This window comes from Flavobacterium zhairuonense, assembly GCF_004352915.1.
GTDB lineage: Bacteria > Bacteroidota > Bacteroidia > Flavobacteriales > Flavobacteriaceae > Flavobacterium > Flavobacterium zhairuonense.
Genome location: NZ_SJSY01000075.1, coordinates 403,700 through 519,042 on the forward strand (window position 1 = coordinate 403,700; position 115,343 = coordinate 519,042).

At 34.3% G+C, this 115,343-nt stretch carries 96 protein-coding genes, 1 pseudogene and 1 riboswitch (1 of these 98 cut by a window edge); of the genes and pseudogenes, 46 read left to right on the top strand and 51 right to left on the bottom strand.

Annotated features, from left to right (window positions below):
* Window positions 1-143: 143 nt before the first annotated feature.
* The 4 genes from EYY60_RS18355 to EYY60_RS18370 all read left to right on the top strand — a co-directional run bounded on the left by EYY60_RS18355 (window position 144) and on the right by EYY60_RS18370 (window position 6,880).
* The gene (locus EYY60_RS18355; RefSeq protein ID WP_132990741.1) at window positions 144-797 is read left to right on the top strand and encodes a class I SAM-dependent methyltransferase; all 654 of its coding nucleotides are present in this window, start codon (window positions 144-146) and stop codon (window positions 795-797) included.
* A 174-nt stretch (window positions 798-971) separates the two neighbouring features.
* On the top strand, window positions 972-2,195 hold the full coding sequence (locus EYY60_RS18360; protein WP_132990742.1) for a dicarboxylate/amino acid:cation symporter: 1,224 nt from the start codon (window positions 972-974) through the stop codon (window positions 2,193-2,195).
* A 132-nt stretch (window positions 2,196-2,327) separates the two neighbouring features.
* Window positions 2,328-5,396, top strand: coding sequence for a T9SS type B sorting domain-containing protein (locus EYY60_RS18365; protein WP_132990743.1), 3,069 nt, complete (start codon window positions 2,328-2,330; stop codon window positions 5,394-5,396).
* A 74-nt stretch (window positions 5,397-5,470) separates the two neighbouring features.
* Window positions 5,471-6,880, top strand: coding sequence for a pyridoxal phosphate-dependent decarboxylase family protein (locus EYY60_RS18370; protein WP_132990744.1), 1,410 nt, complete (start codon window positions 5,471-5,473; stop codon window positions 6,878-6,880).
* 430 nt (window positions 6,881-7,310) lie between these two features.
* Here the strand turns inward: EYY60_RS18370 and EYY60_RS18375 are convergent, their stop codons facing one another.
* Together EYY60_RS18375 and gldA are read right to left on the bottom strand one after the other, a co-directional pair.
* Entirely contained in the window at window positions 7,311-8,513 is a 1,203-nt protein-coding gene (locus EYY60_RS18375) for a DUF5018 domain-containing protein (RefSeq protein WP_132990745.1), read from the bottom strand.
* A 59-nt stretch (window positions 8,514-8,572) separates the two neighbouring features.
* Entirely contained in the window at window positions 8,573-9,469 is an 897-nt protein-coding gene (gldA, locus tag EYY60_RS18380) for a gliding motility-associated ABC transporter ATP-binding subunit GldA (RefSeq protein WP_132990746.1), read from the bottom strand.
* A gap of 146 nt (window positions 9,470-9,615) precedes the next feature.
* Between gldA and EYY60_RS18385 the strand changes: the two genes are divergently transcribed.
* From EYY60_RS18385 to EYY60_RS18395, 3 genes are all read left to right on the top strand, one after another.
* Window positions 9,616-10,197: an outer membrane beta-barrel protein gene (locus EYY60_RS18385; RefSeq protein WP_132990747.1), complete on the top strand. Its 582-nt coding sequence runs from the start codon at window positions 9,616-9,618 to the stop codon at window positions 10,195-10,197.
* A 175-nt stretch (window positions 10,198-10,372) separates the two neighbouring features.
* Window positions 10,373-10,960, top strand: coding sequence for an outer membrane beta-barrel protein (locus EYY60_RS18390; protein ID WP_132990748.1), 588 nt, complete (start codon window positions 10,373-10,375; stop codon window positions 10,958-10,960).
* A 356-nt stretch (window positions 10,961-11,316) separates the two neighbouring features.
* Window positions 11,317-12,663 carry a deoxyguanosinetriphosphate triphosphohydrolase gene (locus EYY60_RS18395; RefSeq protein WP_132990749.1) on the top strand — a complete coding sequence of 449 codons (1,347 nt, stop codon included), beginning with the start codon at window positions 11,317-11,319 and terminating at the stop codon, window positions 12,661-12,663.
* A 114-nt stretch (window positions 12,664-12,777) separates the two neighbouring features.
* Here EYY60_RS18395 and EYY60_RS18400 read toward each other — a convergent pair whose 3' ends face one another.
* Genes EYY60_RS18400 through EYY60_RS18415 form a run of 4 tightly spaced genes read right to left on the bottom strand, consistent with a single transcriptional unit; the run spans window position 12,778 to window position 17,145 of the window.
* Window positions 12,778-13,779 (bottom strand): DUF3078 domain-containing protein, encoded by a 1,002-nt coding sequence (locus EYY60_RS18400; protein ID WP_132990750.1) that lies wholly within the window; start codon window positions 13,777-13,779, stop codon window positions 12,778-12,780.
* Between the two features lie 36 nt (window positions 13,780-13,815).
* Window positions 13,816-15,603: a 1-deoxy-D-xylulose-5-phosphate synthase gene (locus tag EYY60_RS18405; protein WP_132990751.1), complete on the bottom strand. Its 1,788-nt coding sequence runs from the start codon at window positions 15,601-15,603 to the stop codon at window positions 13,816-13,818.
* Window positions 15,604-15,655: 52 nt separating this feature from the next.
* Window positions 15,656-16,285, bottom strand: a complete 630-nt coding sequence (locus EYY60_RS18410) for a hypothetical protein (protein ID WP_132990752.1) — start codon at window positions 16,283-16,285, stop codon at window positions 15,656-15,658.
* A gap of 26 nt (window positions 16,286-16,311) precedes the next feature.
* Window positions 16,312-17,145 (bottom strand): energy transducer TonB, encoded by an 834-nt coding sequence (locus EYY60_RS18415; protein WP_132990753.1) that lies wholly within the window; start codon window positions 17,143-17,145, stop codon window positions 16,312-16,314.
* A 62-nt stretch (window positions 17,146-17,207) separates the two neighbouring features.
* Between EYY60_RS18415 and EYY60_RS18420 the strand changes: the two genes are divergently transcribed.
* On the top strand, window positions 17,208-17,651 hold the full coding sequence (locus EYY60_RS18420) for a nucleoside deaminase (protein WP_132990754.1): 444 nt from the start codon (window positions 17,208-17,210) through the stop codon (window positions 17,649-17,651).
* On the opposite strand, the gene EYY60_RS18425 is transcribed toward EYY60_RS18420, so the two are convergent.
* Window positions 17,652-18,185, bottom strand: coding sequence for a hypothetical protein (locus EYY60_RS18425; protein WP_132990755.1), 534 nt, complete (start codon window positions 18,183-18,185; stop codon window positions 17,652-17,654). It lies immediately after the preceding gene.
* 229 nt (window positions 18,186-18,414) lie between these two features.
* Between EYY60_RS18425 and EYY60_RS18430 the strand changes: the two genes are divergently transcribed.
* Complete coding sequence (locus EYY60_RS18430) at window positions 18,415-24,093, top strand: alpha-2-macroglobulin family protein (RefSeq protein WP_132990756.1); 5,679 nt, start codon at window positions 18,415-18,417, stop codon at window positions 24,091-24,093.
* A 134-nt stretch (window positions 24,094-24,227) separates the two neighbouring features.
* A complete protein-coding gene (gene pbpC / locus EYY60_RS18435) occupies window positions 24,228-26,603 on the top strand; it encodes a penicillin-binding protein 1C (RefSeq protein ID WP_132990757.1) in 2,376 nt (791 codons plus the stop codon).
* A gap of 10 nt (window positions 26,604-26,613) precedes the next feature.
* On the opposite strand, the gene EYY60_RS18440 is transcribed toward pbpC, so the two are convergent.
* The 3 genes from EYY60_RS18440 to EYY60_RS18450 form a co-directional block, all read right to left on the bottom strand.
* Window positions 26,614-27,333 (bottom strand): hypothetical protein, encoded by a 720-nt coding sequence (locus EYY60_RS18440; protein ID WP_235832359.1) that lies wholly within the window; start codon window positions 27,331-27,333, stop codon window positions 26,614-26,616.
* Window positions 27,334-27,580: 247 nt separating this feature from the next.
* Window positions 27,581-29,125, bottom strand: a complete 1,545-nt coding sequence (locus tag EYY60_RS18445) for an Rne/Rng family ribonuclease (protein WP_026728566.1) — start codon at window positions 29,123-29,125, stop codon at window positions 27,581-27,583.
* A gap of 394 nt (window positions 29,126-29,519) precedes the next feature.
* On the bottom strand, window positions 29,520-29,810 hold the full coding sequence (locus EYY60_RS18450) for an HU family DNA-binding protein (protein ID WP_007805026.1): 291 nt from the start codon (window positions 29,808-29,810) through the stop codon (window positions 29,520-29,522).
* 140 nt (window positions 29,811-29,950) lie between these two features.
* Between EYY60_RS18450 and mutY the strand changes: the two genes are divergently transcribed.
* From mutY to gldD, 4 genes are read left to right on the top strand one after another with little or no spacing between them, the layout of a single operon-like run.
* The gene (gene mutY, locus EYY60_RS18455; RefSeq protein WP_132990758.1) at window positions 29,951-30,997 is read left to right on the top strand and encodes an A/G-specific adenine glycosylase; all 1,047 of its coding nucleotides are present in this window, start codon (window positions 29,951-29,953) and stop codon (window positions 30,995-30,997) included.
* 36 nt (window positions 30,998-31,033) lie between these two features.
* On the top strand, window positions 31,034-31,474 hold the full coding sequence (locus EYY60_RS18460; protein WP_132990759.1) for a single-stranded DNA-binding protein: 441 nt from the start codon (window positions 31,034-31,036) through the stop codon (window positions 31,472-31,474).
* 23 nt (window positions 31,475-31,497) lie between these two features.
* Complete coding sequence (locus EYY60_RS18465; protein WP_132990760.1) at window positions 31,498-32,793, top strand: gliding motility-associated protein GldE; 1,296 nt, start codon at window positions 31,498-31,500, stop codon at window positions 32,791-32,793.
* A gap of 1 nt (window position 32,794) precedes the next feature.
* On the top strand, window positions 32,795-33,355 hold the full coding sequence (gene gldD / locus EYY60_RS18470; RefSeq protein WP_132990761.1) for a gliding motility lipoprotein GldD: 561 nt from the start codon (window positions 32,795-32,797) through the stop codon (window positions 33,353-33,355).
* 47 nt (window positions 33,356-33,402) lie between these two features.
* Here the strand turns inward: gldD and EYY60_RS18475 are convergent, their stop codons facing one another.
* The gene (locus EYY60_RS18475) at window positions 33,403-33,912 is read right to left on the bottom strand and encodes a hypothetical protein (protein ID WP_132990762.1); all 510 of its coding nucleotides are present in this window, start codon (window positions 33,910-33,912) and stop codon (window positions 33,403-33,405) included.
* Between the two features lie 135 nt (window positions 33,913-34,047).
* On the bottom strand, window positions 34,048-34,425 hold the full coding sequence (locus EYY60_RS18480) for a heavy-metal-associated domain-containing protein (RefSeq protein WP_132990763.1): 378 nt from the start codon (window positions 34,423-34,425) through the stop codon (window positions 34,048-34,050).
* A 100-nt stretch (window positions 34,426-34,525) separates the two neighbouring features.
* Between EYY60_RS18480 and EYY60_RS18485 the strand changes: the two genes are divergently transcribed.
* Entirely contained in the window at window positions 34,526-35,392 is an 867-nt protein-coding gene (locus EYY60_RS18485; RefSeq protein WP_132990764.1) for a DMT family transporter, read from the top strand.
* A gap of 214 nt (window positions 35,393-35,606) precedes the next feature.
* On the opposite strand, the gene EYY60_RS18490 is transcribed toward EYY60_RS18485, so the two are convergent.
* Together EYY60_RS18490 and EYY60_RS18495 are read right to left on the bottom strand one after the other, a co-directional pair.
* The gene (locus tag EYY60_RS18490; protein ID WP_208749487.1) at window positions 35,607-37,655 is read right to left on the bottom strand and encodes an insulinase family protein; all 2,049 of its coding nucleotides are present in this window, start codon (window positions 37,653-37,655) and stop codon (window positions 35,607-35,609) included.
* 13 nt (window positions 37,656-37,668) lie between these two features.
* The gene (locus tag EYY60_RS18495; protein ID WP_132990765.1) at window positions 37,669-38,991 is read right to left on the bottom strand and encodes a M16 family metallopeptidase; all 1,323 of its coding nucleotides are present in this window, start codon (window positions 38,989-38,991) and stop codon (window positions 37,669-37,671) included.
* Window positions 38,992-39,267: 276 nt separating this feature from the next.
* Here EYY60_RS18495 and rplU point away from each other — a divergent pair, with 276 nt between their 5' ends.
* On the top strand, window positions 39,268-39,705 hold the full coding sequence (gene rplU, locus EYY60_RS18500; protein WP_026728576.1) for a 50S ribosomal protein L21: 438 nt from the start codon (window positions 39,268-39,270) through the stop codon (window positions 39,703-39,705).
* 24 nt (window positions 39,706-39,729) lie between these two features.
* The gene (rpmA, locus tag EYY60_RS18505) at window positions 39,730-39,990 is read left to right on the top strand and encodes a 50S ribosomal protein L27 (protein WP_012023622.1); all 261 of its coding nucleotides are present in this window, start codon (window positions 39,730-39,732) and stop codon (window positions 39,988-39,990) included.
* Between the two features lie 220 nt (window positions 39,991-40,210).
* Here rpmA and EYY60_RS18510 read toward each other — a convergent pair whose 3' ends face one another.
* Window positions 40,211-42,967, bottom strand: a complete 2,757-nt coding sequence (locus tag EYY60_RS18510; RefSeq protein WP_132990766.1) for an AsmA-like C-terminal region-containing protein — start codon at window positions 42,965-42,967, stop codon at window positions 40,211-40,213.
* Window positions 42,968-43,009: 42 nt separating this feature from the next.
* Window positions 43,010-43,591: a tRNA-(ms[2]io[6]A)-hydroxylase gene (miaE, locus tag EYY60_RS18515; protein ID WP_132990767.1), complete on the bottom strand. Its 582-nt coding sequence runs from the start codon at window positions 43,589-43,591 to the stop codon at window positions 43,010-43,012.
* A gap of 115 nt (window positions 43,592-43,706) precedes the next feature.
* Here miaE and EYY60_RS18520 point away from each other — a divergent pair, with 115 nt between their 5' ends.
* The gene (locus tag EYY60_RS18520) at window positions 43,707-44,948 is read left to right on the top strand and encodes a glycosyltransferase family 4 protein (RefSeq protein WP_132990768.1); all 1,242 of its coding nucleotides are present in this window, start codon (window positions 43,707-43,709) and stop codon (window positions 44,946-44,948) included.
* 65 nt (window positions 44,949-45,013) lie between these two features.
* Here EYY60_RS18520 and EYY60_RS18525 read toward each other — a convergent pair whose 3' ends face one another.
* From EYY60_RS18525 to porU, 8 genes are all read right to left on the bottom strand, one after another.
* Window positions 45,014-45,904, bottom strand: coding sequence for a helix-turn-helix domain-containing protein (locus EYY60_RS18525; RefSeq protein WP_235832360.1), 891 nt, complete (start codon window positions 45,902-45,904; stop codon window positions 45,014-45,016).
* Window positions 45,905-45,975: 71 nt separating this feature from the next.
* The gene (locus tag EYY60_RS18530; RefSeq protein ID WP_132990769.1) at window positions 45,976-46,527 is read right to left on the bottom strand and encodes a carboxymuconolactone decarboxylase family protein; all 552 of its coding nucleotides are present in this window, start codon (window positions 46,525-46,527) and stop codon (window positions 45,976-45,978) included.
* Window positions 46,528-47,068: 541 nt separating this feature from the next.
* On the bottom strand, window positions 47,069-48,922 hold the full coding sequence (locus EYY60_RS18535; RefSeq protein WP_132990770.1) for a hydrolase/aminopeptidase: 1,854 nt from the start codon (window positions 48,920-48,922) through the stop codon (window positions 47,069-47,071).
* A 91-nt stretch (window positions 48,923-49,013) separates the two neighbouring features.
* Window positions 49,014-50,657 carry a pyruvate dehydrogenase complex dihydrolipoamide acetyltransferase gene (locus tag EYY60_RS18540; RefSeq protein ID WP_132990771.1) on the bottom strand — a complete coding sequence of 548 codons (1,644 nt, stop codon included), beginning with the start codon at window positions 50,655-50,657 and terminating at the stop codon, window positions 49,014-49,016.
* Window positions 50,658-50,661: 4 nt separating this feature from the next.
* Window positions 50,662-51,660, bottom strand: coding sequence for a pyruvate dehydrogenase (acetyl-transferring) E1 component subunit alpha (gene pdhA / locus EYY60_RS18545; protein WP_026728681.1), 999 nt, complete (start codon window positions 51,658-51,660; stop codon window positions 50,662-50,664).
* Between the two features lie 158 nt (window positions 51,661-51,818).
* The gene (gene cdd, locus EYY60_RS18550; protein WP_132990772.1) at window positions 51,819-52,301 is read right to left on the bottom strand and encodes a cytidine deaminase; all 483 of its coding nucleotides are present in this window, start codon (window positions 52,299-52,301) and stop codon (window positions 51,819-51,821) included.
* Between the two features lie 75 nt (window positions 52,302-52,376).
* On the bottom strand, window positions 52,377-53,579 hold the full coding sequence (gene porV / locus EYY60_RS18555; protein WP_132990773.1) for a type IX secretion system outer membrane channel protein PorV: 1,203 nt from the start codon (window positions 53,577-53,579) through the stop codon (window positions 52,377-52,379).
* A 43-nt stretch (window positions 53,580-53,622) separates the two neighbouring features.
* Window positions 53,623-57,459 carry a type IX secretion system sortase PorU gene (gene porU / locus EYY60_RS18560; protein ID WP_132990774.1) on the bottom strand — a complete coding sequence of 1,279 codons (3,837 nt, stop codon included), beginning with the start codon at window positions 57,457-57,459 and terminating at the stop codon, window positions 53,623-53,625.
* Between the two features lie 212 nt (window positions 57,460-57,671).
* Here porU and gldJ point away from each other — a divergent pair, with 212 nt between their 5' ends.
* Window positions 57,672-59,357, top strand: coding sequence for a gliding motility lipoprotein GldJ (gene gldJ / locus EYY60_RS18565; RefSeq protein WP_132990871.1), 1,686 nt, complete (start codon window positions 57,672-57,674; stop codon window positions 59,355-59,357).
* Window positions 59,358-59,474: 117 nt separating this feature from the next.
* Complete coding sequence (locus tag EYY60_RS18570; RefSeq protein ID WP_132990775.1) at window positions 59,475-60,761, top strand: UDP-N-acetylmuramoyl-tripeptide--D-alanyl-D-alanine ligase; 1,287 nt, start codon at window positions 59,475-59,477, stop codon at window positions 60,759-60,761.
* Window positions 60,762-60,800: 39 nt separating this feature from the next.
* On the opposite strand, the gene EYY60_RS18575 is transcribed toward EYY60_RS18570, so the two are convergent.
* Window positions 60,801-63,671 (bottom strand): triple tyrosine motif-containing protein, encoded by a 2,871-nt coding sequence (locus EYY60_RS18575; protein WP_132990776.1) that lies wholly within the window; start codon window positions 63,669-63,671, stop codon window positions 60,801-60,803.
* A gap of 345 nt (window positions 63,672-64,016) precedes the next feature.
* On the opposite strand from EYY60_RS18575, the gene EYY60_RS18580 reads away from it, so the two are divergent.
* The 11 genes from EYY60_RS18580 (at window position 64,017) to EYY60_RS18630 (ending at window position 81,655) form a co-directional block, all read left to right on the top strand.
* Entirely contained in the window at window positions 64,017-67,127 is a 3,111-nt protein-coding gene (locus tag EYY60_RS18580) for a SusC/RagA family TonB-linked outer membrane protein (protein WP_132990777.1), read from the top strand.
* A 13-nt stretch (window positions 67,128-67,140) separates the two neighbouring features.
* Window positions 67,141-68,646 carry a RagB/SusD family nutrient uptake outer membrane protein gene (locus EYY60_RS18585; protein ID WP_132990778.1) on the top strand — a complete coding sequence of 502 codons (1,506 nt, stop codon included), beginning with the start codon at window positions 67,141-67,143 and terminating at the stop codon, window positions 68,644-68,646.
* Between the two features lie 26 nt (window positions 68,647-68,672).
* Window positions 68,673-69,530: a hypothetical protein gene (locus EYY60_RS18590; RefSeq protein WP_132990779.1), complete on the top strand. Its 858-nt coding sequence runs from the start codon at window positions 68,673-68,675 to the stop codon at window positions 69,528-69,530.
* A 143-nt stretch (window positions 69,531-69,673) separates the two neighbouring features.
* Window positions 69,674-71,125, top strand: coding sequence for a glycoside hydrolase family 30 protein (locus EYY60_RS18595; protein WP_132990780.1), 1,452 nt, complete (start codon window positions 69,674-69,676; stop codon window positions 71,123-71,125).
* An 89-nt stretch (window positions 71,126-71,214) separates the two neighbouring features.
* Window positions 71,215-72,690 carry a glycoside hydrolase family 30 protein gene (locus EYY60_RS18600; protein ID WP_132990781.1) on the top strand — a complete coding sequence of 492 codons (1,476 nt, stop codon included), beginning with the start codon at window positions 71,215-71,217 and terminating at the stop codon, window positions 72,688-72,690.
* A 29-nt stretch (window positions 72,691-72,719) separates the two neighbouring features.
* Window positions 72,720-74,195, top strand: a complete 1,476-nt coding sequence (locus EYY60_RS18605; RefSeq protein WP_132990782.1) for a glycoside hydrolase family 30 protein — start codon at window positions 72,720-72,722, stop codon at window positions 74,193-74,195.
* Window positions 74,196-74,226: 31 nt separating this feature from the next.
* Window positions 74,227-75,969 (top strand): cellulase family glycosylhydrolase, encoded by a 1,743-nt coding sequence (locus EYY60_RS18610; RefSeq protein WP_132990783.1) that lies wholly within the window; start codon window positions 74,227-74,229, stop codon window positions 75,967-75,969.
* A 30-nt stretch (window positions 75,970-75,999) separates the two neighbouring features.
* Entirely contained in the window at window positions 76,000-77,073 is a 1,074-nt protein-coding gene (locus tag EYY60_RS18615) for a glycoside hydrolase family 16 protein (protein WP_132990784.1), read from the top strand.
* Window positions 77,074-77,145: 72 nt separating this feature from the next.
* Window positions 77,146-77,985, top strand: a complete 840-nt coding sequence (locus tag EYY60_RS18620) for an endonuclease/exonuclease/phosphatase family protein (protein ID WP_132990785.1) — start codon at window positions 77,146-77,148, stop codon at window positions 77,983-77,985.
* A gap of 2 nt (window positions 77,986-77,987) precedes the next feature.
* A complete protein-coding gene (locus tag EYY60_RS18625; RefSeq protein ID WP_132990786.1) occupies window positions 77,988-79,412 on the top strand; it encodes a glycoside hydrolase family 30 protein in 1,425 nt (474 codons plus the stop codon).
* Between the two features lie 14 nt (window positions 79,413-79,426).
* The gene (locus tag EYY60_RS18630) at window positions 79,427-81,655 is read left to right on the top strand and encodes a glycoside hydrolase family 3 N-terminal domain-containing protein (protein ID WP_132990787.1); all 2,229 of its coding nucleotides are present in this window, start codon (window positions 79,427-79,429) and stop codon (window positions 81,653-81,655) included.
* 48 nt (window positions 81,656-81,703) lie between these two features.
* On the opposite strand, the gene EYY60_RS18635 is transcribed toward EYY60_RS18630, so the two are convergent.
* Window positions 81,704-81,961, bottom strand: a complete 258-nt coding sequence (locus EYY60_RS18635) for a hypothetical protein (RefSeq protein WP_132990788.1) — start codon at window positions 81,959-81,961, stop codon at window positions 81,704-81,706.
* 266 nt (window positions 81,962-82,227) lie between these two features.
* Between EYY60_RS18635 and EYY60_RS18640 the strand changes: the two genes are divergently transcribed.
* From EYY60_RS18640 to EYY60_RS18650, 3 genes are read left to right on the top strand one after another with little or no spacing between them, the layout of a single operon-like run.
* Window positions 82,228-82,992, top strand: a complete 765-nt coding sequence (locus EYY60_RS18640; protein WP_132990789.1) for an NUDIX hydrolase — start codon at window positions 82,228-82,230, stop codon at window positions 82,990-82,992.
* Between the two features lie 30 nt (window positions 82,993-83,022).
* Window positions 83,023-83,544 carry a hypothetical protein gene (locus EYY60_RS18645; protein WP_132990790.1) on the top strand — a complete coding sequence of 174 codons (522 nt, stop codon included), beginning with the start codon at window positions 83,023-83,025 and terminating at the stop codon, window positions 83,542-83,544.
* A gap of 8 nt (window positions 83,545-83,552) precedes the next feature.
* Entirely contained in the window at window positions 83,553-83,873 is a 321-nt protein-coding gene (locus EYY60_RS18650) for an MmcQ/YjbR family DNA-binding protein (RefSeq protein ID WP_132990791.1), read from the top strand.
* A 5-nt stretch (window positions 83,874-83,878) separates the two neighbouring features.
* Here EYY60_RS18650 and EYY60_RS18655 read toward each other — a convergent pair whose 3' ends face one another.
* From EYY60_RS18655 to ahcY, 9 genes and pseudogenes are all read right to left on the bottom strand, one after another.
* Window positions 83,879-84,487, bottom strand: coding sequence for an alpha-ketoglutarate-dependent dioxygenase AlkB family protein (locus EYY60_RS18655; protein ID WP_132990792.1), 609 nt, complete (start codon window positions 84,485-84,487; stop codon window positions 83,879-83,881).
* Window positions 84,474-84,719 (bottom strand): Ada metal-binding domain-containing protein, encoded by a 246-nt coding sequence (locus EYY60_RS18660; protein WP_132990793.1) that lies wholly within the window; start codon window positions 84,717-84,719, stop codon window positions 84,474-84,476. The genes EYY60_RS18655 and EYY60_RS18660 overlap by 14 nt, the downstream gene beginning before the upstream one ends.
* 84 nt (window positions 84,720-84,803) lie before the next feature.
* Entirely contained in the window at window positions 84,804-85,517 is a 714-nt protein-coding gene (locus EYY60_RS18665) for a 2OG-Fe(II) oxygenase (RefSeq protein ID WP_132990794.1), read from the bottom strand.
* A gap of 171 nt (window positions 85,518-85,688) precedes the next feature.
* On the bottom strand, window positions 85,689-86,537 hold the full coding sequence (locus tag EYY60_RS18670) for a bifunctional helix-turn-helix domain-containing protein/methylated-DNA--[protein]-cysteine S-methyltransferase (RefSeq protein WP_132990795.1): 849 nt from the start codon (window positions 86,535-86,537) through the stop codon (window positions 85,689-85,691).
* Between the two features lie 217 nt (window positions 86,538-86,754).
* Window positions 86,755-87,510, bottom strand: coding sequence for a GNAT family N-acetyltransferase (locus tag EYY60_RS18675; protein ID WP_208749488.1), 756 nt, complete (start codon window positions 87,508-87,510; stop codon window positions 86,755-86,757).
* A 25-nt stretch (window positions 87,511-87,535) separates the two neighbouring features.
* Window positions 87,536-87,874, bottom strand: a pseudogene (locus EYY60_RS18680) (DMT family transporter); the annotation flags it as partial.
* Between the two features lie 45 nt (window positions 87,875-87,919).
* Window positions 87,920-88,219 carry a hypothetical protein gene (locus EYY60_RS18685; protein WP_235832361.1) on the bottom strand — a complete coding sequence of 100 codons (300 nt, stop codon included), beginning with the start codon at window positions 88,217-88,219 and terminating at the stop codon, window positions 87,920-87,922.
* 53 nt (window positions 88,220-88,272) lie between these two features.
* Window positions 88,273-90,591 carry a patatin-like phospholipase family protein gene (locus tag EYY60_RS18690; RefSeq protein ID WP_132990797.1) on the bottom strand — a complete coding sequence of 773 codons (2,319 nt, stop codon included), beginning with the start codon at window positions 90,589-90,591 and terminating at the stop codon, window positions 88,273-88,275.
* Between the two features lie 240 nt (window positions 90,592-90,831).
* Complete coding sequence (ahcY, locus tag EYY60_RS18695) at window positions 90,832-92,148, bottom strand: adenosylhomocysteinase (RefSeq protein WP_132990798.1); 1,317 nt, start codon at window positions 92,146-92,148, stop codon at window positions 90,832-90,834.
* 298 nt (window positions 92,149-92,446) lie between these two features.
* On the opposite strand from ahcY, the gene EYY60_RS18700 reads away from it, so the two are divergent.
* Entirely contained in the window at window positions 92,447-93,097 is a 651-nt protein-coding gene (locus EYY60_RS18700; RefSeq protein WP_132990799.1) for a 4'-phosphopantetheinyl transferase family protein, read from the top strand.
* 23 nt (window positions 93,098-93,120) lie between these two features.
* Here EYY60_RS18700 and EYY60_RS18705 read toward each other — a convergent pair whose 3' ends face one another.
* From EYY60_RS18705 to EYY60_RS18715, 3 genes are all read right to left on the bottom strand, one after another.
* Window positions 93,121-93,519, bottom strand: a complete 399-nt coding sequence (locus EYY60_RS18705) for a group III truncated hemoglobin (protein ID WP_132990800.1) — start codon at window positions 93,517-93,519, stop codon at window positions 93,121-93,123.
* The gene (locus EYY60_RS18710; protein WP_132990801.1) at window positions 93,516-93,803 is read right to left on the bottom strand and encodes a hypothetical protein; all 288 of its coding nucleotides are present in this window, start codon (window positions 93,801-93,803) and stop codon (window positions 93,516-93,518) included. The genes EYY60_RS18705 and EYY60_RS18710 overlap by 4 nt, the downstream gene beginning before the upstream one ends.
* A gap of 82 nt (window positions 93,804-93,885) precedes the next feature.
* The gene (locus tag EYY60_RS18715) at window positions 93,886-94,482 is read right to left on the bottom strand and encodes a Crp/Fnr family transcriptional regulator (RefSeq protein ID WP_132990874.1); all 597 of its coding nucleotides are present in this window, start codon (window positions 94,480-94,482) and stop codon (window positions 93,886-93,888) included.
* A 94-nt stretch (window positions 94,483-94,576) separates the two neighbouring features.
* Between EYY60_RS18715 and EYY60_RS18720 the strand changes: the two genes are divergently transcribed.
* The 5 genes from EYY60_RS18720 (at window position 94,577) to EYY60_RS18740 (ending at window position 100,848) form a co-directional block, all read left to right on the top strand.
* Window positions 94,577-95,305 carry a geranylgeranylglyceryl/heptaprenylglyceryl phosphate synthase gene (locus EYY60_RS18720; RefSeq protein ID WP_132990802.1) on the top strand — a complete coding sequence of 243 codons (729 nt, stop codon included), beginning with the start codon at window positions 94,577-94,579 and terminating at the stop codon, window positions 95,303-95,305.
* 26 nt (window positions 95,306-95,331) lie between these two features.
* Complete coding sequence (gene pnuC, locus EYY60_RS18725; RefSeq protein ID WP_132990803.1) at window positions 95,332-95,955, top strand: nicotinamide riboside transporter PnuC; 624 nt, start codon at window positions 95,332-95,334, stop codon at window positions 95,953-95,955.
* The gene (locus tag EYY60_RS18730) at window positions 95,916-98,030 is read left to right on the top strand and encodes a DUF4301 family protein (RefSeq protein ID WP_132990804.1); all 2,115 of its coding nucleotides are present in this window, start codon (window positions 95,916-95,918) and stop codon (window positions 98,028-98,030) included. Before pnuC ends, EYY60_RS18730 begins: the two co-directional genes overlap by 40 nt.
* Complete coding sequence (gene arfB, locus EYY60_RS18735; protein WP_132990805.1) at window positions 98,030-98,431, top strand: alternative ribosome rescue aminoacyl-tRNA hydrolase ArfB; 402 nt, start codon at window positions 98,030-98,032, stop codon at window positions 98,429-98,431. The genes EYY60_RS18730 and arfB overlap by 1 nt, the downstream gene beginning before the upstream one ends.
* A gap of 266 nt (window positions 98,432-98,697) precedes the next feature.
* Window positions 98,698-100,848, top strand: a complete 2,151-nt coding sequence (locus EYY60_RS18740; RefSeq protein ID WP_132990806.1) for a TonB-dependent receptor — start codon at window positions 98,698-98,700, stop codon at window positions 100,846-100,848.
* 44 nt (window positions 100,849-100,892) lie between these two features.
* On the opposite strand, the gene EYY60_RS18745 is transcribed toward EYY60_RS18740, so the two are convergent.
* Complete coding sequence (locus EYY60_RS18745; protein WP_132990807.1) at window positions 100,893-101,306, bottom strand: Rieske (2Fe-2S) protein; 414 nt, start codon at window positions 101,304-101,306, stop codon at window positions 100,893-100,895.
* Between the two features lie 155 nt (window positions 101,307-101,461).
* Between EYY60_RS18745 and greA the strand changes: the two genes are divergently transcribed.
* Both greA and EYY60_RS18755 read left to right on the top strand, forming a co-directional pair.
* A complete protein-coding gene (gene greA, locus EYY60_RS18750) occupies window positions 101,462-101,938 on the top strand; it encodes a transcription elongation factor GreA (RefSeq protein ID WP_132990808.1) in 477 nt (158 codons plus the stop codon).
* Between the two features lie 73 nt (window positions 101,939-102,011).
* The gene (locus EYY60_RS18755; protein ID WP_132990809.1) at window positions 102,012-102,401 is read left to right on the top strand and encodes an HIT family protein; all 390 of its coding nucleotides are present in this window, start codon (window positions 102,012-102,014) and stop codon (window positions 102,399-102,401) included.
* Window positions 102,402-102,472: 71 nt separating this feature from the next.
* Here the strand turns inward: EYY60_RS18755 and EYY60_RS18760 are convergent, their stop codons facing one another.
* A complete protein-coding gene (locus tag EYY60_RS18760) occupies window positions 102,473-103,624 on the bottom strand; it encodes a sensor histidine kinase (RefSeq protein WP_132990810.1) in 1,152 nt (383 codons plus the stop codon).
* 159 nt (window positions 103,625-103,783) lie between these two features.
* On the opposite strand from EYY60_RS18760, the gene EYY60_RS18765 reads away from it, so the two are divergent.
* The 4 genes from EYY60_RS18765 to EYY60_RS18780 all read left to right on the top strand — a co-directional run bounded on the left by EYY60_RS18765 (window position 103,784) and on the right by EYY60_RS18780 (window position 106,800).
* On the top strand, window positions 103,784-104,659 hold the full coding sequence (locus EYY60_RS18765; RefSeq protein ID WP_132990811.1) for a flavin reductase family protein: 876 nt from the start codon (window positions 103,784-103,786) through the stop codon (window positions 104,657-104,659).
* Window positions 104,660-104,695: 36 nt separating this feature from the next.
* Window positions 104,696-105,067, top strand: coding sequence for a DUF3127 domain-containing protein (locus EYY60_RS18770; protein ID WP_132990812.1), 372 nt, complete (start codon window positions 104,696-104,698; stop codon window positions 105,065-105,067).
* Between the two features lie 291 nt (window positions 105,068-105,358).
* Complete coding sequence (gene aat, locus EYY60_RS18775) at window positions 105,359-106,003, top strand: leucyl/phenylalanyl-tRNA--protein transferase (protein ID WP_132990813.1); 645 nt, start codon at window positions 105,359-105,361, stop codon at window positions 106,001-106,003.
* 2 nt (window positions 106,004-106,005) lie between these two features.
* The gene (locus EYY60_RS18780) at window positions 106,006-106,800 is read left to right on the top strand and encodes an MOSC domain-containing protein (RefSeq protein WP_132990814.1); all 795 of its coding nucleotides are present in this window, start codon (window positions 106,006-106,008) and stop codon (window positions 106,798-106,800) included.
* Here the strand turns inward: EYY60_RS18780 and EYY60_RS18785 are convergent.
* From EYY60_RS18785 to EYY60_RS18835, 11 genes are all read right to left on the bottom strand, one after another.
* Window positions 106,797-107,507: a HesA/MoeB/ThiF family protein gene (locus tag EYY60_RS18785; protein ID WP_132990815.1), complete on the bottom strand. Its 711-nt coding sequence runs from the start codon at window positions 107,505-107,507 to the stop codon at window positions 106,797-106,799. The two genes, EYY60_RS18780 and EYY60_RS18785, sit on opposite strands and share 4 nt — an antisense overlap.
* 68 nt (window positions 107,508-107,575) lie before the next feature.
* Window positions 107,576-108,703, bottom strand: a complete 1,128-nt coding sequence (gene thiH / locus EYY60_RS18790) for a 2-iminoacetate synthase ThiH (RefSeq protein ID WP_132990816.1) — start codon at window positions 108,701-108,703, stop codon at window positions 107,576-107,578.
* A gap of 88 nt (window positions 108,704-108,791) precedes the next feature.
* A complete protein-coding gene (locus tag EYY60_RS18795; RefSeq protein WP_132990817.1) occupies window positions 108,792-109,169 on the bottom strand; it encodes a GxxExxY protein in 378 nt (125 codons plus the stop codon).
* Between the two features lie 145 nt (window positions 109,170-109,314).
* On the bottom strand, window positions 109,315-110,091 hold the full coding sequence (locus EYY60_RS18800) for a thiazole synthase (protein WP_132990818.1): 777 nt from the start codon (window positions 110,089-110,091) through the stop codon (window positions 109,315-109,317).
* The gene (locus EYY60_RS18805) at window positions 110,072-110,710 is read right to left on the bottom strand and encodes a thiamine phosphate synthase (RefSeq protein ID WP_132990819.1); all 639 of its coding nucleotides are present in this window, start codon (window positions 110,708-110,710) and stop codon (window positions 110,072-110,074) included. Before EYY60_RS18805 ends, EYY60_RS18800 begins: the two co-directional genes overlap by 20 nt.
* Window positions 110,703-111,455: a hydroxymethylpyrimidine/phosphomethylpyrimidine kinase gene (locus EYY60_RS18810; protein ID WP_132990820.1), complete on the bottom strand. Its 753-nt coding sequence runs from the start codon at window positions 111,453-111,455 to the stop codon at window positions 110,703-110,705. Before EYY60_RS18810 ends, EYY60_RS18805 begins: the two co-directional genes overlap by 8 nt.
* Window positions 111,413-112,024 carry a thiamine phosphate synthase gene (locus EYY60_RS18815; protein ID WP_132990821.1) on the bottom strand — a complete coding sequence of 204 codons (612 nt, stop codon included), beginning with the start codon at window positions 112,022-112,024 and terminating at the stop codon, window positions 111,413-111,415. Before EYY60_RS18815 ends, EYY60_RS18810 begins: the two co-directional genes overlap by 43 nt.
* Window positions 112,025-112,114: 90 nt before the next feature.
* Complete coding sequence (gene thiC, locus EYY60_RS18820) at window positions 112,115-113,938, bottom strand: phosphomethylpyrimidine synthase ThiC (protein ID WP_132990822.1); 1,824 nt, start codon at window positions 113,936-113,938, stop codon at window positions 112,115-112,117.
* 125 nt (window positions 113,939-114,063) lie between these two features.
* Complete coding sequence (thiS, locus tag EYY60_RS18825; protein WP_132990823.1) at window positions 114,064-114,270, bottom strand: sulfur carrier protein ThiS; 207 nt, start codon at window positions 114,268-114,270, stop codon at window positions 114,064-114,066.
* Window positions 114,271-114,337: 67 nt separating this feature from the next.
* Window positions 114,338-114,434, bottom strand: a riboswitch (TPP riboswitch).
* An 84-nt stretch (window positions 114,435-114,518) separates the two neighbouring features.
* A complete protein-coding gene (locus EYY60_RS18830) occupies window positions 114,519-115,091 on the bottom strand; it encodes a DNA-3-methyladenine glycosylase I (protein WP_132990824.1) in 573 nt (190 codons plus the stop codon).
* Window positions 115,091-115,343, bottom strand: partial view of a hypothetical protein gene (locus EYY60_RS18835; RefSeq protein ID WP_132990825.1) — the 3' end only. It continues 290 nt past the right edge of the window; only the last 253 of its 543 coding nucleotides appear in the window; the start codon falls outside the window, past its right edge — the gene reads right to left on this strand; it ends in the stop codon at window positions 115,091-115,093. The genes EYY60_RS18830 and EYY60_RS18835 overlap by 1 nt, the downstream gene beginning before the upstream one ends.

Genomic DNA, 115,343 nt, shown 5'->3' on the forward strand with positions numbered 1-115,343 from the left:
GTCATTCCGAGGAACGAGGAATCTCACTCGGGTGTCGACAAAGATTGGCGATTTACTTTGCGGAGTTTCTAGTGTGATTCCTCGTTCCTCGGAATGACAAAAAAATGGAATTTGGTATTTTTTTAATTGAAATTTTAAAAGTCATGAAACAAGAAGAACTACAAGCCATAGCCTCTCAATTAAAACATCCATCGGGAGAAAAAGGAATTGAAATGGCCAATATGATGAACGAAACGAACATCAATATGACCAAACATTCGATTCTGAATCTCAATATTTCAAATGAAAACAGAATTCTGGAACTAGGCCACGGAAATGCAGGTCACGTTGAGTTTTTGTTTGAACAAGCTGAAAAACTTAAGTACTACGGGCTGGAAATGTCGGAACTGATGTTTCAGGAAGCGCGCCAGATCAACCGAAATTTTGTATCTCAAAAACAGGCTTTCTTTTCACTTTATGACGGAAATGCAATTCCGTTTGAAGATGGATTATTCGATAAAATATTTACCGTAAATACCATTTATTTTTGGCAGAAACCGGAAGAATTACTTTCGGAAATCTACAGGGTTTTAAAATCAAACGGAAATTTCTGCATCACTTTTGCTCAGGAAGATTTCATGAAGCAACTTCCGTTTACGCAATTTGAATTTGAGCTTTACAACACCGAAAAAGCGCAAAAATTAATCGAAAAAACAGCTTTTAAAATTGTTTACATCGAAAGTCAGACAGAACAGGTAAAAAGCAAAACAGGCGAACTTGCCGACAGAGTTTTTACTACGATTGTTCTGGAGAAATAATTTTTTTGCCACTTCCGATAGCTATCGGAATAAAAAGATTAACACAGATTAGAAAATCATTTTAATCCCTATAATCTATGGCAAAAAAAAATAGCCAATCAATTTTTGCAATCCTTTTTTGAGTACTTTCATTATTTTATTATTTAATCTTTCTGAATTATAATTCTCTACATTATGGAAGTTAAGAAAATCAATTTTTTGCAGAATTACAGCAGTATTTTATGGCTTCTGGGTGGGATTATAATTGGAAGTATTTTCGGATTAGTATTTGGAGAAGATGTTCTGATCATAAAACCGCTGGGCGATATTTTTCTGAATTTACTTTTCACAGCCATTATTCCACTGATTTTTTTCACGATTGGTTCTTCGATTGCTAATTTGGAACGAACAGAAAAATTAGGAAAACTGTTTGTTATCATGATTCTTGTTTTTCTGGCTACGATTTTGATTTCAGCTATTGTAATGATTTGCGCCGTCTATCTTTTTCCAATTCATGAAGATATAGCTATTGCTAAAGTTCCCTTTGAAGAAGTAGTCTCAGGATCAGCAGGAGATCAAATTGCAAAACTGCTTACCGCAAATGATTTCTTCGAATTATTGTCCAGAAAAAGCATGCTGGCATTGATTATTTTTTCTTTTTTAGTTGGTTTTGCTACACTGCAATCAGGAGAAAAAGGAAAAGCTTTCAAGAGTTTTCTGGATTCTGGAAACGAGGTAATGAAACAGCTTTTGAACATTATCATGAAATCGGCACCAATAGGTTTAGGAGCTTATTTTGCTTATCAGGTCGGTATTTTTGGGCCACAATTATTTGGGGTTTATGCAAAACCAATGGCGGTTTATTATGGAGCCTGTATTTTCTATTTCTTCGTGTTTTTCAGTTTATATGCACTTGTCGCTGGCGGAAAAAGAGCTTTTAAAGTCTTTTGGAGCAATAACATAACGCCTTCATTAACAGCGGTAGGAACCTGCAGTAGTATTGCGACCATTCCAGCCAATTTAGTTGCGGCTGAAAAAATGGGAATTCCGGCACATGTTCGTAATTTGGTGATTCCATTAGGAGGGCCATTACATAAAGACGGTTCGAGTATGTCTTCCATCTTAAAAATAACCTTTTTGTTTGCCATGTTTGGAAAAGATTTTTCAGATCCGATGACCATTCTTCTGGCTTTAGGAATTACAGTTGTCGTTTCTATTGTAGAAGGAGGAATTCCAAATGGTGGTTACATTGGCGAAATTCTTGCCATAACAGTTTATGGTTTCCCAATGGAGCAAGCGCTTCCAGTTGCCATGATTTTGGGAACTTTGGTTGACCCAATTGCTACGTTGTTAAACGCCAACGGAGATGTTATCTGCTCTATGATGGTTTCTAGATTCTCTGAAAAGACCAAATGGTAAATGATTTCAAATTCGATATAAATCTTTAGTAGATGATACCTTTAAATACATCGATTGTTTCTCGCCATTAGTATAAAAATTTAAGCCGTTATTTTATTATAAAGTAGTTTTACCGACACAAAAACAATTGTTTTGAATCGCAAAACTGCCTTATTCGTCATTTTATTTTTTCTTGTATTAAAAATACAGGCGCAATTGTGTACGGGAAGTTTAGGCGACGCTGTTGTTAAACTTGATTTTGGATCAGGAACAGCTTCACATGGTACTGCTCTTGGAACAGGAATTACAAGTTATACTTGGACTACGGCAGATTTTCCAAATGATGGCTCTTATACAATCGAAAAAACAACCAACACGCCAGGAACTTGGTGGACAACCACAGATCATACTGGAGGTGGGTACATGATGGTGGTAAATGCGAGTCTTTCTACGACAGATTATTTCTATAAAAATACCGTAACAGGTCTTTGTCCGGATACTACTTATGAATTTGCAGCATGGATTATGAATTTGTTGCGCTCAAATGATACAAGTCCGCCAAATATTACCTTTACGATTGAATCAACTTCGGGAACAATTTTAGGGACTTATAATACCGGAGATATTGGCCTAAGTTCGAGTGCGGTCTGGAAACAGTATGGTTTCTTTTTCACAACTCCAACGGATATTTCTACAGTTGTTATCAGAATGCGAAACAACAAAGCAGGAGCGGCACCCGGAAATGACATTGCTTTAGATGATATTACTTTTCGTGCTTGCGGACCAACAGTTACTTCATCAATACAAAACAATACAAATACAGATTTAACAATTTGCCAAGGAGATTCTCAAAGTTACACTTTGACAGGAACCGTTTCTTCAGGTTATTCGAATCCAGCTTATCAATGGCAGGTTAGCAATGACAATGGAACAACTTGGTCTGATATTTCTGGAGCAAATGCATTAACGTATTCTTTTGTCCCCAATTCGACAGTGGGCACCTATTTATATCGCATGGCGGTTGCACAAATCGTGAATATTTCCTCGGCTTCTTGTAGGGTCGTATCAAATACTATCAGCTTTAAAGTAAACGAAAGCACCGTAGTTCCAACTTTCACTACTGTACAGCCCACATGCGATGTGCCAACTGGAACTATTAATATTACAGCGACTGCAAATACGACTTACAGTATCGATGGGATAAATTATCAAGCCTCGGGAATATTTTCAGGTTTGACAGGTGGAGACTATAATGTTACAGCAAAATTGAGTTCAGGTTGTGCTTCTACACCAACAATTGCACACATAAATTCGGTTGCATCTTCAAGTGCGACGCCAACATTTTCGGTAATTCAGCCCATTATTTGCTCAAATCCATTGGGAACAATTACAATTACAAGCCCGGATTATGAATATAGTTTTGATAATGGAGCAACTTGGTCGACAAATAATATAAAATCAGGTTTAGAGGCTGGCGATTATTTAATAAAAACTAGGAACAATTCTGGTTGCGAAACAACAGCAGTTTCTGTCGCAGTTTTAGTTCCGCCAGGTTATCCGCCAACGCCGACAGTTTCAGTTATTCAGCCAGACTGCATGTCTTTGACAGGAACAATTACGATTTCTGATTCGGCAGCATCTTACAGTTTTGATAATGGAGCAACTTGGGTAGGTTCAAATTCAAAAAATAATTTAGTTCCGGGATTTTATAAAGTTCTTATAAAGAATAATTTAGGTTGTGCTTCTTTGGTTCCAAATGAAGTCGAAATCAAAGCTTACGTCAACACAGAACCACTTCCTTCGGCACCAAGTCTGCAGACTTTTTGTGTACAACAAAATGCAAGTCTCCAGCATGTTTCAATTAACGGGCAAAATGTAAAATGGTATGACGCGCCAATAAATGGGAATCTTTTGTCTTCGGCTACAATTTTGGAAACCAAAACATATTATGCGTCACAAACAATTAACGTTTGTGAAAGCGAAAGAATTCCAGTTAGTATAAATATTCAGAATACCCCAACTCCAACAGGAGATTCAAATCAAAATTTTTGTACGTCTCAAAAACCTACAATTGGAAATTTAATTGCTGAAGGAACAAATGTTGTTTGGTATGACAACATTGTTAATGGTGTAATTTTATCTCCTTCAACAAGTTTGGTAAATGGGGCAACTTATTATGCTTCGCAGACCCTCAATAGTTGCGAAAGCGTAAACCGTTTGGCAGTTTCGGTTTCTATAGTTGCTCCCAGTTTACCAGTAAATGATGTTTCTGAAAATGTTTGCGATGAATTGAATGATGGAAATGAAGTCATAAATTTAACAGATTTTAATTCACAATTAGCAACATGCAGTTCTTGTGTTTTTAGTTTCTATACTACATTGAATGGAGCCGAAAATCAAATTTTAGTCGATCAAATTGCAACCGTTTCCAATTATAATTTATTGACTGGAAGAACCGTAATTTATGTGAGAATTGATTCTGCAGATAAATGTTTTCAAGTAGCAGAATTGAAATTGACTTTGGTAAATATACCCGTAATTTCGATTTCAGATACGGTTTCATTATGTCAAAATAAAGATGTTGAAGTTCATGCGGGAATTGGTTTTGACAGTTATTTATGGTCCAATGGAGCTACTTCAGAATCCATTGTAATTACTGAGGCTGGATCTTATTCGGTAACGGTTACTCAAAATCATGGAAATGTAATTTGTTCCTCGACGAAAAATTTTGACGTAAAACTTTCGAATAGTGCTGTAATTAAGAATCTTGAAATTCAAGATTGGAAAGATTCAGATAACATAATTGAAGTACAGTTAACAGATACTAGTTTAGGAAATTACGAATATTCTGTTGATGGAAGTACTTATCAAGATAGCAATATCTTTTCAAGTTTGGCAACAGGCGATTATGTCGTTTATGTTCGCGACAAAAATGGATGTGGAATTGTAAACCAGGAAGTCTTTTTACTGAATTACCCAAAGTTTTTTACTCCAAATCAAGACGGCTATAATGATACTTGGGGAATAAAATTCTCTGAAACTGAACCTACAATAAATACCAAGATATTTGATCGTTACGGCAAATTTTTGAAAGAACTAAATGCGTACACTACTTGGGATGGAACTTTTAACGGAAAAGAACTTCCTGCTTCAGATTATTGGTTTGTAGTTACAAGAGCCAATGGCAAAGTTTATAAAGGACATTTTAGCATGAAAAGGTAGAGGTTTTCCTGTGTTTTTCTTACGTGAATGAAGATTATTCACTAAATTCGAGAAAACATTTTAACGCAGAAAAAATGAACGCAGCATTACAAAACGATCTTAACAATTTTGAGAATATTTTAGAAAAAACAAAACAACAAGGAATCGATTTTCTGAATAACCTTGACACTATTCCCACTTCAAATAAAAACACAATTGATCCTAAAAGCATCTTAAACGAGTTTGGTTTAGGTTCGATTGAAGTCTTAAAAGAATTCAATGAACGATTGGCACCTTTGATGGTTTCCTCTCCAGGACCGCGTTACTTAGGATTTGTAACTGGTGGTTCGACTCCAGCATCTATTGTTGGTGATTGGCTGGCTTCAGTTTATGACCAAAATACGCAGGCGGTTAAAGCGCAGGGAGGCGCATCGGCATTAATTGAATTTGAAACGATTAATTTATTGTTGCAATTGCTGGAACTCCCAGATTCATTTCTTGGTGGGTTTGTAACCGGCGCTACAATGTCGAATTTTACTTGTTTAGGTGTTGCCAGACAATGGTTTGGAAAGCAATTGGGAAAAGATTTTGCTAAAAACGGAATTTCAGAAAACATTAATATTCTTACTGCAACGCCTCATTCCTCTTCCATTAAATGCTTGTCAATGCTTGGAATTGGAAGCCAAAATTATACGACATTAAAAACAATTGAAGGCAACCGTGAAGCAATTGATATTGTAGATTTAGAAGAAAATATTAAAAAACTAAATGGCAAACCTTTTATTCTGATTTCAAGTGCCGGAACTGTTAATACAGCTGATTTTGATGATTTTGAAGCAATCTCTAAACTAAGAGAAAAATATAATTTCTGGTGGCATATTGATGCGGCTTTTGGCGGTTTTGCCGCTGTTTCAGAAAAATTCAAACATTTGGTTGAGGGTTGGGAAGGAGCAGATAGCATAGCAATTGATTGCCACAAATGGCTGAATGTTCCATATGAAAGCGCTTTTTATTTGATAAAAAAAGAACATGTTGGTTTTCAAATCGAAACATTTCAGAATTCGAATGCGCCTTATTTAGGAAATCCGTTGGAGAATTTTAATTATTTGAATGTTCTTCCAGAAAATTCGCGTCGTTTGAGAGCGCTTCCAGCTTGGTTTTCACTCAAAGCTTATGGAAAAGATGGTTTTAAAGATATTGTTGAAAACAGTACCGCTTTGGCATTGCATTTTGCAAATTGCTTAATTGAAACTGAAAGCTTTGAATTGCTAGCTCCAATCAGGTTAAACAATGTTTGCTTCACTTTAAAAGGAAATCACAATCAGGATAAAGTAAGCGATTTTTTGACGATTTTGAATGACAAAGGAAAAGTCTTTATGACGCCAACAGTTTATGAAGGCAGAAAAGGAATTAGAGCTTCTTTTGTGAATTGGCGCACAACTGAAGACGATGTGAAAATTATTATTGAAGAATTAAAAGCGTCAATTCTGGATTTAGAAATATAATTGACAATGAATTAAATATAAAAGAGCCTGTTAACTACAGACAGGCTCTTTACTAACACAAAAAAAAACAAAAAACAAGAATTGAAAGGTTGATTAAAGCAGAAATTATTATGTTTCTGCATGCAAATATAATATTATTTATATCAAGTCTAAATAAAAATAGTTAAAAATAACCAATAAAATTTTAATCGTCTGGAAACGAGTTGATAAGGCTGTGGCTAAAAACAGCGAAATCATAAAAAGTAGATTTTGGTTTTGTAGAAAAAAGAAAAACCTATTTATTCTCGGTTTAGAATAAATAGGTTTTGTTTGTATGAATGGCAAAAGCTTTATTTTGTAATTTCTCTAAAAACGCCTTCTAGATTTTTATTCTTTTGATTTAGTTGAAGGGTCTTATTTAATGTTTTTGCTATAATTTCATTGATGTTATTTACTTAAAATCTAATACTATTGAATCACCATATCTTCCATCATAGTAAACACTAACTCGAGTACTTCTGGGAGATTTTTGCCCCATTGACGAAGGAAACATTTGATATGCATCCATATAATATTTTAATATTGTTTTTTCTGAATTTAAGTTTACATAGTAGTCCGTTAAGTTATATATACTTCCATTGGCGGGAATGCTAACTCCAGGAATAAGATTTGTCCCAGTAAGAATTAACGTATCATAATTAGTATATGAAGTTTGATTGGCTGATGTGATTTTTGGCGCATTTTCAGCCAAGACATCTATTGTGTAATTAGTTTCTGCCTTAATTATTCCTTCAGTTTTTACTCTTAGTTTATAATTGCTTGCAGAAATTATTTTTTCATCAAATTTAAAATTAAAGTAAGATACTACTCCGCCATTTACTGTTGGAAATGTATTTACCTCAAAATAATCCAATAGATATGAGTTTTTGTCGTTTTCAAGATATAATTTATACTTAGAGCTTTCCGTTAAATTTATATTGTTCACATATCCAGATGAGACTGCTCTGATGTAAACTTTAGTAAATGTGTAGGTTATCTCAGGCTTAGTAACGATAACTTTATAGGTGTTACGAGTGCCATCCTGAGCGGTTACGGTATATTCTACAGGATTGCTGAAATTTTGTTTGGTTTCTATTGATGGAGAGATTTGCGCATTATTGGAAACAACAATTTCTGGAGATAAATTAGATATATCTTTATAAGTTACAACATTGATAACTAGATTAGTCTGGTCTATATTTCCAACAAAAGATTCATTATCTATTTTAAATTTAAACTCGAGTATTTTTTTTTCACTAGAATATGGAGTATTGCTTATAATTACTTTATAGATAGCTTTTTCTCCGTTTTCTGCTGTAATTGTATAGGTTACATTTTCGTTGAAGTTTTGCGCGATATTTTTATCAGGTGAAATCTGAGCTTTTTCTGAAATTTCAATTTGTGGAGTTAGCGATTTTTCTGTTTCAAAACCTATAGTAGTAAAAGTAACGGTTCTATTTGAATTGTCGATTTTCCCAACGTATGTCGATCCTTGTGAAGACGTTAATTTAAATGAAAGAATTTTGTTCTCAGAACTTAATTTTGGAGAATCATCTTTTGAGCAGTTAAGTAATAATAGGCTGGTAAGAAAAATTAGAAATACTTTAATTTTCAATGGTTTGATTTTTTAGTTAGTATTTGTTTTTGAATATTTTTGGTTTGTGATTAATAAGCTTATTTTGTAATTTCTCTAAAAACGGCTTCCAGATTTTTATTCTTCTGATTTAGTTGAAGTGTTTTTAAGCCATTTTCATTGGCAAAATCAAATATTGTAGGTCGCATATCTTTTTCGGTAACAAAAGTTAGTTCCCATGTCATGTCATGCGTATTTACGTATGAAGTAATGTTTTCCAATTTAGCCAAAAGTTGTTGTTCGACTTGATAATCAAACTCAACCTCAATCACTTGCTCTTTATCGGCTGAAACCAAATGGTCTAATTTATTGTCGGCTACAATTTGCCCTTTGTCAATAATTATGACACGATCGCAAATTGCTTCGACTTCCTGCATGATGTGTGTTGATAAAAAAACAGTTTTATCTTTCCCAACATTTTTGATTACATTTCTGATTTCCATTAACTGATTCGGATCCAGACCAGTAGTTGGTTCGTCCAAAATTAAAACATCAGGATTGTGTAATAAAGCATTCGCAAGTCCCACACGCTGGCGATATCCTTTTGACAATTGGCTTATCTTTTTATGGCTTTCCGGTGTCAGTCCTGTCAGTTGAATAACTTCTTCGATTCTTGATTTTGGAACATTATAAACATCGGCATTAAAAGCCAAATATTCACGAACATACAAATCCAAATACAACGGATTATGCTCAGGCAAATATCCAATCGAGCTTTGCACTTCTTTAGTGTTTGTCATGACATCATGACTATTTACAAGGGCTGAGCCACTATCGGCAAGTAAATAGGTCGTCAAAATTTTCATTAAAGTAGATTTTCCAGCTCCGTTTGGACCAAGAAATCCCACGATTTCTCCTTTCTCAATTTTAAAAGAAATTTCATTTAAAGCTTTTTGCTCTCCGTAACTTTTTGATATGCTGTTTACTTCTATCGACATGGACTTTTTATTTACTGCAAAAGTAACGAGAAATAGTTTCGGTTGCTACAATTTGCCTTTTAAAAATAATGATAAAAAATACGAAGGCCCTTTATTCACGGCATCGTTATTGTTAAGGGAATGCTAAATTTAAATATACCCAAATCATGAAAAAAATTTTAGTGATGGCTGCATTAGCTATCTGCAGTTTTGCAAATGCTCAAAAAGGAACAATCTTAGTAGGTGGAAACATTGGCTACACTTCTGAAAAATCAGAATACCAATTTAGCGAAGCAAAATCAAGCGAATTTAGCTTTTCTCCAAAAGTAGGTTACCAATTTAATGATAACTGGACAGTAGGAGGAGAGTTTACAGTTAGTTCAGCTACTACTGACAACGGAAATATTGAAGAAAAAGACAACAGATTCAGATTAGGTGGATTTGTACGTTATTCAGTGCCATTAAGCCAAACATTTTCTGTTTTTGCAGATATGGGCGCTGGTTTCCAAAACTTGAAAAATAAAACGTATGGTCCTGGAAATGCTTTTTCAAAAGACAAAGCTGATGGTGTGTACGTTGGTATTACTCCAGCTCTTTTTATTAACATGAAAAAAGGTTTCGGATTAAACTTCAGCATTGGTGGTTTAGGATACGAGACTTTAAGTTATGATAATAATGGTCCTGATTACAGTAAATTCTACTTCAACTTTGGACAAACATTTAACATTGGAGTTTCTAAAAACTTCTAATCTTAAGTTTTATATTCAATTTCAGAAAGCATCCGCCAGCGGATGCTTTTTTTTGAAAAAAGCGTAAATAGTTTATAATGTGTTGTAAATATGTCTTTTTTGTTAAGAAATCTGCAAAGCAGATCTATGGCATCTTTCTTGTTAAATTAATGATTGAATTTAACAATTTACACATATGAAAAAAATTCTAGTTATCGTTGCATTAGCTATGTTTAGCTTTGCTAATGCCCAAAAAGGGACATTTTTAGTAATGGGAAGTATTGAATATAATTCTCAGAATGGATCCGGACAAGGTTTAGAAACCAAATCTAGGTCATTTATTTTTTCGCCAAAAGTAGGATATCAATTTCATGAGAATTGGACAGCGGGTGTTGAAGGAGGAATTGGAACCTCAAAAACTGAATTAACTACTACTGAATACTCTAAATCCAAATCAGATATTTTTTCGTTAGGAGGTTTTTTACGTTATTCTAAGCCTTTAAATCAAACTTTTTCTGCCTATGTAGATTTGGGATCAGGTTTTACAAATCAGAAAAATACTAATGTCAATGGTGTTAATTCATCAGATAATAAAGCTAATGGATTTTATGTTGGTCTTACTCCTGCAATTTTCATTAATGTTGATAAAGGGTTTGGTTTGAACTTTAATATTGGAGGTTTGAGCTATAATACTTATAATTATGAACATGGCACAAACGAGGTAAAAAGCTTTAATTTTAATTTAGGAAAAGCATTTTCTGTAGGTGTTTCAAAGAATTTTTAATTTCGAAGCAGACATAATTTAAAAGCACTCCAATTGGAGTGCTTTTTTTGTTTAAGATCTTTTGAAAGTATAAATTTCTCGACTAGCCCCGATAGGAACGATATCCTTTTATGGTGGGGTTCACCATAAAAGATATAGTGGATAGGGGGACTGAACATGTTTTGAAAATAAGAATTTCTGCTTCTAAATTTTCCGCCACGAATTCACGAATTATTTAAACACAATGATTTGTAAAAATTCGTGAATTCGTGGCGAATAAAACTTAATCAGTGACATATTTTATCCTAAAATAAAACGTATTTTTGACGTTTAGATGAATAATCTAAAGTCTAAAATCAGAAATCTAAAATAGGAAAATGAACTGGGAACAACTTTTATCATTAAAGCGACAAGGCGATACAAGCAAAAGATTACGTGTCGAACAAGATGACACACGTTTAGGTTTTGAGGTCGATTATGACCGAATCATATTTTCGTCGGCATTTAGAAGTTTACAAGATAAAACACAAGTTATCCCGCTTTCAAAAACAGATTTTGTACATACACGTTTAACGCATAGTTTGGAAGTTTCTGTTGTTGGAAGATCTTTAGGACGTTTAGTTGGGAAGAAAATCATTGAAAAATATCCTTATTTAAAAGAAGTTCATGGGTATCACATGAATGATTTTGGAGCTATTGTTGCCGCAGCATCTTTGGCGCACGACATCGGAAATCCACCTTTTGGACATTCGGGTGAAAAAGCGATTGGGGAATATTTTTCGAGCGGAAAAGGATTAAAATACAAAGATAAACTGACCGCAAAACAATGGCAGGATTTAATTGATTTTGAAGGAAATGCCAATGGATTTTCGGTACTTACAGCAAGTCGTCCAGGAATTGAAGGCGGACTTAGAATTTCGTATGCCACTTTAGGTGCTTTTATGAAATACCCAAAAGAAAGTCTTCCAAAAAAGCCAACAAACAAGATTTCGGATAAAAAATACGGCTTCTTTCAATCGGATAAATTATTCTTTGAAGAAGTAGCTCAGGATATGGGTTTGATTGCCAATAAAGAGGATGGCGATATTGGTTTTGAAAGACATCCATTAGCTTATTTGGTTGAAGCGGCAGATGATATTTGCTACACAATCATTGACTTTGAAGACGGAATTAATTTAGGTTTGGTTTCTGAAGATTATGCTTTAGAATATTTAATCAAATTGGTAAAAGACAATATTGGCGTTGCAAAATATAAATTATTAGAAACTAAAGAAGATCGAATCAGTTATTTGCGTGCTTTGGCAATTGGCGCTTTGATCAATGATGCGGTTGATGTTTTTATTGAAAATGAAGAAGCAATTCTAGCCGGTGATTTTCCTTTTGCTTTGACTGATAAAAGCAAATACAAAGCCCAGATGAATGATATTATCAAGTTGAGTATTGAAAAAATCTACCAGAGTCGTGAAGTTATTGAGAAAGAAATTGTTGGTTATCAAATCATCCAGACTTTGTTGGATAAATTCATAACAGCATTTAATAACAAATATGAAGGAGCAGCTTCAAATTACGATAAGCTGATTCTGAAAATGCTTCCTGAAAAACATCATTTAGAAAAAGGAAATCTATACGAACGCCTGCTTCATATATGCCATTATGTTTCGCTTCTGACAGATGGAAATGCACTGGAATTATATGAAATGATTCAGGGACGAAAAAATAAGTAAGTCATAAAGTCGAAAGTTGGAAAGTCTAAAAGAATAGTATTATATTGAACAAATCTTATTCTTTTAAATTTTAGTTTTTTATACTTTCCAACTTTTGACTTTCGACTTTCGACTTTATTGAAAAGCATAAACTAAACCAACGCCAAGAACTTGACGCAACTGCATTCTTGGCCCATCATTAACCTGTGTTTTTGCTCCTGTTGTTGGGTCGATAACATCCTTTTTGGTTTTGATATCATCATCATAAACAAGATGGACTCCAATGTTAGCTTTTACATAAGCATTTACAACCAAATCTAATTTGGTGTCATAATCAACATCGACGTTTCCAAATTTATTCAAATAATCGGTATATAAGCTTAAACGATTTTCGTAGAACACATTTTTATAAATCTCACTTTTCATATAACCTGTGAAAAGAATACCAAATTCGGCTTTTACCTTTTGTCCTTCTTGAACTAATATTTGAGCATTTGGGTCATTTGGATCTGTTGTATAAACCGCTTTTTTAACCCCAAACGCTCCTTGATTTGCTAAATCTTGATCTAAAACCAAAGTAGTTTTTAACGTTATTGGTGAGAAATAAAAGGTTCTGTTTTTCTTTTTGTTTGAATTCTCGGCTCCGGCTCCAAGGAAAATATAAGCTGGTGCAAATGGTTTCGAAATTGCTACATCTCGGTTTGGATAATTATAACCGTTTGTAAACTGCGTATTGAAATTTAATTTTGAAGAATAATACCAGTTTGAAATTGTATCTTTTCTAAAACCATAAGTGGAGTTGAATTGAAAGGCGTCATCGGTTTTTCTTAATTCAATTCCGTCTTGTTTGTTTAGGCCGTATTTTACGATAAGTTCGTTAACCCATTTGTGATTTCTTTTGATGTAAGTTCGTCCGAATTCCCCTTTAAAAAGTCCTGAAATCGAGCTGGTTCCCCCCGCGCTCCAGTTTACAAAAGCAATTTCTGAAATGTCAAATCCAAGCTGATTTTTTTTAGTCCAATACGTTGGCAATTTTGGAAGCTGAGATGGATCTAAAGTAGTTTGGATAATCTGGGCAAAGTTATTTGACGTACTAAGTAGCAATAACAGCAAAAGGGTAGAACGCAATAATTTCATTAGGCTTATTTTTATTTTTTTGGTTGTGCAAAATAATTATTTTGAACTGTTAGAAAAAAGATTTACCAAACTTTTAACGTCAATTTTACACAAATGTTGTAGCTGAGACACGCTTCCGTGCTCAATAAAATGGTCAGGAATTCCTAAAATTTCAACATTATTTTTGAAATTTTGTGATGCTGCATATTCTAAAACAGCACTTCCGAAACCGCCATTTTTCACCCCATCTTCAATTGTAATTATGCCCTCAAATGATGAAAATATATGGTTTAATGTGTTGATGTCTAACGGTTTGATGAAGCTAAAGTTATAATGGGCAAATTCATGTGCGTTGTCACATTGTTTTAGAGCCTCAATAACATTATTTCCAATTGTTCCGGTCGAAAGCACCGCAACTTTCGTACCATCTTTTATAATTTTTGCTGAACCAATTTCAATTTTTTCATAATGTCCGAAATTTTCTACTTCCCAATTTGGTAAAACACCTCGCCCGCGCGGATATCGAATTGCGATAGGATGATTCAAGCCTAATTGGGCAGTATATAAAATATTCTGGAGTTCAATTTCATTTAGTGGTGCATGAATAATCATGTTCGGAATCGCTCTTAAATAAGCAATATCAAAAACGCCATGATGTGTGGCGCCATCTTCACCAACTAAACCAGCTCGGTCTAGGCAAAATATGACCGGTAGATTCTGCAAAGCTACATCATGAATAACTTGATCATAAGCTCGCTGTAAAAAAGTCGAATAAATATTGCAGAATACAATCATTCCTTGAGTTGCCATTCCAGCAGAGAGTGTTACAGCATGTTGTTCTGCGATTCCAACATCAAAAGCGCGCTCTGGCAATTCGTCCATCATGAATTTTAATGAACTTCCAGACGGCATTGCAGGCGTGATTCCAATTATTTTTTCATTTTTTTTTGCCAAATCTAAAATGGTCAAACCAAAAACATCCTGATATTTTGGAGGAAGATTTTCTTCAGATTTAAAATGAATTTCTCCAGTCGAAGCATCAAATTTTCCTGGAGCATGATATTTGACCTGATTTTCTTCTGCTTGTTGCAAGCCTTTTCCTTTTGTAGTTACAATATGAAGGAATTTTGGGCCTTTTATCTTTTTTAAGCGATTTAATTCTTTGATCAATGTCGGAAAATCATGACCGTCAATTGGTCCTGAATAATCAAAATTCAGCGATTTGATGATGTTATTCTGCTTCGGATTTTTTCCATTTTTAACTGCGGTCAGGTATTTTTTCAAAGCACCAACGCTAGGATCAATTCCGATTGCGTTATCATTTAAAATAACTAAGATATTGGCATCTGTAACTCCGGCATGATTTAAGCCTTCAAAAGCCATTCCGCTTGCAATTGAAGCATCGCCAATTACGGCAATATGTTCTTTTTCAAAATCACTTTTTAGTTTGGAGGCAATCGCCATCCCGAGTGCAGCAGAAATAGAAGTAGAAGAATGCCCAACACCAAAAGTGTCATAAATGCTTTCGCTTCTTTTCGGGAAACCAGAAACGCCATCTATTTGCCTGTTGGTATGGAAATTTTCTCGTCTTTCGGTTAGAATTTTGTGTCCGTAAGCTTGATGGCCAACGTCCCAAACCAATAAATCATCTGGCGTATTAAAAACATAATGCAAAGCAATTGTCAGCTCTACAACGCCCAAACTCGCGCCCAAATGCCCTTCTTTTACAGAAACAATATCAATGATAAAATCTCGTAATTCTTTTGCCAGTTGGGGCAATTGACTTTCGTCTAATAAACGTAAATCGGCCGGATTGTATATGTTTGAAAGTAAATCGCTTTTCATTGTAAGGTAAAAAGCAAATTTACGGTTTTAAATTTAATTTTATTGTGTTGATCTATTGCAATACAATTGGCAAAGAATATTGCCTTTTTACTTTTTTGCCATTTGATTCTCCGGGTTGCCATTTCGGACAAGCATTTAAAACTCGGATAATTTCTTGTTCTACATTTTTATTAATAGCAGGTTCTGATTGAAGGTAAGATACAGAACCGTTTTTTTCTACTGCAAAAGAGAGGTTTATCTTGAGTTTATAAAATCCTGATTCTTCGGGTTTTTTGAATTCTTTTTGAAAAAAAGTATAAAATTGATCAAAACCACCCGCAAATTCTGCATTTGTTTCAGATGCTGTTTCTTGTACGCTGTTATTTTCTTTTTTGGGAACGTTATTCTTTTTGCTTTCTGTTTTTTCAGTTTTTGCAATATTTTTATCTGATTCTTTTTTCAATTGTACCTGATCTGCTTTTGATGGTTGTGGACGAGTATTTACAGTCTGTTTTTTTTCATTTTCATCTGACGGAATTTTATCAACAGCAATTGACTCTTTTTTCGAGGTATCAATTGCAATCTGAGCTTTTTCAATTTCTTGTTTTTTGGTTTCTTTGTTTTGACAGCTGAATAATGTTGTTCCTGCAATAAATAAAGTCAGTAGTTGTATTTTATAATTAGAGGTTTGTTTGTGTAACATTTTGATGAGGGGTTGAATATTTTTTATTATTTAATTGTAAATGGCAATATATAAGAAGAGCGGACAGTTTTGCCGTTAAGTTTTCCGGGAATCCAGTTTGAAGCTGTTTTTAAAACTCTAATTACTTCTTTTCCAATTTCTTTGGGCGTATTTTTAGTGATGTTGAAATTGCTTAAACTACCATCTTCCTCAACTACAAATATGACTGATATTTCGCCATTAAACTTTTCTGTTTGCTTTGGAGCAACATAATTTTTGTTGAAAAAGTCATGAAATTTTTTCATTCCAATTTCTGGAGTTGGCAGAACATCCAAATCAGTTGATTGATGTATAATATGATAATTGAAATTTCCTTCTTCAGAAAAACCTGGAGGAATCAACGCGCCCATTGTAACGCCAACAGATTTTTTTTTGTGAATCACTTTTTTAGATTCAATTTGATGTCCATAACATTTTGATACTGCTTCGTTTTCCTCTTGGGGTTGTTCTGTATTATCAATAATTTCAATATTCTCAATTTTCTTTTTGTTGCCGTCTTTATCTTGGCAACTAAATAATGTTGTGCCCATTGTAATTAATAATGCCAATAAAAACACTTTATGATATTGCGTTTGTGTATATAAAATACGACTTGGAATCTGGATTGTAATAGTATCTAATTGCGATTTTTTGAATCTTCCGCAGATTTTTTTATTTTGATTCTGAATGAAAAAATGCTGAATTTCTTCTGGCAACATAGAAGTAAAATCAATAACAGTTTTAGAACAACTCATGCAGAAACGGCCATTTTTATTTGGCGTCATTTTGTTCCAGTCTTCGTGGCACGGTTCAGGAATTGTTATTTTGTAATTTCTTTCCATATTCAAATATCAAAATTTAAAAGTAATAAAAAATACATTTTAAAAACCCTATTTTTGCACTTATGATAAATCCTTTCACAGACGAATATTTTATGAAAAAAGCTTTGCAGGAAGCTGAAATGGCTTTTGATAAAGGCGAAATCCCTGTTGGAGCTGTAATTGTTGTTGCTGATAAAGTAATTGCAAGCAGTCATAATTTAACTGAATTATTAAATGATGTAACGGCTCATGCCGAAATGCAATCTATAACTGCAGCAGCGAATTTTTTAGGTGGGAAATATTTGAAGGATTGTACGCTCTATGTTACGCTTGAACCTTGCCAAATGTGTGCGGGCGCTTTGTACTGGAGCCAGATTTCGAAAATCGTTTTTGGCGCACGTGATGAGCAACGCGGTTTTATCAATATGGGAACAAAACTACATCCCAAAACTGCAGTTGTCTCAGGCGTAATGGCAAATGAAGCTGCCGATTTAATGAAACGTTTTTTTCTGGAAAGACGCAAATAGTTAAAACAAATACCCTCCCATGTAAAAACACATAAATATCATAAAGGAATTAAAACAAACGATATTATAAAATGTGTTTTGGGAAAAACCTTTTTTCGAAAGCATTATTTTCAGACTTATTCCTAATGAAAAAAGAAGAATAAGACACGTGTAAAAGGTAATTCCATTAATGCTTAAACCGCTAGAAAGTAGGTCGGTATAATCTTTTTTATCAGATTTTACGGTTGTTACAAATTTAAAAAATAAAGAAGTCCCAACTGAAATGTTGCCTTCTTCAATAAATTCTTTTGTTGTAGAAAAGGCATATCCTTTTTGTGTAAAATAATGATAAGAAACTGTTTGATTTGATTTCCCAGAAGTTCGAACAAAATATTGAGTTATTACATCATTTGTTTTTGAAGCAGGTAAAACATAATAATCTGTAAAAGCTATCAAAATAAAAAATGATATTGCGCCCAATAGATAAATAATGATCTTTTTGTTTTTCACTATAAATTCATTTTCAGTAGAATATGTGCTCGAATTGTTTGGCATCCCTATGTAGATTTAGAAATATGAATATAACATTTTAATAATTCGTTTTTTGTAAAACTTCAACAAAAGTTAAAAATAAATAATAAAGAAATTTCTTCTTAAAAAAGCTCGGAAAATATTTTATATTTACTACAATATATTTATCATTTGATAGTTATGGTTGTAACAGTCAAATGTTAAAATGTTCTCTGATTTCTTTAAAATTGTAACCCATTAACTCTAAATAAAAGTGAAAGCAAAAGGATTAGTTCTCGTGTTTTGTGTGTTTTTTATTTTTCAATCTTGCGGCCGAAAATCAGCAGCCGATTTCAATTCTGATTTTTCATTATTTAAAGAGTATATAGTCAGTTTCACGGGAGGTATAGTCTCGTCGGAATCTGATATTAGGGTGGTTTTGGCTTTTGATAAAAAAGAATGGAAAGCCAATCAAGAATTAGACAGCGATTTGTTTGATATTTCGCCAAGCGTTGACGGAAAAGTAGTTGCGCTTTCGTCAAATACCATTGCTTTTATTCCAGAAAAAAAGCTGAAACCAGGCACAGAATATCAGGTAACTTTAAAGCTTGATAAGCTTATTACACTTCCGAAGGAGAAAGAAAAAGAGCTTTCTGAATTCAATTTTACTGTCAAAACAATCAAACAGGATTTTACAATCAATACGGCAGATATTCAGTCGTATAGCAAAGAATATCAATATTTGAACTGTGTATTGAAAACAGCGGATAATATTGATGTTGAAACAGCAAAAAAGCTTGTTGAAGCGAAACAAAAAGGGAATAATCTTAAAATAAAATTTGACCAAAAATCAGGCTTTGGTAAAGAATTTCATTTTATTATTGATAGTATTCAGCGTTATTCAGAGGCGTCAAATCTTGAAATTTTATATGATGGAAGTGATTTTGATATTGATCAAAAAGGACAAATCGATTTCCCGATCACAACTATTAACGAATTTAAAATCGTAAAAGTTGAAGTTCCAGACGGAAATAATCAGTCGGTTTTGATTAATTTTTCTGAGCCTTTAGAAAAAGGACAGGATTTTAAAGGATTGGTTTCGATTCAAAATACCAATAATCTGAAATTTTCTACAGATGGAAATTTGCTGAAAGTATATTTTAATAATGAAAAAGAAGCTCCTGCAAAAAAAGAAGTTGTAGTTCCTGTTGAAGAAACTGTAGTTTCGCTTGTAGATTCTTCAGCAGTTGTTGTTGATAGTGCAAGTGCGGTAGTTTCAGAACCTGTAGAAGTAGTTCAGGAAGAAGATGCTGAAGCTGAGCCTGAACAAATCGTTGCAGGAGATTTGCTAATTGAAATTTTTCAGGGAATCGAAAGTCAGTATGGCAAAAAAATGGATGCCAATTATTCTGAAAAAATTTCTTTTGATCAAATAAAACCAAGTGTTCGTTTTATTAAAAATGGAACAATTTTGCCAAGTTCCAACAATTTAAAACTAAATTTTGAAGCCGTTAATCTAAAAGCTGTTGATGTAAAGGTTTATAAAATCTACAAAAACAATATTCTGCAATTTTTGCAATACAATGAACTGAATGGAGGGCAAAATCTTAAAAAGGTAGCCCAGCCTGTTGCGAAAACAACACTCAATTTGGTTGAAAGTAAACTTACCAATCCAAGTAAATGGAACACTTTTGCATTGGATTTATCAAAAATAATCAAACCTGAACCGGGGGCGATTTATAGAGTAGAATTTGAATATAAAAAGAAATATTCACTTTATAAATGTGAAACATCAGATGGCGATCAAGACGAAAGTGAAGATGAGGAAGAAGTTGATGAAAATGATGTAAACTATAGTGGCAATTCATACGATGATTATTACTATGATGATTATGAATGGCGCGAAAGTCAAGATCCTTGCTCGAATTCGTATTTTTATAATGCAAAAATTGCAACCAATATTTTAGCTTCTGATTTGGGTGTAATTGCCAAAAGAGGAGAAAATAAATCATACTTTTTTGCTGTAAACAATATTGTTACAACAGAACCAGTTTCGAATGTAAGAGTGGATTTGTATAATTTTCAACAACAAAAAATTGGAACACAGGCAACAAGCAGTGAAGGAATAGCATCTTTTCAATTGGATAAATTCGCCTATTTTGCAATTGTTACTTTAGGAGATCAATCGACTTATGTGAAATTGGATGATGGACTTTCATTATCGGTAAGTAATTTTGATGTAGCAGGAGAGACTTTGCAAAAAGGCTTAAAAGGATTTATTTACGGAGAAAGAGGCGTTTGGCGTCCGGGCGATAATTTGTATTTGTCTTTTATTTTGAATGATGCGGCGAATAAACTTCCGAAATCACACCCAATTAAATTCAGATTAAACGATCCGAATGGAAAGACAGTTTATCAAACTGTTCAAAAAACAAATGATTTAAATCATTATGCTTTTATAGTTCCAACAAACCAAGATGCACCAACAGGAAATTGGGAAGCAATGGTAAGCGTTGGAGGGGCAAAATTTTATAAGAGCATCAAGATTGAAACTATTAAGCCGAATCGTCTAAAAATCAAAAATACATTTACAAGAACTACACTTTCATCGTCGTATCCAAATACAGATAATCTTGAAGTGACTTGGCTTCATGGTGCAATTGCGAAGAATTTGAATGTAGAAATGCAGGCTAAATTTTCGCAACAAGCAACGACATTTAAAGGTTATGAGAAATATAGTTTTGATGATTTGGTACGCCAATTTAGTACAGAAGAAATCAATGTTTTTTCTGGAAAATTAAATGAAAACGGAAAAGCTTCTGTAAATATTCAACCAAAATTACAAGGCCAAGCGCCGGGAATGCTTCGCGCTTCATTCATCACAAAAGTATATGAAGAAGGCGGAGATTTCAGTACCGATGTTGTGGCGACGACTTATTCGCCATATAAAACATATGTCGGAATTAAATCGCCAGAACTTAATAAATACAACATGCTTGAAACCAGAACGGATAATCGTTTTGATATTGTCACTGTTGATGAAAATGGAAGGCCAAAATCGGTTAGGAATTTAGAAGTAAAAGTGTTCAAAGTAGATTGGCGTTGGTGGTGGGATTCGTCAAGCGATAATTTATCAAATTATAATTCATCGAATGCAACAACTTCATATAAAACCTTTGTAATTAATACAGACTCAAACGGAAAAGGAAGTGTTCATTTTTCATTGACCGATGAAGAATGGGGGCGATATTTGATTCGTGTTTCCGATAATTCAGATGGACATGCAACAGCGTTAACAGTAAATATTGACTGGCCAATCTGGTCTGGAAAAACGCGTAACCGCGACGCTTCGACAGCTAACATGTTGGTTTTTTCTACAGATAAGAAAAATTATGCAGTGGGAGAAAAAGCACAAATTTCATTTCCTTCAAGTGAAGGCGGACGTGCTTTGATTTCAATAGAAAACGGATCAAAAGTAGTGCAAACGCTTTGGGCAAAAACAAGACAGGGAGAGACAAAAGTCGAAGTTCCAATTACGGGGGCAATGGCCCCAAATGTGTATTTTAATATTACCTTATTACAACCTCATGCTTCAACTAAAAATGATTCTCCGATTCGTATGTATGGAATCGTTCCGATTGAAGTTGTAGATAAAAACACGATTTTGGCACCAACTATCAATATGCCGGATGTTTTGAAACCAGAACAACCATTTACAGTTAAAGTAGGTGAAAAATCAGGTAAGGAAATGACCTATACAATCGCAGTTGTCGATGAAGGCCTCTTGGATTTAACACGTTTTAAAACACCAAATGCATGGGATAGTTTCTATGTTCGTGAAGCTTTAGGAGTAAAAACATGGGATATTTATGATGATGTTATCGGGGCTTATGGCGGAAAAATAAATCAGATTTTCAGTATTGGTGGAGATCAGGATTTAGGAGGAGGAAAAGCTAAAAAAGCAAACCGCTTTAAACCCGTTGTATTGTATTACGGACCATTTAAATTAGAAAAAGGACAAACAAAATCACATCAACTAAAATTGCCAAAATATATTGGTTCTGTGCGAACTATGGTTGTAGCTGGTGATGCCAATACAAGCGCTTATGGAAGTGTTGAAAAAGCCACTCCAGTTAAAAGTCCATTAATGGTTTTGGCTTCGTTACCGAGAAAAATTTCGCCTTCAGAAAAAGTAACAATTCCAGTAACGGTTTTTGCAACAGAAAACAAAATTAAAAATGTTTCTATTCAAATTAAAACTAGCAACGGCTTGAAAGTAATGGGAAGCGCAACACAATCCTTAACTTTTAGTTCGCCTGACGAAAAAATGGCGTATTTCAATTTAGTAGTTGGTTCTGCAACGGGAATTGCAAAAGTTCAAGTCATTGCAACATCAGGAAATGAAAAATCAAGTTACGATGTCGAAATTGATATGACAAATCCGAATCCGGTTACGAGTACATTTACGGATGTTGTTTTAACTCCAAACAGTACTAAAACACTTTCGTGGAAGACATTTGGAATTGCCGGAAGCAACAAAGCAAGATTAGAAGTTTCGTCTATGCCATCGATGAATTTGAATGGAAGATTACAATTCTTAATTCAATACCCACATGGTTGTGTGGAGCAGACTACTTCATCTGTTTTCCCACAATTGTATCTAGGAGATGTTGCCGATATTGATGCAATTCGTAAAGGATTAATTCAAAAAAACGTTACAGCAGGAATTGCAAGATTGGGTAATTTCCAATTGTCGAATGGAGGAATGCCGTATTGGCAAGGAAATGCCGTCGCAGACGACTGGGGAACATCTTATGCTGGACATTTCTTGATTGAAGCCGAGAAAAAAGGATATGTATTGCCAATTAATTTCAAATCAAAATGGCTTTCGTATCAACAAAAAGAAGCAAAACAATGGCGTTTTGAGCCAAAATACGGAAATGATCTGGCTCAAGCTTACAGATTATACACATTGGCTTTAGCAGGAAACGCTGATTTATCCTCAATGAATCGACTTCGCGAAACAAAAGGAATTTCGAACGAAAGTAAGCTTCGTTTGTCCGCTGCGTATGTCTTAGCTGGACAAAAATCGGCAGGACAAAGTTTGTTTTTAAATACGAGTATTGATGGTGATTCTGATGGTTACAGTTATTATTACTACGGTTCAAAGGAACGAAACAGAGCAATGGCTTTAGAAACAATGTTGCTTTTAGGTCAAAAACAAAAAGCGTTTGCAATGGCGAGTAGATTAGCCAAAGAAATGTCAGCCAATCAATGGATGAGTACACAAACTACGGCTTATTGCTTGTATGCAATGTCGAAATTTGCGATTAGCAACGGTCCTAAGGGAATCAATATTCAGTTTAGCAAAAATGGTAAAGGAGAAACGATAAATACACAAAAAACAATTGCAGACCGTAGTTTATCTGCTGCAAGCGGAGCAAACAGTATTACGCTGAAAAACAATAAAAATAATACGGTTTATGTGCGTGTGTTGAATACAGGAATTCTGCCAATTGGAAAAGAAAACGCAGTTCAGAATGATGTTTCGGCTAGTATTGTATTCAAAAATAGAAAAGGAAGTGTAATTAATGTTTCCAGAATAAATCAGGGAACTGAATTTGTTGCTGAGGTTACGATTAAAAACCAACGCAACGAAAGAGTTCAAAATGTTGCTTTATCGCAGATTCTGCCTTCAGGATTCGAAATTGTAAATACCCGTTTCACGGATTATGGAGACGCAGTAAATAATATCGCTGATTATATCGATATTCGCGACGACAGAACGAATTTCTATTTTAGTCTGGCAAGCAGAGAAACCAAAGTTTTCAGAATATTGCTTAACGCATCGTATTTAGGAAATTACTATTTACCAGGTTTACAATGCGAAGCGATGTATGATAATACTTTCTTGGCCAGAACAAAAGGATTCTGGGTTGAGGTTGTGAAATAAGGTTTCACGCAGATTTGGCAGATTTTAGCAGATCAAAAAAAAGAAAATCTGCCATAATCTGCTAAATCTGCGTGCAAAAAAAACTTAGCGAACTTAGCGAATAACTTAGCGTCTTTGCGGTAAAATAATCAGCCTTGAAAAATAAAGTAAAAGCGTTTTTTCAACGCACTATAAATTGGATAAAAAGAAATAAAATTAAATCGGCAATTGCATTTCTGCTCTTGCTGATTTACTATTTTTCGATACCCCGAACTTTGTTCAAAGAGCCTTATTCAACGGTGATTGAAAGTAAAGAAGGAGAATTACTAGGAGCTAAAATTGCTCGTGACGGACAATGGCGTTTTCCCGCACAGGACAGCGTGCCGGACAAGTTCAAAAAATGCATTGTTTATTTTGAAGATGAATATTTCTACAAACATCCGGGATTTAATCCCGGAGCGATGATTAATGCCTTTCAACAAAACAGAAAAGCAGGAAAAGTAGTTCGTGGAGGAAGTACTTTGACACAGCAAGTTATTCGACTTTCCCGAAAAGGAAAAAACAGAACCTATTTCGAAAAAATAATAGAAATTATTCTCGCAACGAGACTAGAATTAGGGTATTCCAAAAATGAGATTCTCGAAATGTATGCCGCCCATGCACCGTTTGGTGGAAACGTTGTAGGATTGGAAATGGCTTCGTGGCGTTATTTTGGCGTTCAGTCCAATCAATTATCATGGGCTGAAAATGCGGTTTTGGCCGTTTTGCCCAATGCTCCAAGTTTAATTTATCCGGGAAAAAATCAAATTAAATTACTGAATAAACGAAACCGACTTTTATTAAAATTGCATCAGGAAGGAATTATCGACAAACAGACATACGAACTTTCGATAGAAGAGCCTTTGCCTCAAAAACCATATGATTTGCCTCAAATCGCGCCTCATTTATTGCAACGAGTAGCTAAAAATGAAGAAGGAACGAGAGTAAAAACAACAATTGATTATGCTTTGCAAAATAGAGTCAATCAAATAGCGAGGTATTATTATAATCAGTACAAACAAAATGAGGTTCATAATTTGGCTATTTTGGTCATTGATGTTCAAAACAGAAATGTAATGAGTTATGTGGGGAATTCTCCAGCAGATTCAGATCACCAAAAAGATGTAGATATTATTGATGCACCAAGAAGTACCGGAAGTATTTTAAAACCACTTTTATACGGCGCTATGCTGGATGATGGCGAATTATTGCCAAATACGTTAATTGCTGATATTCCAACACAGATTTCGGGTTATACACCACAAAATTTTAATCTTACTTTTGATGGAGCAGTTCCGGCGCATCGTGCATTGTCACGTTCGTTGAACATTCCTGCAGTTTTAATGCTTCAGGATTTTGGCGTAAATAAATTTTACGAAGAATTGCAGAAATTCAACTTAAAGAACATCAACAAAACACCAGACCATTACGGTTTATCGCTTATTTTGGGCGGTGCGGAAAGTAATTTGTGGGATTTGTGCAGAACATATGCGAATTTATCTTCCACATTAAATTATTTCAACAGAAATCATGGGCAATATCGAACAAATGAATTTACAGAACTAAATTATAAAAACGATTTTAAGCCCGATTTTGGTTCCAAAACTGATCAGAAGAACATTTTGGGCGCAGGATCAATTTGGTTGACTTATAACGCAATGGAAGAGGTTAACAGGCCTGAAGGGGACGAAGCTTGGAAATTTTATGACAGTTCGCTGAAAATTGCCTGGAAAACGGGAACCAGTTTCGGAAATCGCGATGCTTGGGCAATTGGAACCAATTCAAGATATGTGGTTGGAATTTGGGTTGGAAATGCAACCGGAGAAGGAAGGCCAACTTTGACAGGAGTTACCAGCGCGGCTCCAATATTATTTGATGTTTTTAATTTATTGCCAAGACAAAGATGGTTTGATACGCCCTATAAAGATTTGGCCGAAGTTGAGGTTTGCCGATTAAGTGGTTATTTGGCAAAAGACAATTGTCCTAAAATCAAACAATGGGTTTCTAAAAAAGGGAAATCAACCAAAGTTTGTCCGTATCACAGAACTATTCATTTAGACAAAACCGAACAATTTCAGGTAAACAGCAGTTGTGAAAATGTCGAAAATATTGTGACTAAAAATTGGTTTGTTTTGCCTCCAGTTATGGCTTGGTATTACAAAAGCCAGCATATAGAATATCTGCCATTGCCTCCATTCAAAGAAGGTTGTGAAGGAACACAAGCAACCACAATGGATTTTATTTATCCAAAAGCAAATAGTAAAATTTACTTGACAAAAGATTTCAATAGTAACGTTCAGCCTGTAATTTTAAAAGTAGCGTATTCTGAAAGGGATAAGGAATTATTTTGGTATGTTGATGATGTGTATAAAGCAACAACCAAAACCTTTCATGAATTGCCTATAACTCCAACAACGGGAATACATTATATTACAGTTGTAGATGCTTCTGGGAATGAAATTAGACGAAAAATAGAAATTATCAGAGAATAATTCTTGAAGTTTAGGGCATGATTCTTAATGGATTATAAGCTTTTTGGTTTTTAGTAAATCTTAAAGTAAGACCCAAAGTGAATCCTTCTATTGAAGGGATTTCATCTTTTTTAAAAGGGAAAGAATATCCAAAACCTAAATCAGCGACATTAAATAAGGATAGACCACTCACTATATAACTATTTTTGCTAGTGATTCCTGTTTTTAAAAATAATAAAAAAGCGGCATTATAAGATAAATGCAAATCTGGAAATCCATAATAATTTCCATTATAACTATTTGTAATTCCGTATCCTGCTCCTAAAAAAAGTTTGTTGCTGTTTTTGCAATCTAAACAAAATTCTAATCCAGCAGTAACACGACTTTTATTTGCAATAGAATATTCTGTATATATAATTGGCCAGTCTGGCATTTTAAATTTTAGAGCATTGTTATTTTCTTTGTAATTAAAATTTCTAGTAAATGGTTCTTGATTTTTTTTATTATACCATTCAGCTTTGCCAATTAAATATTCGCCGTCATAATCTTGTGAATAACCTTTAAATTGTATTTTATTAGTACTTAAATAGTAATCTTTAATGACAAAAAGAGAGTCAATGTTTTTTATTTTGTAACCAACTGCGTCTTTGGTTTTTATTTTTAAAGGTTTTATTCTGTAATACAAAGCTGAATCTCGGACTGTGATTTTCCATTTTGAATTAAAAAAGATTGTGTCATTTTGGGCACTCATTTTTAAGGAGAGCAAAAAGAATAGTGTCAGAAAAAAGTAAATAATTTTTTTTTGAGAAAAAGGATATAAAGTGCTGAATATCTGCATGATTTTTTAAAAAAAATGTTGCCGATAAACGTAGTGTAAAATTAATGCTTTGGCTGCTGTTATAAGTTTTCTTTGTTTTACTATAAGTTATAAAAAATGAATTTAAGAGCTTTTAAAGCACAAAAAAACCGCCAATCTTAGGAAAGGCGGTTTTTGTTTTTTATTCTGAAATAACATTTCCTTTTTTATCATAGAAATGGTATTCTAAGTACGTGTAAGCGTCACGAGGTATGATTTTCACCCATTTCTTATGTTCAAAAAACCATTTTGAACGTAATGATGGAAAACCTTTGCTGAGGTATGCAGCCACAAATGGGTGTGTGTTTAGCACAACTTTATTGTGGGTTTTTAAAAGTCTTTCTAAATCAGCGGCGATCTTGTCAATTATTAATATTGGCGCTTCAATTTCGCCATTAATTTTATCAGGATCTTCTTCTCTAGTTTTAATATTAACTTCTGGTCTTACGCGCTGTCTTGTAATCTGGACAAGTCCAAATTTACTTGGCGGTAATATTTTATGCTTTGCTTTATCGTCGCTCATTTCTTCTCGCAAGAAGTCGAACAAGACTTTCCTGTTTTCAGGATTAGACATATCGATAAAATCAACTACGATTATTCCGCCCATATCTCGAAGACGTAATTGTCTTGCGATTTCTGCTGCGGCAATCATATTAACTTCCATGGCAGTGTCTTCCTGATTGGTTGCTTTGTTTGAACGGTTTCCGCTGTTTACGTCTATAACGTGAAGAGCTTCAGTGTGTTCAATGATAAGATAAGCACCTTTACTCATGGAAACGGTTCTTCCAAAAGAAGTTTTGATTTGTCTCTCTATATTGTATTTCTCAAAAATCGGAGTGTCATTTGATTGATAAAACTTAACAATCGATTGTTTTGAAGGTGCAATTTCTTGCAGATATTCCTTCGTTTGGTGGTACAACTCTTCGTCATCTATTTGGATACCGCTGAAGGTATCATTGAATACATCTCTTAATATTGAAGAAGCTCTGTTAAGCTCTCCTAATACTTTTGATGGATGATGAGCAGTTGGTAATTTTTTACACATTGCAGACCATCTGCCAAGCAGGTTCTGCAAATCTTTTTCTAATTCGGCTACGTTTTTGCCTTCGGCTACTGTACGAACAATAACACCAAATCCTTTAGGTTTGATCGATAGAACAAGTTTTTTTAGACGATCCTTTTCTTTTTTGTCTTCTATTTTTTGAGAAATAGAAACACGATCAGAAAAAGGAACTAGAACGATAAATCTTCCGGCAAGAGAAAGCTCAGCACTTATTCTTGGGCCTTTGGTCGATATAGGTTCCTTAACTACTTGAACTAAGACAGATTGATTGGCACTTAAAATATCAGTAATGATGCCATCTTTGTCAATCTCTTTCTCAAACTGAAAGGTTTTTAGGGAGAAATCTTTTAATTTACCTGCGCTTACAAGTTTTATGAATTTCAGCTGAGAAGCTAGATTTGGACCCAAATCGTGATAATGTAAAAAGGCATCTTTTTCAAAGCCTACATTTACAAAAGCGGCATTAAGTCCAGCAACTGGTTTTCTGATTTTGGCAATAAAAATATCACCAACCTGAAAGTTGCTTTTTTCTTCTTCTTTGTGTAATTCAATTAGTTTTCCATCTTTTAATAAGGCAAAATCTACTGCTTCAGAACTAGATCTAATGATTAATTCTTTATTCACACTGTAAATTTTTATCTGTTTTTTCAGAAAATAGAAGAAAGAAAAAAGAATATAGACTTATAAAAATCTAAAATCTGAAATCTAAAATCTAAAATCTTATCTACAGATGGATTAAACAATATTTTTAACAGGTATTAACCCGGTGAAAAGAAGATTGGGAGAGAATAGAATTAAGAGAATAGACTTTTTGTCGTCTATATTCTATTTTCTTTTCTCTTTCATCTTTTTTCAATTTCAATGAACGTTTAAAAAGAAAAAAGTAGTTTAAAACTACTTTTTCTTTTTGTGGCGGTTAGCTCTCGCTCTTTTTTTACGTTTGTGAGTAGCTACCTTATGTCTCTTTCTTTTTTTACCACTTGGCATATCGTGTCAGATTTTATGTTAATTAATAGTATTATTTTGCTTCGTTGTTCGTTTTTACTCCTTCTACAAAAACTTTTGCAGGTTTAAACGCAGGGATGTTGTGTGCTGGAATTTTGATAGTAGTATTTTTAGAAATATTTCTACCAGTTTTTTCAGCTCTTGTTTTAACGATAAAGCTTCCGAAACCTCTTAGGTAAACATTGTCTCCAGTTTCTAATGAAGTTTTAACTTCTTCCATAAAAGTTTCTACTGTTGCTTGAACATCTCCTTTTTCAAGACCTAGTTTCTCTGAAATTTTCGCTACGATATCTGCTTTCGTCATTTTCTTTCCTATTTTATTTTATAAATGATGTACTATTTTTTTGAGTTTGCAAATATAGGAATTAAAAAAATAATTAATCAAGCTAAATCGTTAAATTTTAATTACATAAACATTTACTTTTGTTTTCTAAGTATTTTTGAATGGATTTTTATAACATATTGATAAATTGGTATTTACAAAACAAACGTGATTTGCCGTGGCGTAAAACAGCCGATCCGTACCTGATTTGGCTCTCAGAAATTATGCTTCAGCAAACTAGAGTTGCTCAAGGAATGCCTTATTTTTTTGCATTTACCAAGGAATTTCCTACTGTATTTGATTTGGCAAATGCCTCAGAAGAGCAAGTTTTGAAACTTTGGCAGGGACTAGGGTATTATTCTCGTGCTCGAAATTTGCATAAAACGGCTCAATATGTGGCAAATGAGCTCAATGGCGTTTTTCCTGAAGACTATAAAAATTTATTAAAATTAAAAGGTGTTGGCGAATATACAGCCGCAGCAATTGCTTCTTTTTCTTATAATGAGGCAGTTCCTGTTGTTGATGGAAATGTGTTTCGAGTACTTTCGCGTTATTTTGATATAGAGTCAGATATTGCTCTGCCGGCAACAAAAAAAGAGTTCGCCGAATTGGCTTTTGAATTAATGCCAAAGGACAATCCTGCAATCTTCAATCAAGCTATAATGGAATTTGGCGCTTTGCAATGCGTGCCTAAAAGTCCAAATTGTTTAGTTTGTGATTTTAATGAAAGCTGTGCGGCTTTACAGAAAAAGAAAGTTTCAGTTTTGCCTGTCAAATCAAAAAAGACAAAAGTGACAAACCGCTTCTTTAATTATTTGATTTTGGAAGATGCTTTAGGAAATACTTTAATTCAAAAAAGAACAGAAAAAGGAATTTGGCATAATCTATATGAATTTCCGTTGCTGGAAACCGATGAAATTGTTGGTTTTGAAGTAATTTCAAAAGCCGTTCAAAAGGATGTTTTTTCAGCTTATACTATTATAGGTATAGAAGAATGTGCTGAAACTGCTGTTTTACACAAACTTTCGCATCAACATCTCCATATTCAGTTTTGGAAGGTCAGAATTAGTGAAACAATTGAGAATGGTTTGAGTTACAGTGAGTTAAAAAATAATCCGTTTCCAATTGTGATATATAATTTTATTGAAAAGCAAGAATTAAATTGCTAAAAAAATGTATCTTTGGGATAAATACTACCAAAAACTATGAACGGAACATTAAATAAAGTTATGCTAATTGGCCATTTAGGCGATGATGTAAAGATGCATTATTTTGATGGAGGGAATTGCATCGGGCGGTTTCAATTGGCTACAAATGAAGTTTATATCAATAAAACGACCAACGAAAAAATAACTTCAACGGAGTGGCATAATCTAGTTGTGCGTAATAAAGCTGCCGAAATTTGTGAAAAATATCTTTCTAAAGGAGATAAAATTTATGTTGAAGGCCGAATTAAATCGCGCCAATGGCAAGCAGAAGATGGCACTACAAAATATACTACGGAAATTCAGGTTACCGAGTTTACTTTCCTGACTACCAAAAAAGAAACGGGAAATCATAAGCCAAATCAAGAGCAGGAGTCGGCAAAAAACACTACATTTGATGCATCTAATGAAGGCTTGCCTATAAATGACTTGCCTTTTTGATTGTTTAACTAATCTTTTTTAATTTGGACCCAGAGCCCAGTTTACTTTTATCTACAACTTTAGACATCAATTTAATAATTGGTTTTGTCGGAATATTTATTTTGCTGTTTTTATCAGCCATTGTTTCAGGTGCCGAAGTCGCTCTTTTTTCTTTGTCTCAAAAAGACATTGATGAAGCACTGCACGAAAATCTCCCAAAAGGAAAAATCATTTCAAATCTTTTAGATAAACCAAAGAAATTGCTGGCAACACTTTTAGTTGCTAATAATTTTCTAAACATCGGAGTTGTTATTTTGTTCTCTTTTATTGGCCGAGATGTTTTTTCTCATATTAGTTCGCCTGCTTTTAAGTTCTTTTTAGAGGTAGTTTTGGTTACGTTTCTGATTTTATTATTTGCAGAAGTTTTGCCGAAAGTTTATGCCAGCCGAAACAATTTAAAATTTGCAAAACGTGTTGCTTATCCCATCGCTTTTTTAGATAAATTACTTTCGCCAATAAGTTTGCCTATGCGCGCTGTTACCTTATATTTGCAACGTAAATTAGGGAAACAGAAGAATAGTTTTTCAATAAATCAGATTTCTCAGGCGTTGGAACTTACAGATTCTGAAGGGACATCGACGGAAGAACAAAAAATTCTGGAAGGAATTGTTTCTTTTGGAAATACTGATACAAAGCAAGTCATGAGTCCGAGGATTGATGTTTTTGCTTTGGAAATTTCAGAAACATTCGCAGAAATTTATCCTAAAATTATCGAAAGCGGTTTTTCAAGAATTCCTATTTATCGAGACAATATAGATCAAATCGAAGGCGTTTTGTTCGTTAAAGATTTACTGCCTTACATTGATAAAGATGAATTTGACTGGACTTCTTTAATGAGAGAAGCTTTTTTTGTTCCGGAGAATAAAAAACTGGATAACTTATTAAAGGATTTTCAGAGCCTAAAAAGCCATTTGGCGATTGTGGTTGATGAATATGGAGGGACTTCTGGATTAGTTTCTTTAGAAGATATTATAGAGGAAATTGTAGGAGATATTAGTGATGAATTTGATGATGAAAATTTAAATTTTTCGCAGATCGATGAAAAGAATTTTCTGTTTGAAGGAAAAATCAATTTGAAAGATTTTTACAGAATTATTGATGTCGATGAAAATATTTTCGAATCACGAAAAGGCGAAGCAGAAACTCTAGCCGGATTTATTTTAGAAATTTTAGGTAATTTTCCTAAAAAAGATCAAAAAATAGCTTTTGAAAACTGTGTTTTTACAATAGAAACCGTTGACAAAAAGCGTATAAAACAAATAAAAGTAACGATAGATTAAGATGTTAAAAAAGATAATCTCAACAGCAGTAATTTTATTAATTCTGACTTTGGTAAGCTGTAAAGATGATGTATTGCCAAAACCGGCAAGTTTTCTGCGTTTGGATTATCCGGAAGCAAAATATGTTCATTTTGAAAATACTTGTCCGTTTGCTTTTGATATGAATGAAGATGCGATAATTAAAGGCGAGAAAGAATGCGGATTTGCGATTACGTATCCAAAAATGAAAGCTACAATTTACTTGACATACAAACCTGTACACGGAGATATTAATAAGCTTTTGAAAGATGCGCAGAAACTTACCTACGAGCACGTTATCAAAGCTGATGATATTTTAGAACAGCCTTATTTAAATCAAGAAAAAAAGGTTTACGGAATGTTTTACCAAGTTGATGGAAATGCCGCTACAAACTCGCAATTTTACGTGACAGACAGCACAAAACACTTTCTTATCGGTTCTGTTTATTTTTATGCTAAACCTAATTTTGATTCAGTTATGCCGGCTGTGAGTTATATTAAAAATGATATGCAGAGGATTATGGAAACTCTGAAATGGAAATAAAAAAAAGGCGTTCAAATTTGAACGCCTTTTTTTTTGTTTTAGAATACTCAAGATAGTAGAGTGAATCTATCAAGTTCTTTTCTTGCATATCGCGAAATAATTTTATTTTCATTATTTGACAGGTTTTGTAATTTTGATAATGAGTTAAAATTATTTATTGAAGCAATCGCTTTTATGCACTTTCTCGCCAATTGATAAGTTTCATCATATTCTAAATATTCTAAATTTAGAAAAATAGCATTGTATAGAAAATCAACTATATTTGGGTCGGCAGTTTCTTTAAGGGTTAAGACTATATCTTCATGTTTAAAATGCCAATTCTCCACCGCTAATTCACATAATAGCTTTGTCAGTTTTTTATCTTTAAGTTCAAAGTAGTCAATCAATATTAAAATAACTTCTAAAAATGGTTCATTTTTATTCGTTTTTGAAATATTTAGAACTTCAGTAATTTGATTAATGTCAACTTCTGAACCAAAAATGTCTGTTATTAATCTTTTTGAGATTGATTTTTCAACTCTAAATTGAGCTATAAACTCATTAATTTCTTTTATCATTTCTTTGATCTTGATAAGTAATTAATATTTGAATTAAAAATATCTAATATTATCCCTTTAAACAATTTATCAACAAATATAAATTAAAAAAGGCACTCGATTTGAGCGCCTTTTTTAATTGTTTAAATTTCGAATTTAAGATTTAAAATTCAAAACCTTATATGTTTTGCCGTCACCAGTTGCTTGAACAACTCTAGTCAAAGATTCTTGATTTTGAATCGTTTTGTCAAAAGTTATGGTTGCCGTTTTTTTGTCAAAATCAACAGCTGCTTTTTCAACGCCGTCAAGGTTTGATAATTCTTTTTCGATAGTTTTGGCACATCCCATTGCGCAAGTCATTCCTTCGATTTCGAAACTTGCAGTTTGCACATTTTCAACAGCGATTGCTTTATGTTCTTTAGCAGTTGTTTCTAACGGTTTTATGTTAGCTAAGTTTTTGTCTTCTTCTTTTTTGCAGCCAACGAATACTAAACAGGCAATAGCTAATGATGCAAATATTTTAGTGAATTTCATATTTATGATTTTTAAATTGTCAATATGTTTGTTGCAAAATTAATAAAAACCAAGAGGCCAGTTCGTAAAATTATTACAATTTTGCAGTAAAATACAATTTATGGAAACAAAACAGTTAAAATGGCTGTACTTAGCGATTCTCTCTCTTATCTGGGGAAGTTCTTTCATTCTTATAAAAAAGGGATTGATTGGTTTGACTGCAATTCAGGTAGGTTCATTCCGAATTATTTTTGCGGCTTTGTTCTTGTTGATTGTAGGTTTTAATAGCTTGAAAAAGATTTCGCGTCGTCAATGGAAATATGTTGCCATAACTTCGCTTTTTGGAACTTTCATGCCGGCTTATCTTTTCGCTATTGCAGAAACTCAGGTAAATAGTTCGATTGTGGCTATCTTGAATTCGCTTACGCCGTTAAATACATTGGTTTTAGGAATTGTGGCTTTTGGAATTCAATTTCAAAAAAGACAAGTTTTAGGTGTTTTTGTTGGGCTTTTGGGTTGCCTGCTTTTGGTTTTAAGCGGAGATTCTGCAGGCGGAACTCAGAATTATTTATATGTTTTGCTTGTAGTTATTGCAACTCTTAGTTATGCAATTAATGTAAATTTGATTAAGAAATATTTACATGATTTGAATTCTGTAAGTATCACAACAGGGAATTTTACTGTTTTGCTTTTACCAGCGTTAATTATTTTAAGTACAACTGACATTGGCCAAAAAATACATTTTGCAGAAACACAGCATTCTATCTTTTTTGTTGCAATTTTAGGTGTTTTGGGAACTGGAATTGCTAATATTCTATTCTTTAAATTGATCCAAATGTCATCGCCGGTATTTGCGACATCAGTTACTTATTTAATTCCGATAGTGGCTTTTTTCTGGGGATTGTTAGACAATGAAATGCTGACGCCAATTCAGTTTTTTGGAGCGTTTATTATTTTGATAGGGGTTTATTTATCAGCTAAGAAATAGTTATGAGTTATGAGTTATGAGTTTTGCGCATGTCACCCAGAGCGATCCCGAGGCTTCGGGAGAAGAGAGCAAAGGGCTTCGACTTCGCTCAGCCTGACAAAATGAAACGCAAAAAAAAGCTTTGTCAAAGTTGTAACTTTGACAAAGCCTATGAGAAAAAAACTTAGCAACTTAGTGTCTTAATATCTTAGAAACTTAAAAGCTTAGCATCTTTTTAAAGAAAATCTGCATCAGAAACTCCTTCATTTATTTTGATATCAGACATTTTGATATCCAACTCAAAACCTACATTCTGAATTAAGTTAAAAGGAACTTTTACGCCTTTTACTTCTTTGTAATCGTTGAAGTTTGTGATTTGTGTAACCGATTTTCCGCCTTGTTCGCGAACTTTAGATTCGGCTACTTTTAGACCTGATTTTATATCATAGAAATACGTTGTTTTGCCATCTTTAATTGCATAGGCGTCACTTCCGTTGATAGGTTCTATACTGTCAACTTTTAGATCCGTTCTTTTTGCTAATTGAAGCTCTTCAAATGGGGCAGCATTTGCTTTCATTTCTTTAAGGTCATCGCCTTCAAGGTTTTTACGTTGGCCTTGCTGTTCAACATAAGCGCCTTTTTCATTTACAACTTGTTTCATCAAATTCATAGTTCCCATAGCAAGAGAAACCATCATTTTTCCTTTTGAATCTAATTTTGAAGTGAAAGTCAGTGGAGTAGGAGCTTGCGGAACAGTCGTACTTCCGTTCATATAAAGCGTTTTGACTGAAGTTACCGCTTTTTCGCCTCCAATTGCTTTGATGTAATTTTCGAAAACTGTTTTTGCAGTAACATTTGTTGGAGCTTCTTTTTTGGTGGCTGGTTTTTCAACTGGGTTTCCGTATTTGTCAAAATAATGAATAGGAATTTGTAGTTTTTCCAAGCCAGAAATTACATCAGAACCTTTTCCAACAATTACAATTCGCATATTGTCAAGCAGGAAATATTTGTTTGCGACACGATAAATATCGTCTGCAGTAACATTATTTATTGTCTGAATGTATTTTTCGTAGAAATCTGCAGGAAGTTTTTCTGTCTCAATATTTAGAGCGTAACGTGCAACGGCTTGAGGTTTTTCGACTTGCATTACAAATCTTCCAATGTAGCCTGCTTTTACATTTCGTAAAACTTCTGGATCCACTCTTTCTGTTCTGATTCGTTTGATTTCTTTAATAAATTGAACCACTGCGCTATCGGTAACTGTATTTCGAACTGCTGAAGTTGCTTTGAATTTAGAAACATATTTGCTGGCTCCAATGCTTGAATTTGCGCCATACGTCCAAGCGTGTTGTTCGCGTAAATTCATATTTAAATAACTATTGAAATCGCCTCCTAATATTTGGTTTGCAATTACAGCTGGAAAAAAATCGGGATCACTCATTCTTAAATTCACCGTATTTACCAGTGAAATTTCAGATTGAACAGCATTTGGAACATCAACAAAATCAATTTGTAAGTTCGAAACATTTTCTGGATTTGGATATGTGTTTTTTGGAGCTGCTTGTTTTTTCCATCCACTGAATAATTTTTCAACCGCAGTTTTTGTTTCTTTAAACTTAATGTCTCCAATAACTACTAAATAAGCATTTTCTGGAACGAAATAAGTACTGTAGTTGTTTTGAACATCTGCTAGAGTAACATTTTTCACAGTTTCCTCAGAAAGATACTCGCCGTTAGGATGATTTTTTCCAAAAGCTAAAACATCAACCACTCGGTTTGAGATGGCCGGAACGCTTTTTTCATCGGCTTTAAGGCCTTCTAATAGTTTTGCCTTTTCTTTGTCAAATTCGGTTTGAGTAAAATTTGGTTGTAAAGCACCTTCAGCCAAAAGTTCTAAAACGCGTCCTGAATATTTGGACAAAGCGCTTGCATAAGCTCCTTGAGAAGTAAAGTTGATATTGGCTCCGTAAAAATCAATTTCTTCGTTAAAAGCTTCTTTTGTTGTTTTTTTAGTTCCGTTGCCAATCAAGCTGCTGGTCAATTCGTCGACACCTTTTTTGTTGCCTTCAGTAAACGGTGCGTTATCCAGAGTTAGTGTAAAGCTTACTCGTGGCAATTTGTGGTTTTCAACAACTAAAACCTTCATTCCGTTTGCTAAAACAAAGGTCTGGGGTTTTTTGATGTTGACTACTGGGGCGTTTCCTGGTTTTGGTTGTGGACGATCTTGTGCTATCATAATTCCTGTTAGGAAAAAAAGGATTAAAAAAGGATATATTTTTTTCATGATTCGATAATTCTTAGTTTTGAGATTTTGCAGTTGGGATATAATCTAAAATCAAGCGTTGGTTAGGATTCAAGTATTTCTTTGCAACTTCTCTTATTTCTTCTCTTGTGATAGAATGGTAAATATCAATTTCAGTATTAATCAAATTGACGTCGCCATAAAGCAAGTAATACGAAGCAAGGTTTTCTGCAATTCCTTCTACGCTTGAATTTGCGTTTACAAAATTATTATCGAATTTGTTTTGTAATTTTTCGTAATCTTTTTCAGAAATCAAGTCAGTTTGGATTTTTACGATTTCTTCATCTATTTCTTTTAAAATGTCTGCGGTTGTGTTTGGGGCCATTGGCAATCCGTACAAAATATAGGTTCCGTAATCTTCTTGACTAAAGCCAACTGCACCAATTTGAAGCGCCATTTTTTTGTCGTCAACGATTTTTTTGTACAGCTTTGAGCTTTTTCCATCACTTAAATATGAAGAGATCAAATCTAAAACTCTGGCATCTCTGGTTTTCATCGAAGGTGTTCTGTATGAGGCAACGACCATCGGAATCTGGATATTTGGATCCTCGTAAGTTGCTTTTATCGTCTGAGTAATTGGTTCTTCAGTATAAGTTTGTTTTTTAACTTCTTCGCCTCTTGGAATTGGGCCAAAATACTTCTGAACCCATTCTTTGGCTTTTGTCTTGTCGAAATCTCCGGCAACAACTAAAACAGCATTATTTGGCGTATAGAATTTTTTGTTGAATGCCTGAAATTCTTCAAGAGTTGCAGCATCTAGATCTTTCATTGAGCCAATAGTTGTCCAGCGATACGGGTGATTTTTGAACATATTTTTTTTAACTTCTGGAAGAATGTTTCCATAAGGTTGATTGTCGTAACGCATTCTTTTTTCTTCTTTTACCACTTCGTTTTGCGTATCAACTCCAATTTTATTAATAATAGGGTGCATCAATCTTTCCGATTCCATCCATAAGCCTAATTCTAGATTGTTTGATGGGAAAACTTCATAATAATACGTTCTGTCATCCGAAGTATTAGCGTTATTTACTCCTCCGTTTGCCGTAACGATTTTCATCCATTCGCCACGTTTTATATTTTGGGTTCCTTCAAATAATAAATGTTCGAAGAAATGTGCAAAACCGGTTCTGTCAGGACGCTCGTCTTTTGAGCCAACATGGTACATTACAGAAGTAATAACCACGGGCGCCGATGGATCGTTATGCAGAATAACGTGCATCCCGTTGTCTAAGTTGTATTCTTCAAAAGCTACCTTTTGAGCATGTGCTACTCCGCCAAGCATTAGTGCTGCACTTAACATCATTATTGAGTTTTTCATATTAGATTAATAATTTTATAATACCTAAAAACAAGTAGGTAGCAAAAAGTTGATTATAGTTACTTCAAAAATAGTGTTTTTTGCGAAGTATTTTAGGATTTGTGCAGATATCATTAAAAATTAACAGAAAAATACTTATGTTTTTAATTTTGAAATTATTTAAAAGAGTTGGAAAACAGCCGTTAAACGCGAAAAAAATATTTTTGCTTTTAGGGATTGCGTAGTAAATTATTAGTTGTATATTTGCAACCTTAAAAATCAATAAATCAATTTGATATGTATGCAATCGTAGAGATAGCAGGGCAACAATTTAAAGTAAGCAAAGACTTAAAGGTTTATGTTCACCGTTTAGCTAATGAAGAAGGTTCAAAAGTTTCTTTTGACAAAGTTCTTTTATTAGACGATAATGGAAATGTAACTTTAGGCGCCCCAGCTATAGAAGGTGCTTCAGTAGAAGCTAAAGTGTTACAACACTTAAAAGGTGATAAAGTTATCGTTTTCAAAAAGAAAAGAAGAAAAGGATACAAAAAAAGAAATGGTCACAGACAATATCTTACTCAAATTGTAATTGAAGGTATTACTGCAGCAGGAGGAACTAAAAAAGCAGCAGCTAAAAAAGCAGTTGTAGCAGAAGAAGCAGCTACTGAAGAAGTTGAAGCTCCAAAAGCAAAAAAAGCAGCTCCAAAAGCAAAAAAAGAGACTACTAAAGAATAATAACAATATTTAAACTCATACGTCATGGCTCACAAGAAAGGTGTCGGTAGTTCGAAGAATGGTAGAGAATCAGAATCAAAACGTCTAGGCGTTAAGATTTATGGTGGTCAAGCTGCTATTGCTGGTAACATCATCGTTAGACAAAGAGGTTCAAAACACAATCCAGGTGAAAATGTTTACATCAGTAAAGATCACACACTACACGCAAGAGTAGCTGGAGTTGTTAAGTTCCAAAAGAAAAGAGATAACAAATCTTATGTATCTATTATCCCATTCGAGGCATAATAATCATAGATTACTTTTTATAAAAAACCCGTTCAGAAATGAACGGGTTTTTTGTTTTTAATATTTCTACACACAGTTTTGTGATCCTTCCTTCGTCAGGATGACAAGATTGCGAAAAAAAACCTTTGTCAAAGTTTAAAACTTTGACAAAGGTTGATTAGTTAGTGTGAGTTAGAATTTGGTCCCGATGCTTCGGGATAAAATTGAGATTTTAAAACATTTATTCCTCAGTATCTTTAGTTTCTTCTAAATCCTGAGATTTCTTGCCGACTTTTATTTTTGGATTATCCTGAGTTCCTGTAACTGTAAGCGGAATTCCGAAAATACCCAAAGGAGGCAATCCTAAGCGCATTTTTAAGTTTAGTTTTCCGTCTAAGCTTGTTGTGCCTTCAATTCTTGGTCTAAAGCCGGCAAACTTGAATTTAAAGCGCTCTACGGTCATGATGTTATTTTTGATCGTCGTTTTGATATCAACTTTTGAAACATCAGGGTTTTTCATCGATTCTGAATTGGTTTCTTTGCTGACTGCGCTAAACATCTTCAATCCTCGTACTTTTACATCTTTAACGGAAAGTGTTCCTCCTCCGGTTAATGAAGGATAAACAGGCTCCATATTTGCATTTAAACGACCTTTTAGCTGATAATCTAAAGAAACAATTCCTTGTGCTTTTTCAGCGGCGCTGGCCATTTTCCTGAACACTTCAACTTCATTATAAGCTCGTTTGATGTCAAAATCCGTTGCTTTAATGGCGTAGTCGAAATTTGCTTTTTGAGGTGTTACAGCTTGATAATTGGCATTCATTGTTACTTTGCAGCCTATTAAATCAAAACCTGTGTTTTGCATCGTCAGTTTGCCATTTTTCATGCTCAAGTTTCCAGTGGCATTTTGAAGATTCAATTTGTCGAAATTTACTTTTTGAGCATTGGCTGTAAAGTTCAAATTCAAATTTGTCGGAATAATGATAACGCCACTTTGTGTATTTCCTGTTTTTGTTTCCGGTTTTGGAGTTGCATTTTCTGTTACAGAAGTTCCGGCTGTTGTTTCTGACATAAATTCATCAACATTAATATATCGTGATGAAGATTTGAAAGAGCCTTTTAAAACGCCTGTATTTGTAGTTGCATAGTTGAAAACATTCTGCAGATAACCATTCATTGTAAAATCAGACTTTCCGTATGTGGCCAAAAAGTTGTTGAAATACATTTTGTCCTGATTGATTTTAAAAATTCCTTCTTTTATAATGAATTTTTTAGGCAGATATTCAGATGTAATTCCAATATTTCGTAGTTCAAGCGTTCCTTTATTATGCAGTTTGCTGTAGTTTCCTTTTTCTGCATCGCTTTGTTTTCCTTTCAAAACCACATCAGCTTTTACGAAGCCGTCTAAATCCAATCCTTTTTGAGAGAAAACTTTATAAATTTTATTGACATCCAATTCTCCTTTTGCTTTTATGTCATAAGTCAAATCATCAAAATTACTCAAATCTGCTTCTACAAAAACGGGTTTTCCTTCAAAAGTAAATTGCGCAGGTTTTAGTTTTACTTTTAAATCGTCATAAGTTCCTTTTTGGTTGTCGATGTTTGATTTAATAGTGATATTAGTAATTGGATTTGGATAATAAGGCGTTTTTAAATAACCATTTTCAAGATTAATTGTTCCTTTTGTTTTTGGGAAAAGTCGGTTTTTTTGATCAAATTTTCCATTTACAACAGCATCTCCGTCAAGATTTCCTTTTAATACGATATCCGGAATTCCAAGAGCTGACATCAATTTTCCAAGATCTATTTTAGCTTTTAATTCCGCGTCAATATCTGGAGTGTTTACGCCAACTACGTGAAATTTCGATTTTAAATAATCTTTATTAATATTTAATGACAGATTTTTGGCGTCAATATCGGCAAGATCCGGATTTAAATTTGGGACTTTAGTTTTAACATCTAAATTTAGGTTTGAAACCGGGAAAGCGCTTTTGTTGTAATTCACAAATCCGCTATCGAGTTTTACGTCAAGATCAAGTTCGGGAGCAATATTTTGAGATGCGATATAGTCTCCTTTTAGCGTCAAAAGCAGATTGGTATTTCCTTTCAATTCGGTTTTAGAAAGCCAAGTTATATATTTTGGTGGAAATGCAGTGAACACGTCGTTAAGTTTGCTGTTTTCTGATTTTATGACAAAATCCATATTGTAGCCGTCTTTGAGGAAATCAAATTTTCCTTTAAAATCGACTACAAGCTGATTGATTTTTAAGTTGTTTTGTTGAAAAAAGAAGGAAAGCGAATTCACATTTACTTTAGTAATCAAGTCAGCATCAACCTTTTTGTTCATCAAATACGGTTCGCCTTCATAGACTACATTTAGTTTTTCGATTTTAGCTTTCGAATACAAATCAAAAACCGATTTGTTCAAATCTCCTTTTCCTAAATAGTTAAAGCCAAACGCATCAAAATGAACTTTGGTCGAAAGGTCGTCGTAAATTATTTTGCTGTTCAGAATTTCAATGCGTTCCAATTTTAAAGCAGTTTCTGTGCTGTCTTTGGGATCTGAAGGTTTTGACGATTTGTAGATGTTGTAATTGGCTTCGCCTTCTGGATTTACTTTTACGTTTATAAAAGAATCGGATAAGTAAATTTGATCAATTTTTACAGTTTTGCTAAAAACCAGACTGGCAACATTTATTCCAAAAGAAACTTCTTTTGCCGTAATGAATTTTTCCTTTGCATAAGGCGCTGATCCATTAAGGTTTAAATCGCTTAAAGTTAGTGTCAGCGAAGGAAAATGATGAAAAAACGAAACCGAAACATCAGAATAATTCAATTCTGCGCTAAGTTTTTCGTTTGCCGTTTTTTTAATTTGTTCTTTAATTTTGTCCGCAAAAATAATTGGCGTTAAAAACAATAATCCTATAATAACAACAAAGGTTATTCCGAGATATTTTAGGATTTTTAATATTATCGATTTCTTTTTATCGGCGCTCATATTCAATTTTGGTATTAGTTTTTAGAAAATATTCATAAAAAATTACCCGTGTACAGTTTCATTTTTACCATAATTGGTAATAATAGATCCTTCGTATTCAATCCACTCTTTCCAGCGTTTGTCAATGTCGATATTGTCTTGATACTTTCTAGCAAATCCTAAAAAAGTAGTATAATGACCAGCTTCAGAAATCATTAAATCTCTGTAGAATTTTGCTAATTCTTCATCTTTAATATTTTCGGAAAGTACTTTAAAGCGCTCACAACTTCTTGCTTCAATCATTGCCGAAAACAATAATCGATCGCAAAGAGCGTCTCTTCGGCTTCCGTCTTTTTTCATGAATTTGAAAAGTTCATTTACATAATGATCTTTTCTTTCGCGTCCCAAAGTAAGTCCGCGTTGTTTTATAATGTTGTGAACCATTTGAAAATGTTCCAGTTCTTCTCTTGCAATTTCAAGCATTTCAGTTACTAATTCTTCAATTTCAGAGTTATACGTAACGATACTGATGGCATTTGAAGCTGCTTTTTGTTCACACCAAGCGTGATCCGTTAAAATTTCTTCGATATTTGACTCAACGATATTTACCCAGCGAGGGTCTGTAGCTAATTTTAATCCCAACATGATTTCCCAACATTTTTAGATGGTACAAAATTAGTGTTTTTTTGTGACCGAATATTGGTTAATTGGGTGCAAATCCGCGGAAAAAAGCATTATTTTGTAATATGAAACAAATATTATGAATCAGATAAAGAAACTTTTAATTATTGGGTTTGTTTGGCCTGAGCCAAAGTCTTCTGCCGCAGGTGGAAGAATGATGCAGTTGATATCTATTTTTAAAGAAAATGGATTTGAAATCACATTTGCAAGTGCGGCCCAAGACAGCGATTTTATGGTTGATTTGTCTGAGTTTGGAATAATAAAAAAAGGTATCGAACTCAATTCTTCAAGTTTTGATAATTTTATAAAAGAATTAAATCCAGATGCGGTCTTGTTTGATCGTTTTATGGTTGAAGAACAGTTTGGGTGGAGAGTGATTGAAAATTGTCCGAAAGCAATAAGAATTCTTGATACTGAAGATTTACATTGTCTGCGAACAGCAAGACAAAAAGCGTTTAAGGAAAACCGAACTTTTGAATTGATTGATTTATTATCTGAAGAAGTTGCAAAACGAGAAATTGCCAGTATTTTGCGTTGCGATGTATCTCTTATTATTTCTGAATTTGAAATGGATATTCTAAAAAATGTTTTCAAAATCAATGAAACTTTACTGTTTTATCTTCCTTTTTTAGTAGAAAAAATGAAAGAAGAAGAGCTGTTGAAATTGCCTTCTTTTGAAGATCGCAAGAATTTTGTTTTCATCGGGAATTTTCTTCACGAGCCGAATTGGAATACTGTTCAATATTTAAAAGAAGCCATTTGGCCTTCTATAAAAAAGAATTTTCCAGAAGCAGTTTTAGAAGTTTATGGCGCATATCCATCGCAAAAAGTATTGCAATTGCATCAGCCTAAAAATGGGTTTTTTATCAAGGGAAGGGCGGAAGATGCCAATGAAATTGTAAAAAAATCAAGAATTGTTCTGGCGCCAATTCGTTTTGGAGCGGGTTTAAAAGGAAAATTATTAGAAGCCATGCAATGCGGAACGCCGAGCGCAACAACATCGATTGGTTCTGAAGCCATGCATGCAAATTTGCCTTGGAATGGTTTTATTGAAGATAATCCCGAGGAATTTTCTAAAAAAGCAATTGCATTGTATCAAGATGAAAATCTTTGGAAACAAGCTCAGAAAAACGGAATTGCAATTATTAATAAATGTTATCAAAAAGATGATTATTCAGCTCATTTAATTTCGTTAGTAAATTCGCTGTTAATCGATTCTGAAAGTCACCGTCTGCATAATTTTATGGGAAATCTGTTGCAGCATCATGCCTTTAAAAGCACGATGTATATGTCAAAATGGATTGAAGCGAAGAATAAATAGTCTCAGTTTTCAGTCTCAGTTTTTCCGGTCTATAATTGCTGAAGACTGCGACTGAAAACTCTAAACTAAGCTTCCATTTTTCCAAACCCAACAGTTTCACGATACATTTGAGGCGAAACATCAGCATTCGTTTTAAAAAAACGGCTAAAATAATGTTCGTCATCATAACCTAATTCGTAGGCAATTTCTTTTACTGTTTTGTTAGTTAAGTATAATTCTCTTTTGGCTTCGATGATGATTCTTTCCGAAATTAAATCGGTTAAAGTTTTGTTGAAATAGTTTTTGGATAATTTGGCCAATGCTTTAGATGAAATATTAAGCATATCAGCATAATGACCAGCTGAGTGTTTAGTCTTGAAATTCAGTTCTATAGCATCTTTTAAATTTTGAAGAATCAAAGGTTCTTTTGAATCTGGAACCGATTTCATTTCTTCCAATTGTTCTGTTTTTAATCTTGAAGCCGTAATTAAAAAGATCTTTAAATACGAAATCAATAATTCGTACTGCGCCAATTCTGCATTCTGAATTTCGGCTTTCATTTGTTCAATCACCATTTTAAAAGTCTGTTCTGCTTGTTCTGTAACCTGAACATAAGGTGGCTGATAAATGTTATTGAACAAAACACCATTGCACGAAACCTCTTTTTGATGCATGTGAATGCAATAAAAATCAGGATGAAAATGAATTGCAATTCCTTCAATCGGTTCGTTTACACAGAGCATAAAAGGCTGATAAGGCGAAAAGGCGAGAAGTGAGTTTTCTTCAAAATGATGTTCTGCAAAATCAGCTTTTACTTTGCCTTTACCTTTCGTTACCCAAATTAAAGAGTAATAATTATTGCGCTGTAAATGGTCAAAATGGCTGTTGTCATCAAAAGGAAGAATCTTGAAAGCCAAATTACCATTCTGCGGATTGATTAAAGTGAAAACATTTTGAGAGCTCATATTCGGTTTCATTTTTGAAAATATAAAGATAGTCATGAAATGAATTCACAACTATCTCTATAACTTGTTTTTTGTTGTCTGTATTAGTTTTGTAATTCTAAGTTAGAAACTTTTGGAAAGTCAATTTCTGTATTGGCTACATTGTTAAAATAATTTGTCAAAACATTCAAAGCAACGTGAGCAATAGTTTCTGCAATTTCAGCATCTGAAACTCCTGCGTTTTTAGCTTTATTTACATCTTCGTCGTTTACCAAGCCACCTTTGCTGATTAATGTTTTAGCCAATTGTAAAATCGCTTCTGTTTTTGCATCAGCAGAATTTCCTTTTCTTGCCGCTTGTAAAACTGCTGGATCTGCTTTTACCAATTTTTCTCCAATAAAAGTGTGGGCTGCTAAGCAGTAATCACAAGAGTTGCTTTCTGAAACTGCTAATGCAATTAATTCGCCTGTTTTTGCGCTTAATTTTCCGTGGCTCAGTGCGCCGCTTAAATTCAAATATCCTTCCAAAACCGCTGGAGAATTTCCCATTGTTCTCATCATGTTTGGAACAACGCCTAATTTTGCCTGAACTGCGTTGAATAAATCTTTAGTTTTTCCTGTTACTTCTTCTGGGTTTAATGCTGTTAATCGTGCCATTTTATTTAATTTTTAAAGTTGTTATTTGTTATTGTCTTTTGACATTACAAAGTTGCAACGATTACAGATTTTAGAACATGGAGAATATACGCTATGTGATGGATAATTTTCCCTAGTATTTTTTTCAGGAGCTATTCCAGCTTTCCGTTTCAAGTCCTCACCGCAAACCCTTATTTTTCTAAGCCATAAAACGAGCTTCCGTTGGTCGCTGTTTTCTGGCAAGAAAAATAAGGGTTTGCGGTTCCGGGCTTTCCACTGCAATCTGGGCTAGGGCACTCGGTTTCATTAGAATATTTTTGTTTAGCTTCGGAGAAGCGAAATGTTTATAGAAATCACATTTATTATCGGAGGTAAGCTCCAGCGGAGCGAAATGTATTTTTTGTGCTATTTCATATATTTCGCTCCGCTGGAGCTTTTTTTTGTCTGAATCATTGAATTTCTATAAATATTTTGCCCCTCTGGGGCAGAACAAAATAAATATGTAAAAAAAGAAAAAAGCCGTTCCTTGGAACGGCTTTTCAAAATCATATTTTATAAAATTTTATTTCAAAACCCCTTCAACAGCCTGAATAGTTGTAGCATGATAACCAGATTTAGCTTTGTCAAAAACCTGTTTAGCCCAAACTTTTCCTTCTGGAGTTTTAACCATTTCTTTGTATAGCATCATAACAGAACCTGTTCTGCTGATTCCAATTAAAAATTGCTCAATTGCAGGATAGGCAGGTTTGTATTGATGACGTAATGCCTGAACAAACCATTGACGTTTGATAATGAAATTTCCACCTTTTGTAAAGTTGAATTCTTTGTCAATGGCTTCCATTTCTTTTACTGTAATATCAGTTGGAAGATGGTCGATAAAATGCTGTTTTTCGGCAGTTGTGGTGATTTTTTTACTTAAACCTGCAACGCCAGTTTCTCTCCAGCTTTTTTGGATTACGTCAATAGCATCAAATTCTGCAGAGCTAACTGGAAGAATATTTGACGGAATTCCTGGTTTGTAAATCCATTTGTCCAATTGGATTTTATCTGCTAAAACTTTGTCGCCTTTGATTAGGTTTTCATTCAAATATTTGACGAAATCTTCTGTTGTAATAGATTGAAAAGCATGAGAATCGAAATAATTCTTAATAAACGGATCAAATTTTTCACGGCCAACAGCATTTTCAATAACTCTTAAAAAAGCATATCCTTTAACATATGGAATTTGGCTGATTCCGTCGTCAGGATTTCTGCCAGTTAAAGAAACTTTTAATCTTGTATCTGGATTTGTATCTCCATATTCAGCAACATTATCAGTCAATTCTTTATTGGTAATAACATTTTGCATGTCAAATTCTTTCTTTCCAAATATCGCTTCGCCAATTCTGTGTTCAACATAAGTAGTGAAACCTTCGTTTAGCCAAATATCATCCCAAGTTGCGTTTGTTACTAGGTTTCCGCTCCAGCTGTGACCTAATTCGTGTGCTAACAAGCTTGTTAATGAACGATCTCCAGCAATTACTCCCGGAGTTAAGAATGTCAAGTTCGGATTCTCCATTCCGCCATAAGGGAAACTTGGAGGTAAAACCAAAACATCATAGCGTCCCCAGCGGTATGGTCCGTATAATTTTTCGGCAGCATTTACCATTTTTCCTAGTTCAGCAAATTCGTAAGCAGCGCTTTTTAGAACAGATGGTTCTGCATAAACGCCAGTTCTGTTGTCGATTGCTTGAAATTCGATGTCTCCAACCGCAATTGCCATTAAATAAGACGGAATTGCTTTGTCTTGTTTGAAAGTGTAAACTCCAGTATCATTTTTCTTCTGCGGATTTACGGCGCTCATAACCGCCAATAAATCTTTAGGAACTGTAACTTTAGCATTATAAGTAAAACGAATTCCCGGTGAATCCTGACACGGAATCCAAGTACGCGACCAAACGCTTTCTCCTTGTGAGAACAGGAAAGGTTTCTTTTTGTCTGCTGTCTGTTCTGGTTTTAGCCATTGTAATGCAACAGCATCTTTAGTTGTGCTGTAATAAATGTTTACTCTAGTTGTATTTGGCTCAATAGTAATATGAATTGGCTTTCCGTGAAATTCAACGTCTTTCCCAAGTTCAAATTTGGTTTCTTTTTCTTCTTCTCCTTGTCCTAAAGTAACTTTTGTAATATTCAAAGTGTTTTCATCGAAAATAATTTCGTTTCCTTTACTGATATTATTAATTGTCCAAGATGCTTTTCCTGAAATGGTCTGAGTATCAAAATCAACTTTGATATCAAGATCAAGATGTTTTGCAACAGCAAGTTCTGGTTTGGAATAACTGTGTTCATCAACAACAATAGCCGTTTTTTCTGATTGCTCTTTTTTCTGGCAAGCAAATGCCGTAAGAAATAAAGCGACAAGAATTAATTTTTTCATTTTATGAGATTTTGAATTTGAGGATGAAAATTAAACAAAAAATCCCGTTCTGAAACTTCAGAACGGGATTTAATTATAAAATTAACAAAGATTACGCCAACATTGTAACTGGGCTTTCGATGTATTGTTTTAATGTTTGTAAGAACTGAGCGCCAGTTGCACCGTCAATTGTTCTGTGGTCGCAAGCTAATGATAGCATCATTGTGTTTCCAACTACGATTTGACCGTTTTTAACTACTGGTTTCTCAACAATTGCACCTACAGAAAGGATTGCAGAGTTTGGTTGGTTGATAATTGAATTGAATTCAGTGATACCAAACATACCAAGGTTAGATACTGTAAAAGTACTTCCTTCCATTTCTTGTGGTCCAAGTTTTTTGTTTTTAGCTCTTCCAGCAAGATCTCTTACTGAGCCACCAATTTGAGATAAACTCATAGCATCAGTAAATTTCAATACAGGAACTACTAATCCGTCTTCAACAGCTACAGCAACACCAATGTTTACGTGGTGGTTGATTATGATAGCATCTTCTTTCCAAGTAGAGTTGATTTTTGGATGTTTTTTCAATGCTAATGCACAAGCTTTGATTACCATATCGTTGAAAGATACTTTTGTATCTGGAACGCTATTGATAGCAGCTCTTGCCTGCATTGCTTCGTCCATGCTTACTTCGATCACTAAGTTGTAGTGAGGAGCAGTGAATAAAGATTCAGAAAGACGTTTTGCAATGATTTTACGCATTTGAGAGTTTTTGATCTCTTCTGTGAAAACTTCACCAGCAGGAACAAATACTTTTGGTGCAGCAGGAGCAGATGCTTCTTGTTTAGCAGCAGGTGCTGAAGCAGCAGTTTGAGCTTGAGCAGATGGAGTAAAGTTTTCGATATCGCTTTTCACGATTCTTCCGTTTTCTCCAGATCCTTTCACTTGGTCTAGTGAAATTCCTTTGTCAGAAGCGATTTTTTTAGCTAATGGAGAAGCTAAAATTCTTCCTCCGTTTGAAGTTTCGGCAACAGCTTCTGTAGCTTGTGGAGCGGCAGGAGCGGCTTTTGTTTCTTCTGCAGCAGGAGTACTTGCAGGTGCAGCACCTCCGGCAGTATAGTTTTCAGCAATTCCAGAAATGTCAGTTCCTGCAGGCCCGATGATCGCTAATAAGCTGTCAACAGGAGCAGTATTTCCTTCTTGAATTCCGATGTATAATAATGTTCCAGCATTGAAAGACTCAAACTCCATAGTAGCTTTGTCTGTTTCAATTTCCGCTAAAATATCACCTTCCGCTACAGCATCGCCAACTTTTTTTAACCAAGTTGCTACTGTACCTTCAGTCATTGTATCACTCAAACGTGGCATTGTAACTACAATAACACCTTTTGGTAATTCAGTTGCTGCTTTTGCAGGAGCAGCAGTTTCAGTTTTTGCTTCAGCAGCAGGAGCATCCGCTTTTGGCGCTTCTGCAGCAGGAGCATCACCGCCAGCTAAAAGAGCAGAAATATCTTCTCCTTCTTTACCGATGATAGCTAATAATGAATCAACTGGAGCAGTTTCTCCAGCTTGGATTCCGATATGTAAAAGAGTTCCTTCGTTAAAAGATTCGAACTCCATTGTTGCTTTATCTGTTTCAATTTCAGCTAAGATATCTCCTTCACTGATTTTGTCGCCTACTTTTTTTAACCAAGTCGCTACCGTTCCTTCCGTCATAGTATCGCTCAAACGAGGCATTGTTACTTTAATCGCCATGATGTTATAGTTTATGAGGTGTAAATGGATAGTCTTCTTGTGCGTATACTACATCGTATAATTGTTGCAAGTCTGGATATGGAGATTCTTCAGCGAATTTCGCACACTCTTCAACCAAGTCTTTAACTCTTTGGTCAATTACTTCGATTTCTTCTTCAGTAGCATATTTTTGATCCAAGATTACATCAAGAACTTGTGTAATTGGGTCGATTTTTTTGTACTCTTCAACCTCTTCTTTAGAACGGTATAATTGTGCATCAGACATAGAGTGTCCTCTGTAACGGTACGTTTTCATTTCAAGGAAAGTTGGTCCGTCTCCGCGACGTGCTCTTTCGATTGCTTCGTGCATTGCTTCAGCAACTTTTACTGGGTTCATTCCGTCAACAGGTCCGCAAGGCATTTCGTAGCCTAAACCTAATTTCCAGATGTCAGTGTGGTTTGCAGTTCTTTCTACAGAAGTTCCCATCGCATAACCGTTGTTTTCAACGATAAATACAACTGGAAGTTTCCATAACATAGCCATGTTGAAAGCTTCGTGAAGAGAACCTTGTCTAGCAGCTCCATCGCCAAAATAAGTCATGGTAACACCGCCAGTGTTGAAATATTTGTCTGCGAAAGCAATACCAGCTCCCACAGGAATTTGAGCACCTACAATTCCGTGACCACCGTAAAAACCGTGTTCTTTAGAGAAAATGTGCATAGAACCTCCCATACCTTTAGAAGTTCCTGTCGCTTTTCCTAAAAGCTCAGCCATTACATTTCTTGGATCAACGCCCATACCGATTGGCTGAACGTGGTTTCTGTAAGCAGTAATCATTTTGTCTTTAGTCAAGTCCATAGCGTGCAATGCACCTGCTAATACAGCTTCTTGACCATTATATAGGTGTAAAAAACCTCTAACTTTTTGTTGAATGTATAATGCTGCAAGTTTGTCTTCAAACTTTCTCCAAAGTAGCATGTCTTCGTACCACTTTAAATACACCTCTTTTGTAACTTCTTTCATCTGAATTCTTTCTTTTGCTAAAGTTTGTTTGTGTTATCAATTGTTGCCTATAACGCAAAATAGTTTCCTCCCACAAATTTGCGCCCGAAAGGTCGGGATGCAAAAATAAGACATTACATTTAAGAACTAAAATTTAAACGCTACTTTTTGGCTTTTTTTTACAAGAACTTTTTATCAAACATAAAAGGAAGCAAATTTTTAAGGGATGCTGATTTGTAAACTTCGCCAATTTCTCCCATAAAATAGATTTCTATAGGGGTATCTTGTTTGATTTCATATTCTGCAATTGATTGACGGCAAGAACCGCAAGGCGGAATGGGAGCAGTGGTTTGATTGGTGTCTGAAGCTGCTGAAATGGCTATTTTTAGAATTTTGGCTTCTGGATATGTACTTCCTGCGTAAAAAATAGCCGTTCTTTCGGCACACAATCCTGATGGGTAAGCTGCGTTTTCTTGATTAGATCCTAAAATTATTTGTCCGTTATCTAAAAGTAAAGCGGCTCCAACTCTGAATTTAGAATATGGTGCGTACGCTTTTTTGCGAATTTCAATAGCTTGTTTCATTAAGTTCTGAACATCTTCTGGGACTTCATTGATGTTTTCAAAAATTGTGAACGATGATGTTATGCTTATTTCTTTCATTGTTTTTATAGGAAAAAAAATCCAAATTCCTATGATATAGAAATTTGGATTGCTGATGTTTTTTATTTAGAACGTTTAATATTCTTCGTATTTGTCGCCAAAGTTAAACGTTAAAGAAAAACGAAGCGTGTTTTCTAACGGATTTTTAACTTTTGAAGTTGAGAATAAATACGAAACGTCAACTTTTACGATATTGTATTTGAAGCCAGCACCTAAAGAAAAGAATTGACGAGCTCCTTTTTCAGGACTTTCATGGAAATATCCTGCACGGAATGCAAAGGAATCTTGATACATATATTCTCCACCTATACTATAGGTAATCTCTTTTATTTCTTCGCTAAACCCGCCTGGGGCATCTCCAAAAGATTTAAACATTCCTTGGAACCAGCCTATGTCGTTGTATTTGTTGTAAGCGATAGTGCTTTGATCTTCTGCGCTTTCTCCTGGATCAGTAAAATCACCATCTCCATTTAAGTCTACTGCTGCTTGTTGTCCCGGAGGCGTTGGGACTAATAGTTTTGTGAACTCAAGGCTAACCGCAAATTTGTTGTAGTCATCAAGAATAAAATCAAATCCTCCTCCTAAACGCATGTTGGCAGGTAAAAAGTTTGAGCTTAAATCGTCATTGTCATAGCTGATTTTCGGTCCCATATTCTGGAAGTTGAAACCTGCTCTCCATCTTCCGTTAAAATTACTATAGGCAATTTCTTCAGATTGATAAAATCCGGCAACGTCAACGGCAAATGATTTTCCTGCAGTAGCATCAACATCTTCGGAAGCCACTTTTAAATTAGAGCGAATATATCTTGCTCCAACAGACATCGAAAAGGTTTCGCTTAATTTTTGAGAATATGATCCATCTAAAGCGAATTCATTTGGAGATACGATATTCGGAACTTCATTTGGGTCACCGGTTCTTCTTAACTCGATGTCTCCAAATCCGAAATAACGAAAACTTCCTGCGAAGGCGCTTCGATCGCTAAATTTGTTGTAGTAAGTTAATTGGCCTAATGAAATATCATTGGCTAAATCTGTTAAATAAGGTGTGTAGCTAATAGAAAGTCCTTGTGCATCTTTGGCAAATGCATATTTGGCAGGATTCCATTGCTGAGAAAAAACGTCAGAGGATGTGGCTACACCTTGGTCTGCTAAACCTGCGGCACGTGCATCAGCAGCAACTAATAAGAAGGGAACTCCCGTGGTGATTGGTCGAGTTTCTTGGGCTTTAGCGTATGAAACAATTAAAAAACAAATTAATAAAAGTGATATTTTTTTCATTTGTGGGACTATATGTTTTGGGTGGTGCAAATTATATATATTATTATAGAATGACAAGCTTTTCGTATTTTTCTGCTTTTTTATTTGTTAAATTAGATTTTACGGTAAGTTTATAAATATAAACTCCTTTGCCTATCCGATCTCCATAATCGTCTTTTCCGTCCCAAGTAATTTCTCTCGAAAGGAATCCTTCTGTCGTGATAATTTGGTTTGTCGTCCAGACTACTTTTCCTGTAATAGTCATGACCTGTACTTGAACTTCCAGCGGTTCGTAAGGTCTATTGTGTGAAAACCAAAATTGAGTGTAGGTTGAAAAGGGATTTGGATAATTAAGAACGTGGGTTAAAGATAATGATTCATCTCCAACAACAACAAATTGTATTTCACTAGTGACAGGATTGTTGTAAACATCCCAAGCTGTAAAACTTATTGTATGCAGTCCGGCTTTTAAATTCCTAAGCGGAAAGCGTAAATTTCCATTTGTATAATCATCTAATTTTGTTTGATAATAATCATTCAAAATATAGGGATTGCTCACGTCGCCATCCAATATCGCCACTATGTCGTGCCCAATTCCACTGGCTGTATTAATCCCGTTTTCGTCTTCAAGAAAAGCTAAAAGGAATGGATTTTCATTTGTTATGCCACCTGAAACAAATGTCTCGTCGTTCATATATAACTTAACTTTTGGACTAATATTGTCCTGAGGTGCATTTTCGTTTATGCCTCCTATTTTAATAGAGGTGTTATATCCGGATTGGTTCTCTAATCCTTGAGTTTTCTTCGAATAGAAGCTAATTCGGCCATAATCAACTGGAATTCGAATGTCTCTTGGTACAACAAAACTAAATTCAAACTGGCCATTTGTAACAGATGCGTTTCCTCTAAAAATAGTTTCGCCAAGCGTTTTGAACGACATTACGGGGCTAAAACCGTCATTGTTTAGTGTAGATGTTGTAATCAGCTTATCGAAAATTGCTGTCGCTAATTCGCCGTTATAATTGCTTAAAAGGGTGTTGTTTTCATCTGTGATTTCTCCAGAAATCTTGATTTTTGAAAGTGATTTTAAATCAGGAATTGCCTGAGAAATCACAATATCATTGATTTTTGTTAAATTAATTCGTGGTTTTGGAATTGCAAGCATTAATGCCGGATCTCCGATATAAAAAATGACATTGCTAGAAGAGCTTGGGTTTTCGTTTTTCGAAATTCGAAGTGCTTCTGAAATAGTTGTATATTGATTTGATCCGTAAGAAAGCAGATTTTTGCTCAAACTGTCATTGAAATTCTCAGCATTAAATTGGCCGATTGAGCGAATTGTCGTCAACATTGAGATCGCACCTCCTTTTGGGTTCCAATATGTATATTCTCCGGCAGTTGGTCGTGTTGGGTCGTCAAATCTAGAAAATTCGCAGGTAATTGTTATGAACAAAGGGTATTTGTATTGATTGTTTAGATTTTGTCCATCTGATTTTTCCCAAATTCTTTCGCTAGCCAATCCGTCTTCGCCACCATGTCCTAAATAATTAAAAACCAAAGCGCCTTTTTCGAAAGCATCAAATAAATCAGTCCGCGCTTTTGGATATCGTGATCCGCCCGCAGATGCTTCTTGTGTGTAGGAGTCTAAAATGATTTTGTCAATATTAAAAAAAGGCTTTTGAGTTGCAATGACATCTGCAAGTGCGTTTTGACGTGATTGAATTGTGGCGTCTGAGCTTTGGTCAGAATCGTCACTTATCAAGACAAAATTGTTTTTCCAGCTTCCATAGGATTTAGCATCGTGATATTCTAGCACTTTGTTGACCATTTCGCTGGCTTGCGCATTGTCAGAGACCAGCATTCTGCCTGTTGCAATATCAATTCCGCCAAAGAAACTAGTGATGTTTCCTTCATCTGCATCCATTAATCCATAAAAATCATCAGAAGCAAATGAGGCTTCTCCTGTAGAGTTGCTAATTGTGGAATGATATATAGGAACAATATTGGTATTGTTTGAAATTCTGTCCTTATAATCATATGAGGCATCTCCAAACAAATTTACATATTTGATTTTCTTGTCTGTTGAAGATGCATTTTCATAAATATATCTTATGCAGTTTCTGATGGCGGCAATGTCTTGCTTTCCGGAAGAAAATTCTTGATAGATGTTTTCCAGAGTAATAACTTTTACATTCAAATTTGAATAATTTCGATGAAAAGTAGCTAGTTTTTCAGCTTGAGAAGATAAGGATTTAGGCGAAACAATGATATAATCTATATCCTGAAAGCTGTTTTGAGCATTCTTAAAAAGAGTTCCTTTCAGGTTTTGGTTGGCAATTTTTGACTGGCTTTCTTTTAAAGGTGCTAAATAATCAGAAGCGTCTATGGCGATATATTTTCTGATCTCGCCTAAAGAAGCCTTAAAACTGAAAATGGCTTGATTTGCATTTTCAATTTTAGATACATTATAGATGTCTGTAATGTCCCAGATTTGAGATATTCCTGCGGCGTTTCCTATTGTATAATTTACAATTCCGGCAGTAGATCCAGCTTGGTCGTATTGAAATTTGAATTGTTTCCCGGTTCCAAGGAGTTTTCTTTTTGCAATAATATTGATGTAGTCAAGATATCCTTTCGAGCCAGGAACGCCGTTATTATTATAGGTAAGTTTGATTTTTGTGGTTTCGGCGCCTGTGAATGTTGTATTTGTGGGTAGTTTTCCTGTGTAAAATTTAATGTCCGAACTTGAGGCTAGTGCATTGAAATTGATATTTCCAATGTTTTGTCCGTTTGCACTTATTGCAAAGGAAGTAGGAGTAAAGGCTGCCGAAGCGGCAACAACTTCTATTTTTACTGGAACTGATGTGTCGAGATTCGGAAATGTAAACGAAAATTCCTGCTCTTGATTAATGTCAAATGATTCTCCAAACCACTGACGTCCTAAATGTGCAATGTTTGTTTGGTCAATTTCGTGATATTGATAGTCATCAAACGTGTTTAGTTCTACGGTTGCGTTTCCTGAAGGCTGATTTAGATTTGAAATTCGTTTTCCGTCTCCTCCTGTTGCAGTAATATAATAATAAGATTTCGAATCATATAAATTAAGGTTGGTCTGGCTTTCTGAATTCCAGTTTTCGATTCCTTCGGCATAAAACAGGATATAGTCTTCATTATTAAAGACTCCGTCGGTTTCTCCAATAATCTGGATAGCATTTTCAGTTAAATCATCTGGGTAATAGGTGCTGTTGGCTAAGGGAAGCATTTTGCCCCCATTTCCGTAAATTTTAATTCTTCTTGGATCAGTTTTACTCGGATCAAAGCCTAAACTTTGCAAAAACGATTTGGATATTTTGTAAACGCCAGATTTTTCAACATAAAAGCGATACCAATCTCCTGAAGCTAAAACAGAATTTGTAACTGTGGCTGCTTTTTGAAGGGAAGAAACGCTAGTGTTTTTTGATGTTGTGCCGGTTGAAGAATAGGAGAAAGATTTGATTCGTTTGTACCCGTTGCCATCTTTTAGAATTGGGGAAAGCGACAGGAAAAGTTGTTTTTTGTCTCTTGAAGAAGCAGATTTTAACGTTTCATTTGGTTTTTCAGGGATGTTTTCAAGAGCTAAATCGCCAAGGTCATTCACTGGAATTGCTTCGTAAATAATGCTCGAAAGTTGGATGGAATTGCTCGTTGCAGGACCCGAATCGCTTAAATTAAGAAGCAATGTTAGGCTTTTTTTAGTAGTATCGTAACGAAAACTGCTTCCAGAAAAATAAGGAACAATAGTTTTGAAATCGCCAAAGCTCATTTCTTTTTTACCTTGCCAATCTATTGTGAAGCTCCCATTTATCTGAGAAAAAGCAAGAATCGGAATTAAAAAAAAATATGAGATTAAGACTTGTTTCATAGGTTAAGAAAACGAAATTGATTGCAAAATATTTTAGTAAGTAAAAATATAGTATTTAATGTTATAGTAATAATAAAAAGTATATTTTTGCGTTCGTAACTATAGGTTATTTTCTGGTAAAAAACAGCTAAATAAAATTATTAGAACAGATGTTGCTAATTAAATGTTAATTATTATATTGCAGCACCTAAATTTATCACCTAAGAATGAGTATGAAAGTAAACAAAATTGTAGTCTTGCAATTAATGATGTCAATGGTATTGATGTTGGGCACGGCTAGTTGTAGCAAAAAATCGAGTTCCTCTCACGCTTCTCGAGCGACTGGGTGGGATGTAGATAGTCAAAATGGAACGGCTGCTAGAAATGCAGGAAAAAAACAACAGGCTGGTCCTGGTTTAGTTTTTGTTGAAGGAGGTACATTTACAATGGGTAAAGTACAAGATGATGTTATGCACGATTGGAATAACACACCAACTCAACAACACGTTCAATCATTCTATATGGATGAAACCGAAGTTACGAATGGTATGTACTTAGAATACCTTGAGTGGTTGAAAAAAGTTTTCCCTCCAACAGAAGAAAATTACAAAAACATTTACGAAGGCGCATCTCCTGATACATTAGTATGGAGAAATCGCTTAGGATATAACGAAACTATGACTAACAACTACTTGAGGCATCCTGCTTATGCTGAGTATCCTGTAGTTGGTGTTAACTGGATTCAGGCTGTTGAATTCAGTAAATGGAGAACAGACCGTGTTAACGAAGCTGTTTTGGAAAAAGATGGATATATTAAAAAAGGTGCTAAAACCAACGATGTTACTGCTGAAACCTTGTTTAATACTGAGGCTTATTTAGCTTCTCCTTCAACGCAATATGGAGGTAGTGAAGAAATTGTATTAAAGAAAAATCCTAGCGGAAGAAGACCTAAAGCTGGTAAAGACGGAGTAGTTCCAGAAGAGAAAAACGTATATGCACAACGTTCTTCAGGTGTTATTCTGCCTGAGTACAGACTTCCTACTGAAGCAGAATGGGAGTATGCAGCGGCAGCTGATGTTGGACAAAGAGAATACAATATTTATAAAGGTCAAAAGAAATATCCTTGGTCTGGAGATTACACTCGTTCTGCAAAACGTAAAAACAGAGGTGATCAATTGGCTAACTTTAAGCAAGGAAATGGTGATTACGGCGGAATTGCTGGATGGTCTGATGACGGAGCTGATATTACTAACAAAGTAAAAAGTTATGCTCCAAATGATTTCGGATTATATGATATGGCTGGTAACGTTGCCGAATGGGTAGCCGATGTTTACAGACCTATTATTGATAACGAAGCGAACGACTTCAACTACTTTAGAGGTAACCTTTATGCTAAAAACAAAATTGGCAAAGATGGTAAAATTGAAATCGTTTCAACTGCTAACATTAAATATGATACTTTAAGCAACGGTAAAATTATTGCAAGAAATCTTCCTGGTGAAATTGCACAAGTTCCAGTTGATGAGCAAGAGACATATTTAAGACAAAACTTCAGCACAAGCGACAATATCAACTATAGAGATGGTGATAAACAATCTTCTAGATATTTTGACTTCGGAGATTCAGAGTCTGGACCAAAAGCTGATCAAGCGATGTACAACTCTCCTAAACACAATGTAACAACAGACAGTTTAGGAAAAATGATTAGAAAATATGACAGCTCTAGTAAACGTACTACTTTAATAGATGATAAAGTTAGAGTTTACAAAGGAGGTTCTTGGAGAGATAGAGCTTATTGGTTGGATCCAGCTCAAAGAAGATATTTCCCGCAAGATATGGCAACTGACTACATTGGTTTCAGATGTGCAATGTCAAGAGTAGGATCTAAGTCTGAAAAAAGAAAATCACCAAGGAATTAAGATTTAGAAATTCCAATATAAAAAATTCCAAATTCCAAAAGCTGAATATTCAGTCTGGAATTTGGAATTTTTTTATTGTTTTTTTTCTACTTTTATCATCTATAAAAAATAATATAAATGAATATTCAGGACATTCATAATCTGTTTTTACAATGTAAATCGCTTTCAATTGATACAAGAAAGATTGAAAAAGATTCTATGTTTTTTGCTATTAAAGGAGAGAATTTTGATGCCAATACTTTTGCTGAAGAAGCTTTGAAATTAGGGGCTTTGTTTGTTGTTATTGACAATGAGTCTTACTTTATAGACGAAAGGACTATTTTGGTTAAAAATAGTTTAGAAACGCTTCAGGAATTGGCTAAATTTCATCGTAACTATTTGAAATTGCCTATTGTTGCTTTGACTGGAAGTAATGGGAAAACAACAACCAAAGAGCTTATCAATGCAGTTTTGTCAAAAAAATATAGAACCAAGGCGACTATCGGGAATTTAAACAATCATATTGGTGTTCCATTGACTTTGTTGTCCTTTACGAAGGAAACTGAAATTGGAATTGTAGAAATGGGGGCAAACCATAAAAAGGAAATTGAGTTTTTATGTGAAATAGCGCAACCGGATTATGGATATATTACCAATTTTGGAAAAGCCCATTTAGAAGGATTTGGTGGTGTTGAAGGGGTAATTCAAGGGAAAAGCGAAATGTATCAATATCTTGCAAAAAATGATAAAGTTGCATTTGTAAATCTTGAAGACCCAATTCAGATCGAAAAATCGGCTGGAATTAAATTGTTTACTTTTGGTTTGAATAATGAAAGTGCTGATGTAAATATCAGAAAGATCGAAGCGAATCCTTTTGTTGTAATTAATTATGAAAATTTCAATGTTGAATCGCATTTAATAGGCTTATATAATTCAAATAACATAAATGCGGCTGTTTCTATCGGTCATTATTTTAAAGTGAGCAATGAGGCTATAAAAGAAGCGATCGAGAATTATATTCCAGAGAATAACAGGTCTCAATTGTTGAAAAAAGGCACAAATCAAATTATTCTTGATGCCTATAATGCAAATCCGAGCAGTATGGCTGTGGCAATTGCTAACTTTTTACAGTTAGATAGCCAGAATAAAATAATGATTTTGGGCGATATGTTTGAATTGGGTGTCGAAAGTCCGCAAGAACATAAAATAATTGTTGACTCATTGTTGAATCAAAATAAATCTGAATGTTATTTGATTGGGAAATCATTCTTTGAAAATAAAATTTCAAATGAGAAACTTCGTTTTTTTGAAACATTTGATGATTTTTCTAATCATTTAAAAACGCTTCATTTCGACAATAATACGATTTTGATAAAAGGCTCCAGAGGAATGGCTTTAGAACGAACATTAGAATATATTTCATAATAAAAGAGCCATCAGCCGCGGCTGATGGCTCTTTTGTTTTTAGATACTCATCAAAAAACCAATTAGATTTTCTTTTTTATTCAGACCAAGTTTTTTTCTTAGGCGATATCTGGCCAACTCAACTCCTCCGGTCGAAATGTTCATGATTTCGGCTATTTCTTTAGTTGACATATTCATCAATAAATAAGTTGATAAATCGAGTTCTCGTGGAGATATTGTTGGGTATTTTTCCTTTAATCTTTTCAAAAACTCAAAATGAACGTTTTTGATGTGTTTTTCTAGATCTTTCCAGCTTTTATCTGTATTTACTTCCTTTACAATGCTTTTGTTGAGTTTGCTTACTTGAAATTTCGTAGAATCATCAAGTGCTTCAATGTCAATTTCTTTTAATTTATGGATAATTCCGTTCAAGATCTTGTTTTTCTTTACAACTTGAAGCGAATTGTTTACAAGCTCTTTATCTTTTGCTAAAATTTTAATTTGAAGTTTGTCATTTTTCAGTTTTTCAATCTCTTTTTCAAGATCATATTGTTCCTGTCTGATTTTCGATTCTTTTTCGAGATATAACCTTCGTTGTTCAATTGTTTCGTAATATTTATTCTTCCTGATTTTCATTTTTATTCGATCAGAAATCACATAAATTGCAATTATGATTAAAATGAAATAAATCATTAGCGCCAAGAAATGTCGATACCAAGGCGGAGAAACTGTAAATGAAATGGTTGATGGCTCCGACTGGATCCCATAACTGTTTCGGACTTTTACTTTCATCACATATTCGCCCTCACGAAGGTTTGTGTATTCTTTTATAGAAATAGTTGACCAGTTGCTCCATTTGTCGTCAAAAGGCTCTAATTGGTATGAAAACTCCACGTTTTCAAGATTTTCATACGTTGGTGACGAAAAAGTAAAACGCACATGATTTGATGAATATGGAATGCGAATGTTTTCGATTTTATTTTGGTTGTTTCCTAAAATAATAGTGTCGCCAGGAAATGAAAAACTTCTAATAAATGCCTTTGGCTTAGTAACAAAATTATTCAGTAAATCGGGGTTGTAATGTGCTAATCCATCTGTTAATCCGATAAAAATATTTTTTGGGTCGATCGTGTTTACGGATAGGTAATTGCTAACCAAATTTCCTGTCAAATTTGAAAAAGGAGCGACAATATTAGTGTAGTAATTGTTTGTCTTCATTAATACGCCTATGGATTCATCAAAAGCATACCATAAATTAGATTGTGAATCCTCGGTTAAACTGTTTATTACTGGAATGTTTTTGAACAGTTTTGACAGGTTTTTGTCTTCATAAAATAAATCCTGCTCTTTGGAATATTTGTAGAAATGATTGTTTGTCTGAAAGTACAATTGATTGTCAATTTTTTGAATACTTCCAATGTTTTTATATTGATTGGTTAGTTGATCAATTTTTTTGATGGATGAAAATCGAGTTAAATCGTTGTTTAGTGCCATTCTATAAATAGATTCATCTTTTTTAAGCCATAAATAAGAGTCATCAAGCTCAAAATTGTTTGATGATTTATCAAATCCGATAACTTGGTTTTTGTAAACTAATCCGTTCGCGGTGCTTTCAAAAACGGCAAAACCTTCATAATTAGAGCCAATTAAAAATCCGGGATGATTTGGGATTTTTTTAAATCCGAAATATCCTTTAGAGTCAATGATATTGGTTACTGCGCCGCCTTTAATAACTAATGCTCCGCGGTTATTGGAGCAAATCAATTGGTTGTCTATAACTTGAACATTCCAGGATTGTGCTGTAGTTCCTTGAACAAGCTTGAAAGTATCTTCTTTAAAGCTGTTATTCCATGCGTGATAAAATACACCTTGGTTTGTTGCTACATATAAATTCCCTTGATAAATAACTGATGCATAAACGGTACTGATATCGTAGCTGAAACCAAAGTACGTAAATGGAGAGCCTTCATTTACAAATGCGATACCATTATCTAGGCCTAGCCAGAGATTGTTTTTGTTGTCAATAAATGAGGTAAGAACCGTATTGTTTTGCAAGCCTTTTTTACGATTCAAATGCTGAATTATTTTGCCGTTATAATCGCAAATGACAATTCCGTCTAATACCGAATTTAATACTATAAAATTGTGGTTTATTGTTACGCCTCCAAGAGAGTTGTTTTGTTTGACAAAATTGTTGGCTTCAGTATTCCATGGTTTCACAATATTATTCTCATATACAAATAAGCCTTTTTCTAGGGTTATTATTAAGGTTTTGTCTTTTGACAAATTGTACATTCCCCAAATCTCTGTATTGTTTAGGCTTGTAGTGTTTGGCAAGGAATAAAGTTTTCCGTTTTTGTACTCCAAAATCCCTTTTTCTATGTCTTGGAAATAAAGTTTGTTATTAACGACAAAAGAAAATTGAAATCGTTTAGGAGCTGGCAATATAGTAAGCTTATTGTCTTTTAAAATGTAGGCTCTTGCAAATGACTGAAAAATTGTTTGTTTCTCGAAAGTGTGGATTTTCCAGATGAAGTCTATTATCTTAATTTTATTACGATCGACTTTTTTAGATAATGATGTGTATTGAAGTTTTCCTTTTTCATTTGGTTTGAAATAGCCAAATTCGTTATAACCGCCTACAAATACTCTTCCGTCAGCGGCAATCTTTAAACATCTTACAGATGTTAAATTGGGAAGCGGATATTTTCTCCAAGATGATCCGTCAAACTGTAAAAGGCCATTGTTGTTGGCGAAATATAGATTTCCGTTTTTATCTTGGTCAATACTCCAGTTTTGCGTTCCTCCTTTATATTCATTTCGTTTGTAATTTCTTACATCTGGAAGCCCAATGTTTTTAACTTGTGCAAAAATATTAATTGATAATAATGTAAAAAAAGTAATAATAAAATATGATTTTGTCAATTTCATAAATTTTTCGGCTTTTTTGAGTGTTGGCGTCTTAATTGTCTTGTTTGTAGTGTTTTACAATAGTTTTTTCTCTACTATTTCGTTGTAGAAACACATTTTATTGATAAAAATAAGGAATCTTATACAACTGTAGTGTTTATTTTTATAATTAACATTTCGATAACATCTTAATTTTAATTTTTAATTATTTGTAAATCAAATATTTGAAAAAAAAATGATGTGTTTTTGTAATGTATAAAAATTTGTTTTGATGTGTTTTTGTAGTGAAATTTACTTGTTGATAGTAAAAAAATAACATTATTATTGCATCAAATTACTAATTAATTAACCAAAATTTTTAGAAAAATGAAATTAACAAAATTACTTGTTTTTTGTATTTCATCTCTGTTATTCTCGGTTATAGCTGTGGCTCAGGATGTCACAGTAAACGGAATAATAAACGATGAAAATGGGATGCCAGTTCCTGGTGCAACTGTTGTATTAAAAGGTACAAAAAAGTCTACTGCATCAGACTTCGATGGGAAATTCCAAATTCAAGCGCCTTCAAATGGTGTTTTGACAGTTACTTTTATTGGATACAGCACAGTTAGTGAAGCTGTAAATGGAAGAACAAAAATTACATTTCAATTAAAACCAGAATCACAATCATTAAATGAGGTTGTGGTTGTTGGATACGGTACTCAAAAGAAATCAGTAGTTACTGGAGCTATTTCTAGTGTTAAGGCTGCCGATTTAGAGAAAGTTCCAAACGGTCGCGTTGAGCAGTCTTTACAAGGTAGGGTAGCAGGGGTTTCTGTTGCATCTACTTCTGGACAGCCTGGTTCAGCTTCGAAAGTACGTGTGAGAGGGGTTACTACGTTTAGTGAAGCAGGAAATGATCCTTTATGGGTTGTTGACGGTATTGCGTTAGATGCTGGTGCAATTGGTTTTATTAATCAAAGTGACATCGAGTCTATCGAGGTTCTTAAAGATGCTGCTTCGGCTGCTATTTATGGTACTCGTGCTGCAACTGGGGTTATCTTAGTTACTACTAAAAAAGGTAAATCAGGTAAAATCTCTGTAAACTATAATGGATTTGCAGGAGTATCTGCACCAGCTAAAGTATTAAACATGCTTAATGCTACTCAATACGGTGCAATTATGAATGAAAAATCTTTAGCAGATGGAGGGCCAATTAAATATGCTGATCCAACAGCTTTAGGAAAAGGAACTGATTGGCAAGATGCAATTTTCAATCATTCAGCTTTGAGATATACTCACGAATTAAGTTTTAGTGGTGGTGGTGAAAAATCTACTTTTTATGCTTCTTTCGGAATTCAAGATCAAGATGGTATTGTAGCGACAGAAATTTCAAACTATACTAAAAAGAATTTCCGTTTAAACTCAACACACAAAATTTCTGAGTATTTTACTTTTGGACAAACTTTTGGATATACACACCAAAAATCAAAAGGAATCGGAAATACAAATAGTGAGTTTGGAGGACCTTTAAGCTCTGCTATCAACTTAGATCCAATAACTCCATTAGTTGAAACAGATCCTACTAAAAATACTGTAGGTTTTTATGCAAATCCAAACGTTATTAGAGATGCAAACGGAAATCCTTATGGAATTTCTACTTTAGTACAACAAGAGATGAGCAACCCGTTAGCTTATACGCAAACAAGATTAGGTGGTTACAGCTGGTCTGATGATTTTGTTGGTAATGCTTATTTAGAGGCTAACATTACAAGCCACTTAAAATTAAGAACTACTCTTGGAGGTAAATTAGCTTACTGGGGAAGTGAAGGATTTACACCAGTTTTCTTCTTGAATCCTAATATTAAAGCGGATAGAAACAACTACAACCAAAATAATGAAAAATCATTTGCTTGGACTCTTGAGAACACTTTAGCTTATGCTAACAAATTTGGAGATCATAATGTTAGTGTTTTAGCTGGACAAGGTGCTTATGTAGAGAATATTGGTAGTGCAGTTAACACTACAATGTTTGGACTTCCAATTACTAGCTATAAAGATGCTTCTTGGAATTTCAATGTTCCTGCTACTGATAGATCAACATCTACAAGTGACAAAACTGAGCACAAATTGGCTTCATTGTTCTTACGTGCAAACTATGATTACATGGAGAAATATCTTTTCACAGGAATTGTTCGTCGTGATGGATCTACTCGTTTTGGTGAGAATAAAAAATGGGGTGTTTTCCCTTCATTCTCTTTAGGATGGGTTGTTTCAAAAGAAGGATTCTGGAAAGAAAACAATGTAGTAAATACTTTAAAAGTACGTGGAGGTTACGGAGTTGTTGGTAACGATAATATCGCTAATTTCAAATATAGAGCTCTAGTTGTTGGAGGATATAATTATGCAGTTGGAACTTCTGGAGATATTACAACTGGATATGGTAACTCAACTTTACCAAACCCTGATTTAGGATGGGAAGAAACATCTCAAACTACAGTAGGTATCGATGCAAAATTGTTTAATGACTTTACATTAACTGCTGATTACTACAAAAAATCTACTAAAGGAATTTTGAGAGATGTTGTTATTCCTGGATATGTTGGAGTAGTTACTGCGCCATCTGCAAACGTTGCAGATATGGATAACAGTGGTTTTGAGATTGAATTAGGTTACAAGAAAAGACTTGGTGAATTTAACTTAGGAGTTAACGGTAACGTTGCTTACTTGAAAAACGAAATCACTTATGTAGGTTCATCTACAAATTATATTGTTGGAGATGCTTCATTCCAATCTATGGGACCTGTTACAAGAACTCAAGTTGGTCACTCATTCAATGAGTTTTATGGTTACAAAACTGCAGGAATTTTCCAAAATGAAGCAGAAGTAGCAGCATATAAAAATGCAGCTGGAGGATTAATTCAGCCAAATGCTAAACCTGGAGATTTCCGTTGGGTAGATACAAATGGCGATGGTGCTATTTCTGATGATGACAAGCAATTTTTAGGAACAAACTTGCCTAAATATACTTTCGGTCTTACTTTAAATTTAGATTACAAAAACTTTGATTTCATGGCATTTGCTCAAGGAACTGCAGGAAGTAAAATTTTCCAAGGTTTAAGAAGGCTTGATATCTTGAATGCAAACTATCAAACAAAAGCTTTAGAGCGTTGGGTTGGTGAAGGTACTTCAGATGATTACCCAAGATTGAGTAATAACGATCCAAATAAAAACTTCACTAACATGTCTGATTTTTATTTAGAAAATGGTAATTACTTACGTTTAAAAATTGTTCAGCTTGGTTACACAATGCCAGTTAATTTATCATCTAAAATTGGAGCTGACAAAATCCGTTTTTACCTAACAGGAGAAAACTTAATCACATTTACAAAATATACTGGATATGATCCGGAAATTGGTGGTCAAGTTTATGGTGTAGATAAAGGAGTTTATCCACAAGCAAGATCTATTTTGTTTGGAGCAAACTTTCAATTTTAAAAATTAAAGAATTATGAAAAGTACAAAATTAAAATATATATATGTTGCATTGGCATTTGCCGCTTTAGGAGCTTGTTCTGAAGATTTTGTAACAATTGACCCACAAGGACAATTTGACACAAATACTTATTTTTCTAATGAATCTGAGTGTTATGCTGCCTTAATAGGGGTTTATGATCCGATGAGAAAAAATACAGGTGGTTTTGAGAACTTAGTTGCAATGTTAAACGCTGGGTCTGATGATTTCTACGCTGGTGGAGGAGGTCCAACAGATGGAACTGGAATTCAGAATTTCTCTACACACTCACTTTCATCTATTCTAATTCCAGGAAGTTTCTGGAGTGATCACTACCAAGGAGTTTCTAGAGCGAATCTTTTATTGAATAAGCTTCCAGAAGCTTCTATGGATAATAATAAAAGAGCAAGGTTTGCAGCAGAAGCAAAAACACTTCGCGCACTTTACTACTTCAACTTAGTAAGATTGTTCAAAAATATTCCTTTGATTTTAGAGCCATTGACTACTGGAACAATGTACAATCCAGAGCAAGTTAAACCAGAAGTGATTTATGCACAAATCGAAAAAGACTTGTTAGAAGCAATTCCTGTTTTGCCAAATACAGTTGTAGCATCAACTGAAGCTGGAAGATTTAATAAAGGAGCTGCACAAGCATTACTTGGTAAAGTATATTTATTTGAAGGCAAAAAAGCTGACGCAGCTACAGTTTTGGCTCAAGTAAATGGAACGCCTGGACAAGCAAATCAATACGGAAATAAATTGTTAACTAAATTCAGTGATTTATGGGTAGTTGCTAACAAATTCAATACAGAGTCTTTAATTGAAGTATCTCACTCTAGTGCGGGTAACTCAAACTGGGATTTCTGGGGTTCTGGAAGAGATGAAGGAAACTCATTAAACGTTATGGTTGGACCTAGAGGTTATTCTAAAAAAGGTTCAAATGCACCAGATCTTCCATCAGGATGGAGCTTCAGCGTACCAACTCAAAAATTGTATGATTTCATGAAAAACGACCCTCGTTTTGCTGCTACAATTCTTGACGTTAAAGCGCTTAAAGCTGCAGGAGAAGCTGATTATATCGGTGGATACCAAGATACAGGTTATTTCTTGAACAAATTCCTTCCAAGAACTGGCGATGTTCGTACAGGTGGAGGTGCTGCCGAGTTAAACTACAAACAAAATTCTTATGTTATCAGACTTGCTGATACATACTTAATGGAAGCAGAAGCATTAGGTTCTGGACCAAGAGCGCAAGCATTGCTTGATGCAGTTAGAGCTAGAGTTGGTCTTGCATCAGTTCCTGTAACATTAGATGCTATCAAAGCTGAAAGAAGAATGGAGTTAGCTGGTGAAGGACACAGATTCTTTGATTTAGTAAGATGGGGAGATGCTGCAGCAGCATTATCTGACAGAGGTTTCAATGCTGGAACTGACGAGATTTTCCCAATTCCATATACTGAGTTAAATGGAACTAAATTGAAACAAAATCCTAACTACCAATAGTAGAATTAACCAAAAAAACGATAAAAATGAACCTAAATATAAATATAAAAAGAAGTGTATTCCTAATGCTAGCTATAGCATTAGGTACACTATCAAGCTGTGATGACGAGGTTAATCCTAATACATTAATAGCTTCAAACGTTGATGCTTCATTTACTTTAACTCCAGTAGCGGGTGCAGTAAACACTTACCTTGCTGTTGCACAGCCTAAAGGTGTAATCTCATCAATGTGGGATACTGGAACTGGTGCTTCACCAGGAAAAATGACTCAAACTATTGTTCTTCCAGATGCTGGAACTTACACAATTACACATATTGCTATTGGAGCTGGAGGAGCGACAGGTACAGCAAATACTCAAGTTGTTGTTGCAACTTCAGACCCTGTAAAAGGTAACCTTGTAAAAGGTGGTTCGTTTGCAACTGCTGCAGATCAAGCTAACTGGAAAAAAGTGATTTATGGAGCTGGCGGAGACTGGACATATAGTTCTAAAGGAGCTACTGTAAGTGGTGGTCACGCAGGAATCTATCAAGCAATCGATGTTGTAAAAGACAAAGAATATACTATTGATATGGTTGTTTCTGGTGGAGCTTCAACTGACATGTGGTTTGAAGTTTATGCAGGAAAAACAGATCCAGCTACAGTTTCAGGAGATTATAGTGATGGAGGTGCTGTAATGGGATTAAACACTTGGAATGGATGTGGTAACAATACTGTATCTGGTAAATTATCAGGTGTTGGATGTGTAAAAAATGCTAGATTAGGTACAATTAGCAATGTCGTAAAATTTGATATTACAGGTAAAATTTATTTAATGATTAGATGCGGTGGAGGAATTGCTCCAGGTGGTATCACAATCAAAGGTGTAGAATTACGCGGAAAATAATAAAGATTAAGTTAAGTTTAAGTTTGGTTGTAAATAGCCCATAATCGTTATGAGTATGGGCTATTTTTTAAATCCTTCCTTAAGCTTGTCAGAAAATGAGTTTCTGAGAACTTGTAATTAGAAATAATATAATTAAGGAAAGAATGAAAAATAATAGTTTAAAAATTCTATGTTTTTTGTTTTCAGTGGCAGCTTTTGCCCAGCCTAAAGCAAAAAAGGAATTTACAACCAACGGAAAAAAAGTAACCGTATATACTACAGCTGAGAATTCTAATTTAAGATTAACCTCTACAGATAATTTAACATTTTCAGCATCAAAGCAACCTCTTGAAATAGAATCTTCTGTTTTTGTAGAGCCATCAAAAAAATTCCAGACTTTTATGGGAATTGGTGGAGCTATCACTGATGCGAGTGCTGAAATATTTGCTAAACTTTCAAAAGAAAAGCAAGAAGAATTTTTAAATGCTTACTACGATAAACAAAAAGGAATTGGCTATTCTTTGCTAAGAACAACAATTCAAAGCTCTGATTTTAGCAGTGGAAGCTATTCTTATATCAAAGAAGGTGATAAAGATTTGAAGACTTTTTCTATTGATCATGATAGACAATTTCGTATCCCGTTAATCAAACAAGCTATTGCAAAAGCTGGTGGAAAATTAACAACTTATGTTGCTCCATGGTCGCCAAATGCTTTCATGAAAGACAACAAAAATGTTTTAAAAGGAGGAACATTATTACCTGAATACTATCAAACTTGGGCTAATTTTTATGCAAAATTCATAAAAGCTTATGAGAAAGAAGGTATTCCAATTTGGGGGACTTCAACTCAAAATGAACCAATGGCGGTTCAAACTTGGGAATCTTGCATTTATACTGCCGAAGCTGAAAGAGATTTTATCAAAAATTTCCTTGGGCCAACTTTGAAAAAAGAAAAATTAGGTGATGTAAAAATCATTGCATGGGATCACAATCGTGATTTGATGAATTACAGAGCCAACGTAATTTATTCTGATCCAGAAGCTTCAAAATATGTTTGGGGAATGGGTTTTCACTGGTATGAAAACTGGTCTGGCGGCGCTTCAATGTTTGACAATGTTGGAAAAGTAAACGAAGCATATCCAAACAAAGGACTTTTGTTTACTGAAGGTTGTGTTGAAAAATTTGATGCAAAAAAATATCAGTTCTGGGCTAATGGCGAAAGATATGGTATTTCAATGATTAATGATTTCAACAACGGAACAGCTGGTTGGACAGATTGGAATATCCTATTAGATCAAAACGGCGGTCCAAATCATGTTGGCAATTTTTGTTTTGCTCCAATTCACGCTGATACTACAACAGGTGAGTTGATTTATACTCCATCTTACTATTACATCGGACATTTTTCGAAATTTATTCGCCTAAATGCAGTTCGAGTTAGCACTGCTGTAAGTAGAAGTGCATTATTAAGCACTTCATTTTTAAATACTGATGGAACAATGGCAACAATTGTCATGAACCAATCAGATAAAGAGATTACCTATAACTTGATTATAGCTTCTGAGAAGACTGTAGTTAAGATTCCTGCACACGCAATCCAAACGCTTGTATATTAATATTTTATTGGTAAATGACGAGGGTTGATTTGAATCATCCAAATCGACCCTCAATTTACTTTTGTAAGTTAAATTTTTTTGAAAGTACAATGAAAGCCAAAGCCATAAGCAGCATATTAATCGCCCCAATAGTAGTATTGCAATTTAGTTGTAATTCATCAAAAATTGCAGATGCTTCTGCGGTTTCTGGTTCCAAATCAAATCAAAAAGTAGAGGTTTATACTACGGCCGAAAATACCAATTTGAAATTAACACTATCAAATAACTTAATTTCAAACAACACATCACAACAAACAAATTCAACAGTATCTATTAATGTAGATGCTGCACAAACAGACCAGACTTTCCTTGGAATTGGAGGAGCAATTACAGACGCAAGTGCTGAAGTTTTCGCCAAATTATCTCCAAAAAAACAGCAGGAATTTCTAAACGCTTACTACGATAAAAATAAAGGGATTGGTTATTCATTAGCCAGAACCAACATACATAGTTGCGATTTTAGTAGCGACAGTTACACATATATTGCTGAAGGTGACAAAGAATTAAAGACCTTCAATATTGACCACGATCGAAAATACAGAATTCCACTTCTTAAAAAAGCAATCAAAACAGCCGGCGGGAAATTAACTTTATTTGTCAGTCCGTGGAGTCCCCCAGCTTTTATGAAAGACAATAATGATATTTTGCACGGCGGCGTTTTATTGCCAGAATTTGCACAATCATGGGCAAATTACTATGTGAAATTTATTAGAGAATATGAAAAAGAAGGTATCCCGATTTGGGGATTAACCATTCAAAATGAGCCAGCGGCAAAACAAAGATGGGAATCTTGCATATATACTCCAGAAGCTGAAAGAGATTTCTTGAAAAATTTCCTTGGACCAACTTTAGAAAAAGAAGGACTTGCTTCAAAAAATGTAATTATCTGGGATCATAATCGCGGCGAAATGTTAGAAAAAAGAGCAAATCTTGTTTTCTCTGATCCTGAAGTTTCAAAATTTGCTTGGGGAATTGGATTTCACTGGTATGAAACATGGAGTGGTGGCCCACCAAGATTTGAATCTGTTGGTGTTGTTCACAAAGCGTTTCCAAACAAAGGACTTTTATTTACAGAAGGCTGTATTGAAAAATTTGATGCTTCAAGATTTCAGTTTTGGGGAAATGCAGAACGTTATGGTCTAAATATGATCAACGATTTCAATAACGGAACAGTAGGCTGGACAGATTGGAATATTCTTTTGGACCAAAACGGAGGGCCAAATCATGTGGGTAATTTTTGCTTTGCACCAATCCATGCTGATACTGCAAAAGATGAATTGATCTACACGCCGATGTACTATTATATTGGACATTTTTCAAAATTCATTCATGCAAATGCTAAACGCATCATACAAACAATAAGTGATAAAACCCTTTTGAGTACGTCTTTTAAAAATACTGACGGAAAAATTACCACTATTGTTATGAACCAATCAGATAAAGAAGTTGTATATAATTTAACCAGCAACTCTTTAAAAACTACTATAACTATCCCAGCACACGCTATACAAACAATTGTTTATTAAGCGGCACTATTAACTAAAAAACTAAAAAAATGAACTTTAATTCTAAAACCACTATAAAAGCATTATTTCTTTCTTTAGCAATTTTTACGCAAGTAAAATGCTCGTCGTCAAATGATGCTACAGACCCAACACCTGTGACTCCACCAGTTGTGACACCACCAGTAACAGTAACAAATGATGTCGATTTTTGGTTGACAAAAGGAGACCAAAGTGTTCTTTTGGCAAAACAAAATACAACTTTAGGATTTAATACATCATACAATACATATCCTAATATTGTTGTGGATGACGCATTGAAATATCAAACGGTTGATGGTTTTGGTTACACACTAACAGGAGGAAGTGCCGAAATGATAAATCAATTAACGCCAGCTAAAAAGAGTGCACTTTTGCAAGAATTATTTGGCTCTAGCGAAACTTCAATAGGAATAAGCTATATCAGAATTAGTATTGGTGCTTCAGATTTACACGGATCTACTTTTACTTACGATGATCTAGCAACTGGCGAAACGGATATGGATTTGGGTAAATTCAGCTTAGAGAAAGACAGAGCAGGTGTAATTGCGCTTTTGAAAGATATTTTAGCAATCAATCCTAAAATTTTGATTTTAGCAACGCCTTGGACAGCACCACTTTGGATGAAAGATAAAAACAGTTTTGTTGGCGGAAAATTGCAGACTCAATACTATGATGTTTACGCAAAATATTTTGTAAAATACATTCAGCAAATGAAAGCTGAAGGAATTACTATTGATGCAGTAACGCCTCAAAATGAGCCATTGCATGATGGTAATAACCCAAGTATGTATATGTCTGCTTTAGAACAGACTAATTTTATAAAAACAAATTTAGGCCCTGCATTTAAGGCAGCTGGACTTAAAACAAAAATTATTGCTTATGATCATAACTGTGATCAGCCTGGTTATCCAAAAGCAGTTTTAGCAGATGCCGATGCATTTCCTTTTGTAGACGGTTCTGCATTCCACTTATATGCAGGAGATATCAGCGCACTTTCAAATGTTTACAATGCTTTCCCAACTAAAAATGTTTATTTCACAGAACAATGGACTTCGTCAACGGGAGATTTTGGAGGTGATTTAAAATGGCATCTTAAAAATGTAGTGATCGGTTCAATGCGAAATTACAGCAAGAATGCTTTAGAATGGAATTTAGCTAATAATGGTTCTTTTGAGCCTCACACATCTGGCGGATGCAGCCAATGTAAAGGAGCTTTGACTATAACATCAAGTGAGACTTTTCAGCGTAATGTTGCTTATTATATTATTGCTCATGCCTCAAAATTTGTTCCAGCGGGTTCAGTTAGAATTTCGAGCAATACTAGTGGAAATCTTCAAAATGTCGCTTTTATTACACCAACAGGTTCTAAAGTTTTAATTGTAGAAAATGATGGATCTGGAGTAGAAGTTTTCAACATCAAATACAATGACAAATGGGTGACTATTACATTGGAAGCTGGTGCAGTGGGAACATTTACTTGGAAATAAAAACAATTTTGAACAGAAAATAGTTTTCAGCATGAAAAAAATAATTATTGCGGCTCAACTTTTATTTGCTGTTGCTTCATTCGGGCAAGGTTTTTTGCATCGTGATGGACAAAATATAGTTGATGGAAACGGCAAAAATATAATTTTAAGAGGTTTAGGTCTTGGAGGCTGGATGGTTCAGGAAGGATACATGTTGCAGACACAGCCATTTGCAAGTCCACAATATCAAATCAAACAAAAAATTCAGGACGTTGTTGGCGAACAAGGAACAAAAGAATTTTATGCGGCTTATAAAGCAAACGGAATCACAAAACGTGATATCGATTCATTAGCCAAATGGGGTTTCAATTCCGTTCGTCTTCCAATGCATTACAATCTATATACACCATCAATTCAAGAAGAAAAAAATGGCGAAATTACTTGGATTGAAGAAGGTTTCGCAATCACCGATAATTTAGTCAAATGGTGTGCCGAGAATAAAATGTACCTAATTTTAGATTTGCACGCAGCGCCTGGCGGACAAGGAAATGATGCAGCTATTTCTGATTACGATACTACAAAACCATCACTTTGGAACAGCGAAGCCAATCAGAAAAAAATGATTGCTTTATGGAAAAAATTGGCTTCTCGTTACAGAGACAATCAATGGATTGGTGGATATGATATAATCAACGAACCAAACTGGAATTTTACCGGAACCAATAAAAATGGTTGTGATGAAAATTCAAACGGACCATTGAGAGATTTGATGGTTGCAGTAACAAAAGCCATTCGTGAGGTCGATCCAAATCATATGGTAATTATTGAAGGAAACTGTTGGGGAAATAATTACAACGGAATTTTTCCTTTATGGGATGAAAATATGGCGTTGAGTTTTCATAAATATTGGAACTACAACACGATTGGTTCAATTCAAAAAATGTTGGATTACAGAAAACAATATAATGTGCCAATTTGGTTAGGAGAAAGCGGCGAGAACTCAAATGTTTGGTTCAAAGACGTTTTGACTTTAGTGGAAGGCAGCAATATTGGTTGGGCTTTTTGGCCAATGAAGAAAATTGAAAATATCGCAGGTGTAACTTCGGTTACAAAAATTCCTGAATATGATGTTTTGTTGAAATATTGGAAAGATGGCGGACAAAAGCCAACTCCAGAATTTGCAAAGAAAACTTTAATGAAAATGGCCGACAATTACAAAATGGAAAATGTAACGGTTAAGCCAGATGTAATTGATGCAATGTTCAGACAAGTGCAAACAAATGACACAAAACCGTATAAAAAACATGTAATTCCTGGAAAAATTGCTGCAACTCAGTATGATTTGGGAACAAATGGATACGCTTATTCAGATAAAGATTTTATAAACTACAGAGTAGAAACTGGAAATTTTGACCAATGGAATAAAGGAAACACTATGAGAAATGATGGTGTAGATATTTTGCCATGCAAAGATTCTGGTTCAAACGGATATCAGGTTTCATTTATCGAAGATGGTGAATGGTTGCAATTTACTTCGGAAGTAAAAAAGCAAGGAACTTATAAAGTTGCGATTCGTTACTCAAGCGAGAAATCAGAAGGGAAACTTTATTTTGAAACTGCGAATGGAAAAAAATCAGAATCAATTGTGCTCCCTGCAACTGGAGGAAATGATAAATGGAAAACTATCGTTTTGTCTGGAATTCAATTAGAAGCGGGAACAAATAAAATCAAAGCGGTTTTTGAAAAAGGAGGCTTCAATTTGAATTATTTGGATTTTTCTGAAGGGAAAAAATAAGCTTCAAAAAACTAACTAAAACCAAAACCAATGAACCTAAATACTTTAATAAAGAAAACAAGCTTTTTAATAGCCTTGTTATTTGTCTTCCAATCCTGCAGCGGTGGCAGTGATTCTGGTGATGATACGCCTGTTGCAACAGGTCCATCAAATCTTTTAGTTCAAGTAGAAGTTGTTGGAAAAACAGCGGATAAACCTGATGGCGACGGAAGCGGAAAAATAAAACTTACTATTTCAGCAACTAATGCAACGTCTTATAAGGTTTTGATCGATAATCAATTAAAAGAAATTACGACCGGAGATTTTACATATGAATTTTCTGGTTCTGGAACTAAAAATTATCCAATAGTGGTTTCAGCTTACAACGGATTAAAGTTTATAAGCACAACAACTTCTGTCAATATTTTTGTCGCAAGAAAGTTGCTTTGGGCAGATGAATTTGATGTAAATGGTGCTCCAAATTCTTCAAAATGGGGATACAATACAGGAACTGGCGATGGCTGGGGAAATAATGAATTAGAATATTATACCACTCGTCCTGAAAATGTGATTGTTGAAAATGGAATTTTAAAAATAAAAGCGATCAAAGAAGACTATATGGGAAGCCATTATACTTCTGCAAGAATGCTTACAAAAGGGAAATTCTCATTTAAATATGGCCGTGCCGAAGTACGCGCGAAATTGCCAGTTGGCGGCGGAACTTGGCCAGCTTTCTGGATGTTGGGTGATAATATTGATACAGCGCCGTGGCCAGCTTGCGGTGAAGTTGATATTTTAGAATCGGTTGGAAATAACCCAAATGTTAATCATTCTTCTTTGCATTCACCTGGACGTTCTGGAAATACGCCTGATACAGCCATTACAACAGTTCCAAACTCGGCTACAGAATTTCATGTTTATGCCGCAGAGTGGAGTGCAGAAAGCATCAAATTTTATGTAGATGATAATTTGTTTTATACCTACGGAAACAGCAGTTCAACACCATTTAATGCTAACTTTTTCTTGATCTTGAATTTAGCGATGGGAGGAAATTTTGGTGGAAAGGTTGATCCAAATTTTACCAGCGCAACTTTCGAAGTGGATTACGTTAGGGTATATAATTAACATAATTTTTAAATGATTTATTTTTTGTAAAGCCTCGGAAAACCTAGCTTTACGAGATTAAATTTTTTAAACATGAAAACAGTAAATAAAATAGTTTTAGCAGTAATGCTTGTTTTGGCAAGTCAATCTTTTTTTGGTCAGAATCTGAAATTGATGACGTATAATATTCGTTTGGATGTTGCTTCAGATGGAGAAAATGCTTGGCCAAAGAGAAAGGAGTATTTTGCTTCTCAATTGCAATTTTACAGTCCAGATATTTTCGGGATTCAAGAAGGCTTACCAAATCAAGTAATTGATATTGCATCGGCTTTGCCAAATTATGCCAAGTTTGGAATTGGAAGAGAGGAAAATGGAACGGGAGAAGCTGCGACGATATTTTATAAAAAAGACCGTTTTCAGGTGCAGCAATCAAATACATTTTGGTTGTCTGAAACACCAAATCAAGTCTCTAAAGGCTGGGATGGGGCTTGCAATAGAGTTTGTACGTACGGACTTTTTAAAGACTTAAAAACCAAAAAGACGTTTTGGGTTTTTAATCTACATCTGGACCATATTGGTGAAGTTGCGAGAGTAAAAGGAGTAGAACTTGTTTTGTCGAAAATTGCGGAACTGAATACTAAAAAACTTCCTGTCTTTTTGATGGGAGATTTCAATTCAGAACCTGATACGAAACAAATCGTGGAAATAAAAAAGGTTATGGATGATACCAAAGATGTTTCAAAAGAAAAACCATTTGGTCCTTATGGAACTTTCAATGGATTCCAACATGACAAACCAGTCAACCTATTGATCGACTATATTTTTGTGTCGAAAAATAGCGGACTTAAAATTAAAAAACATGCAGTTTTAAGTGATTCGAAAGATTTAAAATATCCGTCAGATCATTTACCTGTTTTAATAGAAATAGATTGAATATGAAAAACATCAACAAAAAACTTCAAATTTTACTTTTACTGCCTTTGATTGCAGTTCAAATAAAATGCGGAACTTCAAAAAACACAGCAGCCAATTCTGGTAAAGCTGAATCTTGGATTACAACTACTGATGAAACATCAAAATTGAAAAAACAGCCAGATTTGGTTTTTAATTCTGATGTAAATTCGAATCAAACCATTACAGTTGACGCTTCGCAAAAATTCCAAACGATTGAAGGTTTCGGATTTTCTTTGACAGGAGGAAGTGCTCAAACCATTTTGAAATTGGATAAAGCGAAAAGAGAAGCATTGCTTCAAGAGCTTTTTTCAAGAAAAAATGATGCGATTGGAATTAGCTATTTAAGAATCAGTATTGGTGCTTCAGATTTGAATGAAGTAGTTTTTTCGTATGATGATATGCCAGAAGGGCAAACAGATTTAAAACTGGAGCATTTTAATCTTGGACCAGATTTGAAAGATGTAGTTCCGGTTTTAAAAGAGATTTTAGCCATAAATCCGAAAATTAAAATTATGGGCTCGCCTTGGTCGCCACCAGTTTGGATGAAAGACAATGGAAGCTCAAAAGGCGGTAGTTTACAGCCAAAATACTATCAAGTTTATGCTGAATATTTTGTGAAATATATTCAGGCAATGAAAGCACAAGGAATCGTAATTGATGCTATAACGCCTCAAAACGAGCCTTTGCATCCAGGAAATAATCCAAGTATGCTGATGCTCGCAGAACAGCAAGCAGATTTTATTGGAAACAATTTAGGTCCAGCTTTTAAAGCTGCCGGAATCAAAACTAAAATTATTGTTTATGATCACAATTGCAATAAGCCTGAATATCCTTTGACTATTTTGAAAAATGCAAAAGCGAATCCTTATGTTACAGGTTCAGCATTTCATTTGTATGAAGGCGATATCAGTGCTTTGACAACAGTTCATGACGCATTTCCAAACAAAGACTTGTATTTCACAGAGCAATACACAGGATCAAAAAGCAGTTTTGAAAATGATTTGAAATGGAGCGTAAAAAATGTTGTGATTGGTTCTATGCGTAACTGGAGCAAAAATGCACTTTCATGGGGATTGGCAAATGATGAATATTATAAGCCATTTACGCCAGGAGGTTGCTCAACTTGCAAAGGTGCTTTGATGATTGATCAAAATCAAAACATTAAGAGAGAAGTTGGATATTATATTATTGGTCATGCTTCAAAATTTGTTCCTGAAGGTTCAGTAAGAATTGGAAGCAATATCGCAGGGAACTTACATAATGCGGCTTTCAAAACTCCGTCAGGACAAATTATTCTAATTGTAGAAAATGATGGAACGGCAGCAGAAACATTCAATATCAAATACAATCAAAAACAAATTTCAACTACCTTAAATGCAGGTGCAGTAGCAACTTACGTTTGGTAATCAAAATTAAATTCATGAAAAAAATAACCACATTTGCCTTGTTGATGGCTGCGCTTTTTGCGACAGCGCAGCAACAGACAATAGATCAAAAAGTAAATGATTTATTGAAGAAAATGACTATTGAGGAAAAAATTGGTCAGCTTAATCAATACACAGGTGATAATCAAGCAACAGGACCAATTACTATAAACCCGAACAAACAATCTGAAATTAAACAAGGTTTAATTGGTTCGATGTTGAATATCATTGGAACAAAATATACCAGACAATATCAGGAATTAGCAATGCAATCTCGCCTTAAAATTCCATTGTTATTTGGTCAGGACGTTATTCACGGTTATAAAACAACATTCCCAATTCCGTTAGCCGAAGCAGCAAGCTGGGATTTGGCAGCAATCGAATTAGCAGCGAGAGTTGCGGCGACAGAAGCGGCAGCAAGCGGTATTCACTGGACATTTGCTCCAATGGTTGATATTGGTCGTGATCCAAGATGGGGAAGAGTTATGGAAGGCGCAGGAGAAGATACTTACTTAGGTTCTAAAATTGCTTATGCACGTGTAAAAGGTTTTCAAGGAAATAAATTAGGTGATTTGAACTCTGTTATGGCTTGCGTAAAACACTTTGCAGCTTATGGTGCTGGTGTTGGCGGAAGAGATTATAACTCAGTTGATATGAGCGAAAGAATGTTGTTGGAAACCTATTTGCCTCCATTTAAATCGGCTTTAGATGCTGGTGCGGCAACCTTTATGAATTCATTTAATGATTTAAACGGAATTCCAGCAACAGGAAATGCACATTTGCAACGCGATATTTTAAAAGGAAAATGGAATTTTCAAGGTTTCGTAGTTTCGGATTGGGGATCAATTGGAGAAATGGTAGCGCACGGTTACTCAAAAGATCTTAAAGAAGCGGCCTATTCTGCAATTACTGCAGGAAGCGACATGGATATGGAAAGTAATGCATACCGCAAGAATTTAGCAGAATTAGTAAAAGAAGGAAGAGTTTCTGTTGATTTGATCGATGATGCTGTAAAACGTATTTTGCGCAAGAAATTTGAATTAGGTTTATTTGACGATCCTTACAAATATTCGGATGATAAAAGAGCGGAAAAAGTTTTAGGAAATCCTGAAAACAGAAAAGCAGCGCTTGAAGTAGCACAGAAAAGTATTGTTTTATTAAAAAATGAAAATCAAACTTTACCACTTTCTAAAAACTTAAAAACTATTGCATTTATAGGCCCAATGGTAAAAGAATATAAAGCCAATATGGGATTTTGGTCAGTGGAACTTCCAGATGTAGATTACAACAAATGGGTTGTTTCGCAGTGGGACGGTTTGCAAAATAAAGTTGGGAAAAACACCAAATTGCTTTATGCAAAAGGTTGTGACGTTACTGGTGACAATAAAGACGGTTTTGCTGAAGCAATAGAAACTGCAAAACAAGCTGATGTTGTTATTTTGAGTATTGGAGAAAGACACGACATGAGTGGTGAAGCAAAAAGCCGAAGCGATCTTCATTTGCCAGGTGTTCAGGAAGATTTAGTAAAAGCGATTCAAGCTACAGGAAAACCGGTTGTGGTTTTAGTAAATGCAGGAAGACCATTGATTTTTAACTGGACCGCAGACAACGTTCCTGCAATTGTATATACTTGGTGGTTAGGAACTGAGGCTGGAAATGCAATCGCTAATGTTTTATTTGGAGATTATAATCCATCAGGGAAATTGCCTATGACGTTCCCTAGAGAAATCGGTCAAATTCCAATTTACTATAACCATTTCAGTACAGGAAGACCAGCTAAAAATGAAGATTCTAAAAACTATGTTTCGGCTTATATCGATTTGAAAAACTCACCAAAATTCCCATTCGGATATGGATTGAGTTATACAAAATTTGATTATTCAGGTTTGAAACTTTCTTCAACAAAAATAAAAAGCAATGAAACAATTAAAGTTTCTTTCCAATTATCAAATGTTGGAAAAGTTGCTGGAGAAGAAGTTGTTCAATTGTATTTGAAAGATAAATTTGGTTCAGTAGTAAGACCGGTTTTAGAATTAAGAGATTTTCAGAAAGTAAAATTAAATGCGGGAGAATCTAAAACAATTGAATTTACAATCGACAAAGAAAAACTTTCATTCTATAACAATAAATTAGAATGGGTTGCTGAACCTGGAGATTTCGAAGTAATGATTGGAGCTTCGTCAGCAGATATAAAACTTAGAGCAGACTTTGAATTAGTACAATAGTAGAAGTCAATTTTAAATTGGCGTTATGGATTTTATAAAAGTTTTGAGTTATTTCAAAACAGTATTTATAAAATCCATAGCGCCAATTCCTTTATAGGATGCGTATAAAGCTTTATCAAAAGCTTCACGTTTTGCTTTTTTGTCTTTAGCTTCAGTTTCAACAATCATTTGATTGAAAATTTTCTCCTGTTGTTGGCTGTATTTTATAGATTCCTCCAATAAATACGTTTTCGAAACAAATCCGAAAGAAGTCCAGATTTTTGCTCGTATTTTTTTGTTTATATCTTTTAATGGATTAGTGCTCATAATCTCTCACATTGATTTATTGAATCACACAAATGTAATAATATTCTTTCTTTTTGGCTTAAAATAATAACATATTTATTTAAATGTGTTATTATGACGCAATGTACTTATTTTTTTTATATTTGATTTTAATTTTAAGTTAAAATTGTGATAGTCACACTTATTTAACATAGTCCAATTTTTGACGATAATCAGCAGAAATTGTTTTTATATTGCAAAATTGAATTAAATTGCACGGCTATTCAATGAGGAAAAATTAGATTTTGATGACAAAAAAGTTAAAAGACATAATAGAAAATAATGAAAATTATCAGCCTGGACTGTCGATCGACTGTGTCATTTTTGGCTTTCATGATAACCAGCTTAAGGTTTTATTGATCAAAGTTGATAGAAATCCAAAATGGTCTTTGCCTGGTGGATTTATTCCAATTGATCAAGATATTGATACTGCAGCGGTCACCGTTTTGAACGACAGAACAGGTGTTGATGGAATTTTTTTAAGACAGTTTGCTACTTTTGGAAAAGTAAAACGAAACGATCAGCACTTTGATAAAAAAATATTAGAGTATTTAGAAATTGAAGAAGCAAAAGGAAAATGGCTTTTGCGTCGTTTTGTTACAATTGGCTATTATGCATTGGTCGATTTTTTAAAAACGATTCCCAAACCTTCGAGCGATCGTGAAATTGTGGAATGGATAGATCATAAAGAAGTTCCGGAACTTATTTTAGATCATAAAGAAATTCTGGATAAAGCATTAGACACGCTTAGAATGGAATTGAATTTAATGCCAATAGGTTACAATTTATTGCCAGAGAAATTTACAATGCCTGAACTTCAAAAATTGTATGAAACGATTTTGGATAAGAAATTGGACCGCAGAAATTTTCTACGAAAAATAACTAACATAGGAATCGTAAAAAAACTTGACGAAAAGAAAAGCAATGTCGCTCACAAAGCCCCAAACTTATATTCTTTCGATAAGGAAAAATATGATGAAGTCTTGAAAAATGGGTTGAATCAGGGTTGGTAAGTAGTATTTAGATTAATTGAAATTATAAAAGTGGGTTTAATTTTAATCATTTGGCCTTTTGTTATTCTAGCTATAATTGGCTTGCTAATTGACAGCAAAAAATCAATAAGCAAAACAACAAAGTTTGTTTCTTTTCTTATTATTTCAGTAGTAATTTTTTTAGTTGCAAGAAGAATAAATAAGAAAACTGAAGTTGACAAAAATGATGTTTATGGTGAATATGTAATTGATACAACTCATTTTTATGGCAAACAGGCTAAATGGCAATACAATCATTTTAGATTTGAAATTAAAAGAAATAATAAGGTCGTCTTTCAATTGACAGAGCAGAATAAAATAGTTAAAAGCTATGCAGGAAGTGTCGAATTTTTAGAAGGATATATTCGACCAAGAATTATATTTCATTTCAAAGATCCTGTTCACCACATTGTTAAGGAAAATCCAACACTTTACAGAGATATGTGGTCTTTTTATTATGTATTCAATTCATCAAAATTTGGAAATGTATTTTTTAAAAAAGGAAAATGGGAACCAATTGTTGAATCAAATTAGTTTAAGTTATGGTATCAATAGAAGCATTCAGGAAATTAGCCTTGTCATTCGAAAATGCTACTGAAGAACCGCACTTTGAGAAAACGTCTTTTCGTATTAACAAAAAGATATTCGCCACTTTTGATGAAAAAAATAATCATGCCGTTTTGAAATTAAACGAAATCGATCAATCTGTTTTTTGTGCTTCAAGCGAAATGATTTTTTATCCAATTCCGAACAAATGGGGAAAACAAGGCTGGACAATTGTTGAACTTTCAAAAGTAAGACCAGAAATGTTTGAAGATGCTTTAAGGCGTTCGTATGAAAATGTTGCAACCAAAAAGAAGTAATATTTCTATCTCACAATAGTTCTAAAAGTCAAATTTACTCGAGGTTTTTGTGTACTTTTTGTTGGAGGAAGTCGATGCAACCAATGCGTTTGCGTTTCATCTTTCATAACTAATAAACTTCCGTGTTCCAGAATTAAAGAAACGGTTTCTTTAGATTCTTTATGTTTAAAAGCAAATTTGCGTTCAGCGCCAAAACTTAATGATCCAATCGCGCCATTTTTTTTCAAATCTTTTTCGGCATCACTGTGCCACGCCATTCCTTCTTCTCCAGAATGATACAAATTTAGCAGACAAGAATTGAAAGTTTCTCCTGTTTTTTCTTCAATGATTTTTTTTAATTTTAAAAGTTCAGGAGTCCAAGGCAAAGCTTTTTTGGTTGTATTGGAATACGTATATTCAAATTCCTGATCGCCGTACCAAGCCACTTTTCGTTTGGTTAAAATTAATTTTCCAAAGATGATGGCTTCATCATTTTTCCACTCGATGGAATTTAATAAAATATCACGGTAAAAATCGGCTTCAGTTCTGGAAAACAATTTTCCGTAATAATTTACAATTCCGTTTTTTGGAAGTAAATTGGTGTTTTCGTCAGTTTCAGGATTAAATAAGTCCATTTTTCCATTTTTGATATTCGGTTTTCATGCAATGTCCACAAGGTCTGAAGCCATTTTTTCTGGCTTCATTTTCAGATAAAAAGAAAACCCGATTTTCACGTTTCATTCTTTTTCCCGAAGAACATTTTAGTGTTCCGTAGATTTTTAATTTTTGGTTTCCACCGAAACAAATTTCCGCATTTTTAACTTTAATACGAAGATCTGAATCGGATATTTCAATGTGCTTTATCATTCATTTTTAAGTTACAAAGGTTCATAGGTTCAAAGAGGCAAAGGTTTGTTGCTTTGTAACTCTGCAACTTTGAACCTTTGTGCCTTAATTTAATGCATCATGAAAAATAATTCCCAGCGTGTATCTTTCACCCGAATGTATTTCGCTCACACCATGTTTCATGTTCACCCGATAATAACCTTTTGTTCCTTTTACAGGTCTGAAATTGGTTGTAAAAATCAGAATATCTCCTTTTTTAGGTTTCAAAACAATCGCTTTCGACTGCGCTCTTGGCGTTTGCTGTGTGAGAACAAATTCGCCTCCGGTAAAATCTTCATCAGGTTCAGAAAGGAAAAGTACAATTTGAATGGGGAAATAAACATCACCATACAAATCCTGATGTAAAGTATTGAAACCGCTTTTCCCGTATTTCAGAATTAAAACCGTTGCTTTGAATTGATTATTGTCGTGACATTGTTTTAATAATTCTTCGTGTTTTTCAGGAAAAACAGTGTTGATATTCAAAGCTTTCATCCATGCATTTGCAATTGGTGCTAACTTCGGATAAATTGTAGAACGTATGTTTTGGATTAAATCCGGCAATGGATAATTGAAATATTTATATTCGCCTAAACCAAATCTGTAGCGTTCCATGACAACTGTTTTTCGATATAAATTTGGATTATCATAATCGAATTTTAAATCTTCGCATTGTTCGTTATTTAGGATATTTGGAATTATGGCAAAGCCATTTTCGTACATAGATTCAGTGATGCTTTCCCAATTTTGAGAAGCAATTTTGGATTGTATATTTTGCATAAATGATTTTTAGAGGTAATTTAAATGTGTATTGACGAATCATTTGTATTTGTTTCATCGTAGAGGCGCACAGCAGTGCGTCTATGCAAAGATTGTCTACGAAGATTCTGTGCGGAAATACGTGATGTTAGACGCACTGCCGTGCGTCTCTACGGATATACTTTGTGTGAATTAGAATTCCGAATTTACCTGCACGCCTTCCCAGCCAATAATGGCAGTTTTTCGGGTATTTCCCCACATGTAGCCACCAAAAATCCCAGAAGACTGAATAACGCGGTGACACGGAATTAAAAACGCAACAGGATTACTTCCAATTGCTGTTCCAACCGCACGAGAAGCATTTGGTTTTTGAATTTGATGTGCAATAGAACCATAAGTAGAAAGCTGTCCCATTGGGATTTTTAGCAAAGCTTCCCAAACTTTCAATTGAAAATCGGTTCCTTTTAAATGCAATTTAATTTCAGATAATTTGCTCCAGTCGTTTTGAAAAATGAATAAGGCATTTTGTTGAGATAAATCCAGTTTTTTCGAAAATTGGGCATTCGGGAATTTATCTTTCAACACAATAAATCCGGTTATTTCATCTTCGGCGAAAGCCATAAAACAAACGCCTTTTTGAGTAGACGCAACGATAATATTCCCAAATGGACTTTCGGCAAAACTGTAATTTATTTCAAGATTTTTTCCTCCAGTTTTATATTCGGCAGGTGTCATTCCTTCGATATTCACAAATAAATCATGAAGTCGGCTTGTGCCTGATAACCCTGTTTCAAAAGCAGTTTCAGAAACGGTCGCCTGATTTTCTTTGAGTAATTTTTTGGCGTGCTCGATGCTTGTATATTGTAAAAACTTCTTCGGACTTGTTCCTGCCCATTCACTAAAGAGCCTCTGAAAGTGAAACGGACTTAAATGTACTTTCTCCGCAACCTCATCAAGATTGGGCTGATCTTTAAAATTAGCTTTGATATAATCGATAGCTTCAGCGATACGATTATAATTAATGGTTTCTTGTGTGTTCATTTTAATTCCATTTTATAAGGCAAAGATCGAGTGGTTTTGGCAGGTATAAAATCCGAAACTTGCTGAGTTTTTTTCTAACCGCAAAGAGCGCTAAGATTTACGCAAAGTTCGCAAAGTTTTCGTTTTTTTGTCATTTCGACGAAGGAGAAATCTTCGCAAGTAACTCTACAAAGATTGGTATAAAATTGCAATTAATTTTTATGAAACTCTAAAATCATTATAGTTCCTTCTCCATTTTATAATTAATGATTTCAACGCCTTTTATGAGGTTTTTTTGTTCTGCTTTTACGATAAATCCTTTCTTTTCGAAAAAGGGTTTTGCTGTTATGCTTACGTCTGAAGTTATAGTTTTTGAAAGATCGTTTTTGGCTTCAAGTTCTAATTTGGTAAAGATTTTGTTTGCTATTCCTTGCCGTTGGAAGTCTTTGTGAATGAAGAAGAAATCAATGTAATTACCTTCTTTCAGAGTTCCGTAACCAACAATTTTATTCTCTAATATTGCGAGCAAAACAAATTGTTTTTCAATGACATCAATCCAGCGTTGAGTGTTTTCTGCGCCAGAGACCCATACTTTAATCTGATCAGAATTGTAATCTTTTTTGCAGACTGATTGGATTGTCTGGATAAACAATTGCTTCATTTCTGGAAGATCTGAAATTGTTGCTTTTCTAAGATTTGCAGTTTTAATTATATCACTTTCATGTTGAATTCCATTTTGATCAATTCTACAAATCCATTTCGCAATTTCGAACATTCCAGAATTATTTTTCTCAATTATTCCACTTGCAATTAAGTTGTCTTTGTAGCCTTTGTCATTTTCATCATCCATATAGATATCAATCTTTTTTCCTTCAATCATTTCTATATTTTCTCCTATTGAGTTTAATTTGAAGTCATGTTTTGATAATAACACTACATTGAAATCGATCATTTCATTAAAGTCAACATAAATTCTAGGTTTTTCTTTATTCATAATGAAGTTTAATCGTTTTTAAATACTAATGGGCTGTAGTCTTAGAAAAAACATTAATTACAATAACGCCTATTATAATTAAAGCCAATCCAATAATGGCTGGTAAATCTGGTATTTCTTTGAAAAAAATAGCGCCAATTGCTGTAATTAAAACAATTCCGACTCCCGACCAAATAGCATAAGCAAATCCCACAGGAATAGTTCTGATGGCAAAACTTAAACAATAAAACGCACCACAGTAACCAATTACAGTAATAATGCTCGGAATTAATTTAGTGAATTCTGAAGATTTTTTTAATGCCGAAGTTGCAATGATTTCGAAAATTATGGCAATGAATAAAAATAAGAAGTTCTTCATGATTGTCGTTTTTACAAAGTTAAGCTTTGTTTAAAACGAAAAAGAATTTATTTATCGAAGATGAATTTCTGTTTCATTATTTTTTACCTCATCAAAACAATCAATGCATAACATTTGAAAATCAGCTTTAGTTTTAAAAACTTCGGTCCATTCTTCACCATTATCAAGAAGCCATTGTTCACATTCTCCACACCAAGCAATCTGCGGAAGATCTTCTTCTGCCTCTGAATAATAAAAACCTATTTTTTCTTTAGAATCTATTGCCAATGCAATATGAATACAGCCAAAAGTCATTTCTTTTACGCCATGTGTTTCACATAAAACTTTCTCAATCATAATTTTTTTACCCATTATTTTTTTATGGATTCCTGAGCTTCAAACTTACACTTTTAGGATTAATTCTCCTATGGATTGAGTGATAACCCTACGCTGAAAAATAATCTTACTTTGTCGATATTATTTATCCATGAAGTATCAAAATGGATGGGCCCCAAAATAGATTGGTAGGAAATGGCAGCTCCACCAGAAAGTACAAGACTGGTTTCGATATTTTCATCCCAATTTCCTTTCGGATTAAAAGCATGCTTTATATAATCGTCAAAAGTATCGAAACCTACACTTGCTAAATTAAAATGAGGTGTCAGATAAATTTTTCCGGTTATGTTTATTTGAGAGCCGAGTTTAAGGCCAATGTATTGCGTAACATTGAGTTCGTCTTCATGCAAACCTGCAAAAGAAAAACGATTACTGCCGGAACTTGGAATAATACCGCCTAGGAAATATTTTGAGGCATAACCAAAATCGGAGTATGAGATTTGATCGTCTTTAAGTTTGTCTTGAAAAGTAAAATTAGATTCGAATCCGAATATACCAGTAAGTTTCTTTTTGAAAAGCGTTCTTTTTTCGAAACTGAAACCAAATTTTGTATTGCCATTTGTATTGCCTGAAACTGTACTGAGAGCTGGATCATCAAAAGATGTTTCGACATCATTTAGTAACGAACGGGTAACGTTTGCTTTCATAATGGTTCCTTCGGTGGCAAAGAAAACTTTATCCATGTCATTATATGAATAATGTATGTTTAAATCAATATTATCGAAGGTATAGTTGGTGACGTTCAATGATTCAGGATTGTATTCTCTGGTATATTTTGGCCTTAAATGCGTGTGATGATAATCTAACCCAAAACCAAAATAGCTTTGAAGAGAATTAATATTTCGATTTATTTCATTCTTGAATTCAAAAGCATTGTAAAGTATATTGTCTGAGGCTTTTCCGTTGATGTAAATTTCTTGTCTTAAAAAAGCTCCGTATGCTTCAGATCCCCACCACCATTCTCGAAGTCTTCCAAAATTTTTCTGATAATTAATTCTCGCTTTTGGCTGTTCGGCAATATCTACCGTTACGAGAAGACGCGAGGCAACGGCAAGAACATTTCTGCCTGTATAATTAAAAATGATTCCGACGCCTCTGTAAGTGTCATAATGCACAGAGGTATTTAACTGATTTTTGGCGCGTTCGAATCCAAATAAATTAATTCCTAATTTGTCTCCGTCTTTAACAAAATAGCTGTATGTAATTTCGTCAAAGAGATTAGTTCCCATGGCTCTGTTGATTCCTGCAATTAAATCTTTGGTAGTGTATTTTACATGTGTTTTGAGGTTTGCTCTTCCAACCACCAAAGGCATGTTCTCAGGACTTATTTTTTTATAAACGATGGTGTCTAGCACAAATTCTTTTGGCATGTCAGGCAATGCGTGAGTCCGCTGAGGGAATGCTTTCAGTTTTTCTGATAAAGCAATCAAAGCTGGAAGATTTTGATTCGTTGCAATTTTACCGTCTTTGTAGATTTCATCACTGTCAGCAAAATCGGCAGTAGAGAAACGCAAGTTTGGCAAATGATCAACTAGTATTGTACAAAGATCCCGATTTGCAGGATTCTTAATATTGCTCGGAAACATACTGGTTTGCATTAAAACCGTCACAAGACTATTGAGTTTTTCTATCGGTTCCATTCCGCCTCCCACGTCACTTCCTATGATAATATCGGCGCCCATTTGTTTAGCAATATCGGTGGGAAAATTATTTAATACTCCACCGTCTACTAAAACTGTTTTTTCGTAAGGCATCGGTTTAAAAACGGCAGGTAGTGACATACTGGCCCGCATGGCATAGCCTAAGCTCCCTTTGCTTAGTATAACTTCTTTGCCTTCAACCAAGTCAGTAGCCATGGCTCTAAAAGGTATTGGAAGACTGTCAAAATCTCTAACATTATACACAGGAAAAGTCAATTCAGAAAGGTATTCTCTTAAATTTTGGTCATTTAATAAAGAACCAATGCTATTGAGTTTTCCGTCTTTAATGCCAATTCCGACTAAATATCTTTGAAACTCTCTTTTTTCTTCTACGCTCGCAGATCGAAGCGATTGGCCTCCGCCAAGAATTTTGTCCCACGAAATAGTTTTGGTTATTTTTTCGATGCTATCGCCAGAATACCCCATAGCATACAAGCCGCCTATAATACTTCCCATACTGTTTCCTACAATAAGATCGGGAACAATGTGTAGCGAATCTAGTTTTTGCAAAAGCGGAATATGGGCAATTCCTTTTGCTCCACCACCGCTTAATACTAAAACGACTTTAGGTTTTTTTTCCTGAGAAAAAATAATGTGCGGCAAACACAGTAAAAACAAGAAGACGAATAAATAAGATGTTTTTTTCAAGATTACAATGTTTATGTAGTTGAGAAATAGTAACTTATTTTAATTCTTAAAATTAAGCAGTTATTTTTTAAAACCATATTTTTTTGAAAGAAATCTTTTCGTTGGTTAAAAAAAGGACAAAAAATAATTTGAAAAATCTGCTAAAAACAAAACCCGACAGGTTTTTAAAACCTGTCGGGTTTGAAATCTATTTCTAAAAATCAGAAATCTAATCCCGATAGCTATCGGGACTAAAATAGATTAATATCTGTAGTATTCTGGTTTGAATGGACCTTTTACTTCAACACCAATGTAAGCAGCTTGATCTTCTCTTAAAACTTCAAGTTCAACTCCTAATTTAGCTAAGTGCAAAGCTGCAACTTTTTCATCTAAATGTTTTGGCAACATGTAAACGTCATTGTTGTAAGCAGCACTGTTGTTCCATAATTCGATTTGTGCCAAAGTTTGGTTTGTAAATGAGTTACTCATTACGAAACTTGGGTGACCTGTAGCACAACCAAGGTTTACTAAACGACCTTCAGCCAAGATGATGATATCTTTTCCGTTGATGTTGTATTTGTCAACCTGAGGTTTGATTTCGATTTTAGAAGCACCGTGGTTTTTGTTTAACCAAGCCATGTCGATTTCATTATCGAAGTGACCAATGTTACAAACAACAGTTTTATCTTTCATTTGCTCGAAGTGCTCTCCAAGAACGATATCTTTGTTTCCTGTAGTTGTAATGATGATATCAGCATTAGCAATTACAGTGTTTAATTTTTTAACTTCATAACCGTCCATTGCAGCTTGTAAAGCACAAATTGGATCGATTTCAGTAACTGTTACGATAGAACCAGCACCTCTGAAAGAAGCAGCAGTTCCTTTTCCAACATCACCGTATCCACAAACAACAACTCTTTTTCCAGCCAACATTAAGTCAGTTGCACGACGTACAGCATCTACAGCAGATTCTTTACATCCGTATTTGTTGTCAAATTTAGATTTAGTAACAGAGTCGTTAATGTTGATTGCAGGCATTGGTAAAGTTCCAGCTTTTACTCTTTCATAAAGTCTGTGAACACCAGTTGTAGTTTCTTCAGAAAGACCTTTAATTCCAGGAACTAATTCTGGGTAACGATCGATAACCATGTTAGTTAAATCTCCACCATCATCAAGAATCATGTTCAATGGTTTTCTGTCTTCACCAAAGAATAAAGTTTGCTCAATACACCAGTCAAATGATTGCTCATCAAGACCTTTCCAAGCGTAAACTGAAATTCCAGCAGCAGCAATAGCAGCGGCAGCCTGATCCTGAGTAGAGAAAATGTTACAAGAAGACCAAGTAACCTCTGCACCAAGAGCAATTAAAGTCTCGATTAAAACTGCAGTTTGAATCGTCATGTGTAAACATCCAGCAATACGAGCACCTTTTAATGGTTGTTCGTCTTTGTATTCAGCACGAAGCGCCATTAAACCTGGCATTTCAGCTTCAGCTAGTTCAATTTCTTTTCTTCCCCAAGCAGCCAGAGAAATGTCTTTTACTTTGTAAGCCACATAAGGCGTAGTTGATGTACTCATTTATATTATATTTGTATAATTGTAAAATTTTTGCAAATTTAAGGAATAGCTTTTTATTTTTACTACTTTATGTAAGATTTGTGAAATCTTTAAAATCTTAATCTTTAGAACATTAGTTTGCGAATCGTTTTTAAACCATATAAGTGATATAAGTTCATTTAAAAAGACTCATAACTATTACCTTTGCTAAGAATTGCTTATATTTACTTAATACATTTTTAAGCCCAAAGTTATATTTTCTTAAATGACTTATCATGGTTTAAAAAATTAACCATTTACCATTTACAATTAAAAAGTAATGCCTTTATTTCAGACCATACAGTTTAACGAAACGACAAAAATCTTAATTTGGGAAATAACAGAATCGTTTGATGAACTGTATAGTCGTGTTACCCTTAAAGAAAAAACTCAAAAAAGATTAGAGGGAATGAAATCGCAAATGCATCAGCGTGCTTTTTTGAGTGTTCGAATGCTGATTCAGGAAATGGGTTTTACCGATAAAGATTTGCATTACGACGAATTCGGGAAACCGTATTTTGATTGCCATAATTATATCTCAATTACGCATTCCTATCACTTTGCAGCAATAATCATAAGTCATGAAACGGTAGGAATTGACATGGAATTGCAACGCGAAAAAATTCAGCGAATTGCAGATAAATTTACCGATTTTGAATGCGAATATTTAAATCCATCATCTACGGAAGAATACATAAAAAAACTTACCGTGATTTGGGGAGCCAAAGAAGCAATCTTTAAAATCAGAAATGAAAAAGGTATCAGTTTTAAAGATCATATCAACGTAAATGATTTTTCTTTAGAAGAAAGCAAAACCGTTGCAAGTTTACATTTTGATAATTTGACAAAGGATTTTAATGTGCATTACCAGGAAGTTCAATCAGATAATTTTGGGGGTAAATTTACGTTGGTTTATGCTTTTGAGAAGTAGCTTTTAGTTAACCGTCTTCAGTTTTAAACTTCACTTTCCTTGCGTCTGTGCTGAAACATACTCATATACAAAAAAGTGCTCATTTTTCTCGCACGTCTTTTTAGCGTATCAGCATTTTCGCCTTCAAAATATTCATCAATGGTTTGAAACCAATGATTCAGCCAAATGCCAAATTCGTTTGCTGTGATTTTTTCGCCAAAATGAGCATCAACTTCATTATGAACCTCATGTGGATTTCCTTTATACTTGCGAATCGCAAATAAATTTGTTTCCCAAAAATCAGTCAGTTTTTCGAGGTGCGCATCCCAATCAGAAATCATTTCGTTAAAATAAAAGCCGATTTCCTTGTCGGCTCTTATTTTAGCATAGAATTGATGTACTAAGAAAGAAACATCAGCTCTGTTTTCTATTTGTTTTTTCATAGAATAAAACTATTTAAAAGTATAAAGAATACGCTTAATATTCCACTTAAAAGAATAAAGTTAAAAACTGTTTTATGCTTCATTTGTGCTAATATTGAGGTGTTTGCAAAGACACAAGCTAAAACAATAATGCCTAACTGAATCATTTGAAGAATTGAAGTTCCGTTAGCCAAAACATACATTGCCGCAGCGCCTCCCAAACAGCTTTGTCCAATTACAGCCATTGCAGCTGAACCCATGTAATTTCTATTAAAAATGTCGAATGTTGATTGATATAGTGTCATGATATTGCGTTTTTTATACCAACAAAGGTACAGGCACAATACAATTGCATTTTATGATTAAAATCATAAAACAAGAACTTTTTTATCGATATACTTTTCGGTTTATAATTTTTAATTCGCCTTTTTTCTCCAAGTTTTTTATTGCTCTGATAACCGTTTCAACACGTAAACCGGTTAAATCGCCAATTTGCTGTCGGGTAAAATTAATAAGATAACCATTTTTATCTTTCTGAAAATTGAAATAAGCAATTCCGTGATCGATTAATTTCAAAACACGGTGTTCAGGTTCTTGTGTCGAAATCTCAGCAGCCATAACTGATTTGTAATACAAACGCTGCGCCAAGTTTTCGATTATTTTAATGCTTATTTTTGGATTCTCTTCCAGCAATTTCATAAAGTTTGATTTTGGAAGAAGAAGAATTTCGCTGTCATCAACGGCAATGGCATTTGCAGGATATTTTTGATTTAAAAATAAAGGCGGTTCGCCGAAGGATTGGTCTTTATAAAATATTCCCTGAATAAATTCGCGTCCGTCATCATTGTAGTTGCTCATTTTTATTTCTCCAGAAAGGATCTGATAATAATTTGCGGGAAAAATTCCTTCTTCAAAAATAGTTTCATTTTTGTCGAAAGATTTTTTCAAAGCGCCATATTTTTCTAATAATTCGGGAGCAATCATATCGTTAATTACTTTGGTTTTCAAAAACAGCAATACAAATATAATTTATTCAAAATAGTTCTTCACATTAAAAACTTTTACTTTTACGGCCATTATGAGGCATAAAATACTTAATATCCATCAACAAATTTTAGAAGCTAAAAAAAGTGGTCAAAAATTGCTGGCCATTCTTTTGGATCCTGATAAAATTGTTTGGGAAAATTTAGATCATTTATTAGATAAGATGAATCAGTCGCCCGCTACACATATTTTTGTGGGCGGAAGCATTGTTCAGGCAACAATTTTAGAAGATTTAATCGCACAGTTAAAACTAAAAACAAACCTTCCGGTAATTATATTTCCAGGAGATCCGTCGCAGATTTCTCCTCAAGCAGATGCTATTTTATTTCTGTCCTTATTATCGGGTAGAAATCCAGATTATTTAATTGAATATCAGGTTCAAGCTGCGCCAATTCTAAAAAAAACAAATCTAGAAGTTATTTCTACAGGATATATTTTGATTGAAAGTGGCAATGAAACTGCCGTTGCGCGCGTTAGCAAAACGAAACCGCTGAATCGTGAAAACTTTGATTTGGTTTTGGCAACTGCTCAAGCGGGAGAAATGTTAGGGAATAAATTAATGTATTTAGAAGCCGGAAGTGGCGCTAAAAATGCAGTGCCACTGAAAATGATTGAGTTAATTGCTCAAAATATAGAAATTCCTATAATTGTTGGAGGAGGAATTGTAGATTTGCACGGAATTCAAAATGCATACAAAGCTGGCGCCGATTTAGTAGTTATTGGAACTGCTTTTGAAAACAACAGTCATTTTTTTGAATCCTAAATCAAACCAAAAAACAGCTTGACCCAATGATGGATTTTTTTCTAGACAGTTACAAAAATGCGCCGTTATGGCATATTGTTCTTGAATTTTTAGTTTTTGTCTGTGGCATTTTAAGTGTTTGGTTTGCAAAAAAAGAAAACATTTGGGTTTATCCAACGGGATTAATCGCAACAGTAATTTCAGTGTATTTGCTATACATTGCGGGCTACATTGGTGACATGATTATCAATGGATATTTTTCAATAATGAGTATTTATGGATGGTACGTATGGGCGCGAGGAGGAACGGTTGAGGATAATTTACCAATTACTCGTACAAATTTTAATGAAAAATTAATCGGAATCTTACTGTTTATTGTAACCGTTTTTGTAGTTTTCGGAATTTATAAATATTTTGATTATGAAATCAAAAAAGACAATTATGTCGATATGATTTCGTCAGGAATATTTTTTGCGGGAATGTGGTATATGGCCAGGAAAAAAATCGAAAACTGGACACTTTGGATTATTGGTGATGTAATTGTTGTGCCTCTTTATGCTTATCGTGGCTTAGGGATGCTGTCACTTCAATATTTAATTTTTACAATTTTGGCTATTTCAGCTTATTTAGAATGGAGAAAAATCTTAGACAGCAAAAAACAACTATCATAAAAATTGCTTTGTTTGGTCCTGAAAGTACTGGAAAAACAACCTTAGCAAAACAGCTTGCAGAATACTACGAAACCGAATGGGTTCCAGAGTTTGCTCGTGATTATTTACAAGAAAAATGGGAAGAAAACCAGCATATTTGCGTGGCTGATGATATGATGCCTATTGCATACGGACAAACAGCATTAGAGAATGAAAAACTTTCTAAGGCAAATACTTATTTGTTCTGCGATACTAATTTGATGGTGACCAAAGTTTTCTCTGAGATGTATTATGGTTTTTGTGATCCGCTTTTAAATGAGGCAGCGCTGGAACACGAATATGATTTGTTTTTCTTAACTGATATTGATGTCCCTTGGGAAAAAGATGACATTAGAGATACGCCAGATGGAAGAGAAACTGTATTTTCTGTTTTCAAACAGACTTTAATAGATACTAAAAAACCTTTCATAATTCTTTCAGGAGATAAAGAAAGCCGTTTGGCAAAAGCAACCGCAATCATTGATGCGCTTGCTATGGCCAAAGAACGTGGTTTTTCATCAGAAGATTTTGTTCAGCTATATGAGCGAGGGATACCTTTTGAGAATGTCCTTAAACAATTGAAAATTTTCAAAAAAGGAATAACAAAAACCAACTTGGTCAGTGCAGCAACAATTGATGATGGAATTTTAGCTTTTTCAGAAACGGAGTTCGAAGAAAAAGCGGCTTTTTTTGATTCGCAAGTAAAGAATCTGAAAATTAAAAAGTTTGTTCCGGCTTCTGGTGCAGCGACGAGAATGTTTAAGTTTTTAAGGGCTTTTTTGAATGAATTTGACATCGAAAAAGAAACAATAAACGCTTACATAAATAGAAAGAAAGATAAAGAATTGCCAATTTTTATTGTCGCAATGGACAAGTTTCCATTTTTTAAAGCGGTCGATAAAAAGCTTAGATCAATTTATCCTGATTTTGATGCTTTGGAGCGTGATTATAAAAATTACTATTTCATAAAAACATTGCTTTCGCAGGATTATTTTGCTTTCGCAGATAAGCCAAAAGCGGTTTTGCCTTTCCATAAATACAAAGATCACATTGCAAATCCGATTGAAGAACATTTGAACGAATGTGCTCATTATGCTTCTTCAAATAAGGTTTCAAATCTTCATTTTACGGTAACCGAAGCGCATCAGCAATTATTTGAGAAAGAGATTGAAATACTAAAAGAGAAAGTCGAAAAGGATTCTGGAATTCAAATTAATATTGGATATTCCTATCAAAATGCAAGTACAGATTCTATTGCTGTTGACACAAAAAATAAACTGGTAAGAGATAAAAATGATGCCTTGATTTTTAGACCAGGCGGACATGGCGCTCTGATTCAGAATCTGAATGTACTTGATGCAGATGTTATTTTTATTAAAAATATCGACAATGTAATTCAAAATCATATTGATAAAATTACGTTGTATAAAAAAGCACTTGCAGGAGTATTGATTGAAGCACAGCAAAAAGTTTTTGGCTATTTAAATGCTATTGATGAGCAAAAAGTCAAAGAAACTGAATTGGAAGTGATCGTTCGTTTTTTGTCTGAAAATCTAAATGTAGAAATCTCTAGTGATTTTAAAATGTTCACTTTTGAGAATAAAATCAACAAAGTCAAAGAACTTTTAGATCGTCCAATTAGAGTTTGCGGAATGGTGAAAAATGAAGGAGAGCCTGGTGGAGGACCTTTTTGGGTAATGAGCGACAAAGGAATAAAATCACTTCAAATTGTTGAGACATCGCAAATTGATTTATCAGATAAAAAGCAGGCTAAAATTTTGGCAGAATCGACACATTTTAATCCAGTAGATTTAGTTTGTGGAATTAAAAATTATAAAGGCCAGAAATTTGATTTGCAAAACTTTGTAGATCAAAAAACAGGCTTTATTGTTGAAAAAAGTGTTGACGGGAAAACAGTTAAAAATTACGAATTGCCAGGATTATGGAATGGTTCAATGGCGCATTGGTTGACTATTTTTGTTGCTGTTCCATTAATTACTTTTAATCCGGTGAAAACGGTAAACGATTTGTTGAAAGCACCGCATCAGCCACAATAATGGAAACTGAAAAAATCATATCGGAATTAAGCTTCAAAGCTGTTAAAAGCAGTGGCGCGGGAGGACAAAACGTGAACAAAGTTTCATCAAAAGTGGTTTTGTCTTTTGATTTAAATGCTTCACAAGGCTTGTCTGAAGAAGAAAAATTGCTTTTACAAACTAATATTGCAGCACGTTTAACTTCTGAAAATATTCTGATTTTAAATTGCGACGAAGATCGAAGCCAGCTTAAAAACAAAGAAATCGTCACAAAACGATTTTTGGAAATAATCAAAAAAGGATTATTTGTTCCGAAAGTTAGAAAAGCAACTAAGGTTCCAAAATCTGTAATTAAAAAAAGAATTAAGGATAAGAAGAATATTTCTGATCTTAAACAATCTAGAAGAAAACCTGATTTTTAGTATTAAGATGCTAGAATTAAGTATTAAGACATCAAAAACTAAAAATCTTAATACTTAATACATTTTTCTTAATACTTTTCTATATTTGCACTGTCTCAAAGGGGTGCTCTAAATAACGAGCTGAGATCATACCCAAAGAACCTGAGCGAGTAATGTTGCTAAGGGAAAAAACGACACTATCGAGCGTGCACACTTTATTTTGTCGTGAAACAATTTATTAATTTAACAAAAGAATAATTCCCCCTTTTATTCGTAATTTTTTACGAATGAAAACACTTTTTAAAGTTACAAAGTTACAAAGTTGCAAAGTTGCAAAGCTGAGTAACAAATCTATTTTCTTTACTCTATTCTCTATTTTCTTTACTCTAATTTCTTTCGCACAGGAGCAAGATTCTACAAAAGTCAATAAGCTTGACGATGTATTGGTTTCAGCGGTTCGTGTGACTTCAAAAACTCCGGTTACGTTTAGTAATATGGATAAAAAAGAAATCAAATTCAGAAATTTGGGACAAGATATTCCTACTTTAATGAATTATCTTCCTTCAGTAGTTACAACTTCTGATGCTGGGAACGGAATTGGTTACAGTGGCATCAGAGTCCGCGGAAGCGATGCAACTCGTGTGAATGTTACCATCAACGGAATTCCGTACAACGATGCAGAAAGCCAAGGAACTTTCTGGGTTAATATGCCAGATTTTGCTTCTTCTGTAGAAAGTCTTCAATTACAGCGCGGAGTAGGAACTTCTACAAATGGTTCTGGAGCTTTCGGTGCAAGTTTGAATATGCTGACAGATAATTACGCTTCTAAGGCAACAGGCGAAATCTCAAGCTCGTTCGGAAGTTTTAATTCCCAGAAAAATACCGTGAAATTCAGCACAGGATTATTGAATGATCATTTTGAATTAGCTGGACGTTTGTCCAGAATTAAATCTGATGGTTATATTGACAGAGCTAGTTCTGATTTGAAATCGTATTTCCTTCAAGGAACTTATGTTGGAAAAACAACTTTAATTAAAGCTTTGGTTTTTGGCGGAACTGAAAAAACGTACCAATCTTGGAACGGAATCGATGCTGAAACTATGAACGAAAATCGTACTTTCAACTCAGCAGGAATGTATACAGATGAATCAGGAAATGTTCGTTTTTACGACAATGAAACCGATAATTATCAGCAAGACCATTATCAATTGCACTGGAGTGAATCTTGGTCTGATAAATGGAGTTCTAATTTGGCTTTCCATTATACAAAAGGAAAAGGTTACTACGAAAATTATAAAGAAGATGCCGATATGGCCGACTATAATTTAGATCCAGTTGGTACTGTAACAACGACAGATTTAGTACGTCAAAAATGGTTGGATAATGATTTCTACGGAACAACTTTTTCTGTAAAATATAAAGATGAAAAACTGGATGTTATTTTTGGCGGAGGCTGGAATAAATATGAAGGTGATCATTTCGGAAAAGTGATCTGGGCGAGATATGCTTCCAATTCAGAATTGGGAGATCATTATTACGATGATTTTTCGACAAAAACAGACGGAAATATTTTCGCAAAAGCCAATTATCAGTTTACAGAAAAATTGAGTTTTTATGGCGATTTGCAATATAGAAATGTTAAGTACAAAGCGAATTCTTATGAAACCGGAGTTGTTGATGATAACTTCAATTTCTTTAATCCAAAAGCAGGATTGAATTATGCTTTTAATGATAAAAACACTTTGTATTTTTCGTATGCACGTGCGAACCGCGAACCAAACAGAACGGATTACGAAGGCGGAAATGTAAAACCTGAAAAATTGAATGATTTTGAATTAGGATGGAGATTTAATTCAGAGAATTTCCAATTGAATTCGAATGTTTATTACATGGCATACAAAGATCAGCTGATTTTAACTGGAACACTTGATGACGTTGGTGCGCCAATTCGTTCTAATACAGATAAAAGTTATCGTCTAGGTTTTGAATTTGACGCTACGATCAAGCTTTCAGAACAATTTATCATTCGTCCAAACTTCACTTTAAGCAGTAATAAAAATGTTGATTTGGCTGTTGAAGGACAAAATTACGGAACAACTAAAATTGCGTATTCTCCAGAAGTCATTGCTGGAAATATAATTGTTTACAGCCCAATTCAGAATTTGCATATTTCGTTATTGCAAAAATATGTTGGAGAACAATACATGAACAATATCGAATTGCCGTCAGCAAAACTGGCGGATTATTTTGTAAACGATTTGAATGTGTCTTATGAAATCAAACCAAAATCAGTTTTCAAATCAATTATGATAACAGGAATGGTAAATAATATTTTAGATAAAAAATATGTTTCAAACGGATACATGTGGGATATATATCCTTACTATTATCCACAGGCAGGAATCAATTTCTTAGCCGGATTGACTTTGAAATTCTAAAAAACAAAAAAGCCTGAAAATCTTAACTTTCAGGCTTTTTTGTTTTAGTTATATACGTGGATTACGGTTCCCGAAACTTCGACGCGATATGATTTTAACGGATATTCTTTTGAGCCAAGTCCAGTAAATAAGCTATATTGAACTTTGTCGCAAGAACAAACAGCATATATTCCATCAATTGTCATTGCTGCGCATGAATTGATTTCTTGATTTGGGCAGGCGGCATCAAAAGCATTATAACCGCTTCCAGCATTAAAAATGATAATTCCTTTAGCTCCATAATTCGGAATGATAACGCCATTACTTGGATACTTTAGATTAGAATACAAAGGCAAATTCATATCTACAGTCAAATTAACAGAGTAGTTTGGAATGTAAGGGTTTTTACTGTTTCGTTCACCTTCGCTACAAGCAGAAAGTACACAAACAAAGACGATTAAGAGCCAGATTTTTTTCATTATTTGAATTTGGATTAGTGAAACAAAAATAAATTATTTAGTTTTCATTTTTATATGATTAACATATAATTATGTACTATTAAAAATAATAGTATATTTGTATTACAAAATCCCGTCCCGATGGGATTTTTTGTATTTATATAAACGATGAAGTTATGAGTAAAGTATCTTATTATACCGCAGATGGGTTAAAAAAATTAAAAGATGAGTTGGAGCATTTAAAGAGTGTAATGCGCCCAAAAGCATCTCAAGATATAGCAGACGCAAGAGACAAAGGCGATTTATCTGAAAATGCCGAGTACGATGCTGCAAAAGAAGCGCAGGGTTTATTAGAAATGAGAATTGCGAAACTGGAAGAAGTTTATGCAAATGCTAGATTAATTGACGAATCTCAATTGGATGTTTCTAAAGTTTTGGTTCTTTCGAATGTGAAAATCAAAAACCAAAGCAACGGAATGGAAATGAAATATACACTTGTTGCTGAAAGCGAAGCTGACCTAAAAACTGGAAAAATCTCAGTAACGTCTCCTATTGGAAAAGGCTTGCTTGGAAAATCGGTTGGAGAAGTAGCTGAAATCACAGTTCCAAATGGTGTTTTGAAATTCGAAATCTTAGAAATTTCAAGAGACTAAATATTTTAGTTTAATCGTTTAACTGTTTAATCGGTTAAACGAATAAACAGTTAAACGATTAACCGAAAAAAAAATGGCATCAATATTCACAAAAATAGTAAACGGAGAAATTCCTGCATATAAAATCGCTGAAGATGAAAATTTCTTGGCTTTTTTAGATGTAAATCCAAATGCAAAAGGACACACGCTTTGTATTCCAAAACAAGAAATCGATAAGATTTTTGATATGGATGATGAACTGTATTTAGGCTTAATGAAGTTTTCTAAAAAAGTAGCAATTGCTTTAGAAAAAACAGTTCCGTGCAAAAGAGTAGGCGTTGCCGTTGTTGGATTGGAAGTTCCTCACACGCATGTGCATTTGATTCCGTTGAATCATATGGACGAAATGCGTTTCATAGATAAAGTTTCACTTTCAAAAGAAGAGTTTGAAGCTTTGGCAAAAGATATTCAGTCAAATTTGTAAATATTTTAAGAGTGTCAGACTGAGCGAAGTCGAAGCCATCATAAAGAATATAAAAAATGCAGTAAATAATTTTACTGCATTTTTTTATTTAGAGAAATCTGAAAAGTAGTCCCTTTACCAATTTCAGAATGTAAAACCTTGATTTTGCCGTTATGATATTCTTCTACAATTCTTTTGGTTAAAGAAAGTCCCAATCCCCATCCACGTTTTTTGGTTGTAAAACCAGTTTCAAAAATGGTTTTGAATTGTTTTTTGGGGATTCCAGTTCCAGAATCTTTTACATTTATTTTTACTTGATGAGAATCTTGTTCGATTTGCAGTTCTAAAATTCCTTTTCCTTTCATGGCATCAATCGCATTTTTTACCAAATTTTCAATTGTCCAGCTATAAAGCGTCGGATTTATTTCAACCAAAATAGGTTCATTTGGAGTATCATAAGAAAAAGAAACTTGTTTTGAAAAACGAGATTGCAGATATTTAAACGCATTTAAAGTTTCTGAAACAATATCATGAATTTCTAAAACTGGAATAGAACCAATTTTCGAAAAACGATCTGTAATAGTTTGCAAGCGATTAATATCTTTTTCAATTTCTGAAGTGATAGACGAATCAATATTTTCTGTTTTTAAAATTTCAATCCAACCAATTAATGATGACAAAGGCGTACCAATTTGGTGTGCGGTTTCTTTTGCCATTCCGGCCCACAACTTGTTTTGTGTAGCCATCTTGGTGCTTTTGTAGAAATTATAAATTAATGCAACACATAAAAATACAATTAAGAGCAGTGCAATTGGATAATATTTTAATTTATTGAGTAATGCCGAATTTCCATAATAAAGAATTTGGTGTTTTCCTGGAGCATACTCAAAAGTTATGGGTTCGTTTTCACTTCTTAAATTGGTTAAAAAATGTTTTAATTTTTTTGGGTCATTTAAAATTTCGTCGGGAACATTTTTAGAACTTACTACGTTATCATACAGCATCAATACAACAGGAATTGAGGTGTTGTTGCTGAAAATCTGAAGAGGCAATTCGACATCTGTATTTTCGTCGGCATTTACAATTGTAATCTGCGCATTGGCGAAAAGCTTCATTTTCAGACGCTCTTCATTTTTGAAAATTTGGAAGAAAGTATAAGTATTCCAAAGAATCAAAGTAATGATTAAAAAGGAAATAAGAATTATAACCCAGCGAGTTGTATTTCTGCGTTCAGAAAAATGCATAAATTAATTTTTGAGGTATAAATATAACGAAATATAGTCATTTTATATTTTGCAATTCCCGAAAGATTTTTGTTTTTATGTCCTAAACTATTTCTTCGAATTAAACCATTTCTATATTTTTGCAGTTACCAAAATGAGGTTTGGTTAAAAAGAAAAACTATGATTAGCATCGATCCAAAAGAGATACCAACGGCAAAATTGCATGGTTATCTGCAAAGTTCAGTAGGACCGCGTCCAATTGCGTTTGCGAGTACAATTAGTGCAAAAGGAATTCCTAATTTATCTCCTTTCAGTTTCTTTAATGTATTTAGTGCTAATCCGCCAATTTTGGTTTTTTCACCTGCAAGACGTGTTCGTGACAATACTGTGAAACACACTTTGATCAATGTTGAAGCCACGAAAGAAGTTGTAATAAATGTAGTTAATTTCGACATCGTACAACAGACTTCGTTGGCAAGCACAGAATATGCAGAAGGTGTAAACGAATTTATAAAAGCGGGCTTGACACAAATTCCGTCGGATATTGTAAAACCATATCGAGTAAAAGAGTCTCCGGTTCAGTTTGAATGCAAGGTTACGCAGATTATTCCGTTAGGAACAGAAGGAGGAGCTGGAAATCTGGTTTTGTGCGAAGTAGTGAAAATGCATATTCACGAATCCATTTTAGATGAAAACGGAGCGATTGATCAACACAAAATTGATTTGGTTTCAAGATTGGGTGCAAATTGGTATTCGAGATCGAATGAAGGACTTTTTGAAGTGCCAAAACCGCTTACAACTTTAGGAGTTGGAGTAGATGCAATTCCGAATTTTGTGAAGGAAAGCCCTGTGTTTAATGGGAATGACCTTGGAAAATTAGGAAATATTGAAGCCTTGCCTACAACGGAAGAAGTTAGTATATTTGTGAAAGAAAATTTTTCTGTAAAAGGAGTTTTAAGCTCAGATGATCAGGAAAAAATTCACTTAGAAGCCAAAAAATATCTCAATATTGATGATGTTGCTTCAGCTTGGAAAGTGCTTTTAGCTAAAAAATAAAAAAAGAATAGAAACAATAATTAATTATAGACGAAGATGGAAGTTATAGGAAAAGTAAAAGTGGTAAATCCTGAGCAACAAGTTAGTGCTTCATTCAAAAAAAGAGAATTAGTAGTAACTACAGATGAGCAGTATCCGCAGCACATTTTAATCGAATTTACACAAGATAAATGCGATTTATTAAGCAACTATAAACTAGGTGAAGCAGTAAAAGTTTCTATCAATTTAAGAGGAAGAGAATGGGTTAACCCACAAGGAGAAACTAGATATTTCAATAGTATTCAAGGTTGGAGAATCGAAAGATTAGCGCCAGAAGGTCCTGCACAAGGAGCGCCAATGCCAGCTGCAGAAACTTTTGCACCAGCAACAAGCATTAACGAAGACGAACCAGACGATTTACCATTCTAAGAATTTAGAAATTCTGAAATAAAAATTCCAAATTCCAATTCATTAACGTGAATTTGGGATTTGGAATTTTGTTTTTGAGTTTGTTTTGTCACTTACATGATGAGGCTTTACACATTGTTCGTCATTTCGACTGAAAGGAGACCCGAGCGATAGCGAACTGGCGAAGCAAATCGCACAAGTAATTCCGTAAAGTAAATCGACAATCTTTGGCGATTTTCGCGTGTGATTTCTCCTCCGTCGAAATGACAAGATTGCGGAATTTTGGAATTTAATTTTATTGGAATTTAAAATATGTATTATTTATTCGAAGATTTATTTTTTCCTCCTGTTTCAGAAGCCGATGAAGAAGGAATCTTGGCCGTTGGTGGCGACTTAAATCCGGACCGATTGAAGTTAGCTTATAAAAGCGGTATTTTTCCTTGGTTTAATGAAGGAGAACCGATTCTTTGGTGGGCGCCAGATCCGAGAATGGTTTTGTTTTTTGATGAATTGGTGATATCCAAAAGCATGCGAAAGATCCTGAATCAGAAAATGTTTAAGGTGACTTACAACAAAAATTTCAGAGAAGTAATTTCAAATTGCCAACAAATAAAACGTGAAGGCCAAAACGGAACTTGGATTTCGGATGAAATGATTGATGCTTATTGCAAACTGAATGAAGAAGGATTTGCAAAATCTGTTGAGGTTTGGCAGGATGAAGTATTGGTTGGAGGTTTGTATGGAATTGATCTAGGAAATGAAAAAATTTTTTGTGGAGAAAGTATGTTTTCTAAAGTTTCAAATGCTTCAAAAACAGCGTTTATTGCTTTAGCCCTATATTTGAAAAAAGAAAATTACAAATTATTGGATTGTCAGGTTTACAATCCGCATTTGGAGAGTTTGGGTTGCCGCGAAATTGATCGTGAAGAGTTTATGTTCCTTTTAAAAAGCAAGTAAAAATGAGTATAGTTTATCGTGTAACAGAAATTTATATTTACCCAATTAAAAGTTTGGCAGGAATCAGTCTTACTTCTTCAAAAGCAGAAGAAATGGGATTTGAAAATGACAGAAGATGGATGCTTATTGATGCAGAAAATCAAATGCTGACTCAGAGAGAACATCGCATTATGAGTCAGTTTTATCCGCAGATTTTAGATGGAAAAATTGGCATTGCTTTTCAGGATCAAAAACATGAATTTTCTGTTGATGATTCTTGGGGAAACATAATTGAAGTTAATGTTTGGGATGATAAAAGTGAAGTTGTTGAGGTAAACCAAGAAACTTCAAAATGGTTTAGTCAGCACTTAGGTTTTGAGTGTAAATTAGTCAAAATATTAAGAAACGGGGCACGTAAACACGAAAGTTCCAGATTAAAAGAAACCTTCAATGTAAGTTTGGCCGACGGTTATCCGTATCTTTTAATTGGCTCAAAAAGCCTGGATTTTCTGAACGATAAATTGGATGAAAAAATCACAATAAAAAGGTTTCGTCCCAACATTGTAGTAAGTAGTATAAATCCTCATGAAGAAGATGATTTTGCAACTTTTACAATTGGAGAAGTTCAGTTTAAAAACATAAAACCTTGCGGAAGATGCGTTATGGTTAACAATGATCCGGAAAACGGACGTTTAAAAAAAGAACCTCTAAAAACACTGAGCAAATACAGAAATGTAGATAATTCTGTTTTATTCGGAACTAATATTGTAAGCCTGAATTCGGGAATCATCAGCGTAGGCGATGAGGTTGTTTTTTAGAAATTCAGCTTTGTAAAGTTCCAATTTAACGTATTTAAAATTATAATTTCGTTTCTTAAAGTAGGCAATTCCAAAATTAATTTGAGTGTTTCGTGCGCCATGATATTGCCGATAATTCCGGGTAAAGTTCCCAAAACACCATTCAAATTGCAGTTCGGAACATCTTTTGGATCAGGCATTTCAGGAAATAAATCGCGAAGGTTTTTGCTTCCATTGTGATTAAAAACTGCAATTTGACCTTCAAATTTCAAAATGCTTCCATAAACCAAAGGTTTCCCTAGTTTCACGCAAGTATCATTAACCAAATAACGAGTTGAAAAATTGTCTGAGCCATCAACAACAATATCATATTGTTCAATGATTTTTGAAGCATTTTCAGCAGTTAACTTTTCATTAATTGCAGCAGTTTCAATCAGCGGATTTAATTTTGAAACTACATCTTTTGCTACAATGGCTTTGTGTTGGCCAATTTCACTTTCAGTATATAAAATCTGTCGGTGTAGATTGTGAATTTCAATAGTATCAAAATCCATAATTCCGATAAAACCCACTCCGGCAGTAGCAATATATTGTAAAATTGGACAGCCCAAACCACCGGCTCCAATTACTAAAACGCGTGCTTTTTTTAGTTTTTCCTGACCTTCATCGCCAATTTCGGGAAGTATGGTTTGTCTGTTGTAACGAAGGAATTCTTGTATAATACTCATTTTTTTAATTTTAGATTGTTGATTTTAGATTTTAGATTGATGAATAGTAGTGCAAAAAAATCTGAAATCTAAACTCTAAAATCTGAAATAAAACTTTTATCCCAATCTTTCCAAACAGGTTCGTAGCCTGCCTTTTTTATGATTTTTGAAATTTCTTCGGCAGAACGTTCATCGCTGATTTCGAATTGTTCCAAAGATTGAGGATCAACGACATAACCGCCAGGATTTGTCTTAGAGCCAGCACTCATGCTCGTTACGCCAATAGGAATGATATTGTTTCTGAATTTTTCGTTTTCTCTTGTTGAAATGGAGATTTCTAAATCTTCGTTCCATAATCGGTAAGCACAAATTAATTGTGTTAGATCTTTATCATCCATTATAAAATTCGGTTCGATGATTCCTTCAGCAGGACGAAGACGCGGAAATGAAACTGAATATTTTGTCTGCCAATATTTTTTTTGCAGATAATCTAAATGAAGCGCATTAAAGAAGCTGTCGGTTCTCCAATCCTCCAAACCTAATAAAACACCCAAACCAATTTTATGGATTCCAGCAGTTCCAATTCGGTCTGGAGTTTCTAGTCGATAATCGAAATTTGATTTTTTTCCTTTTGTATGATACTTTTTGTAGACTTCCTGATGATAGGTTTCCTGATAAACTAAAACCGAATATACTCCAGCATCATGCAAACGTTCATAATCTTCAGTTGAAAGAGGCTGTACTTCAACGGAAATAATCGAAAATTCTTTTTTTATTAAGTTAATTGCATTCAGAAAATAATTGATGTTTACTGTGTAATTTGCTTCGCCTGTAACTAATAAAACGTGATCAAAACCAGTTTTTTTTAAGGCTTCGACTTCGAGTTTTATTTCAGCATCGGTCAAAGTTTTTCGCTTGATTTTATTGTCTAAACTGAAACCGCAATACGTACATATGTTTTGGCATTCGTTGCTCAGATAAAGTGGCGCATACATTTGAATGGTTTTTCCGAAACGTTTTTTGGTGATTTCATGACATTTTTGTGCCATTTGCTCCAGATAATTTTGGGCGATAGGAGAAATCAAAATCAAAAAGTCGTCGAGATTGTATTTGGTTTTAGCCAAAGTTCGCTCGACCTCTTTTGATGTGGTTTTGTATATTCTGGATTGAATTTCATTCCAGTTATATTGCTCGAATATAGATTTGAATGTTTTCATTTTTTATTTTGGTTTCACGCAGATTTTGCAGATTTAAGCAGATTAAAAAGGATTTATTTTAATTTCTTTGAATCTAATCTACTTGATTTTAAATTTTGTTGGCAATTCGTTTAATGTCATTTAGAATATTCAATGTGTTGAAATTAACTAGTAAGCCTAATTTTTTCTTTGTTAATCTTAAGTAAGTTGCTATTTGTTTGTAATGTATTGGAGCTAATTCTTCGACAGATTTTAGTTCAATTATCACTTTATCCTCAACTAATAAATCGATTCTAAAAGCAGGATCTAATATTATTTCTTCATAATTAATAATAATTTCAACCTGCTTTTTGACTCCTAAGCCTAGTTGTTCAAGCTCGTAAAACAATGCACTCTCATAAACAGATTCAAATAATCCCGGCCCCAAATTATTATATACTTTAAAAATTGCTCCACGTATTAAATATGATATTTCATTTTCAGTCATAATTCTTTAGTTTTAAGTTTAACTTAAAATTAAAGAATTTTCTTTCTTTTTAAGAGTCGTTTTTATAGAAAATTTCTAGAGATAAACAAAAAATTAATCTGTTTTAATCTGCTTAAATCTGTAAAATCTGCGTGAAATAAAAATTTTATTCAAAAAGAAAAGAAGTCAACGGGCTAGAAGCAGAAGCATAATTTTGTTGATTAGCAACTTTAGCCTCAAAAGCTTTTCTTCCAGCAGTAACGGCATCCTTAAAAGCCTCAGCCATTAATTTGGGGTTTCCAGCAACGGCAATTGCCGTGTTGACCAAAACAGCATCGGCACCAATTTCCATTGCTTTTGCAGCATCAGAAGGAGCGCCAATTCCTGCATCGACAATAACCGGGACATTGCTTTGTTCAATAATGATTTCGAGAAAATCAATTGTTTTCAAACCTTTATTACTGCCAATTGGCGAACCCAAAGGCATAACTGCTGAAGTTCCAGCGCTTTCTAAATGTTTGCACAAAACAGGATCAGCATGAATGTAAGGCAGAACAATGAAGCCTAATTTAGCTAGTTCTTCGGTAGCTTTTAAAGTTTCAATAGGATCTGGCATTAAATATTTCGGATCTGGATGAATTTCTAATTTTACCCAATTGGTTTCTAAAGCTTCACGAGCCAGTTGCGCGGCAAAAACAGCTTCTTTTGCATTTCGTGCTCCAGATGTATTTGGTAGTAAATTGATATTTGGATGTTTTAAATGCGATAAAATAGCATCTGTATCTGTTTCTAAATCAATGCGTTTTAATGCAACTGTAACCAATTCGCTTTCTGAAGCTAAAATTGCTTCTTCCATTTCTTCATTCGAACCAAATTTTCCTGTTCCGAGAAAGAGTCTGGATTTAAAGGCTCTATCTCCTATATTAAGCAATGATGTTTGCATATAATTTTTCATTTAATTGTTGAACTAATTTTTCTTTATCATCACTTTCGGTAATGATTCCAGAAACGGCAATTCCAAAAATTCCAGTTTCCATTAACGGACTTACATCGCGTAATGTGATGCCTCCAATGGCATAAACAGGAATTTCGATTTTATTTTTTTTTAGTTTCTGAAGGATTTCAAAATAGCCAGATAAACCTAAAATCGGACTTAGTTTTTCTTTTGTAGCTGTAAATCTGAAAGGGCCTAAACCAATATAATTGCAGCCGTTTTTAACATGATTTTGAATGTCTTCAAAAGTATTGGCAGTTCCGCCAATGATTTTTGTAGAACCTAAAATCGCTCGTGCTTCGTCAATTTTTGTATCGGTTAAACCAAGATGAACTCCATCTGCAGCAATTTGTTTGGCAAGATATAGATCATCATTGACAATAAAATTGGCGAGATATTCTTCGCATAAAAGTTTTACTGCTTCTGCTAAAGTATAGGTGTTTTTGGAAGTTTGGTTTTTGAAACGCATTTGCACCCATTTGCATCCGGCGTCAAGAGCCTGATGAATATTGCGTAATTGTTCGTCGATTGTTTCGCCTTGTGAAATGTATTGCAGTTTGTTATACATAATGATATCCGATTAAGGTTGATGTTGAGCTCAGGTATTTTTCTATGTAGGTTTTGGCATTTTTACAAGCCACTTCTAAAGGTTGATTTAGGGCTAAATTGGAAGCAATTGCAGAAGCAAGCACACAGCCGGAACCGTGTTTTTCAGAACAGTATTTTTCTGATGGAAATAAATCGATAATTTCATTTTTCAAGAACAATTGATCTTTTCCTATTGCATTTAAATTATGGCCGCCTTTTAGTAAAATTGCTGTTGAAATTTCGTTTTCAATCCAAAGATTTTCTTTTATAAAACCGGGAAGCAATTGTTCGATTTCGATATGATTTGGCGTAATCAAATCGATTTTTGATAGAATTTTGAGCAGATCAGAATGATCTTCAATATTTAAAAAATCAAATTCTGTAGTCGATTTTAAAACCGGATCCCAAACAATTTGAGTTGAAGGAGAAAGTAATTTTATAGTCGAAAGAATTCGGTTCAAATAATGTAAAGAAGGAACAATCCCAATTTTTACTGCGGTGATTTTATAGCTTAAAAATAGCGTTTCGATCGATCGGATAACAAAGCTTAAATTGATCCATTGAATTTCATAAAATTTATTTTCTGTCTGAATAGTATTAGCCGTTGCAATAGCAAAGCCAGAAACTTTATGCTGTTCAAATGTTTTGATATCAGCCAAAATTCCAGCGCCTCCAGACGGATCTAAACCTGCGATTGTAAGTACGAAAGGACGATTTTCTGACATAATTTAAATTCGGTTAATGGTTTTTTGTTGTTCCAAATAGCTCCTAAAAGGGCAATATCATCAAAGCCATTTTTTAATGTTGTTTGAATGTTGTTTGAATCAATTCCGCCTAAAGCGACAACTTTTGTTTTATGATTTGTTCTTGATTTTATTTCTTCAAAAAGATCAGTTTTTGGCAAATAATTTTCCTTTGAAATACTTTTGAAAACGGGACTTAGAAATGCATAATCAAAATCATTTTTTAATGAATTAAAATCTGTAATTGAATGTGTTGATGTTGATTTATACCTACAAGATTTTGGAAGCCCTGCAGGAAAATCCGAATCGATTTTCCTTTCTTTTTCAGAAAAATGAAATCGGTTAATTCCAAAATCTTCTGCTAAAGAATGATGACTATGCAAAACCAAATTAGAACGAAATTCCAATTTTATCTGATGAATAAACTGCGCCATTTCTAATTCTAAAAAATCAGGTTTTCTGATATGAAGCAATGACAATCCTTCCTCCAATAAAAAATGAAGGATGTCAATTTCATCTTCAGCATAAAAAGGATTCGTAATCACAATCATTTGAAAAAAGTATTAAGTATTAGGATGAAAGTATTAAGAGTTTGCAGATTTTCAATCTTAATACTTAATACTACCATCTTAATACTTTTGTTATATATAAATCTCTTTCCCTTGCTCGATAAATTCCTCTGATTTCTCCTGCATTCCTTTTTCTGCTGCTGCAACATCCCTGATTTCCTGAGATATTTTCATCGAACAGAATTTTGGCCCACACATCGAACAGAAATGCGCCACTTTTGCGCCATCAGCCGGAAGGGTTTCATCATGAAATTCTCTTGCAGTATCTGGATCCAAAGCCAAATTAAACTGATCTTCCCAACGGAATTCAAAACGAGCTTTGCTCAAAGCATTATCACGATATTGTGCTCCTGGATGACCTTTGGCCAAGTCGGCAGCATGAGCAGAAATTTTATAAGTGATCACACCATCTTTTACATCTTTTTTATTTGGTAAGCCTAAATGTTCTTTTGGTGTTACATAACACAACATGGCACAGCCGTACCAGCCAATCATTGCGGCGCCAATTGCCGAAGTAATATGATCGTAACCCGGAGCAATATCTGTAGTTAAAGGGCCTAAAGTGTAAAATGGAGCTTCGTGGCAATGTTCTAATTGTTTGTCCATGTTTTCTTTGATCATGTGCATCGGAACGTGTCCTGGGCCTTCAATAAAAACCTGAACATCATGTTTCCAAGCTATTTTAGTCAATTCGCCTAATGTTTCTAGTTCGGCAAATTGAGCTGCATCATTTGCATCAGCAATCGAACCGGGACGCAAGCCATCTCCAAGAGAAAAAGCAACATCATATTGTTTCATGATTTCGCAGATTTCCTCAAAATGGGTGTACAGGAAGTTTTCCTTATGATGAAACAAACACCATTTTGCCATAATCGATCCGCCACGAGAAACAATTCCAGTAACACGGTTTGCAGTTAAATGAATGTAACGAAGCAAAACTCCAGCGTGAATCGTAAAGTATGAAACGCCTTGTTCAGCTTGTTCAATCAATGTATCACGGAAAATTTCCCAAGTCAAATCTTCGGCAATTCCTTTTACTTTTTCTAAGGCCTGATAAATCGGAACAGTTCCAATTGGAACAGGAGAATTTCTGATAATCCATTCTCTGGTTTCGTGAATGTTTTTTCCTGTTGACAAATCCATAATCGTATCAGCACCCCAACGGCAGGCCCAAACGGCTTTTTCAACTTCTTCTTCAATGCTTGAAGTCACGGCGCTATTTCCAATATTGGCATTGATTTTTACCAAAAAGTTACGGCCAACAATCATTGGTTCGCTTTCTGGATGGTTGATGTTATTTGGAATAATAGCTCTTCCGCAAGCTATTTCAGAACGAACAAATTCAGGAGTAATTTTACTTTTTGGAGTATTCGCACCAAAACTTTGTCCGTTATGTTGACATTGCATCGCTTTGGTTTGTTCGTTTAAAAGCTCAATTCTTTGGTTTTCGCGAATCGCAATATATTCCATTTCTGGAGTAATAATTCCTTGTTTAGCGTAATATAACTGTGTTACGTTGGCGCCTTTTTTAGCACGTTTTGGCTGATGTAAATATTCAAAACGAAGATGATTTAGACTTTCATCTTTCAATCGACTTTGACCGTAATCTGAAGTGATTTCATCTAAAATTTCAACATCATTTCGGTCTAAAATCCATTGTTCTCTTAGGCGTGAAAGACCTTTTCTAACATCAATTTCAACATTTGGATCTGTGTAAGGTCCAGAAGTATCATAAACAGTTACAGGAGGATTTTTTTCGATTCCGCCATTAGAAAGTTTGGTGTCGCTTAATGCAATTTCGCGCATAGCAACTTTTATTGGATGAATTTCTCCGTCTATATAAACCTTTTTAGAATTTGGAAATGGGGTTCTGGATATTTGTTCTTCGTTTGTCATAGTTTTTTTGTTTCAGGTTTCACGTTTCAAGTTGATTGTGTTTGCGTTTAATAACAGCGTTTTTCTGTAGAGGCGCACAGCAGTGCGTCTACGTCTTGTATTTAATTGGAATTTGGAATTTATTTTTAACCTCCCTGCGTAGCAGAAATAATGAGGATTTCGTCAGTTTCTTGTATGAGGAATTCGTTCCAATTGGTTTTTGGAACAACAGTGTTGTTGACAGCAACGGCGATTCCGTTTTGTTTGTGCGGAATTTCGAGATCGAGCAATGATTGAACGCTTAGTGTTTCAGCATTGAATTGTTTGGTTTGTTGATTGATTTTTAGTTCCATTCCTTGTTGAGTTTAGTGTATAGATACACCTTAGGAATGGCTACAATGACGCATAGAAATGCGTTCAAGAAGTCATCTTACTTTTCCCTACGCTAGTATGAACTAGATCAGGTTCAGAGGGTAAAATCTCAGCCTGCGCGATGCAGACACCCCTAAAGTGTGAAGCAAATATATGTATTTTTTGTTTAAAAGTTTCAGGTTTCAAGTTTCAGGTTCAAAAAAAATGGAAACTGCGACTTAAAACGGGACTATTTTCCCTTTCGAATAAAGCAATCTTCCGTATGGTCATTGACCATTCCGGTGGCTTGCATGTGCGCGTAAATAACGGTTGAACCAACGAATTTAAAACCTCTTTTTTTTAAATCTTTACTGATTTCATCTGAAAGTGGAGTAGTAGCTGGAGCATCTTTTGAATTTTTCAGATTGTTTATGATTGGTTTTCCATCGGTGTATTTCCAGATGTAATCAGAGAAAGTTCCAAATTCTTCCTGAACTTTCATAAAAGCTTGGGCATTTGTAACAGCCGCTTTAATTTTGAGTTTGTTCCGAATAATTCCGGTGTTCTGCATCAGTTCTTCAATTTTTTCTTCAGAATATTGAGCTACTTTTTTATAATCAAAATGATTAAAAGCGTTTCTGAAATTTTCTCTTTTATTTAAAATCGTAATCCAACTCAAGCCAGCCTGAAAAGTCTCCAAAATTAAGAATTCAAAAAGAGTTGGATCATCATAAACCGGAACACCCCATTCTTCGTCATGGTATTTTTTATATAAATCACTGGAAGTACACCAGCTGCATCGAGTAACATTTTCATTTTCCATTATCTTCCAATTTGCCAGCTATAGCCTTTTACACTTGGTATATAAGCAGAACGCCCAACGATCACCAAATCATTATAAATTTTACGGTTGTATTTTATGCCGATAGCATTGCCAGACATATACATTTTATTGGCTTTGAATTTTACTTTCATTTTGCCGTCTTCAAGTTCGGCATCTGATACTTTTTCGACAAGCCAAGTTGACTTCCATTTCACAGATAACTCATTTTCGGCAGTTTTAGTAACACTTTTT

Bases quoted from the DNA above. Each gene is read 5' to 3' on its own strand.
- EYY60_RS18355 (WP_132990741.1), top strand. From the start codon at position 144: ATGAAACAAGAAGAACTACAAGCCATAGCCTCTCAATTAAAACATCCA.
- EYY60_RS18360 (WP_132990742.1), top strand. From the start codon at position 972: ATGGAAGTTAAGAAAATCAATTTTTTGCAGAATTACAGCAGTATTTTA.
- EYY60_RS18370 (WP_132990744.1), top strand. From the start codon at position 5,471: ATGAACGCAGCATTACAAAACGATCTTAACAATTTTGAGAATATTTTA.
- gldA (WP_132990746.1), bottom strand. From the start codon at position 9,469: ATGTCGATAGAAGTAAACAGCATATCAAAAAGTTACGGAGAGCAAAAA.
- EYY60_RS18385 (WP_132990747.1), top strand. From the start codon at position 9,616: ATGAAAAAAATTTTAGTGATGGCTGCATTAGCTATCTGCAGTTTTGCA.
- EYY60_RS18390 (WP_132990748.1), top strand. From the start codon at position 10,373: ATGAAAAAAATTCTAGTTATCGTTGCATTAGCTATGTTTAGCTTTGCT.
- EYY60_RS18395 (WP_132990749.1), top strand. From the start codon at position 11,317: ATGAACTGGGAACAACTTTTATCATTAAAGCGACAAGGCGATACAAGC.
- EYY60_RS18400 (WP_132990750.1), bottom strand. From the start codon at position 13,779: ATGAAATTATTGCGTTCTACCCTTTTGCTGTTATTGCTACTTAGTACG.
- EYY60_RS18405 (WP_132990751.1), bottom strand. From the start codon at position 15,603: ATGAAAAGCGATTTACTTTCAAACATATACAATCCGGCCGATTTACGT.
- EYY60_RS18410 (WP_132990752.1), bottom strand. From the start codon at position 16,285: ATGTTACACAAACAAACCTCTAATTATAAAATACAACTACTGACTTTA.
- EYY60_RS18415 (WP_132990753.1), bottom strand. From the start codon at position 17,145: ATGGAAAGAAATTACAAAATAACAATTCCTGAACCGTGCCACGAAGAC.
- EYY60_RS18420 (WP_132990754.1), top strand. From the start codon at position 17,208: ATGATAAATCCTTTCACAGACGAATATTTTATGAAAAAAGCTTTGCAG.
- EYY60_RS18425 (WP_132990755.1), bottom strand. From the start codon at position 18,185: ATGCCAAACAATTCGAGCACATATTCTACTGAAAATGAATTTATAGTG.
- EYY60_RS18440 (WP_235832359.1), bottom strand. From the start codon at position 27,333: ATGAGTGCCCAAAATGACACAATCTTTTTTAATTCAAAATGGAAAATC.
- EYY60_RS18450 (WP_007805026.1), bottom strand. From the start codon at position 29,810: ATGACGAAAGCAGATATCGTAGCGAAAATTTCAGAGAAACTAGGTCTT.
- mutY (WP_132990758.1), top strand. From the start codon at position 29,951: ATGGATTTTTATAACATATTGATAAATTGGTATTTACAAAACAAACGT.
- EYY60_RS18460 (WP_132990759.1), top strand. From the start codon at position 31,034: ATGAACGGAACATTAAATAAAGTTATGCTAATTGGCCATTTAGGCGAT.
- gldD (WP_132990761.1), top strand. From the start codon at position 32,795: ATGTTAAAAAAGATAATCTCAACAGCAGTAATTTTATTAATTCTGACT.
- EYY60_RS18475 (WP_132990762.1), bottom strand. From the start codon at position 33,912: ATGATAAAAGAAATTAATGAGTTTATAGCTCAATTTAGAGTTGAAAAA.
- EYY60_RS18480 (WP_132990763.1), bottom strand. From the start codon at position 34,425: ATGAAATTCACTAAAATATTTGCATCATTAGCTATTGCCTGTTTAGTA.
- EYY60_RS18485 (WP_132990764.1), top strand. From the start codon at position 34,526: ATGGAAACAAAACAGTTAAAATGGCTGTACTTAGCGATTCTCTCTCTT.
- EYY60_RS18490 (WP_208749487.1), bottom strand. From the start codon at position 37,655: ATGAAAAAAATATATCCTTTTTTAATCCTTTTTTTCCTAACAGGAATT.
- EYY60_RS18495 (WP_132990765.1), bottom strand. From the start codon at position 38,991: ATGAAAAACTCAATAATGATGTTAAGTGCAGCACTAATGCTTGGCGGA.
- rplU (WP_026728576.1), top strand. From the start codon at position 39,268: ATGTATGCAATCGTAGAGATAGCAGGGCAACAATTTAAAGTAAGCAAA.
- rpmA (WP_012023622.1), top strand. From the start codon at position 39,730: ATGGCTCACAAGAAAGGTGTCGGTAGTTCGAAGAATGGTAGAGAATCA.
- EYY60_RS18510 (WP_132990766.1), bottom strand. From the start codon at position 42,967: ATGAGCGCCGATAAAAAGAAATCGATAATATTAAAAATCCTAAAATAT.
- miaE (WP_132990767.1), bottom strand. From the start codon at position 43,591: ATGTTGGGATTAAAATTAGCTACAGACCCTCGCTGGGTAAATATCGTT.
- EYY60_RS18520 (WP_132990768.1), top strand. From the start codon at position 43,707: ATGAATCAGATAAAGAAACTTTTAATTATTGGGTTTGTTTGGCCTGAG.
- EYY60_RS18525 (WP_235832360.1), bottom strand. From the start codon at position 45,904: ATGAAACCGAATATGAGCTCTCAAAATGTTTTCACTTTAATCAATCCG.
- EYY60_RS18530 (WP_132990769.1), bottom strand. From the start codon at position 46,527: ATGGCACGATTAACAGCATTAAACCCAGAAGAAGTAACAGGAAAAACT.
- EYY60_RS18535 (WP_132990770.1), bottom strand. From the start codon at position 48,922: ATGAAAAAATTAATTCTTGTCGCTTTATTTCTTACGGCATTTGCTTGC.
- EYY60_RS18540 (WP_132990771.1), bottom strand. From the start codon at position 50,657: ATGGCGATTAAAGTAACAATGCCTCGTTTGAGCGATACTATGACGGAA.
- pdhA (WP_026728681.1), bottom strand. From the start codon at position 51,660: ATGAAAGAAGTTACAAAAGAGGTGTATTTAAAGTGGTACGAAGACATG.
- cdd (WP_132990772.1), bottom strand. From the start codon at position 52,301: ATGAAAGAAATAAGCATAACATCATCGTTCACAATTTTTGAAAACATC.
- porV (WP_132990773.1), bottom strand. From the start codon at position 53,579: ATGAAAAAAATATCACTTTTATTAATTTGTTTTTTAATTGTTTCATAC.
- porU (WP_132990774.1), bottom strand. From the start codon at position 57,459: ATGAAACAAGTCTTAATCTCATATTTTTTTTTAATTCCGATTCTTGCT.
- gldJ (WP_132990871.1), top strand. From the start codon at position 57,672: ATGAAAGTAAACAAAATTGTAGTCTTGCAATTAATGATGTCAATGGTA.
- EYY60_RS18570 (WP_132990775.1), top strand. From the start codon at position 59,475: ATGAATATTCAGGACATTCATAATCTGTTTTTACAATGTAAATCGCTT.
- EYY60_RS18575 (WP_132990776.1), bottom strand. From the start codon at position 63,671: ATGAAATTGACAAAATCATATTTTATTATTACTTTTTTTACATTATTA.
- EYY60_RS18580 (WP_132990777.1), top strand. From the start codon at position 64,017: ATGAAATTAACAAAATTACTTGTTTTTTGTATTTCATCTCTGTTATTC.
- EYY60_RS18585 (WP_132990778.1), top strand. From the start codon at position 67,141: ATGAAAAGTACAAAATTAAAATATATATATGTTGCATTGGCATTTGCC.
- EYY60_RS18590 (WP_132990779.1), top strand. From the start codon at position 68,673: ATGAACCTAAATATAAATATAAAAAGAAGTGTATTCCTAATGCTAGCT.
- EYY60_RS18595 (WP_132990780.1), top strand. From the start codon at position 69,674: ATGAAAAATAATAGTTTAAAAATTCTATGTTTTTTGTTTTCAGTGGCA.
- EYY60_RS18600 (WP_132990781.1), top strand. From the start codon at position 71,215: ATGAAAGCCAAAGCCATAAGCAGCATATTAATCGCCCCAATAGTAGTA.
- EYY60_RS18605 (WP_132990782.1), top strand. From the start codon at position 72,720: ATGAACTTTAATTCTAAAACCACTATAAAAGCATTATTTCTTTCTTTA.
- EYY60_RS18610 (WP_132990783.1), top strand. From the start codon at position 74,227: ATGAAAAAAATAATTATTGCGGCTCAACTTTTATTTGCTGTTGCTTCA.
- EYY60_RS18615 (WP_132990784.1), top strand. From the start codon at position 76,000: ATGAACCTAAATACTTTAATAAAGAAAACAAGCTTTTTAATAGCCTTG.
- EYY60_RS18620 (WP_132990785.1), top strand. From the start codon at position 77,146: ATGAAAACAGTAAATAAAATAGTTTTAGCAGTAATGCTTGTTTTGGCA.
- EYY60_RS18625 (WP_132990786.1), top strand. From the start codon at position 77,988: ATGAAAAACATCAACAAAAAACTTCAAATTTTACTTTTACTGCCTTTG.
- EYY60_RS18630 (WP_132990787.1), top strand. From the start codon at position 79,427: ATGAAAAAAATAACCACATTTGCCTTGTTGATGGCTGCGCTTTTTGCG.
- EYY60_RS18635 (WP_132990788.1), bottom strand. From the start codon at position 81,961: ATGAGCACTAATCCATTAAAAGATATAAACAAAAAAATACGAGCAAAA.
- EYY60_RS18640 (WP_132990789.1), top strand. From the start codon at position 82,228: ATGACAAAAAAGTTAAAAGACATAATAGAAAATAATGAAAATTATCAG.
- EYY60_RS18650 (WP_132990791.1), top strand. From the start codon at position 83,553: ATGGTATCAATAGAAGCATTCAGGAAATTAGCCTTGTCATTCGAAAAT.
- EYY60_RS18655 (WP_132990792.1), bottom strand. From the start codon at position 84,487: ATGGACTTATTTAATCCTGAAACTGACGAAAACACCAATTTACTTCCA.
- EYY60_RS18660 (WP_132990793.1), bottom strand. From the start codon at position 84,719: ATGATAAAGCACATTGAAATATCCGATTCAGATCTTCGTATTAAAGTT.
- EYY60_RS18665 (WP_132990794.1), bottom strand. From the start codon at position 85,517: ATGCAAAATATACAATCCAAAATTGCTTCTCAAAATTGGGAAAGCATC.
- EYY60_RS18670 (WP_132990795.1), bottom strand. From the start codon at position 86,537: ATGAACACACAAGAAACCATTAATTATAATCGTATCGCTGAAGCTATC.
- EYY60_RS18675 (WP_208749488.1), bottom strand. From the start codon at position 87,510: ATGAATAAAGAAAAACCTAGAATTTATGTTGACTTTAATGAAATGATC.
- EYY60_RS18685 (WP_235832361.1), bottom strand. From the start codon at position 88,219: ATGGGTAAAAAAATTATGATTGAGAAAGTTTTATGTGAAACACATGGC.
- ahcY (WP_132990798.1), bottom strand. From the start codon at position 92,148: ATGAGTACATCAACTACGCCTTATGTGGCTTACAAAGTAAAAGACATT.
- EYY60_RS18700 (WP_132990799.1), top strand. From the start codon at position 92,447: ATGCCTTTATTTCAGACCATACAGTTTAACGAAACGACAAAAATCTTA.
- EYY60_RS18705 (WP_132990800.1), bottom strand. From the start codon at position 93,519: ATGAAAAAACAAATAGAAAACAGAGCTGATGTTTCTTTCTTAGTACAT.
- EYY60_RS18710 (WP_132990801.1), bottom strand. From the start codon at position 93,803: ATGACACTATATCAATCAACATTCGACATTTTTAATAGAAATTACATG.
- EYY60_RS18715 (WP_132990874.1), bottom strand. From the start codon at position 94,482: ATGATTGCTCCCGAATTATTAGAAAAATATGGCGCTTTGAAAAAATCT.
- EYY60_RS18720 (WP_132990802.1), top strand. From the start codon at position 94,577: ATGAGGCATAAAATACTTAATATCCATCAACAAATTTTAGAAGCTAAA.
- pnuC (WP_132990803.1), top strand. From the start codon at position 95,332: ATGATGGATTTTTTTCTAGACAGTTACAAAAATGCGCCGTTATGGCAT.
- EYY60_RS18730 (WP_132990804.1), top strand. From the start codon at position 95,916: ATGGAGAAAAATCTTAGACAGCAAAAAACAACTATCATAAAAATTGCT.
- arfB (WP_132990805.1), top strand. From the start codon at position 98,030: ATGGAAACTGAAAAAATCATATCGGAATTAAGCTTCAAAGCTGTTAAA.
- EYY60_RS18740 (WP_132990806.1), top strand. From the start codon at position 98,698: ATGAAAACACTTTTTAAAGTTACAAAGTTACAAAGTTGCAAAGTTGCA.
- EYY60_RS18745 (WP_132990807.1), bottom strand. From the start codon at position 101,306: ATGAAAAAAATCTGGCTCTTAATCGTCTTTGTTTGTGTACTTTCTGCT.
- greA (WP_132990808.1), top strand. From the start codon at position 101,462: ATGAGTAAAGTATCTTATTATACCGCAGATGGGTTAAAAAAATTAAAA.
- EYY60_RS18755 (WP_132990809.1), top strand. From the start codon at position 102,012: ATGGCATCAATATTCACAAAAATAGTAAACGGAGAAATTCCTGCATAT.
- EYY60_RS18760 (WP_132990810.1), bottom strand. From the start codon at position 103,624: ATGCATTTTTCTGAACGCAGAAATACAACTCGCTGGGTTATAATTCTT.
- EYY60_RS18765 (WP_132990811.1), top strand. From the start codon at position 103,784: ATGATTAGCATCGATCCAAAAGAGATACCAACGGCAAAATTGCATGGT.
- EYY60_RS18770 (WP_132990812.1), top strand. From the start codon at position 104,696: ATGGAAGTTATAGGAAAAGTAAAAGTGGTAAATCCTGAGCAACAAGTT.
- aat (WP_132990813.1), top strand. From the start codon at position 105,359: ATGTATTATTTATTCGAAGATTTATTTTTTCCTCCTGTTTCAGAAGCC.
- EYY60_RS18780 (WP_132990814.1), top strand. From the start codon at position 106,006: ATGAGTATAGTTTATCGTGTAACAGAAATTTATATTTACCCAATTAAA.
- EYY60_RS18785 (WP_132990815.1), bottom strand. From the start codon at position 107,507: ATGAGTATTATACAAGAATTCCTTCGTTACAACAGACAAACCATACTT.
- thiH (WP_132990816.1), bottom strand. From the start codon at position 108,703: ATGAAAACATTCAAATCTATATTCGAGCAATATAACTGGAATGAAATT.
- EYY60_RS18795 (WP_132990817.1), bottom strand. From the start codon at position 109,169: ATGACTGAAAATGAAATATCATATTTAATACGTGGAGCAATTTTTAAA.
- EYY60_RS18800 (WP_132990818.1), bottom strand. From the start codon at position 110,091: ATGCAAACATCATTGCTTAATATAGGAGATAGAGCCTTTAAATCCAGA.
- EYY60_RS18805 (WP_132990819.1), bottom strand. From the start codon at position 110,710: ATGTATAACAAACTGCAATACATTTCACAAGGCGAAACAATCGACGAA.
- EYY60_RS18810 (WP_132990820.1), bottom strand. From the start codon at position 111,455: ATGTCAGAAAATCGTCCTTTCGTACTTACAATCGCAGGTTTAGATCCG.
- EYY60_RS18815 (WP_132990821.1), bottom strand. From the start codon at position 112,024: ATGATTGTGATTACGAATCCTTTTTATGCTGAAGATGAAATTGACATC.
- thiC (WP_132990822.1), bottom strand. From the start codon at position 113,938: ATGACAAACGAAGAACAAATATCCAGAACCCCATTTCCAAATTCTAAA.
- thiS (WP_132990823.1), bottom strand. From the start codon at position 114,270: ATGGAACTAAAAATCAATCAACAAACCAAACAATTCAATGCTGAAACA.
- EYY60_RS18830 (WP_132990824.1), bottom strand. From the start codon at position 115,091: ATGGAAAATGAAAATGTTACTCGATGCAGCTGGTGTACTTCCAGTGAT.